The sequence below is a fragment of the Thermotoga petrophila RKU-1 genome (genome assembly GCF_000016785.1).
In the GTDB taxonomy this organism is placed as follows: Bacteria; Thermotogota; Thermotogae; order Thermotogales; family Thermotogaceae; genus Thermotoga; species Thermotoga petrophila.
The window spans coordinates 1,546,328-1,661,670 of record NC_009486.1 but is presented as its reverse complement, the minus strand read 5'-3'; the positions used below and the strand labels follow the sequence as shown (position 1 = coordinate 1,661,670).

General features: G+C 46.4%; 113 protein-coding genes, 1 tRNA gene, 1 other RNA gene and 2 pseudogenes (2 of these 117 running past the window's edge). 63 read left to right on the top strand and 54 right to left on the bottom strand.

From position 1 onward, the window contains the following. The 9 genes in view from panC to metG are tightly spaced (at most 13 nt apart) and all read right to left on the bottom strand, a layout consistent with a single transcriptional unit that may run on beyond the window. Window positions 1–171 carry the start of a pantoate--beta-alanine ligase gene (panC, locus tag TPET_RS08515; protein WP_011944080.1) on the bottom strand. It extends 672 nt beyond the left edge of the window, so 171 of the gene's 843 nt are visible here — the first part of the coding sequence; its start codon is at window positions 169–171; the stop codon falls past the left edge of the window. After that, a complete protein-coding gene (locus TPET_RS08510) occupies window positions 168–680 on the bottom strand; it encodes a DUF501 domain-containing protein (RefSeq protein ID WP_011944079.1) in 513 nt (170 codons plus the stop codon). The genes panC and TPET_RS08510 overlap by 4 nt, the downstream gene beginning before the upstream one ends. Beyond that, the gene (locus tag TPET_RS08505) at window positions 650–1,444 is read right to left on the bottom strand and encodes a 50S ribosomal protein L11 methyltransferase (protein WP_011944078.1); all 795 of its coding nucleotides are present in this window, start codon (window positions 1,442–1,444) and stop codon (window positions 650–652) included. Before TPET_RS08505 ends, TPET_RS08510 begins: the two co-directional genes overlap by 31 nt. After that, window positions 1,434–1,865 (bottom strand): ribose 5-phosphate isomerase B, encoded by a 432-nt coding sequence (rpiB, locus tag TPET_RS08500; RefSeq protein WP_004080405.1) that lies wholly within the window; start codon window positions 1,863–1,865, stop codon window positions 1,434–1,436. Before rpiB ends, TPET_RS08505 begins: the two co-directional genes overlap by 11 nt. Next, entirely contained in the window at window positions 1,862–2,203 is a 342-nt protein-coding gene (locus TPET_RS08495) for an anti-sigma factor antagonist (RefSeq protein WP_011944077.1), read from the bottom strand. The genes rpiB and TPET_RS08495 overlap by 4 nt, the downstream gene beginning before the upstream one ends. An 11-nt stretch (window positions 2,204–2,214) precedes the next feature. Beyond that, window positions 2,215–2,808: a transcriptional repressor LexA gene (gene lexA, locus TPET_RS08490; protein ID WP_011944076.1), complete on the bottom strand. Its 594-nt coding sequence runs from the start codon at window positions 2,806–2,808 to the stop codon at window positions 2,215–2,217. Further along, on the bottom strand, window positions 2,805–3,179 hold the full coding sequence (locus TPET_RS08485) for an archease (protein ID WP_011944075.1): 375 nt from the start codon (window positions 3,177–3,179) through the stop codon (window positions 2,805–2,807). Before TPET_RS08485 ends, lexA begins: the two co-directional genes overlap by 4 nt. Beyond that, the gene (gene gyrA, locus TPET_RS08480) at window positions 3,176–5,590 is read right to left on the bottom strand and encodes a DNA gyrase subunit A (protein ID WP_011944074.1); all 2,415 of its coding nucleotides are present in this window, start codon (window positions 5,588–5,590) and stop codon (window positions 3,176–3,178) included. Before gyrA ends, TPET_RS08485 begins: the two co-directional genes overlap by 4 nt. Before the next feature lie 13 nt (window positions 5,591–5,603). Then, window positions 5,604–7,493 (bottom strand): methionine--tRNA ligase, encoded by a 1,890-nt coding sequence (gene metG / locus TPET_RS08475; protein ID WP_011944073.1) that lies wholly within the window; start codon window positions 7,491–7,493, stop codon window positions 5,604–5,606. A 60-nt stretch (window positions 7,494–7,553) separates the two neighbouring features. Here metG and TPET_RS08470 point away from each other — a divergent pair, with 60 nt between their 5' ends. From TPET_RS08470 to TPET_RS08345, 26 genes and pseudogenes are all read left to right on the top strand, one after another. Continuing rightward, complete coding sequence (locus TPET_RS08470; RefSeq protein ID WP_011944072.1) at window positions 7,554–8,402, top strand: DUF4438 domain-containing protein; 849 nt, start codon at window positions 7,554–7,556, stop codon at window positions 8,400–8,402. 4 nt (window positions 8,403–8,406) lie between these two features. Then, window positions 8,407–9,075, top strand: a complete 669-nt coding sequence (locus TPET_RS08465; RefSeq protein WP_011944071.1) for a rhomboid family intramembrane serine protease — start codon at window positions 8,407–8,409, stop codon at window positions 9,073–9,075. Window positions 9,076–9,094: 19 nt separating this feature from the next. Next, complete coding sequence (locus TPET_RS08460; protein WP_011944070.1) at window positions 9,095–9,526, top strand: potassium channel family protein; 432 nt, start codon at window positions 9,095–9,097, stop codon at window positions 9,524–9,526. Further along, entirely contained in the window at window positions 9,523–10,179 is a 657-nt protein-coding gene (locus TPET_RS08455) for a potassium channel family protein (protein WP_011944069.1), read from the top strand. Before TPET_RS08460 ends, TPET_RS08455 begins: the two co-directional genes overlap by 4 nt. Window positions 10,180–10,197: 18 nt before the next feature. Continuing rightward, window positions 10,198–11,685, top strand: coding sequence for a TrkH family potassium uptake protein (locus TPET_RS08450; protein ID WP_048810920.1), 1,488 nt, complete (start codon window positions 10,198–10,200; stop codon window positions 11,683–11,685). After that, entirely contained in the window at window positions 11,682–12,944 is a 1,263-nt protein-coding gene (gene hisS, locus TPET_RS08445) for a histidine--tRNA ligase (protein ID WP_011944067.1), read from the top strand. Before TPET_RS08450 ends, hisS begins: the two co-directional genes overlap by 4 nt. Before the next feature lie 27 nt (window positions 12,945–12,971). Then, a complete protein-coding gene (locus tag TPET_RS08440) occupies window positions 12,972–13,493 on the top strand; it encodes a hypothetical protein (RefSeq protein ID WP_011944066.1) in 522 nt (173 codons plus the stop codon). Next, the gene (locus tag TPET_RS08435; RefSeq protein WP_011944065.1) at window positions 13,486–14,316 is read left to right on the top strand and encodes a hypothetical protein; all 831 of its coding nucleotides are present in this window, start codon (window positions 13,486–13,488) and stop codon (window positions 14,314–14,316) included. The genes TPET_RS08440 and TPET_RS08435 overlap by 8 nt, the downstream gene beginning before the upstream one ends. Before the next feature lie 43 nt (window positions 14,317–14,359). Further along, entirely contained in the window at window positions 14,360–16,000 is a 1,641-nt protein-coding gene (argS, locus tag TPET_RS08430) for an arginine--tRNA ligase (RefSeq protein ID WP_011944064.1), read from the top strand. 3 nt (window positions 16,001–16,003) lie between these two features. Further along, entirely contained in the window at window positions 16,004–17,323 is a 1,320-nt protein-coding gene (rlmD, locus tag TPET_RS08425; RefSeq protein WP_011944063.1) for a 23S rRNA (uracil(1939)-C(5))-methyltransferase RlmD, read from the top strand. Window positions 17,324–17,737: 414 nt separating this feature from the next. After that, window positions 17,738–19,033, top strand: a complete 1,296-nt coding sequence (gene purB, locus TPET_RS08420; protein ID WP_011944062.1) for an adenylosuccinate lyase — start codon at window positions 17,738–17,740, stop codon at window positions 19,031–19,033. A gap of 5 nt (window positions 19,034–19,038) precedes the next feature. Then, window positions 19,039–20,232, top strand: coding sequence for an adenylosuccinate synthase (locus TPET_RS08415; protein WP_011944061.1), 1,194 nt, complete (start codon window positions 19,039–19,041; stop codon window positions 20,230–20,232). Between the two features lie 3 nt (window positions 20,233–20,235). Continuing rightward, entirely contained in the window at window positions 20,236–21,177 is a 942-nt protein-coding gene (gene argF / locus TPET_RS08410) for an ornithine carbamoyltransferase (protein ID WP_011944060.1), read from the top strand. Window positions 21,178–21,234: 57 nt separating this feature from the next. Next, window positions 21,235–21,717: pseudogene (locus TPET_RS09685) on the top strand (CPBP family intramembrane glutamic endopeptidase); the annotation flags it as partial. A 43-nt stretch (window positions 21,718–21,760) separates the two neighbouring features. Continuing rightward, window positions 21,761–22,354, top strand: a complete 594-nt coding sequence (gene tmk, locus TPET_RS08400) for a dTMP kinase (protein ID WP_011944059.1) — start codon at window positions 21,761–21,763, stop codon at window positions 22,352–22,354. Continuing rightward, on the top strand, window positions 22,347–23,447 hold the full coding sequence (locus tag TPET_RS08395) for an ABC transporter permease (protein ID WP_011944058.1): 1,101 nt from the start codon (window positions 22,347–22,349) through the stop codon (window positions 23,445–23,447). The genes tmk and TPET_RS08395 overlap by 8 nt, the downstream gene beginning before the upstream one ends. A 2-nt stretch (window positions 23,448–23,449) precedes the next feature. Beyond that, a complete protein-coding gene (gene yfcE / locus TPET_RS08390; protein WP_011944057.1) occupies window positions 23,450–24,013 on the top strand; it encodes a phosphodiesterase in 564 nt (187 codons plus the stop codon). Then, window positions 24,000–24,722, top strand: a complete 723-nt coding sequence (gene rnc, locus TPET_RS08385; protein WP_011944056.1) for a ribonuclease III — start codon at window positions 24,000–24,002, stop codon at window positions 24,720–24,722. Before yfcE ends, rnc begins: the two co-directional genes overlap by 14 nt. Continuing rightward, entirely contained in the window at window positions 24,719–25,672 is a 954-nt protein-coding gene (locus TPET_RS08380; RefSeq protein WP_011944055.1) for an elongator complex protein 3, read from the top strand. The genes rnc and TPET_RS08380 overlap by 4 nt, the downstream gene beginning before the upstream one ends. Beyond that, entirely contained in the window at window positions 25,657–25,989 is a 333-nt protein-coding gene (locus tag TPET_RS08375; RefSeq protein WP_011944054.1) for a sodium:proton antiporter, read from the top strand. The genes TPET_RS08380 and TPET_RS08375 overlap by 16 nt, the downstream gene beginning before the upstream one ends. Continuing rightward, window positions 25,986–27,344, top strand: coding sequence for a cation:proton antiporter (locus TPET_RS08370; protein WP_011944053.1), 1,359 nt, complete (start codon window positions 25,986–25,988; stop codon window positions 27,342–27,344). The genes TPET_RS08375 and TPET_RS08370 overlap by 4 nt, the downstream gene beginning before the upstream one ends. After that, window positions 27,323–27,694, top strand: a complete 372-nt coding sequence (locus tag TPET_RS08365; protein ID WP_011944052.1) for a Na+/H+ antiporter subunit E — start codon at window positions 27,323–27,325, stop codon at window positions 27,692–27,694. Before TPET_RS08370 ends, TPET_RS08365 begins: the two co-directional genes overlap by 22 nt. Next, window positions 27,691–27,933 (top strand): hypothetical protein, encoded by a 243-nt coding sequence (locus TPET_RS08360; RefSeq protein ID WP_011944051.1) that lies wholly within the window; start codon window positions 27,691–27,693, stop codon window positions 27,931–27,933. Before TPET_RS08365 ends, TPET_RS08360 begins: the two co-directional genes overlap by 4 nt. Next, entirely contained in the window at window positions 27,930–28,166 is a 237-nt protein-coding gene (locus TPET_RS08355) for a monovalent cation/H(+) antiporter subunit G (RefSeq protein WP_011944050.1), read from the top strand. Before TPET_RS08360 ends, TPET_RS08355 begins: the two co-directional genes overlap by 4 nt. After that, a complete protein-coding gene (locus TPET_RS08350) occupies window positions 28,163–28,831 on the top strand; it encodes a Na(+)/H(+) antiporter subunit B (RefSeq protein WP_011944049.1) in 669 nt (222 codons plus the stop codon). The genes TPET_RS08355 and TPET_RS08350 overlap by 4 nt, the downstream gene beginning before the upstream one ends. Further along, on the top strand, window positions 28,828–29,430 hold the full coding sequence (locus TPET_RS08345; RefSeq protein WP_011944048.1) for a Na(+)/H(+) antiporter subunit B: 603 nt from the start codon (window positions 28,828–28,830) through the stop codon (window positions 29,428–29,430). The genes TPET_RS08350 and TPET_RS08345 overlap by 4 nt, the downstream gene beginning before the upstream one ends. Here the strand turns inward: TPET_RS08345 and TPET_RS08340 are convergent. The 3 genes from TPET_RS08340 to TPET_RS08335 all read right to left on the bottom strand — a co-directional run bounded on the left by TPET_RS08340 (window position 29,422) and on the right by TPET_RS08335 (window position 30,443). Beyond that, complete coding sequence (locus tag TPET_RS08340) at window positions 29,422–29,868, bottom strand: hypothetical protein (RefSeq protein ID WP_238374298.1); 447 nt, start codon at window positions 29,866–29,868, stop codon at window positions 29,422–29,424. The genes TPET_RS08345 and TPET_RS08340 overlap by 9 nt on opposite strands. After that, an RNA gene (gene ffs / locus TPET_RS09360) (signal recognition particle sRNA large type) lies at window positions 29,868–30,133 on the bottom strand. Before ffs ends, TPET_RS08340 begins: the two co-directional genes overlap by 1 nt. Window positions 30,134–30,173: 40 nt before the next feature. Then, complete coding sequence (locus TPET_RS08335; protein WP_048810890.1) at window positions 30,174–30,443, bottom strand: cupin domain-containing protein; 270 nt, start codon at window positions 30,441–30,443, stop codon at window positions 30,174–30,176. 129 nt (window positions 30,444–30,572) lie between these two features. On the opposite strand from TPET_RS08335, the gene TPET_RS08330 reads away from it, so the two are divergent. The 6 genes from TPET_RS08330 (at window position 30,573) to TPET_RS08305 (ending at window position 36,872) form a co-directional block, all read left to right on the top strand. After that, complete coding sequence (locus TPET_RS08330; protein ID WP_011944045.1) at window positions 30,573–31,514, top strand: hypothetical protein; 942 nt, start codon at window positions 30,573–30,575, stop codon at window positions 31,512–31,514. Between the two features lie 19 nt (window positions 31,515–31,533). Continuing rightward, the gene (locus TPET_RS08325) at window positions 31,534–32,211 is read left to right on the top strand and encodes a hypothetical protein (RefSeq protein ID WP_011944044.1); all 678 of its coding nucleotides are present in this window, start codon (window positions 31,534–31,536) and stop codon (window positions 32,209–32,211) included. Between the two features lie 55 nt (window positions 32,212–32,266). Further along, the gene (locus TPET_RS08320; protein WP_011944043.1) at window positions 32,267–32,914 is read left to right on the top strand and encodes a hypothetical protein; all 648 of its coding nucleotides are present in this window, start codon (window positions 32,267–32,269) and stop codon (window positions 32,912–32,914) included. A 63-nt stretch (window positions 32,915–32,977) separates the two neighbouring features. Further along, complete coding sequence (locus TPET_RS08315) at window positions 32,978–34,609, top strand: hypothetical protein (protein ID WP_011944042.1); 1,632 nt, start codon at window positions 32,978–32,980, stop codon at window positions 34,607–34,609. Then, window positions 34,606–35,769, top strand: a complete 1,164-nt coding sequence (locus TPET_RS08310; RefSeq protein WP_011944041.1) for a type II secretion system protein GspD — start codon at window positions 34,606–34,608, stop codon at window positions 35,767–35,769. Before TPET_RS08315 ends, TPET_RS08310 begins: the two co-directional genes overlap by 4 nt. Window positions 35,770–35,771: 2 nt before the next feature. Next, the gene (locus TPET_RS08305; protein ID WP_011944040.1) at window positions 35,772–36,872 is read left to right on the top strand and encodes a hypothetical protein; all 1,101 of its coding nucleotides are present in this window, start codon (window positions 35,772–35,774) and stop codon (window positions 36,870–36,872) included. Window positions 36,873–36,975: 103 nt separating this feature from the next. Here TPET_RS08305 and TPET_RS08300 read toward each other — a convergent pair whose 3' ends face one another. The 7 genes from TPET_RS08300 to TPET_RS08270 all read right to left on the bottom strand — a co-directional run bounded on the left by TPET_RS08300 (window position 36,976) and on the right by TPET_RS08270 (window position 43,201). After that, window positions 36,976–38,025: an AfsR/SARP family transcriptional regulator gene (locus tag TPET_RS08300; protein WP_011944039.1), complete on the bottom strand. Its 1,050-nt coding sequence runs from the start codon at window positions 38,023–38,025 to the stop codon at window positions 36,976–36,978. A gap of 164 nt (window positions 38,026–38,189) precedes the next feature. Further along, window positions 38,190–40,013, bottom strand: a complete 1,824-nt coding sequence (gene fliD / locus TPET_RS08295) for a flagellar filament capping protein FliD (protein WP_011944038.1) — start codon at window positions 40,011–40,013, stop codon at window positions 38,190–38,192. A gap of 4 nt (window positions 40,014–40,017) precedes the next feature. Next, window positions 40,018–40,371: a flagellar protein FlaG gene (locus TPET_RS08290; RefSeq protein WP_048810889.1), complete on the bottom strand. Its 354-nt coding sequence runs from the start codon at window positions 40,369–40,371 to the stop codon at window positions 40,018–40,020. Between the two features lie 58 nt (window positions 40,372–40,429). Then, entirely contained in the window at window positions 40,430–40,927 is a 498-nt protein-coding gene (locus tag TPET_RS08285; RefSeq protein WP_011944036.1) for a hypothetical protein, read from the bottom strand. Continuing rightward, window positions 40,927–42,234 (bottom strand): DUF7305 domain-containing protein, encoded by a 1,308-nt coding sequence (locus TPET_RS08280; protein WP_011944035.1) that lies wholly within the window; start codon window positions 42,232–42,234, stop codon window positions 40,927–40,929. The genes TPET_RS08285 and TPET_RS08280 overlap by 1 nt, the downstream gene beginning before the upstream one ends. A gap of 10 nt (window positions 42,235–42,244) precedes the next feature. Further along, a complete protein-coding gene (locus TPET_RS08275) occupies window positions 42,245–42,544 on the bottom strand; it encodes a hypothetical protein (RefSeq protein WP_011944034.1) in 300 nt (99 codons plus the stop codon). Between the two features lie 12 nt (window positions 42,545–42,556). Further along, entirely contained in the window at window positions 42,557–43,201 is a 645-nt protein-coding gene (locus tag TPET_RS08270; RefSeq protein ID WP_011944033.1) for a hypothetical protein, read from the bottom strand. A 98-nt stretch (window positions 43,202–43,299) separates the two neighbouring features. On the opposite strand from TPET_RS08270, the gene TPET_RS08265 reads away from it, so the two are divergent. Both TPET_RS08265 and mtnN read left to right on the top strand, forming a co-directional pair. Beyond that, on the top strand, window positions 43,300–43,791 hold the full coding sequence (locus TPET_RS08265) for a ferritin (protein ID WP_011944032.1): 492 nt from the start codon (window positions 43,300–43,302) through the stop codon (window positions 43,789–43,791). A gap of 40 nt (window positions 43,792–43,831) precedes the next feature. Then, the gene (gene mtnN / locus TPET_RS08260) at window positions 43,832–44,485 is read left to right on the top strand and encodes a 5'-methylthioadenosine/S-adenosylhomocysteine nucleosidase (RefSeq protein ID WP_011944031.1); all 654 of its coding nucleotides are present in this window, start codon (window positions 43,832–43,834) and stop codon (window positions 44,483–44,485) included. Here mtnN and TPET_RS08255 read toward each other — a convergent pair. Together TPET_RS08255 and TPET_RS08250 are read right to left on the bottom strand one after the other, a co-directional pair. Beyond that, window positions 44,482–45,366, bottom strand: a complete 885-nt coding sequence (locus tag TPET_RS08255; RefSeq protein WP_011944030.1) for a phosphate acetyltransferase — start codon at window positions 45,364–45,366, stop codon at window positions 44,482–44,484. The two genes, mtnN and TPET_RS08255, sit on opposite strands and share 4 nt — an antisense overlap. An 11-nt stretch (window positions 45,367–45,377) precedes the next feature. Further along, window positions 45,378–46,613 carry an aminotransferase-like domain-containing protein gene (locus tag TPET_RS08250; protein ID WP_011944029.1) on the bottom strand — a complete coding sequence of 412 codons (1,236 nt, stop codon included), beginning with the start codon at window positions 46,611–46,613 and terminating at the stop codon, window positions 45,378–45,380. 127 nt (window positions 46,614–46,740) lie between these two features. Between TPET_RS08250 and TPET_RS08245 the strand changes: the two genes are divergently transcribed. The 12 genes from TPET_RS08245 to TPET_RS08190 all read left to right on the top strand — a co-directional run bounded on the left by TPET_RS08245 (window position 46,741) and on the right by TPET_RS08190 (window position 58,384). After that, on the top strand, window positions 46,741–47,658 hold the full coding sequence (locus TPET_RS08245) for an AAA family ATPase (RefSeq protein ID WP_011944028.1): 918 nt from the start codon (window positions 46,741–46,743) through the stop codon (window positions 47,656–47,658). Further along, window positions 47,655–48,893, top strand: a complete 1,239-nt coding sequence (locus TPET_RS08240; RefSeq protein WP_011944027.1) for a DUF58 domain-containing protein — start codon at window positions 47,655–47,657, stop codon at window positions 48,891–48,893. The genes TPET_RS08245 and TPET_RS08240 overlap by 4 nt, the downstream gene beginning before the upstream one ends. Next, window positions 48,883–50,139, top strand: a complete 1,257-nt coding sequence (locus TPET_RS08235; RefSeq protein WP_011944026.1) for a hypothetical protein — start codon at window positions 48,883–48,885, stop codon at window positions 50,137–50,139. The genes TPET_RS08240 and TPET_RS08235 overlap by 11 nt, the downstream gene beginning before the upstream one ends. Before the next feature lie 83 nt (window positions 50,140–50,222). Next, window positions 50,223–51,335 carry an ABC transporter substrate-binding protein gene (locus tag TPET_RS08230; RefSeq protein WP_011944025.1) on the top strand — a complete coding sequence of 371 codons (1,113 nt, stop codon included), beginning with the start codon at window positions 50,223–50,225 and terminating at the stop codon, window positions 51,333–51,335. A gap of 76 nt (window positions 51,336–51,411) precedes the next feature. After that, on the top strand, window positions 51,412–52,311 hold the full coding sequence (locus TPET_RS08225) for a branched-chain amino acid ABC transporter permease (protein ID WP_011944024.1): 900 nt from the start codon (window positions 51,412–51,414) through the stop codon (window positions 52,309–52,311). Beyond that, window positions 52,311–53,387, top strand: a complete 1,077-nt coding sequence (locus TPET_RS08220; protein WP_012896568.1) for a branched-chain amino acid ABC transporter permease — start codon at window positions 52,311–52,313, stop codon at window positions 53,385–53,387. Before TPET_RS08225 ends, TPET_RS08220 begins: the two co-directional genes overlap by 1 nt. Further along, window positions 53,384–54,238 (top strand): ABC transporter ATP-binding protein, encoded by an 855-nt coding sequence (locus TPET_RS08215; protein ID WP_011944022.1) that lies wholly within the window; start codon window positions 53,384–53,386, stop codon window positions 54,236–54,238. The genes TPET_RS08220 and TPET_RS08215 overlap by 4 nt, the downstream gene beginning before the upstream one ends. Continuing rightward, the gene (locus TPET_RS08210) at window positions 54,231–54,950 is read left to right on the top strand and encodes an ABC transporter ATP-binding protein (RefSeq protein WP_011944021.1); all 720 of its coding nucleotides are present in this window, start codon (window positions 54,231–54,233) and stop codon (window positions 54,948–54,950) included. The genes TPET_RS08215 and TPET_RS08210 overlap by 8 nt, the downstream gene beginning before the upstream one ends. A gap of 12 nt (window positions 54,951–54,962) precedes the next feature. Further along, complete coding sequence (locus TPET_RS08205) at window positions 54,963–55,610, top strand: CBS and ACT domain-containing protein (RefSeq protein WP_011944020.1); 648 nt, start codon at window positions 54,963–54,965, stop codon at window positions 55,608–55,610. Between the two features lie 89 nt (window positions 55,611–55,699). Next, window positions 55,700–56,350 (top strand): cytochrome c biogenesis CcdA family protein, encoded by a 651-nt coding sequence (locus TPET_RS08200; protein WP_011944019.1) that lies wholly within the window; start codon window positions 55,700–55,702, stop codon window positions 56,348–56,350. A gap of 15 nt (window positions 56,351–56,365) precedes the next feature. Continuing rightward, window positions 56,366–57,025, top strand: a complete 660-nt coding sequence (locus TPET_RS08195) for a thioredoxin family protein (RefSeq protein ID WP_011944018.1) — start codon at window positions 56,366–56,368, stop codon at window positions 57,023–57,025. Window positions 57,026–57,184: 159 nt separating this feature from the next. Beyond that, on the top strand, window positions 57,185–58,384 hold the full coding sequence (locus TPET_RS08190; protein ID WP_011944017.1) for an NADP-dependent isocitrate dehydrogenase: 1,200 nt from the start codon (window positions 57,185–57,187) through the stop codon (window positions 58,382–58,384). 20 nt (window positions 58,385–58,404) lie between these two features. On the opposite strand, the gene TPET_RS08185 is transcribed toward TPET_RS08190, so the two are convergent. The 7 genes from TPET_RS08185 to zwf all read right to left on the bottom strand — a co-directional run bounded on the left by TPET_RS08185 (window position 58,405) and on the right by zwf (window position 65,976). Next, window positions 58,405–59,412, bottom strand: a complete 1,008-nt coding sequence (locus TPET_RS08185; RefSeq protein ID WP_011944016.1) for an ABC transporter permease — start codon at window positions 59,410–59,412, stop codon at window positions 58,405–58,407. 42 nt (window positions 59,413–59,454) lie between these two features. Then, the gene (locus tag TPET_RS08180) at window positions 59,455–60,960 is read right to left on the bottom strand and encodes an ABC transporter substrate-binding protein (protein WP_011944015.1); all 1,506 of its coding nucleotides are present in this window, start codon (window positions 60,958–60,960) and stop codon (window positions 59,455–59,457) included. A 15-nt stretch (window positions 60,961–60,975) separates the two neighbouring features. Further along, complete coding sequence (locus TPET_RS08175; protein ID WP_011944014.1) at window positions 60,976–61,953, bottom strand: ABC transporter ATP-binding protein; 978 nt, start codon at window positions 61,951–61,953, stop codon at window positions 60,976–60,978. Then, window positions 61,940–62,911, bottom strand: a complete 972-nt coding sequence (locus TPET_RS08170) for an ABC transporter ATP-binding protein (RefSeq protein ID WP_011944013.1) — start codon at window positions 62,909–62,911, stop codon at window positions 61,940–61,942. Before TPET_RS08170 ends, TPET_RS08175 begins: the two co-directional genes overlap by 14 nt. Beyond that, window positions 62,908–63,771, bottom strand: coding sequence for an ABC transporter permease (locus TPET_RS08165; RefSeq protein ID WP_011944012.1), 864 nt, complete (start codon window positions 63,769–63,771; stop codon window positions 62,908–62,910). The genes TPET_RS08170 and TPET_RS08165 overlap by 4 nt, the downstream gene beginning before the upstream one ends. A 67-nt stretch (window positions 63,772–63,838) precedes the next feature. Beyond that, window positions 63,839–64,501, bottom strand: a complete 663-nt coding sequence (gene pgl / locus TPET_RS08160; protein WP_011944011.1) for a 6-phosphogluconolactonase — start codon at window positions 64,499–64,501, stop codon at window positions 63,839–63,841. Next, window positions 64,486–65,976 (bottom strand): glucose-6-phosphate dehydrogenase, encoded by a 1,491-nt coding sequence (gene zwf, locus TPET_RS08155; protein ID WP_011944010.1) that lies wholly within the window; start codon window positions 65,974–65,976, stop codon window positions 64,486–64,488. Before zwf ends, pgl begins: the two co-directional genes overlap by 16 nt. 88 nt (window positions 65,977–66,064) lie before the next feature. Here zwf and TPET_RS08150 point away from each other — a divergent pair, with 88 nt between their 5' ends. From TPET_RS08150 to TPET_RS08135, 4 genes are read left to right on the top strand one after another with little or no spacing between them, the layout of a single operon-like run. Continuing rightward, window positions 66,065–66,448, top strand: coding sequence for a PspC domain-containing protein (locus TPET_RS08150; RefSeq protein WP_011944009.1), 384 nt, complete (start codon window positions 66,065–66,067; stop codon window positions 66,446–66,448). After that, window positions 66,445–67,242, top strand: coding sequence for a hypothetical protein (locus TPET_RS08145; protein WP_011944008.1), 798 nt, complete (start codon window positions 66,445–66,447; stop codon window positions 67,240–67,242). The genes TPET_RS08150 and TPET_RS08145 overlap by 4 nt, the downstream gene beginning before the upstream one ends. Window position 67,243: 1 nt before the next feature. Next, entirely contained in the window at window positions 67,244–67,927 is a 684-nt protein-coding gene (locus tag TPET_RS08140; RefSeq protein WP_004080220.1) for a type 1 glutamine amidotransferase, read from the top strand. A 12-nt stretch (window positions 67,928–67,939) separates the two neighbouring features. After that, on the top strand, window positions 67,940–68,662 hold the full coding sequence (locus TPET_RS08135; RefSeq protein ID WP_011944007.1) for an arginase family protein: 723 nt from the start codon (window positions 67,940–67,942) through the stop codon (window positions 68,660–68,662). On the opposite strand, the gene TPET_RS08130 is transcribed toward TPET_RS08135, so the two are convergent. The 3 genes from TPET_RS08130 to mgtE are packed head-to-tail and all read right to left on the bottom strand — an operon-like array spanning window position 68,576 to window position 71,804. Then, a complete protein-coding gene (locus TPET_RS08130) occupies window positions 68,576–69,526 on the bottom strand; it encodes an alpha/beta hydrolase (protein ID WP_011944006.1) in 951 nt (316 codons plus the stop codon). The two genes, TPET_RS08135 and TPET_RS08130, sit on opposite strands and share 87 nt — an antisense overlap. 4 nt (window positions 69,527–69,530) lie before the next feature. After that, a complete protein-coding gene (locus tag TPET_RS08125; RefSeq protein ID WP_011944005.1) occupies window positions 69,531–70,451 on the bottom strand; it encodes an alpha/beta hydrolase in 921 nt (306 codons plus the stop codon). Between the two features lie 12 nt (window positions 70,452–70,463). After that, the gene (gene mgtE / locus TPET_RS08120; RefSeq protein WP_011944004.1) at window positions 70,464–71,804 is read right to left on the bottom strand and encodes a magnesium transporter; all 1,341 of its coding nucleotides are present in this window, start codon (window positions 71,802–71,804) and stop codon (window positions 70,464–70,466) included. 207 nt (window positions 71,805–72,011) lie between these two features. Here mgtE and TPET_RS08115 point away from each other — a divergent pair, with 207 nt between their 5' ends. The 7 genes from TPET_RS08115 (at window position 72,012) to malP (ending at window position 81,021) form a co-directional block, all read left to right on the top strand. Continuing rightward, window positions 72,012–72,692, top strand: a complete 681-nt coding sequence (locus TPET_RS08115) for a metal-dependent hydrolase (RefSeq protein ID WP_011944003.1) — start codon at window positions 72,012–72,014, stop codon at window positions 72,690–72,692. Window positions 72,693–72,704: 12 nt separating this feature from the next. Next, window positions 72,705–74,180 carry a sensor domain-containing diguanylate cyclase gene (locus TPET_RS08110; RefSeq protein WP_011944002.1) on the top strand — a complete coding sequence of 492 codons (1,476 nt, stop codon included), beginning with the start codon at window positions 72,705–72,707 and terminating at the stop codon, window positions 74,178–74,180. After that, window positions 74,177–75,853 carry a 2-oxoacid:acceptor oxidoreductase subunit alpha gene (locus TPET_RS08105; RefSeq protein ID WP_004080205.1) on the top strand — a complete coding sequence of 559 codons (1,677 nt, stop codon included), beginning with the start codon at window positions 74,177–74,179 and terminating at the stop codon, window positions 75,851–75,853. The genes TPET_RS08110 and TPET_RS08105 overlap by 4 nt, the downstream gene beginning before the upstream one ends. Then, window positions 75,854–76,702 (top strand): thiamine pyrophosphate-dependent enzyme, encoded by an 849-nt coding sequence (locus tag TPET_RS08100; RefSeq protein WP_004080204.1) that lies wholly within the window; start codon window positions 75,854–75,856, stop codon window positions 76,700–76,702. Continuing rightward, window positions 76,699–77,823 carry a radical SAM family heme chaperone HemW gene (gene hemW, locus TPET_RS08095; protein WP_004080203.1) on the top strand — a complete coding sequence of 375 codons (1,125 nt, stop codon included), beginning with the start codon at window positions 76,699–76,701 and terminating at the stop codon, window positions 77,821–77,823. The genes TPET_RS08100 and hemW overlap by 4 nt, the downstream gene beginning before the upstream one ends. Then, the gene (locus TPET_RS08090) at window positions 77,820–78,392 is read left to right on the top strand and encodes a hypothetical protein (RefSeq protein ID WP_011944001.1); all 573 of its coding nucleotides are present in this window, start codon (window positions 77,820–77,822) and stop codon (window positions 78,390–78,392) included. Before hemW ends, TPET_RS08090 begins: the two co-directional genes overlap by 4 nt. Before the next feature lie 160 nt (window positions 78,393–78,552). Next, window positions 78,553–81,021, top strand: coding sequence for a maltodextrin phosphorylase (malP, locus tag TPET_RS08085; RefSeq protein ID WP_004080201.1), 2,469 nt, complete (start codon window positions 78,553–78,555; stop codon window positions 81,019–81,021). Between the two features lie 26 nt (window positions 81,022–81,047). On the opposite strand, the gene TPET_RS08080 is transcribed toward malP, so the two are convergent. From TPET_RS08080 to TPET_RS08070, 3 genes are read right to left on the bottom strand one after another with little or no spacing between them, the layout of a single operon-like run. After that, complete coding sequence (locus TPET_RS08080; protein ID WP_011943999.1) at window positions 81,048–81,761, bottom strand: SDR family oxidoreductase; 714 nt, start codon at window positions 81,759–81,761, stop codon at window positions 81,048–81,050. Next, on the bottom strand, window positions 81,739–83,595 hold the full coding sequence (locus tag TPET_RS08075) for an HD domain-containing phosphohydrolase (RefSeq protein WP_011943998.1): 1,857 nt from the start codon (window positions 83,593–83,595) through the stop codon (window positions 81,739–81,741). The genes TPET_RS08080 and TPET_RS08075 overlap by 23 nt, the downstream gene beginning before the upstream one ends. A gap of 17 nt (window positions 83,596–83,612) precedes the next feature. After that, window positions 83,613–84,218 (bottom strand): Crp/Fnr family transcriptional regulator, encoded by a 606-nt coding sequence (locus TPET_RS08070; RefSeq protein ID WP_011943997.1) that lies wholly within the window; start codon window positions 84,216–84,218, stop codon window positions 83,613–83,615. Window positions 84,219–84,307: 89 nt separating this feature from the next. Between TPET_RS08070 and hcp the strand changes: the two genes are divergently transcribed. Then, window positions 84,308–85,603, top strand: coding sequence for a hydroxylamine reductase (gene hcp / locus TPET_RS08065; RefSeq protein WP_011943996.1), 1,296 nt, complete (start codon window positions 84,308–84,310; stop codon window positions 85,601–85,603). Window positions 85,604–85,642: 39 nt separating this feature from the next. Here the strand turns inward: hcp and TPET_RS08060 are convergent, their stop codons facing one another. The 6 genes from TPET_RS08060 to smc are packed head-to-tail and all read right to left on the bottom strand — an operon-like array spanning window position 85,643 to window position 92,222. Beyond that, complete coding sequence (locus tag TPET_RS08060) at window positions 85,643–86,320, bottom strand: YjjG family noncanonical pyrimidine nucleotidase (protein ID WP_011943995.1); 678 nt, start codon at window positions 86,318–86,320, stop codon at window positions 85,643–85,645. Next, window positions 86,317–87,156 carry a GNAT family N-acetyltransferase gene (locus TPET_RS08055; RefSeq protein ID WP_011943994.1) on the bottom strand — a complete coding sequence of 280 codons (840 nt, stop codon included), beginning with the start codon at window positions 87,154–87,156 and terminating at the stop codon, window positions 86,317–86,319. Before TPET_RS08055 ends, TPET_RS08060 begins: the two co-directional genes overlap by 4 nt. Then, the gene (fliS, locus tag TPET_RS08050; RefSeq protein ID WP_011943993.1) at window positions 87,153–87,566 is read right to left on the bottom strand and encodes a flagellar export chaperone FliS; all 414 of its coding nucleotides are present in this window, start codon (window positions 87,564–87,566) and stop codon (window positions 87,153–87,155) included. The genes TPET_RS08055 and fliS overlap by 4 nt, the downstream gene beginning before the upstream one ends. Before the next feature lie 11 nt (window positions 87,567–87,577). Then, window positions 87,578–88,171: a hypothetical protein gene (locus TPET_RS08045; RefSeq protein ID WP_011943992.1), complete on the bottom strand. Its 594-nt coding sequence runs from the start codon at window positions 88,169–88,171 to the stop codon at window positions 87,578–87,580. Continuing rightward, window positions 88,168–88,707, bottom strand: coding sequence for an NUDIX domain-containing protein (locus tag TPET_RS08040; protein ID WP_011943991.1), 540 nt, complete (start codon window positions 88,705–88,707; stop codon window positions 88,168–88,170). The genes TPET_RS08045 and TPET_RS08040 overlap by 4 nt, the downstream gene beginning before the upstream one ends. A 2-nt stretch (window positions 88,708–88,709) precedes the next feature. Then, on the bottom strand, window positions 88,710–92,222 hold the full coding sequence (gene smc / locus TPET_RS08035) for a chromosome segregation protein SMC (RefSeq protein ID WP_011943990.1): 3,513 nt from the start codon (window positions 92,220–92,222) through the stop codon (window positions 88,710–88,712). 73 nt (window positions 92,223–92,295) lie between these two features. Here smc and TPET_RS08030 point away from each other — a divergent pair, with 73 nt between their 5' ends. Genes TPET_RS08030 through TPET_RS08020 form a run of 3 tightly spaced genes read left to right on the top strand, consistent with a single transcriptional unit; the run spans window position 92,296 to window position 95,856 of the window. Beyond that, window positions 92,296–93,435: an aldo/keto reductase gene (locus tag TPET_RS08030; protein ID WP_011943989.1), complete on the top strand. Its 1,140-nt coding sequence runs from the start codon at window positions 92,296–92,298 to the stop codon at window positions 93,433–93,435. Continuing rightward, entirely contained in the window at window positions 93,432–95,363 is a 1,932-nt protein-coding gene (locus tag TPET_RS08025) for a sensor domain-containing diguanylate cyclase (RefSeq protein WP_011943988.1), read from the top strand. The genes TPET_RS08030 and TPET_RS08025 overlap by 4 nt, the downstream gene beginning before the upstream one ends. Beyond that, window positions 95,356–95,856 carry a methylglyoxal synthase gene (locus TPET_RS08020; RefSeq protein WP_004080162.1) on the top strand — a complete coding sequence of 167 codons (501 nt, stop codon included), beginning with the start codon at window positions 95,356–95,358 and terminating at the stop codon, window positions 95,854–95,856. The genes TPET_RS08025 and TPET_RS08020 overlap by 8 nt, the downstream gene beginning before the upstream one ends. Here the strand turns inward: TPET_RS08020 and TPET_RS08015 are convergent. Next, window positions 95,853–96,059, bottom strand: coding sequence for an FmdB family zinc ribbon protein (locus tag TPET_RS08015; protein WP_011943987.1), 207 nt, complete (start codon window positions 96,057–96,059; stop codon window positions 95,853–95,855). The genes TPET_RS08020 and TPET_RS08015 overlap by 4 nt on opposite strands. 4 nt (window positions 96,060–96,063) lie before the next feature. Then, complete coding sequence (locus TPET_RS08010) at window positions 96,064–97,029, bottom strand: AI-2E family transporter (protein WP_011943986.1); 966 nt, start codon at window positions 97,027–97,029, stop codon at window positions 96,064–96,066. Between the two features lie 43 nt (window positions 97,030–97,072). On the opposite strand from TPET_RS08010, the gene TPET_RS08005 reads away from it, so the two are divergent. Beyond that, window positions 97,073–98,083 (top strand): acyltransferase family protein, encoded by a 1,011-nt coding sequence (locus TPET_RS08005; protein ID WP_011943985.1) that lies wholly within the window; start codon window positions 97,073–97,075, stop codon window positions 98,081–98,083. Window positions 98,084–98,172: 89 nt separating this feature from the next. Next, a tRNA-Asn gene (locus TPET_RS08000) sits at window positions 98,173–98,248 on the top strand. Between the two features lie 5 nt (window positions 98,249–98,253). On the opposite strand, the gene TPET_RS07995 is transcribed toward TPET_RS08000, so the two are convergent. The 12 genes and pseudogenes from TPET_RS07995 to TPET_RS07945 all read right to left on the bottom strand — a co-directional run. Further along, the gene (locus TPET_RS07995) at window positions 98,254–98,598 is read right to left on the bottom strand and encodes a GGDEF domain-containing protein (RefSeq protein ID WP_235231220.1); all 345 of its coding nucleotides are present in this window, start codon (window positions 98,596–98,598) and stop codon (window positions 98,254–98,256) included. Window positions 98,599–98,637: 39 nt separating this feature from the next. Further along, window positions 98,638–99,846 (bottom strand): RNA-guided endonuclease TnpB family protein, encoded by a 1,209-nt coding sequence (locus TPET_RS07990; RefSeq protein WP_011943984.1) that lies wholly within the window; start codon window positions 99,844–99,846, stop codon window positions 98,638–98,640. Further along, window positions 99,794–99,919 (bottom strand): annotated as a pseudogene (locus tag TPET_RS09730) (IS200/IS605 family transposase); the annotation flags it as partial. The pseudogene TPET_RS09730 and the gene TPET_RS07990, both read right to left, overlap by 53 nt. Window positions 99,920–100,097: 178 nt before the next feature. Further along, a complete protein-coding gene (locus TPET_RS07985; protein WP_011943983.1) occupies window positions 100,098–101,150 on the bottom strand; it encodes a galactokinase in 1,053 nt (350 codons plus the stop codon). Further along, window positions 101,147–102,103 (bottom strand): galactose-1-phosphate uridylyltransferase, encoded by a 957-nt coding sequence (galT, locus tag TPET_RS07980; protein WP_011943982.1) that lies wholly within the window; start codon window positions 102,101–102,103, stop codon window positions 101,147–101,149. Before galT ends, TPET_RS07985 begins: the two co-directional genes overlap by 4 nt. Next, a complete protein-coding gene (galA, locus tag TPET_RS07975) occupies window positions 102,100–103,758 on the bottom strand; it encodes an alpha-galactosidase (protein ID WP_011943981.1) in 1,659 nt (552 codons plus the stop codon). Before galA ends, galT begins: the two co-directional genes overlap by 4 nt. Window positions 103,759–103,763: 5 nt before the next feature. Further along, window positions 103,764–107,018, bottom strand: a complete 3,255-nt coding sequence (gene lacZ, locus TPET_RS07970; RefSeq protein WP_011943980.1) for a beta-galactosidase LacZ — start codon at window positions 107,016–107,018, stop codon at window positions 103,764–103,766. A gap of 5 nt (window positions 107,019–107,023) precedes the next feature. Further along, the gene (locus TPET_RS07965; protein ID WP_011943979.1) at window positions 107,024–108,004 is read right to left on the bottom strand and encodes an ABC transporter ATP-binding protein; all 981 of its coding nucleotides are present in this window, start codon (window positions 108,002–108,004) and stop codon (window positions 107,024–107,026) included. Between the two features lie 14 nt (window positions 108,005–108,018). Beyond that, window positions 108,019–109,968, bottom strand: a complete 1,950-nt coding sequence (locus TPET_RS07960) for a beta-galactosidase (RefSeq protein ID WP_011943978.1) — start codon at window positions 109,966–109,968, stop codon at window positions 108,019–108,021. 57 nt (window positions 109,969–110,025) lie between these two features. Next, a complete protein-coding gene (locus TPET_RS07955; protein ID WP_011943977.1) occupies window positions 110,026–111,027 on the bottom strand; it encodes a LacI family DNA-binding transcriptional regulator in 1,002 nt (333 codons plus the stop codon). 15 nt (window positions 111,028–111,042) lie between these two features. Then, the gene (locus tag TPET_RS07950; RefSeq protein WP_012311219.1) at window positions 111,043–112,863 is read right to left on the bottom strand and encodes a glycosyl hydrolase 53 family protein; all 1,821 of its coding nucleotides are present in this window, start codon (window positions 112,861–112,863) and stop codon (window positions 111,043–111,045) included. A 14-nt stretch (window positions 112,864–112,877) separates the two neighbouring features. Further along, window positions 112,878–115,343 carry the 3' portion of an ABC transporter permease subunit gene (locus TPET_RS07945; RefSeq protein ID WP_011943975.1) on the bottom strand. 6 nt of this gene lie beyond the right edge of the window, so the window shows 2,466 of its 2,472 coding nt (coding positions 7–2,472); its start codon lies beyond the right edge, outside the window; its stop codon occupies window positions 112,878–112,880.

Here is a 115,343-nt window from a genome sequence, read left to right as displayed (position 1 = left end):
CACGAAAATACTCACCACGACCACATCGTTTTCATCCCTTGCTCTTCTCACAAGAGACAGGTGCCCTTCGTGGAGGTATCCCATGGTGGGGACGAATCCTATCGTTTTTTTCTTCTCTCTCATTTCCTCGGAGAATTTCTTCATTTCCTCTATGGTTTCTATGATCTTCATTCTCTCGCCTCCCCGATTTTGCAGAAAACATCATCACAGAATTTCTTTTCGATGAGATTCCACACGGTTTCTCCAACGGGATTTCCAACACCTGCCAGGTAATCCGCCAAATGAAGGTGGAGGCACTTCACTTTCGAGAAATCTCGAATACCACCGGTTCCCACCTTTTCCAGAACTTCACGAAAAGAATGCTCTTCGGTGAGGAGCCTTTTTCTTCTCTCTATCACTTCTAAGTGTGCCTTCCTCATCTTTTCTCGAAACGCCACATCGGACGCTATTCGATCTTCGAGTTTCTTTATGAACCCTTCGCTCTCGAGTTTGGATACTTCTCTTCTCAAGTGGGGACAGGTGAGCCAGTAGAGCGTGGGAAACGGCTTTCCATTCTTGATGGGCAGACTTTCGATCACAACCGGATAGCCGTATGGACAGCGATAAGCCACCCGATTCATGTTCGTGATCTTTCTTCCAATCTGCCACTCTACGATCTTTTCATCACGAGAGTTACCCATTCTCTCTCCTGCTTTCTCTCCAAAACGTTCCATCCGTGTTCACTGGCCTTCCTTTTCACCATGTCTTCTTTCTTGTCAACGATCCCTGAGAGTATGAGCATGGAATCTCTGTGTGTGACACGATTCACATCTTCGAGTAGCTTCACGTGAATCTCAGCCAGAATATTGGACACCACAATATCGAAAGTACCCTCCACCTCTGAGAGAAGATCCGACCATTTCACCAGTACGTCGACGTCGTTCTTTCGAACGTTCTCTTCAGCCACCTCGACGGCCTGCTCATCCACATCGACCGCTACCACCTGAGACGCACCGAGTTTTTTGGCAGCGATGGCGAGTATTCCCGTTCCACATCCAACGTCGAGCACAGTGTTTCCTTCCTTCAGATACTTTTTCAGGAAGAAGACGCTCATTCTCGTGGTGGGATGGAGACCTGTGCCAAACGCCACACCGGGAGACAGTTTTATCACGATCGCATCTCTTCTGTTTATCTTTTCAGTTGGATCTACGAATACTCCCTCGACGATTTCAAAGGGTTCGAGCTCGACTATCCAGTCTTTGGGAGTGGTGATCTTCTCATCAACAATCTCCCAATCTTTCAAAAAATCAGGAAGGGGTTCACCCTCCCTAAGGTAGATCTTCAACACCCTCTTTCCCTTTTCATCTTCCTCTATCGCGAAATTGAAGAATCCCTCTTCGTAAAATTTTTCTACGATTTCTTCCTCTTCGACTCTCAAAGGAAAGATCAGCTCTTTAAACCTCATCGATCTTTCTGATTCTCCTTTCGTGTCTTCCTCCGTCGAAGGGTGTTGAAAGGAAGGTATCCACTATCCAGAAAGCGAGTTCTGCCCCGATGAGTCTTCCCGGAAGAACGAGGATGTTTGCGTTGTTGTGCGATCTCGCGAGTCTTGCCATGTCCGGGAAAAGGCAGAGAGCCGCTCTTATGCCCCTGTACCTGTTTGCGGCAATTGACATCCCGAGTCCTGTACCACACAAAAGGATTCCAAAATCCGCTTCGTTCGACAGAATGGATTGAACGACTTTTTTCGCATAGTCCGGATAATCAACGGATTCCTCGGAGTAGGTACCGTGATCTTCCACTTCTATTCCCTTGCCCAGAAGGTAGTTCTTCACCTTCTCTTTCAGTTCAAAAGCTGCGTGGTCCGATGCAATAGCGATCTTCACTTTCTTCGCACCTCCTCCATGGCCTCCGATATCGTATCGTATATCTTCACTATACGATCCAGATTCGTCAGAGAGAGGACTCGCTCTACTTTCTCATTTGGAGATATCAGTGCAAAGAAGCCGCCACTGCTGCTGATACTCTTCAAAATGTTTACAATGACACCCAGACTGAAGCTGTCTATGCTCTCCACATCCGAAAGGACCAGAAATATCTTGTTGTAACCCTTGTTCAAAAACTCGTCAAAAACCCATTTTTTGAACAGATGCGCGTTCTCTATGTTGAGCTCTTTGTTCGGCATCAATATCACCACATCATCCACAATCTTGTAGGGAAACATTTTATCCCCCCTTAGAGTTTTCTGAAAACTCCCACCACTTTACCCAGGATTTTCACCTTTTCCGCCTTGAAAAACATCGACGACATCTCTCTGTTAGCGGGCCTCAACTCTACCGTATCACCTCTCTGATAGAACTTTTTTAGCGTCACCTCTCCGTCAACCATCGCCACCACGATATCCCCGTTCTGCGCCCAATCCTGTCTTCTCACAAGAACGAGGTCCCCATCACAGATGTGTTCTTCTATCATGCTTTCTCCTTTTACTTTCAACAAAAAGTGATCGTAACCGCTCGAAAGAAAGCTCTCAGGAATTTCTATGTAATCTTCCAGGTATTCAACCGCTTCTCTTTTTTCACCTGCACGAATCTCTCCAATCAGAGGTATTTTGTTCCTTATGCTTTTCGAAACCCTCAGTGCCCGCGGTTTGCCGTTTTTCCTTTCGATGTAACCCTTCTTCTCCAGAGCAATTAGATGGAGAAGAGCGCCGCGCGGGGTGATTCTGAAGCGCCGCGCGATCTCCCTCACCGAGGGGGGATATCCATTTTTCTCTATGAACTCTTCTATGAACAGAAGCACCTTTCTCTGCCTTTCCGTGAGATCTTTCAAGTGTCGAACACCACCTTCGTTTTCAGAACATCTCCATCACGCTCGAACTTCAGAAGATGGTATGTGAGGGCTTTTATTTCGGTCCCCTCTTTTTTTCTGATCTTCCTGAAAGTTACTTTTAACCCGTTCCCTTCCCTTTTAATCCTCCAGGGAGCCCATCCTTTCGATATCTCGAGAATCCAGTCATTCACCGTGTCAAAGAAAGCATCCTCCGTCTCTTCAAGAAGGTACGTTTTCTCCTTCTTTTCGGTATCGAAAACGATTCCTTCTTCTTCGAGAAGGATGTTCCTCGCTTCTTCCAGAAGTTCTTCGTAAGAGTTCCCGGATATCTCGTAAGCGATATCGGCAGTGTGCTCTATGGGTTTCCTCAATCTTTCACCACCGCCACCTTCGATATGGTATCGTCTCCAAGTTCGATGAGTTTCACACCTTTCGTTACACGACCGATGACACCGATTTCAGACACGGGAAATCTGATCATCATGCCGTTTCTTGTGACCACCACTATCTCTTCGTCGCCCCTCACGTATCTCACAGCTACTACGTATCCCGTTTTGTTCACATCGGAGATGTTTCTGAGACCCGTTCCTCCCCTTCTTTGAATCCTGTACAGCTGAACGGGTGTTCTCTTGCCGAATCCCTTCTCTGTCACGGTGAGAATCTCTCCTTCCTCACCTGGAGGTATCACGTCCACACTCACCACTTCGTCTCCTGGCTGAAGCTTTATCGCCTGAACTCCGGCCGCATTTCTTCCCATTCTGCGAACATCACTCACCGGAAATCTGATGGCCATACCCATCTTCGTTGCCACTATGAGTGTTTCTTTTTCGCTGTTAACAACCCTGGCGCTGACGATCTCATCTCCAGGTTCTATCTTTATGGCTCTGACACCGCGATTGCTGGTGGCGTTTTCAAACTCTTTGAGAGCGGTTCTTTTGATCTTCCCAGATTTTGTAACGATCACAAGATCATTGCCATCACCGTTCAGAGAAGCGAGTGCCACGATCTTTTCTGTGTCTTCGAGATTCAGAAACGCGGTGATGTGTCTTCCTCTCGTGTTTCTACCGGTGGTTTCCAGCTGATAATTCTTGAGAACATACGCCCGTCCGAGGTTCGTTATAAACAGGGTCGATGCGGTGTTTTTCGCGACCACAACGAACTCGACCTCGTCATCTTCAGTGAGTTTCGAGACGGTGATTCCTTTACCCCCACGCTTCTGCGATCTGTAGCTGTTCAGCGGTGTGCTCTTTAAATAGCCGTTATGACTCAATGTTATCACCACGTCTTCTTCGACAATGAGTTCCTCTTCGTTGTACTGGATACTTTGATCTGTTATTTCTGTTCTTCTGGGATCCCCGTATTGTTGCTTCAAGTAGAGGAATTCTTCTTTCATTATCTCCTTTACTTTTTCGTCCTTCTCGAGTATTTCCTTCACTTCTGAGATCTTCCTGACCAGATCGGAGTATTCGTTTTGAAGGTTCTCTATTTCGAGGGAAGTCAGCCTCGAAAGTCTCATGTCGAGAATGGCTTTTGCCTGTTCTTCGGTGATTTCGAGTGTTTCCATGAGTGATTGCTTCGCACTTTCCACATCCTTGCTGTTCCTCACGATGTCCACAACAACACCTATCGCTCTTGCCGCCTTCAAGAGACCTTCAACAACGTGTGCCCTCCTTGTGTACTGTTCGTATTCGTACCTTGCCCTTCTTCTGATGACTTCAAAGCGGTGCTCGAGGAAGGCCTCCATCAATCCTTTCAAATTCATCAACCTGGGTCTTTTGTGTTTGTCTATGACCAGCATTTGAACGTTGAAGTAATCCTGAAGAGCAGTTCTCTTGTAGAGATTGTTTATTATGACCTCTTCGCTGGTGTCCTTCGGGATCTCTATAACTATCCTCATTCCGCGTTTATCGGATTCGTCTCTTATGTTCCTGATTGGGAGTGATTCGTCGTCTTTCGCTATTTTTGCTATTTGTTCTATGAGACCCGCTTTACTGACTCCGTACGGAATCTCCGTGATGACGACTCGCTTTACTCTCTTTCCATCCTCGACGTGCACCTTTCCTCTGACGATGATCCTGCCTCTTCCCTCTTCGTAAACCTTCTTCAATTCAGAAGCGTTCACTACCACGGCTCCTGTGGGAAAATCCGGTCCTTTTATGAACTGCATGAGTTCTTCAACCGTGGCTTCTGGATGATCGATCAAATAAATCAGGGCATCCACGGTCTCGGAGAGATTGTGTGGAGGTATGTTTGTGGCCATTCCCACCGCTATACCGGAGGCACCGTTTATTATGAGATTTGGCACCTTGGATGGGAGGACTTCCGGCTCCTTCAACGTGCCGTCGAAATTGTCGACCATGTTCACCGTGTTCTTTTCTATGTCTTCGAGCATTTCTTCGGCAAGCTTCGTGAGTCTCGCTTCCGTGTACCTCATCGCAGCTGGAGGGTCTCTGTCTATGGAACCGAAGTTTCCCTGACCCTCGATGAGTGGATATCTCATCGTGAACGGTTGAGCCATCCTCACGAGGGCATCGTACACGGGTGCGTCACCGTGAGGATGGTACTTACCCATCACTTCACCGACGATTCTCGCACTCTTCTTGGTGGGTGAGTTGTGTTTGAGACCGAGTTCGTACATTCCATAGAGAATTCTCCTCTGAACGGGTTTGAGGCCATCCCGAACGTCCGGAATGGCCCTTCCCACTATAACGCTCATCGAGTACAGAAGATAAGACTCAACAAGTTCATCCTCTACGGGTTTGTTTATCAGGATCTCTGGCATTCACATCCCTCCGTCAGGACACCTTCGCACCTGGTGTGATTTCTCCATCTACAGTCAAAAGTCTCAAGGTATCGCCGGACTTTGCGGCGAGGAGCATTCCCTGAGACTCTATGCCCATGAGTTTTGCGGGTTTTAAATTAGCGACAACGACGATCAGTTTTCCTACGAGTTCTTCGGGTTTGTAGTGTTCTGCAATTCCCGCCACTATCTGTCTCTTTTCCGTTCCAAGATCGATTATCAATCTGAGAAGTTTTCTGGAATTTGGAACCTTCTCCGCTTCGAGGACCTTTGCAATTCTGAGATCTACTTTGGAAAAATCATCTATTGTGATCACGTTCTGTTCGACCGACACCGTCTCCACCACCTTTTTGAAGTCTTTCGCGTCGATTTTTCTGAAGAGAGGTTCGCCGTGGATCACTGTGGAACCAGACTTCAGAACTCCCCAGTTTTCCAGATGTTCCTTCGAAGGCTTTTCTTCAAAGGACACTCTCCTGAACACTTCTTTGGAGGTGTCTGGCATCACCGGGAGTGTCATCAGAGCCACCTTGAACACGGCCTCCAGTGAGTTGTACAGCACCGTTCCGAGCCTTTCCATATTTCCCTCTTTTCCAAGTATCCAGGGCTTCGTGTCGTTGAAGTACTTGTTCACATCTGCTATGAACTCCCATATCTTGTCCAGGGCTTCTGTGAGCCGGTAGGAATCCATGAGTTCATGGTAAGCGTCTTTTGTTTCGAAGAATCTCTCCTTCAGCCAGCTATCGAGCCCTTCCTGAGCAGAAGGAGAAGGAAGTCTTCCGTTGAAATACTTCTTTATCATAGCCGTGATCCTGTGAAGGAGATTTCCGTAGTCGTTCGCGAGATCGGAATTCAATCTGTGGACGAGCCTTTCCTCCGAGAAATCGCCGTCTTTTCCGAACATGATATCCCGTATCAGGTAATACCTCACCACGTCGTTGCCGTATCTCTTCACGAAGAATCTGGGGTCTATAGCGTTGCCGAGGGACTTACTGATCTTCTGGCCGTTCACCGTGAGCCACCCGTGTGCGAACACCTTTTTTGGAAGTGGGAGTCCAACCGACATGAGCATCGCAGGCCATATGATGGAGTGGAATCTGTTTATTTCTTTTCCTATCAGATGCAAATCTGCAGGCCACCATTTATTGAACATCTCATCGTTCCAGCCGTATCCTATAGCGGATATGTAATTTATGAGCGCGTCCACCCACACGTAGATCACGTGTTCCGGATCGTCCTTCATGGGAACGCCCCATTTGAAGGTCGTCCTGGTGATGCTCAGGTCTTTGAGACCACCTTCGAGAATCTTCAGCATCTCGTTTCTTCTGAAGTCCGGTTCCACAAAATCGGGATGCTCCTCGTAGTACTTCAGGAGAGGATCTCTGTATTTCGAAAGTCTGAAGAAGTAATTCTCTTCCTCCACCCATTTGACGGGTCTTTTACACTCCGGACAGAAACGTTCTTCTCCTTCCTTTATAACCTCGTCCTCGTTCCAGAACGTCTCACAGGGGACACAGTACCATCCCTTGTAGATGCCCTTGTAGACGTCTCCGTTTTCTTTCATCTTCGCAACGAATTCCTGGACGGTTTTCATGTGCATTTCGTCTGTGGTTCGGATGAAATAATCGTTCGTGATCTTCAGTTCTTTCCAGAGCTGTTTGAACTTTTCAGCCAGTTCGTCACAGAATTCCTGCGGGTCCTTTCCAGCCTGCTGGGCTGCCTGCAGGACCTTCTGGCCGTGTTCGTCCGTTCCCGTGAGAAAGAACACATCGTAACCCATGAAACGTTTGTAGCGAGCGATGATATCGGCTACAATAGTGGTGTAGGCACTTCCTATGTGAGGCTCAGAATTCACGTAGTAGATTGGGGTGGTGATGTAAAATTTCAAAGTGTCACCTCCTTGTTTTCCCTATCTACTCAATGATACCACACACTGGAGGTGAGATTTGTGAGAACTAACAAAGACAGACTCGTTCGAATTTCGGTTGTTGGAGAGATCGCTCCAGCGAAAATGAGGTCTCCTTACAGTGTAACAACCGAAGGGACAGTGAGGGTAATTCCAGTGCTTGGGGGCATCACCTACAACGTGAAAGTGGGTGACAGTGCTTACGGATGGGCAGGAGACCACGTAGAACCGGGTGTTTCTGTCATGGCAAGGAATAAGGAAGAGGAAATACCGCTGATGACTCTCTCGTGTATAGGAAACGAAGTGATCGTGATGTCTGGAGACGCGAAGGGAAGTAGGGGATTCGTCACGGGAAAACACGGAGGGGTGAACCATGTTCTCGTTCACTTTGAGGATGATGTTCTTGAAAAGCTTACGGTAGGAGATAAGATATTGATAAAGGCCTGGGGGCAGGGATTGAAACTTCTGGACCATCCGGATGTGAAGGTGATGAACATCGATCCAGATCTTTTCGAAAAACTCGGAGTACAGGAAAAGAACGGGAAAATCCACGTACCTGTTGTTGCGAAGATTCCATCGTACATGATGGGATCTGGAATTGGTGCCTCGAGCAGTGCTTCCACCGACTACGATATAATGGCATCGAATCCCGAGGATCTTGGAGTAAAGGATTTGAGACTTGGGGACCTTGTTGCAATTCAAGACCACGACAATTCCTATGGAGTAGGAAAGTACAAGAAAGGTGCGGTATCGATAGGTGTTGTGGTACACTCAGCCTGCGTTTCGGCAGGGCACGGTCCAGGTGTGGTTGTGATTGTGACAGGAGACGGATCGAAGATAGTGCCAGAAGTGGTGGAAAGATCGAACATATCTGATTATCTGATGAGGTGATATTGTGCTTCCTCTTTACGACATTCTCCCAAGCAGAAAGAAACCTTACGTGACGATGGCTTTGATTTTGATAAACGTGGTTGTTTTCGTGTATGAACTCATGTTGAACGATAGAGAACTTCTCCTGTTCATGTACAGGTACGGTCTTGTGCCGGCTCGTTACACAGTTGAGAGGATAAAAGAAACACTTGGCTTTTCTCTTCTTCCTTTTATAACCCACATGTTCCTGCACGGAGGATTCTGGCACATCCTGGGTAACATGTGGTTCCTCTGGATATTCGGAGACAACACAGAAGACGAGATGGGACACTTTGGCTACACTCTGTTTTATCTATCTGCCGGCATTTTTGCCGCACTCGCACAGTTCGTTTTTACACTTCATTCAACAACTCCCATGGTTGGTGCATCCGGTGCGGTGTCCGGAGTTATGGGAGCTTATTTCGTGCTGTTTCCGTACTCGAGAATAGTGACTTTGTTTCCGTTCTTCTTCTTCCTCACACTCGTGGAAATACCCGCGTTCTACTATCTGATGATCTGGTTCTTTATCCAAGTTCTGAACGGCCTTGTTGGATCCTACGGAATAGCGTGGTGGGCACACATAGGTGGATTTGTCTACGGGATGATTTGGGGATATATTTTAAGGATGAGAAGGATTCACAGGTACAGATATTGAAGGTGAGGGAGCTAACAGTATGCCAAAAAAACAGAAAAGCAAGTACATCGTGATATTCGGCTGTGGAAGACTTGGATCGTTGATAGCCAATCTCGCGTCCTCTTCGGGGCACAGTGTCGTGGTTGTGGATAAAAACGAATACGCGTTTCACAGGCTCAATTCCGAGTTTTCTGGCTTCACCGTGGTGGGGGATGCCGCAGAGTTTGAAACTCTGAAAGAGTGTGGTATGGAAAAAGCGGACATGGTGTTTGCGTTCACGAATGACGACAGCACGAATTTCTTCATCTCGATGAACGCAAGGTACATGTTCAACGTAGAGAACGTGATCGCCAGGGTCTACGATCCGGAAAGAATAAAGATCTTTGAGGAGAATGGAATAAAGACCATCTGTCCCGCTGTTCTTATGATAGAGAAAGTGAAGGAGTTCATCACAGGGAGTGAAGAAGATTGAAAGTCATAATAATCGGTGGAGAAATGACAGCGTATTACCTTGCGCGCTCCATGCTGTTGCGAAAGTACGGCGTGGTGATCATAAACAAAGACAGAGAACTCTGCGAAGAGTTCGCCAAGAAATTGAAGGCGACGATCATACACGGAGATGGTAGTTATAAAGAGGTCCTCAGAGACGCTGAGATTTCAAAAAACGATGTGGTGGTGATTCTAACTCCGAGGGATGAGGTTAATCTCTTCATCGCACAACTCGTGATGAAAGACTTCGGGGTAAAACGAGTGGTGAGCCTTGTTAACGATCCGGGAAACATGGAAATATTCAAGAGAATGGGTATCACAACCGTTTTGAATCTCACCACCCTCATAACGAACACGGTGGAGGCTCTCATCTTTCCGGATGAATTTTCCAGTATCATACCGCTGGAACAAGGTATCGAGTTCATGAGTGTGAACGTGGAAGAAGACAGTCCGGTTGTGGGAAAGAAGTTGAAAGATCTTCCGCTTCCAAGGGATAGTATCGTTGCTGCTATCGTTCGCGGTGGAGTGTTCGTGGTTCCGAGAGGAGATACGGAAATCCTCTCTGGTGATAAATTGTACGTGATCGCGAGTGCAGAAGCCAAAGAAATAGTGGAAGAAACGCTGCTTGGAAGGTGAGAAGAATTGGAAGACCTGATGACCAGCATCAAATACAGACTCAAGGTGATTTTTTGGTACGTAGGTCAGCTTCTGGTCTGGTTTCCTGTGATCCTTCTTCTACCAACAATCTTTGTGATTTTCTATCCTGAAGAGTGGATGTACATAACGTCTTTTCTGGTTCCCTCGATCATTTCTTTTGTTTCCGGTGTGGTTCTTAAAAAAGTTTCAAAATTGAATGAGACTCGTGTAGTGGGATATCAAGAAGGTGCGGTGATAGTCGTCACAACGTGGTGCGCTGCGGTGGTCCTTTCGGCGCTTCCATTCACCATAGCAGGTCTTTTGAATCTCCATCAGGCGATATTCGAGGCCACAAGTGGCTGGACTACAACAGGGCTCACCATGTTCCCCAACGTGGAGAAGCTTCCACACGTGTTTCTGGTATGGAGAAGCGTCATGCAGTTCATTGGAGGAGCGGGCTTTGCCGTTATAATGCTTGCCACATTGATCGGGCCTCTTGGGGCTTCCCTCTACAGTTCTGAAGGCCGGGTGGACAACATACTTCCAAATGTGACCCATTCCACGAAGGTTATCATGGTTATATACGTCGCGTACGCCGTCGCTGGAGTGTTCCTTCTTCACATGGCCGGTATGCCCTGGTTCGACGCTTTCAACCATTCTCTCACCGCTCTCGCAACGGGTGGTTTTTCGGTGAAGAACTCGAGTATTGGGTACTATAACAGTGTATCGATAGAAGTGATAACCATCGTTCTCATGTTACTCGGTGGAACGGGATTTGGAATCCACTACACCCTCTGGAAGGGAAATTTCAAAGCCTTCGTCAAGAACGGAGAACCCTGGCTCATGGGGTTCACCATTGTCATCGCATCGCTGTTTCTTTTGCAACCGGCCAAGAAGGTTTTTCACGAAAAGGCACTCAGGTACGTGATTTTTCAGGTGGTCTCTGCGATAACGACTACCGGGTTCTCCAACGCCGATCTTGTTCCATGGGTTACTCTTCTTCCAATCGCTGTGTATCTTCTCACCGTTATCATGATGCTCGGTGGAATGATGGATTCAACTGCAGATGGTTTGAAACAGTTCAGAGTGTTCGTCACACTGAAACTGATATATCGATCCATCATCGATTTCATAGGGCCGAGACGAAAAGTTGAAAAGATCGTCGTCTGGAAAGGAGAAAAAAGAAGGACCATAGACAACGGAATCATAAAGGACATGTTCGTTTTCTTCGGTGTCTACGCCCTGACCTACCTGGTGGGAACTTTGATCCTCATGAGCTACGGATACGATCCACTGATCTCCATGTTCGAATTCTCATCCGCTATGAATGGAGTTGGTCTCTCGGTGGGTCTCACCAGCCCGGATCTTCCGGTGGGTGTAATATGGACTATGACGGTTGGCATGTTCCTTGGAAGACTGGAATTCCTCGTCGTTTTCTACGCGATCGTGAGAATCATAAGAGATGTGAAGATCCTTTTCGAAGGAAGAGGAGGTGTGAATAGTTGAATTACAAGAGGATAAAAGGAACAAATGATATCTTCGGTGAAGAGATATGGTACTGGAGATACGTTGAGGAAACCTTCAGAAACGTATGTGAAAGCGCAGGAATAGAGGAGATCAGAACTCCCATATTCGAACAGACGGAGCTTTTCGTTAGAAGTGTGGGGGAAGAATCAGACATCGTTCAAAAAGAGATGTACACCTTCCAGGACAAAGCGGGAAGGAGCATCACTCTGAGACCAGAGGGTACTGCACCTGTCGTCAGGGCTTTTCTGGAAAATTCTCTGATAGATAGGGGTTTTCAGCAGAGATATTACTACATAGGTCCCATGTTTCGATACGAAAAACCACAATCGGGGAGATTGAGGCAGTTCCACCAGGTAGGTTTTGAGATCATCGGATCCGAATCTCCAAAAGCGGATTTCGAGGTGATCATGCTGGTCGATACCTTCTTGAGAAAGCTCGGACTCACGAAATACAGGATTCACTTGAACTCCATAGGCTGTTCGGCGTGTAGAAAAAACTATCGCGAAGCTCTCAAGGAGTATTACGGTCAAATCCTGGCTAATCTCTGTGACGACTGCAAAAGACGTTACGAGACGAACATTTTGAGACTGCTCGATTGCAAGGTGGACCACGAATACGCTCTGAATGCACCGAAGAGCGTCGACTATCTCTGTGATTCCTGTAAGACACATTATGAGAAGTTGAAAGAATACCTCAACACTTTCGAGATCGAATACGTAGAAGATCACACTCTGGTTCGCGGGCTCGACTACTACACCAGAACGGTCTTTGAGGTGAGACACGAAGGTCTGGGAGCCCAGAACACCATCGCGGGTGGCGGAAGGTACGATGGCCTTTTCGTGGAGCTCGGAGGTTCTTCTGTACCCGCTCTTGGTTTTGCAGGTGGTATAGAGAGAATAATACTCGCTCTGAAAGCAGAGGAGATAGAAATCCCGATAAAAAACGTTCATCTTGTTTATGTCGTAACTCTTGGTGAAAAGGCCTTTGCGGATGGCGTTCAGCTCGCGGTTGAATTGAGAAAGAAAGGCTTGAGTGTGGATGTGGACATCATGGATAGAAAACTTTCCGGTCAGCTTAAACACGCCCACAGAATGGGATCGAGGTACGCGGTTATTATTGGTGATGAGGAACTGGAGAAAGGAATCGTAATTCTCCGCGACCTCGAAACAGGAGACCAGGTTGAAGTCGATCGAGATTTCGCCGTCGATTACATCGCTGAAAGAGTCTCAAAAGATTGATGCTATACTTGAAATGGGTGGGGCAAGTTGAAAATTCTGGTTGGGTCACCCGTATCTCTTGAAGAGTTTGAAACGATAGACCTTTTCGTATCCTGGCTGGATGTGATTCCGGACAACGCCAGATTTTCCATCGTGGGTACCAGCAAATTCTTCATCGTCGGAAAAAATGGGAAAGAATGGAGAAAAGGTTACGAATTCGGGATCGCGGATACCGGCATAAAGATTTTTGTGGTGGGTGGAGATCTTGCCCTCTACCCGGAAGTCTTCTACATCGCAAAAGAGAACGATGCAAAACTGGTGGTCGGTTTTTGTGAGATTCACAACTTCATAGATTTCAATTTTGTGAAGGCAAAGTTCTGGGCGCACACACAGGAAACGGCTCTGGCCTCCATAGTTTTATTGAATTTCCTGGGGAAGGTTCACAACAACATTTACTTCCCTCTCGAAAAAACGAAGAATCAAACGGGGGTAGTAGCGGAGGGAGTAGCTCCTGTTTTTCTGGAGCTGAAAAAGAGTTTCTTTTCATCGGAGGAAGTCAAAGATGTTTGAGAACATTATCTGGAAAATGGTGAAAAAGCGATTGGTTCCGAAAAGAAAAATTTCAAGAGAGCACCGAAGGAGAAAAGGTGTAAAAAGAGTAGTGTGCGTCACGTTTCCTCTGGACCAGATGTTCAAATCCGCAGACGATTTCATAGATGCTCTGATGGAAGTTTTACAGGAAGACCTTCTCTTCATGGATCTTCTGATCTTCCCGAGATTGACGGGAAATCTTCTCGCCGGAGTTTCCCCGATAAGAATGGAGCGTTTTGAAAGACTCGATCCATTTTACACAGATCTGCTTCGATTCATTTCGAAAGGATTGAATGTACCGATCGTCGCTCCGGGTGTGGAAACCTTCAGGACATCCCCAGATGTACTGGTGATAGAGAACGGTGAAGTGGTGCATCGATACACTCTCAGGGAAAGGTTCGTGGTTTCAGATTTTGGAGGATGGTACGTCGCAATTCTTAGAAAAGAAGACACACTCTCCTCAAAGGCTTTGAGACCATTAGTGGAAAAGGACGTTTTTACTTTCATTCACTTCGATCTGGAGACGGAAGAAAACGATTGGTGGAAAGAAAAGAAGGGCCTATGGGCACGTTCCCAGAGCCTTGAAGTTTTTGGAATAAAAGTTTCTCCAAAAGGAACGTTCCTTGGAAAAACTTACAGAGGGAAAAACTATGTGAGCGCTCCTATTCCACTCACGCCGAACCTGACAGGTTTTTTGCGACAAGATTGTGGTGTGAAAATGTCCGTGGATCTCGAATTGGATCTTCTAAAGGGAAAGAGACACAGAATAGATACGGTGAAACACATACTTTTCAGGGGATAACTCCGAAAAATCAGCAAAATCTGAAACCTGGAGGTGCAGTAGGGTGCTGGTGAACACGATCAGGCAAAAGGTGTCTGAAGTCATCTCTAAAGTGTACGATTCAGAAATCGAATTCGAAATCGAAATTCCACCCAAAAAGGAATTCGGAGATCTGTCCACCAATGCTGCCATGAAGCTCGCGAAAACTCTCAAGAAAAACCCGCGTGAGATAGCCCAAGAAATCGTAAAAAGTCTCGATGAAGATCCCTCGTTTGACAGGATAGAAATCATGGGACCCGGTTTCATAAATTTCTTCCTGTCGAACGAACTGCTCCGCGGAGTGGTTAAAACTGTGCTGGAAAGAAAAGACGAATACGGGAGAGAAAACACTGGAAACGGAGTGAAAATACAGTTCGAGTATGGAAGTGCAAATCCAACGGGACCGTTCACCGTTGGACACGGTAGACAGATCATCATAGGTGACGTTCTTTCCGAAGTCTTCAAAGAACTCGGTTACGATGTTACACGAGAAATGTATATAAACGACGCTGGAAAACAGATAAAGCTTCTCGCTCAGTCTCTCTGGGCGAGGTACAATCAGCTTCTTGGAGTTGAAAAAGAAATTCCCGAAGGGGGCTACCGTGGGGAATACCTCGTGGACATCGCGAGGGATTTGGTGAGTGAGATCGGAGATAAATACAAAGATCTGTGGAACGAAGAAGTGGAAGAGCTTTTCAAACAGACAGCGCTGAACAGGATTCTCTCTTCTATGAAAGATACTCTCGAAAAGATCGGTTCTTCGTTCGATGTGTACTTTTCAGAAAAGAGTTTGATAGAGGATGGAACTGTCGAAGAGGTGCTGAAACTTCTCAAAGACAGGGATGTTGTTTACGAAAAAGACGGTGCTGTGTGGTTGAAAGTCTCTGCCTTCATAGATGAAGAGGACAAGGTTCTCGTGAGAAGCGATGGCACATACACGTACTTCATGACAGACATTGCGTATCATTACAAGAAGTACAAGAGAGGTTTCAGGAAGGTTTACGACATCTGGGGTAGTGATCATCACGGCCACATACCAAGGATGAAAGCAGCGATGAAAGCCCTCGATATTCCTGACGATTTCTTCAACGTAATACTGCATCAGTTCGTTACTCTGAAACGTGATGATGAAATCGTTCGCATGTCCACGCGAGCAGGAGAATTCGTCACCTTAGACGAACTTCTCGACGAGGTGGGAAGAGACGCTGTTCGATACTTCTTCGCGATGGTAGATCCAAATACCCACATGGTGTTCGATATCGATCTGGCGAAGGCAAAATCCATGGATAACCCAGTTTATTACGTTCAGTACGCACACGCTAGGATCTACAATCTCTTCTCCAACGCGGAAAAGAAAGGTGTGAAGTTTGAAGAGGGAAAACACCTTGAACTGCTTGGAAACGAAGAAGAAAGGGTTTTGATGAGAAACCTTGGAATGTTCAACACCGTTCTGAAAGAGGTCGCGCAGATGTTTGCACCGAACAGGCTCACGAACTATCTCCAGTCGCTCGCTGAGTCCTTCCACGCGTTCTACACCAAACACGTGATAGTGGATCCTGAAAATCCCGAACTTTCAAACGCGCGACTCAACCTCGCCCTCGCAACGGGTATCGTTTTAAGAAAGGGCCTGAAACTCATAGGAGTTTCTGCACCAGAAAGGATGTGAAAGATGCTGGAGCAGGTGAAGATACAAAAAATGGTCAACGGAGGCTACGGCCTTGCCCATCTTTCGAACGGCAAGGTGGTTCTCGTCGAAGGAGCGTATCCCGGTGAGGAAGTTCTGATAAAGACTTACAGAGAGAAAAGGGATTTTTCTTTTGGAAGGGTAGTTTCCCTTCTGAAAGAATCTGAAGATCGAACGAAACCACCCTGCAGGTACTTCGGAAGATGCGGTGGCTGTCACTGGATGGATGTGAAATATGAAACCCAGCTCCGATACAAAAAGGAGGTATTGCTTGATCTTTTCGAACGCTCAAATCTAAAGGCAGAAGTGGAAGATGTGGAACCGAGTGACCTTGTTTTTCATTACAGGACGAAAATGGAGTTTCATTTCCAGGGAAGAAAATTAGGGTTGAAAAAGAGAGACTCCGATTTTGTGATCGATATAAAAGACTGTGAAGTGGCACCGGAAGGCACGGGTGAGATTCTGAACACCGTCAAAGAGGCCGTTCAAGTACTCAACGTTCCTGTTTACAACTGGGAAACGAAAAAGGGAGTACTCAAGCACCTCGTGATCAGGTACGCATTCAGCACGGACCAGTTCATGGTGATTTTCGTGACGAAGACAGAATCCTTTCCCTGGGAAAAGGATCTGGTTCGAGCTGTGTTGAAGAGATTTCCAAAGATCCACTCCATCATCCATGTGATGAATTCGAAAGACTCTGTGGTTCTGAGGGGACCGTACAGAACCCTCTATGGTGAGGGTGTAATTGTAGAAGAGTTCGACTGGGAGAGGTTTCAAATTCCACCGACCGCCTTCTTTCAGAGTAACTACTCCGTCACATCCAAACTGATAGATCATGTGTACAGGGAACTGGCACTTCAGGGTAACGAAGTATTGCTCGATCTGTACGCGGGTATTGGAACGTTTTCTGTGAGGGCTTCCTTCTCAGCAGCGAGGGTGATCTCTGTTGAATCCAGCAGGGTCGCTGTGAAGGCTGGAAAGGCTAACGCGAACATAAACAGCAGAAGGAACATAGAATACGTGGAACAGGATGTACTGGATTTCCTGAAAAACTACAGCGGAAGGGCAGACAGAATAATCCTGGACCCACCGAGATCAGGTGCGGGTCCAGAAGTGGTGAAAGAAATAGTGAGACTTTCACCCGAAAGGATCGTTTACGTTTCCTGTGAGCCTTCCACTCTGGCGAGGGATCTCAAGGTGTTGGTGGAGAACGGCTACTCTATTCTCAGGGTGAAGCCCTTCGACATGTTTCCCCAGACTTACCATGTGGAAACTGCTGTGACTCTCGTGAAAGGGGATCGATGATGTTAGGATCGGGACTTTCTCTGATCTTCGCTGTTCTCTCATGGAAAGACAGTGCTTTTGTATCGATACTCGCTCTTGTCGCCTCTGTTTTTTTCTTCTTCACCAGAAGTGAGAGAGAAAAGACTCTGTTCCATGTGAGTTTGATCTTTATCCTCGTCCTCGAGGGGTTCGAATATTTGAAGGGAACAAATTACGATCGAGCAGAGTTGTTTCTGGTGCTGTCCTTCTTTCCTCTGGTCGTCACCGGTTTTGCAAAGAAAAAAGCCGTGAACGTACCTTTCAAATTGCTTTTCTGGTTTCTCGTAGCAATGGCGTTGTGGAAGGTAGCGAGCGTTAGATATCCAACGGCTTCTTATCTTGTTTTTCCTGTTGTTGCGCTCGTGTTCGTAAGAGATCTGTTTGGGAGGGAAAAAGATGGTAGAAAGGTATTCGCTGTCACCGATGAAGGATCTCTGGACGGAGGAAGCGAAGTACAGAAGATGGCTGGAAGTGGAACTGGCAGTGACGAAGGCGTACGAAGAGCTGGGAATGATTCCGAAGGGAGTGACAGAGAGGATAAGGAACAAAGCTAAGATAGATGTGGAACTGTTCAAAAAGATAGAAGAGAGAACGAACCACGATGTGGTGGCGTTCGTCGAAGGAATCGGCTCGATGATAGGAGAAGACTCGAGATTCTTCCACTACGGTCTCACCTCTTCAGATGTTCTCGACACCGCAAATTCCCTCGCTCTCGTGGAAGCAGGGAAGATCCTGTTAGAATCCCTCAGGGAATTCTGTGACGTGCTCTGGGAAGTTGCAAATCGATACAAACACACTCCCACCATCGGAAGAACACATGGTGTCCACGCGGAACCCACTTCCTTTGGCTTGAAAGTCCTCGGGTGGTACTCCGAGATGAAAAGAAACATCCAGCGCCTCGAGAGGGCAATAGAGGAAGTTTCTTACGGTAAGATCAGCGGTGCCGTTGGGAACTACGCAAACGTACCACCGGAGGTGGAGGAGAAAGCGCTTTCGTACCTGGGTTTGAAACCTGAACCCGTCTCCACTCAGGTTGTTCCGAGAGACCGCCACGCCTTCTATCTGTCCACACTCGCGATCGTGGCGGCGGGGATAGAAAGAATCGCTGTAGAGATCAGACACCTCCAAAGAACGGAAGTGCTCGAGGTGGAAGAACCGTTCAGGGAAGGCCAGAGGGGTTCGAGTGCCATGCCCCACAAGAAGAATCCTATCACCTGCGAGCGACTCACGGGACTTTCCAGAATGATGAGGGCGTACGTCGATCCTTCCCTTGAAAACATCGCACTCTGGCACGAGAGGGACATTTCACACTCCTCCGTTGAAAGATACGTTTTTCCCGACGCTACGCAGACTCTTTACTACATGATCGTCACGGCCACAAACGTGGTGAAGAACATGAAGGTGAACGAAGAAAGAATGAAGAAGAACATAGATCGCACAAAAGGACTCGTGTTTTCCCAGAGAGTCCTGTTGAAACTCATAGAGAAAGGACTCACGAGGAAAGAGGCGTACGATATCGTCCAGAGAAACGCTCTGAAAACCTGGAACTCCGAAAAACACTTCCTCGAGTACCTCCTCGAGGATGAAGACGTTAAGAAACTGGTTACTAAGGAAGAACTCGAGGAACTCTTCGATGCCTCTTATTATCTGAAACACGTGGATCACATCTTCGAACGTTTTGAAAAGGAGTGAAGCGAATGAACCGTGTTGTGGTTGGACTTCAATGGGGAGACGAAGGAAAAGGCAAGGTGGTAACTTATCTTTCCAGATACCACGATATCGTGGCGAGATTCTCAGGTGGAGCGAATGCCGGGCACACCGTGAATTACGGAGATTTCAAGGTGATACACCACCTCCTTCCCTCGGCCGACTTCACGAAAAACAAAGGAATCGCTATAGGAAGCGGAGTGCTTTTGGATCCTCAGGTGCTGACAGAAGAACTGAGGGAATTGAAAGAGAAATTTCCCGATTATTCGGGTGAAATCTTCATCTCCGAAAGTGCTCACGTAGTTCTTCCAGTGCACAAAGAAATGGACAGGATAATAGACGAAGTGTTGAAGATAGGCACCACAAAGAGAGGGATAGGTCCCGCCTGTGCCGACAGGGTTATGAGGGTGAACGTGAGAGTCGCGGAGCTCGGCAACGAAGAAAAACTCAGATATTTCCTCGAAAAGAACCTCTCTTTGAAGAAGATCTACGGGGTGGATTTCGACACAGAAAAAATGATGGAGGATCTTTCCGCCTTCTATGAGACGATAAAAGACTTCGTCGTATCACCGATCCAGTTGAAAAAGATCCTCGAAAAGAAGAGCGTTCTCTTCGAAGGAACACAGGGGGTCCTTCTGGACCTGGACGTGGGAACGTACCCGTATGTCACGAGTATGAACTGTTCCTCCTCGGGTGTGAGTGCGGGAATGGGCTTTCCTATGGAAGTAGATGAGGTTTTAGGCGTCTTCAAGGCGTACACAACACGAGTTGGAGAAGGTCCTTTCCCGACAGAACTCACAGGAGAAGAAGGAGAGAAGTTGAGAAAAGCGGGGCACGAATACGGTTCCACGACCGGTCGGCCAAGAAGATGCGGCTGGCTCGATCTGCCACTTCTCAGGTACGCCATTGAGATCGCCGGGGTCGATTCTCTGATCATGACCAAAGCAGATGTACTGAACGGTTTTGAAAAGATCAAGGTCTGTGTGCGCTACTCCGATGGGAGAGATCTCGCTTCACTCAGAGATCTGGAAAAGAAAGAACCCATCTACGAAATCTTCGATGGCTGGAAATCTCTGGAAGACAAGAACTTCGAGCGCTTTGTTGATTTCATAGAAAGAGAGACAGGAAGACCGGTAAAGTACATATCCACGGGTGAAAAACTCGAAGATATAGTGGAGGTGTGAAGTGTGTCTGTGAACATGAAAGGGAGATCTCTTCTCACTCTTCTTGATTTTTCTTCTGAAGAGATCAGATACCTGCTCGATATCTCAAAGCAGGTGAAGATGGAGAGCAGGTCCAGACTGAGAACCGAAAGGTTCAAAGGGATGACACTCGCCATGATCTTCGAGAAGAGATCGACAAGAACGAGACTCGCCTTTGAAACCGCTTTTGCGGAAGAAGGGGGACATGCGATCTTTCTCTCACCGAACGACATACACCTTGGAACGAAAGAATCACTCGAGGATACCGCGCGCGTTCTTGGAAGAATGGTGGACGCCATCATGTTCAGGGGCTACAAACAGGAAACTGTGGAAAAGCTGGCTGAGTACTCCGGTGTTCCCGTGTACAACGGACTCACCGACGACTTTCACCCGACACAGGCGCTCGCCGACCTGATGACCATAGAGGAGAATTTCGGCAGATTGAAGGGTGTAAAGGTTGTTTTCATGGGGGACACCAGAAACAACGTTGCGACCTCCCTCATGATCGCCTGTGCGAAGATGGGCATGAATTTTGTAGCGTGTGGTCCCGAAGAACTCAAGCCCAGACCTGACATATTCGAAAGGTGTCAGGAGATAGCGAGGGAAACCAGTGCAAGCGTTTCTTTCACATCAAATTTGGAAGAGGCACTCGCAGGTGCCGATGTCGTTTACACGGACGTGTGGGCATCCATGGGGGAAGAAGACAAAGAAAAGGAGAGAATATCCCTTTTGAAGCCTTATCAGGTGAATAAAAGAGTGATGGAGATGACAGGTAAACCAGAAACGATCTTCATGCATTGTCTTCCGGCGGTGAAAGGTCAGGAAGTCACCTACGAAGTGATCGAAGGAAAACAGAGCAGGGTCTGGGACGAGGCGGAGAACAGAAAGCACACCATAAAGGCAGTTATGATAGCAACGCTGTTGTGAGGTGAAGCCGTGAGCGTTCTCTACTCGATAATAGCCCTTGCTTTGTATCTCGCGTTCATGTTTTCGATAAATCTCTTCAGGATTCGCCGATTCGAGAAGGCGATCTTTTATCAGTCCCTGCTGGGACTCGCCGGTGCTGTGACGGTGTGTGTGGCTTTCCGATACGTTCCATCGTTCAGAATAAGTTTCGCCGATCTACACTGGTTCCTGATTCTCCTCTTCTTGAACGTGTTTTTCTTAGGAAGTAGCGAAGCTCGATTTCCACCTTTCATGAACCGGTTCATCGTGATGGTTTCGGTGGTGTTTCTGTCTCCCTTCTCGGAGGAGTTGTTCTTCAGGGGAGTTTTTTTGAAACTGAACGGAAACGACATATGGACCAACGCTCTCGTTTTTTCTCTCCTTCACCTCTTCAACGTGATTGTGGGCTTTGAAAGATTTTCCTTTGCGAACCTCATTTACAGATTTGTCGTTGCGCTCATATTCGCCCACAGTGCGTCTGTCAGTGGATCTCTGTTTCCCGCTGTTCTGTATCACATCTCCAACAATCTCATTGCCTTCATCCTTATGACCAGGAGGGGAAGGAATGTTCATAACGTTCGAAGGAATAGACGGATCTGGGAAGAGCACACAGATCAAGCTTCTGGCTCGATACCTGGAGAAGAGAGGAAAGAGAGTGATCCTGAAGAGGGAGCCGGGCGGAACGGAAACGGGGGAGAAGATCAGGAAGCTTCTTCTGAAGGAAGAAATGACTCCCAAAGCTGAGCTCTTCCTGTTTCTCGCTTCAAGAAACCTTCTTGTGATGGAAATAAAACGGTACCTTTCCGAAGGATACGTCGTTCTTCTCGACAGATACACAGACTCCAGTGTTGCATACCAGGGTTTTGGAAGAAATCTGGGAAAAGAAATCGTGGAGAAGCTGAACGACTTTGCCACGGATAGTCTGGTTCCTGACCTGACCTTCTACATAGACGTGGACGTCGAAACGGCCCTCAATAGAAAAGGAGAACTCAATCGCTTTGAAAAAAGAGAGTTCCTCGAACGTGTGAGGGAAGGCTACCTTGTGCTTGCCAAAGAGCATCCCGAAAGAATCGTGGTGCTGGATGGAAAACGCTCCATAGAGGAAATCCACAGAGACGTGGTGAGGGAAGTTGAAAGAAGGTGGAAACTCGATGTTTAGGATAACCGTCGTGGAACTGAAGAGGATTTTGAAGAAAAGATCTTCACTGATGATGATCATCGCCTCACCCGTTCTGGTTGTGTTGATCTCTCTTCTCTTCATGCAGGGATACAACCTTCAAACGATGAAGCTCGGAATATACAACGAAGACAACAGTATTTGGTCTTCCCTTGTCATGAGATTCGTTGGAACCATCCTGAGGCAGGAAAACATAGTGAAAGTCGATCAAAACTACGAGGAACTTCTGAAGGAAGGAAAGCTGAACGCGGTCATAGTGATTCCAAAGGGCTTCGCGGCAAAACTGTATTCCAAACAGCCAACCCAGATGATCTTCATCCCGAGTCCAATCGATCTTCACCTCTCCGCTGCGATATACAACGTTCTCGATTCCGTTCTGGCAGATTTCCAGGGGAGTGCTTTCTTTGATCCCAAGGTGCTCCGGTACATATTCACGGAGTCCGATTATCCTGTGCCCAGATTGACATTGAAAAATTCAGAACTCAGGTTTTCCGATCTCATCTCTCCGTTCGTTGTCTTTTTCACGGCGATTTTGATAACCGTATCACTGGCGAGTGTTTCCACCTTCCTCGACAGAGAGAAGAACCTGCACGAGATGTTCCTCGTGTACAACCTTCCGGCATGGAAATACGCCTGTGGAAAGATTCTTGCCTACACCTTTATCGGAGCCTCCGTTTCTTTCATAGCCTACACCCTGACGGCGATATTGATTGGAGACAGTCTGGGTTTCTTCGTTACATCTGTACTCATTCTTCTCAATGCTCTTCTTCACACGTCTGTGGGTTTTCTGGTTTCTTCCATTTCTCCCGACAAGAGTCTTGCAAACATACTGGGTGTTTCTGTGATAGGAATATCCCTGTTCTCAAGCGGGTTCGCCATTCCAATAAGCAATTTGCCAGATATCCTTCGAAGAATCGCTATGTCAACTCCAGTGTTCAGAACCATGTACGCCCTCAGGGTGTATCAACTGGAACACACCGTCGATAATCGCTCGATTTTTGTTGTTTTGCTCTGGACAACCGTTTTGTTTTCTATTTCCGTTCTATCGGGAAAGTTCGTTATCAGGAGGGGTTGACTTTGAGGATTCTTGTGATCTCGGATACACACGGTTCACTGTCGCACACAGAGAAGGCTTTGGAGAGTGCGGGAAGTTTCGATGAAATCTGGCATCTTGGTGATGTTCTCTACCACGGTCCCAGGAATCCTCTTCCCGAGGGGTACAGTCCAAAGGAACTCGCATCACTCTTGAAAAGACACCGCGTGAAATACATACGCGGAAACTGTGATGCGGATGTGGACGTGAGGGTTCTGGAAGTTCCGGAGATGCCCAGAATCGGAATGGAATTCCTGGGAGATGTGAAGATGCTCCTTGTTCATGGTGATCAGTTCGAATACGGAGGAGGAGATCCTGTGAGCCTGGCACAGGTACATAGATGCAACGTGGTTCTTTTCGGTCACACTCATATCCCAATGGCAGAAAGATGTGGAGGGGTGTTACTTTTGAATCCGGGATCGGTTTCTCTTCCAAAATCTGAGACTGGTCCGACCTTTGGTATCATCGATACGGATGAGGAAAAATTCTACCTCTGTTCGCTGGAGGGTAAGGTTTTGAAAGAGGTGATACTCATTGAACGAGAGTGAGAGAAAGATCGTGGAGGAGTTTCAGAAAAAAACAGGAATCAACTTCAAGAACGAAGAACTTCTCTTTCGGGCTCTATGCCACAGTTCTTACGCGAACGAGCAGAATCAAGCGGGGAGGAAAGACGTGGAATCGAACGAAAAGCTGGAGTTTCTGGGGGACGCCGTTCTGGAGCTCTTCGTGTGTGAAATACTCTACAAGAAATATCCGGAAGCGGAAGTGGGAGACCTGGCCCGAGCGAAATCCGCCGCGGCGAGTGAGGAAGTGCTCGCTATGGTTTCCAGGGAGCTGAACCTTGGTAAATTTCTGTTTCTCGGAAAAGGAGAGGAAAAAACCGGAGGACGTGATAGAGATTCCATACTTGCCGACGCGTTTGAAGCGCTTCTGGCCGCCATATACCTCGATCAAGGCTATCATAAGATAAAGGAGCTCTTTGAAGAGGAATTTGAGCTCTACATAGAAAAGATCATGAGGGGTGAAATGCTCTTCGACTACAAAACGGCTCTCCAGGAAATAGTCCAGAGCGAACACAAAGTGCCTCCGGAATACGTACTGGTGAGAACGGAAAAAAACGACGGTGACAGGATTTTCGTTGTGGAAGTGAGAGTAGATGGAAAGTCTATCGCCATGGGCAGAGGCAGAACCAAGAAGGAAGCCGAAAAGGAGGCCGCAAGAATCGCCTACGAAAAGCTTTTGAAGGAGAGATCATGAAGATAATACCTGTTTTTCTGCCGTACGCGGGTTGTAAGAGAAGGTGCGTCTTCTGCGATCAGATAAAAGCCACGGGACAGACGAAAGTCCCATCTCTTGATGATATCGCACGAATTATAGAAGAGTACTCCAGAACGTCGAATGAATACGAACTGGGATTCTACGGAGGAACGTTCACTGGTCTCTCAGAAGAACAGATGGAAGAGTATCTGAGATTTGTGAAGGGATTTCCCGTGGTGAAGTCGATCAGAGTCTCAACGCGTCCGGACGAGATAAACGAAAGAAAACTGAAGATTCTGAAAAAATACGGTGTGAACGTGATCGAAGTAGGAGTTCAGTCTTTCTTGGATGAAGTGCTTGAGAAATCGAAGAGAGGGTACACCTCCAAAGAAGCTGAGAGAGCTTGCAAACTCATCAAAAAGAACGGATTTGTCCTCAGTGTTCATCTGATGGTAGGGCTTCCAGGAAGTGATCGAAGGGGAGAAATTCTGTCCGCGCTGAGAACCGTGGAATGTGGAGCAGATATGGTGCGAATACACCCAACACTCGTTTTTGAAGGAACAGAACTCCACAGAATGATGAAAGAGAAGGGATACACACCTTTGGACGTCGAAGAAGCAGTAGATATCTGCTCTGATCTCGTCTGCATCCTTGAGGGCTGGGGAACAAAAGTGATCAGAATAGGATATCATGTTCCTGTTGAGTTGAGAAAGTACGTGGTCGCAGGTCCTTTCGATCCATCTCTCGGTGACAGAGTGAGAAAGAAAACGATGAAGAAGGTGATTGAAAAGTTGAAACCATCGAGAATCGTCGTCCCGGAGAATTACATCGCCTGGTTCAAAGGTACAGAAGTAGAGGTGGAAGATGAATTCAGGTTCGGTGATCTTTCTTACACGGAGGCTCTCTTTTTCATCGGAAAAGAGGTGGTCGAAAAGTGGCTGAACGGTTGACTCTTGTTCTTGTCCTTATAGGACTCTTAGGAGTTCTGATCAACAGGGATCTGATAAAGAAAATCATCTCGCTCGATATCATGGGAACGGGTGTTGTCAGCTTCTTTGTCCTCATCTCCAGAAGGCAGGGAGAAGCCGTTCCGATACCGTTTCAGCAGAACTCAGCCGACCCTGTCCCACAGGCTCTGATCATCACCTCGATAGTGATAGGATTCGCCACTGTGGCGCTTCTTGTCACCATTGCCAGTGTGATCGCTTCCAAGTACTCTTCGGTCTCTTCCGACAGACTCGACAGAGAAGGGGGAAAGAAAGAGTGATCTTTCTCGTTTACAATTTCCTCATCATATCGCTCGGGATCATCTTTCTTTTCTTAAAGATGAAAACTCCCGGGTGGATAGTGTTGGTGAATTTTCTTTTCATAGTCACGATGGTGATTTTTGGATATCGTTTCGATCTTGTTTTGACAGGAAACTTCGGTGTCCACCTTCTGTTAGATCAGACATCATATTTCTTTCTCATCCTCACGGCCGTTGTTTTTCTAGCAGTCTTCACAAAGAACATGAGCTACAGCCTCTCGAATCTCATGCTGATACTCCTTGGAACGCTGAACTTAGCGTTCGTGAGTTACGATCTTTTCAACATATACGTCACGGTTGAGGTGGTATCCCTCATCACTTTCCTTCTCGTCGTGGAGGGAAAAAAGAAGATTCAGTACTGGTCCGCCTTCAAGTATCTGATATTGGGTACCGTGGGTATGAATTTGTACCTGATAGGAATCGGTGTTTTATACGCGGAAAACGGTACACTCTCGATCTCAGACATTTCAAAGGTGAACTCATTTGCCTCCACTCTCGTCGCGACCGGTCTTCTCCTGAGAGCTGGTGTGTTTCTTTTCAGTATGTGGCTCCCTCAGGTTCATTCAGAGGCAGAAACACCCGTTTCAGCGGTTCTATCCGGTGTTGTTGTGAAGAGTGCTGTATACGCACTTGTTCGGTTGGAACACGTGGTGAACTGGGATGTGGTGAAGATCTTTGCCATCTTTTCGGCGCTCTCGGGTGTTCTGTTCGCCTTTCTTTCGAAGGATTACAAGAGAATTCTTGCCTACAGTACTCTTTCACAGATAGGGATAGTCCTCGTGTCACCGGCCACAGCTCCAGTTTACGCTCTCTCACATGGAATTTCCAAAGCCTGGCTTTTTCTTCTGAAAGATGATCTCCCGGAAAGAGATGTAACTAAGTGGAAAAAACTCGATTTCTGGACGTGGCTGTCTCTTTCGATGGCAAGTCTTTCGATCATGGGACTTCCAGGCCTTGCGGGTTTTTCGAAGAATCTGGTTCTCGAACAGCTTCATGGATGGGAGAAGATGCTGATGAAACTCGCCTTTGTTGGAACCGCCGCTTCCTTCTGGAAGTTCCTCTTGAAGCCTTTCGAATTCAAAAAGAAACTACCAGGGATGTATAATCCTGTTCTATTCGCCACTTCTCTGACGATAGGACTTTATTTTGCTAGCTGGGGAAAAGCTCTTGAAAGCTTCTTCTTAACAGGTGCGGGACTCCTGGTTTACTTTCTCTTCAAGAACGTGAGGATAGAAAAGTATCCGCTTGAAGACTTCGAGTCCATGCTCGGGGTCTATCTTTTGGGGGTGGTGGCTTGTCTTCTCTTGTCGCTGTGATAACAGGAACCGTTTTCTTCATAGTTTTGTCTCAGAAAGCGACTCTGACAACAATCGTACTTGGAGTCTTGATGAGTGTTGTCACGTACATCTTCACAAGGCCTGTACACTTTGAGAAGTTTCCCGTTCTTGTGTTGAAACTCTTCTACAACGTTCCAAAAGCGGTTTTTGAATCGATTCTGGTTTTGATTTTCCACAACGGGGCTAAAAGGGCTTACGAGGTTGCGGTGAAAGACGAGTGGGAAGAGCTCGAAAAAACACTCACCATCACACTCACTCCAAAAACACTGGTGATCGTCTCAGAAGAAGGTTACATGGTAGTCCATCAGGTGGGGGAGAGAAAAAAATGAGATGGTTTCTTGTTTCTCCGTTAATCTTGAGCGTTCTTCAGGTGCTCTTGGGGAAAAACCAATGGGAAAAACTCCTGGGGATTTCCTCGCTTTCGACGAAGGTTGGTGTTTTGATCTACGCTCTTTCGTATCTCGTTCCGGGACTGTCTCAGGCAAGGGACGTCGCGGTGTTCTATCTGCTCGCCGGCGGAAGCGGAATTATTCTGTTCTCTTACTTTCTGAGGAGGGACAGAGGATGATCTACATCGGTGTAGTTTTGATGTTCCTCGGCACTCTCCTTTCGCTTTTGAAAAAAGACTTCTTTCTGAAGATCCACCTCATAGGAATCTCAGACACGGTGGGTTCCCTTTTCATCGTACTCAACTTCTGGGAAGACGTTTCGAGAACGATTCTCATGGTGATACTCCTTCTCGTATGGGGACCTTTCGTTTCACACGTTATAGCACGTATGTACACGGAGGGATCATCTTGATAGAAAATCTGGTACTGATTCTGATGGTCTCTGTCTCTCTGTACACGATCTTCACTCCGATAAGACTGAACGCAGTCATTGGAAGAACGGCCTTGAGCGTTCTGGCGGTTCTTCTGTACACACTCTTTTCTTCTCCCGACGTGGCCATCGCGGAGGCCCTCCTTGGAGCGCTTCTCACCACCCTCGTTTATCTGATCGCTCTAAAGTCAAGGGATCGAGTGAAGATCGGATTCACAACTGTCAGGCTCCTGTTTGAGAAATTGGGAGAGGCGTTCATGGGTTTCGAATACGAACTTCTGAAGAGGTTCTGTGAGAAGTATGACTACAGATCAGAGTTCGTCGAGTTTTCCTCTCTGGAAGACCTTCTTGAGGCTTTGAACGATGGAAAGGTGGATGTTGCCTGTGGCGGGGTGTTCAGTGAGGACAAAAAAGGCTATCTGGAAACAAAGATCTTCTACCTTGAGGATGAAAGACTCGATCTGCTGAGGTACACGGAGAGGGTGTACAGAGGCGAGCAATTGAATCACGTTTTCCAAAAAGATGGGAGTTACCACATTCTTTTCGCGGACGAGGAGTTGAGAATGAGATTCAGAGAATTTCTCAGAACCGAAAAGGAGTTTGTAGAAGAATTGAAAAAGAAATACTTCGGGGAGGAGATCGGATGAGATGGGTGTGGATCACCATCTTCGTTGTTTTTTGTTTTGTTGTCCTGTTGAACGGAAGTTTTGAGAAAGTTCAGGTGAACTTTGAAAACCCAGTGGTTAAAAATCCCATCACCCAGATCTACCTTCTGAACAGGGTGTACGATACGGTCTTCGAGGTTCTTGTCTTCTCGCTCGCGGTGTTCGGAGTCTCCCTCCACATGGCCTACCTTCCCACTCCGGAGGAGATAAAAGGCATATCGGACGTCACGATCAGGATCTTTGCCAGATTCATAGCGTTCTTTCTCCTCGTGGGATCGCTGTACCTCGCGCTCGAAGGTCATGTGAGCCCGGGTGGTGGGTTCTCTGCTGGAGTCGCGGGCGGAACGGCGCTCGCTCTGATAGCCATGGTGGAAGATTTTGAAAACTTCGAGAGGAAGTTCGAGAGAACACGAGCCTACTTCCTGGAGAAGTTCATCATGATCGTTTTTCTTTTCCTCGTTGTTCTGATACTCCCGGGAAGAAACCTCATAGTTCCAGCGAACATGGTGGTGTACTTGAAAGTGATGCTGGGTAGCTGGATCATCGTGTACTACTTCATAAAACACAGGGGTCTACTCTGAGATCCCAAGGTCGTAGATAGTGTCCCCTATCGTCACGGAGAATACCTTCCCTTCCCGTGAAAAGTGAATTTTCTTTTTTGTTTCTATCAGATAGTTGTTCCCCTCTCCACTCAGACCGAAACGAACAATCTTGTACAGACCGTCCTTGAATATTACAAGGTAAGAGATCGTACCAGTTTTCTTATCGTAATCCGCGTTAAAACTCAACCTGTTCGATGTGACAGAAACAGAGGGAGACGCCGCGGCTTTCACCTCGTATTCGTGTCTCATAAAATCCACTGCGTAGAATTCGTCAGTCAGAAGATCGATGTCGTAAACGAGGCGGGCACGTGTCTTCATAGCGAGAGAAAGTGAAAAAAGACCTATCATCACAACCATGCAAATGCAGAACATGAGGGCCAACGTTTCAACGAGGGAGTAACCAGAAGAAAAATGCACCACGCACCCACCGTCGACTTCTCCGGACCGGGGCGTGCATGATCGGAAGGCTCCAACCGGGCTCCCCCACGGCACACGGAAACACCTGCTTATGGCTGCTCCCTCCCGGGCCTGACCAGGTTCACAGGGTTCCGTTGCGTGGGACCCGGTCTTCATCGCCCCCGAGTCACGCCGTTTCCCGACCCGAAGAGCCTCGGGTGGGAATTCGGCCCCGCGTACGGCGGATTTCGGGTACAGGGGACCGCCAGCCCCCCGCCTAGCGTGGTGCATCAGTATTCTACAACACTTTCCAGAAGGTTTCAAGTTCAGAAGAGGTTGTAGTGCTTTCTGACCGGCTCTAAAACCTTCCACCTGCACCTCAAACCTTTCGGAAAGGTGACGAGATCACCTTTCTCTATGACGTACTTTTTTCCATCCTCTGTTGTGACTTCCACCTTGCCTTCCAGTATGTAGCAGGTCTCGTTCGTATCGTAGTACCAATCGAACTCGCTGACCTCTTTTTCCCAGATGGGCCATTTCTCAACGCTGAGTTCCTTGAGTTTCTCGGGTGTGGGCTTTTCTATCTTCATTTCCACGCCTCTCACCTCCCGTTAGAAGTCTACCAGTTTTTATTGTTTTTTCATTGAACACTCATTGAAAATTTCTTTCAATTTCAACCCTGTTTCATTCGTTCGAATAGAGTTTGAAGCGTAGGAGGCGGTACCGTGAGAAGATGGGGATTGGGGGTTTTCATTGTTTTTCTTTTCGTTCTTTCTTTTTCCACGACGATCTATAAATACAACAAAGAACTCGGGAGGTGGGAAAAAGAAATCAAGGAAGATGTGTTTGTCCTCCCACCTGCTCAGAGACAAACCACAGGGAGCGTTGTTGAAATGAACTCCTATCGTGGGAAGGGTCAATGGTACTACTACATGGAATACGAGCTGGGAGATGGGGAGAAACTTTTCAGCTTCTGGGCAGGTCAGGACACGGTGGTGGGAACCGTCACCGTCTGGAACGATTCAGAATATCTCTACGTCAGAGTGGATATCAGCGATGAGTGGAATCTGGAAGAAACACACCTCAACGTTCTCTCCGAAGAGCCCGAGGGGAATCAGGCGCCGGGTCAGTTTCCGTTCAAGGAAGAGTTTGACTCACCCGTGAACATCTACATCTTTAAGGTTCCTCTCTCCTTTCTTTTCCAAAACAGTTTCACCGGGTTGAAAAGGCTGAACAACAAATACTACATTCTTCTTCATGGAGTTGTGAGTAGCAGCAGTGGAAGAGAAGAAACCGCATGGGGAGGAAGGCTTTCGCGGTGCGTGAAGATCCACCTGAGCGGTACAAAGGTCACCTGGTTTGTGAAGAAACCGGGTGTGTACGTTGTGAAGGTGCTCGAAGTTGAAGCGAACACGCATCTTTCGATCTACGTGAATCTTCCCGATCCCTCAAATGAGTCAACCGATGTGGATTTGAAAGTGGCCTATGGTGACGAGATTCCCACAGAGTGGTTCGACGACCTCAGTTTTCTGGAAGACAGCTTTTCTCTGTGGCAAAAAATCAACGTTCCAAAGAGTCTGTCAGCGGACACCTACACCAGCACGGGCGTTATAACCTTCACCATCAGCAATTCTAAACTGTACATCGATACCTCACCAGAAAGGTGAGTAGAAGGAGGGGATTTTTATGAGAAAGTTACTCTGGTTAGTTTTGATGGGAGTTTTGTTCACATTTGCACTGGCACAGTCAATACTTGAAGTCTGGCAGTACGTGGATGGTGAGTACATCAGTCTACCAGCAACAAACGACCTGGCAAGGGCGTTCAGCGCGTTCCCAACCGATGGGTCCTGTAACAAACCTGAATGGCAGATTCAATTTACAACAGAAGTTCAAGTCGCCCAGTGGCTCGAATGGAGTTTGAGCGCGACGAAGTGGACATGGTTTGTGAGAAAACCCGGGGATTACTACGCGAACTCTGTTACAGGAACAGTAGCAAGCAACGGTGATGTTCTTGTGAGCTTCAGTGGCTTCGACGATCCAACCTACACAGGAACAAGCAGTGTCAATCCAGAAATCGAAGCGTATTACGCAGTGATGACAACAGGAGGTATGCCAGATCAGGATAGCTGGGTGAGGGCACCAAATGTCAACGATCTTTCCTACACACTGGTCGATAGCGAGGACCTCCACAATGGATTGACTTTCTACCTCTGGAACAGAATCAATGTGGTTGAATGCAACAGCGCGTCCACCTACAGAGACACCGGGTACATCTACCTGACACTCCAGAATCAAAAGCCGTGGATCGACGAGGAAGGAAACTATGTGGAAGATCTTGAAAATTACGTGACCAATGAAAGATAGGAAAGACAATGATAAGTAATGAACTCTATCGAGGATAATTGAGGAGGGGATTGGTATGAGAAGACTTTTGTTGATTATGCTGGCTTTGGTAGTGAGTTCCATGTTCTTCGCTGAATTCGTAGACGTTTACGCTTATAATGGAGATCCAGATAACGCAAGGGTATTCATAGACATGCCAGAGAGCGGTAACTGTAACAAGCGTCAGTGGGAAATTCCTGTGACCCTCGAGGTTCAGGTTGCCCAGTGGGTGAAGTGGAGTCTTACAGGAACAAAATGGACCTGGTTCGTGAGAAAACCTGGAACGTACGTTGCCAACTGTATCTCAGCCACACTTCAAAGCAACAGCGATCTTGAGATCACCTTCAGCGGGTTTGATCACCTGAAGTACGCAACGGGAACGAGCATCGATGATACGATCGAAGTAGACTACGCGTTTGGGCCACAACTTCCAATACCAGAAAATATCTGGACACCAGCACCTGAACTGAATGATGTCAGTCTTCTGGTACCTGACAGCCAAATCCTTCACAATGGTGTGACTTACAAACTCTGGAACAGGATACACGTTGAAAGATGCAACAGTGCATCCACCTACAGAGATTCTGGAATAATAATACTCACCCTCAAGAACCAGAAACCTTGGATAGACGACGAAGGAGACTACGTGGAAGATCTCGAAGAATACGTGAACAGCCAGAGATAAATCTTTTGAAAAAGGAAGGCGAGGGGCTTCTTCCCTCGCCTTTTATTTTTTTATGGGAGAGTGATGGGGATGAGAAGGATAAGTTTAATGGTTCTGATTCTGATGAGTGCTGTTTTTCTTGCGCAGGGTATTTCCATTCGAATGGATCCCATTGTGGTGAGTAAAACTGTGAACCCGGGAACGAGTTTCAGCTACGAGATCTTCTTGGAGAACGACAGCGAATTCGAATCCATCACTTTGAAGGCACTGGTTATGGATGTAGTCGAAACAGTGGAAGGAGCGTACGATCTGAAACAGCCGGGAAGCACAAAATATTCGATCGCAAGGTGGGTGAGGGTGGAACCCGATACGATCACCGTTCCCCCCAAGGAAACCAAAACGGTCATCGTCACGGTGAACGTTCCAAGGGGTGTTTCTGGAGGACTCTACGGCGCCGTTACCTTTGAAATCCAGACACCTCAATCACAAGAGACACAAAGGCCCACCGAAGAGGGAGCCTACGGTGAGATCGAATTCAAATACAGGATGGCGAGTTTTTTAGAAATCGTTGTCTCCGGAACGAGAAAGAGGATAGAGGCATTCCCCGCCTATTTCAAAGTGGAAAGGTCCGATGATATACCTTCCATAAGGATACAGATAGGAGACGGAGCACTGGTATTCACTCTTGGAGTTTTGAACAAGAGCAATGTTCACATAATCACGAAAGGTACACTCACGATAAAAACAAAAGAAGGTCGAACAATAGCGAAGATGCCACTTGGTGCGGGAAGAGGAGTTGTTCTCCCCGACAGCACGGTCAACATGAGAACGATCACAAGAAGATTCTTTCCTCCCGGAGAATACATCGCGAGGGCCGTTGTCGATTACGGTGGAAGGAGACCGATCGTGGCAGAGACCACGTTCACAGTGAGTTCAGAAAAAGTGGAAACCGAAGAAGAGAAGAAGGAAGCAAATCCTGTGATGATCACAATTGATCCAGTAGACATCGAAATTAAGGCACTTCCAGGATCATACCGATCATCGATAGTGAAAGTATCGAACCTGGGAGAAGAGACCCTTCAGGTGGAAGGAAAGATTCTACCCCTGGTTTACGACATCTACGGGGAGATCCTTCCGGAAGAAGAAAGGGGTACTCCTCCCGACTGGATCAACCTCACTCCGTCTTCTTTCAGTTTGAGACCTGGACAGTCCAGAAACGTGCGTGTCGCCGTGAGAGTTCCAGAAAATTTCACGGGGGGTTATTATGCGGATGTGATCTTTAAAACAGAAGGGGGTTTAAAGACGGAAGTAGGAGCGAATCTTCTTGTGTTTGTCGGAAAGGATGAAGACATCACAATAGAAGCGAGCGCCGATCTGGTTTACACCGTGAAAGAAGATGGTGTTTATGCGGACATCATTTTTGAGAACACAGGAAACTATCATCTTCTGCCAAAGATCACTTTCGGTTTGAACAGGATCACGCCTCAGCAGGTAACGGACGAAGGTCTCATAATACCAGAGAAAGTGGAAAGTCTCATTCAGGAAGAGATTTCGTCAACGAATCCTGTTCTTCCAGGAACGAAGAGGATCTTCAGCATTTTCATACCCATTGTGCTGGAAGAGAGTCAGTACGAACTGCTTGCAAGGTGCGACTACGGTAAGACACCGATCGTTTTGAGAAAGTCTTTCCAGATGGAAGGGAGGAATGGGGAATGAGAAAACTCAGTTTCGTTTTATTCGTATTGATAGCGGTGGTGGTGATAACGCAGGAGGAACCTCTTGTGAGCAACATATTCCAGGATACATACATTCTGGATGCCCTCTCAGACATCTCCGCACAGACAGGAATTCCAATCATAGCGGACACTACTGTGACTGGCTTCATCACTATGGAGCTCAACGAAGTACCCTTAGAGCAGGCACTGAAGATGATCCTCATGCCTGGAGGGTATGTTTTCAAAAAGATGGACGGGTTTTACTTCGTGGGATCACCAGATCCAGCGAATCCCGCCTTCAGATACCTTGCAGTTACAGGGACCTACAAGTTGAAATACATAACCACAGCCGATGCCCAGGAACTCTTGCCAGCAGTTTACAGGAATTACGTCAGGTTCAACGAGAAGAACAACATGATAACCATCACAGCACCTGAAGAGATCATACGGGAATTCGAGGAAGATCTCAAAAAGATAGACATCCCGATACCACAGGTGAAGATCAGTGTGATCGTCACAGAAATTTCCAGAGATTATTCGAATGAACTGGGATTGAACAGTTTAGATTATTCCTTCGGTTCCGGGCAGGAATTCAACGAGAACTGGACGGCTACTCTCGGTTTGGTAACAGGAATCCTCAATGTTCAGACAGACGTTTTTGGCCAAATTCTGGCAAAATTAAAACTCCTCGAGGAAGATCAGAAAGCGAAGATCACAGCCGATCCCTGGATCATCGTGAAGAGTGGAGAAAAGGCCTCTCTTTTCTTAGGGGAAAGACAGGTTGTTCTCCTCGAGGCCGAAGGAGCGGTGAGCAGAATCGAGTCCATAGACGTTGGAGTGAGCATCGAGATTCAACCGCGTGTGATGGACAAAGAAGAACTCGAGCTTACACTCTCACCAAAAGTCAGTCACTTCGCAGGAGAGAAACTCGGAACATTCGCTGTAAAACAGAACGAACTCTCTACAACACTTTTCCTGAAAAATGGTCAGACCGTTGTGATCTCCGGTGCCACCATCGAAGACAGCGCCCAGACCGGCTCCGGTGTGCCCATATTGAACAAGATCCCACTCATACGATACCTCTTCGGTGGTACAACGAAAAAAGATTCCCAAAAAGAACTCTACATATTCATCAAGGCGGAAATCCAGGGAAGTGAGTGATCATGAAATGGTCGCTGATGATCTTTCTGATTCTCGCTTTTGCAACAGTGTTCTCGGAGCCCATGATCATGTATCAGTTTGTAATGGCAGAAGTGAAAGAGAGCACCGGAATTAGAGTTTCTCTGGAGGAGCTCTATCTCAGTACCGATGAGTCCAACGAGGGTTCGATACACTATTCGAATGATACGATAGAACTGAAGCTTTTTCCATTCTCCATAAAAGTGAAATTTCCCGTGATACGCGATTCTTATAGAATTCTTTCAAAACCCTGGATCCTGACCGTTCTCGGAAAATCGGCCGTCCTACGTGTAGGAAGGGAGGAGATCCTCACAGTAACACAGGGAATGACAACGGTGCAAGAGATGTACCTTTCGATAACACCACAACAGCTGGATAAACAAAGTGTTCTATCTGATATCGAAATGAGACTGGACAGCGCACATCTTCGAACAAAGATATGGATCTCTCAAGAGGACTTTCAACCGATTGCTTATTCCAAATTCGAAACGGATGAGAAAGAACACAGAATGGTCGTTTTCTGCAGGGCTCTTGTTGTAGAAAAACCACCTGAAGAAAAAGTTTTCGTTGCGGGAAACATTTCTGGGCTTGAGGAGTTCATGGGTAAAGAAGAAAAGTCTGAAGAGAGTTTCATACTGATTTCCTCTTACCCAGAAGCTAAAATAAGTCTCTGGTTGAACAAAAGTATCCACTTTTCCGCTTCTTTTCCCGATGGACTTCTCGTAGAAACGAAACTGTTTGGAGAAGAATTGAAACTCGGGGCTATCTACTGGCGGTTCAGATATTTGGGAGCTGGATTTTCAGATCGTACCAGTGTGGGAAACCTTTCTCTCTCAGCTGGTGTGTACGTGCTCTTCGATCTCACAAAATTCTCCGGAATACTCTGGTGGGGTAGGGGGGATCTGAAGTTCGACAGATTTTCCGCAAGCCTTTCTTTCAAAAGTCACTGGACACTCGAAAAAATGTCGTGGGAGACGTCACTAAGTGCAGGGTATGATCTCAGCAAGAGTATAACTGTTCTTCTGGGAGTAGTGTATGACTCTACGAATTACAGAATTTTCATCGGAGTGAGATACTCGTTCTGATCCTTCTCTATCCCCATTTCTCCCGATACATTCGTTAAGTACATTTCTTTGAGCGTCGCTGTTTCACATGCGAGGTGGCGGCGCTATTTTTTAATCTGCATTTTCAGGAAATTTCGTACTGGCCTTTCTTCAGCCCTATTTTCTCAAGTGTGTTTACCACGCGTTTTTCCATTGTTGGACGACGCTGTTCAGGACAGTGGAAGAGAATTCGGATAGTTTCACCTGAGAAGGTAATCACGTCACCTTTTCGAAGGTGAAACGCTACTTTTTGGGAGACATCTTCAGTGTTAATACTCTTATCTGTCAGTTTCACTTCAACTAGGACAAAGGATTTTTCTCTCCTTCGACTCTCCAGAAAGAGAAACTTCTCAAAGAGCTTTTCATCGACCACAATTGCTTTGTTGCCATTCAGCATGAATTCTGAGCTCCTTTTGGAGAGAAAATCATCGAATTTCAATCGAGGTTTTATCCCTATCTCCATAAGATGACTTGAGAGTCTGTCGTATACGCGTTTTGCCCTTGTGATCTCGCCCTTTTTCAGAAGAACCTCTATTGTTCTGTAGTACATGTCCTCATCGTAAGGTTCCCTCTGAAAATAAACGTTCACCATCTCGAGAGCAGCGTTGTAATCTTTTTTCGACAAGTACAACTCGAAGAGTTCTTTCAGAACATCCGAGTACCACGATTCGTAGATTTCTCTGATTTCCTGAATCCATTCTGCGAAAATGTCTTCGATCAGAAAGGGACCTGTGTAGATCTCGAACATCTTCTTAAGGAGTTTTTCACGTTCAGTATCTGACGTGGTTTTCATCAGACTTTTGTGGCATTCTTCGAAAACATCCACGTCTATGGTGATTTCGTTTCCCGGGAAGAAACAGCAGAGGTCTCCCTTCACAAAGAGCTGTTCGCTCGTTATTCCGGTGGTTTTCCTTATGATATGGAGTGTGGTGTTCAGGTTGGATTTCGCGAATGTGTCGTCCATGCCTTCCCAAAAGAGGTTGTAGATCTCTTCAACGGACACTTCCTCATTTCCTCTGAAAACGAGATACCTGAACAGCGCAAATGCTTTCTGCGATGGCCAGTCTCTTGCGTTTACAAAATCACCATCCTTGATAACTCTTGTTCCACCAAAGGTTTTCACAAAAATACTCATAATCCCCTCTCCCCATTTATTTAAAATAATTCGAAACTTTTTAGTGTTATTTTACTGTCATTATATCACAGATCTTCATAGTTTAAAAAAGCAAAAAGGGCAACCCCCAAAAAGTTGCCCTTCATTCAAAACAGATGATTTTTAAACTGAAAGCTGTACTATGATCACTTGTTATTACCCTGCAGAGCCTGAGATATCCAGCTTCCCTGAGCTTGAAGCCGGGAGATCACTTCCTCCATGGCTGAAAACTTCCTCCAGAGTTCCTGTTCTCTCTTGGAGAGCCTTTCGATCCAACTCGCTATCTGTGTGGCAAGGAACCTCTGTTCTCTCTCTATTCGACCACTGATTCCAGCAAACTGATCAATTCTTCCGTTGAACTTCACCTGTTCCCATAAATAATCGTCGAGCTGTGTAGCGAAACCGTTCGCTCCACCGAAGAACTCCCATACCTTGTTCAGATCTTCTTCCACTATCTGTTTCAGTTTCTCCTCATCCACTTCGAGATGGCCCTTCATCATGTTCTCGTATCCGGTTCCTATGTCCCCTGTGCTGATCCCGAGTTCCCAGAGGTAGTTTATGTCTCCTTCGGCTTTATACGTGATGAACCCCCTGAGACGGGAGAAGATCTCTTCTAACAGATCGTCTCCTTTCAGAACTCCTTTCATTTTTTCCTCTTCTGTCATCTCTTCTTCGGATTTGTCAGTTACCGGTTCTTCTGTAAGCTTTTCGTTCAGATAATCCATCGTTTCGTTCCATTTATCTACGAATCCTTTTATCTTCTCAACTATCGCATCTGTGTCGATTTTCACATCAACGGTGATCGTTTCGGATGTCACTCCAGAGATATGGAAAGTGACACCGTTGTACTCCACGTCGTTCGTGTCTGAATACACGTCCACCCAGTTTGTACCATCCATACTGATCTGAAGATGAGCTTTTTGACCCACGAAGAGACTGTGATTTTCTATTCCAAGAAGCGAGAACAAACCGGTTCCGTCCGTGTCTTCCAGAGTGATGGCTTCAGGGCCGGAAGTTTTCGAAGTGATCACAACTCTGTTCGCGTGGTAATCATAGCTGGCGGTAACCCCGGCTTCGCTGTCGTTTATCTTTTTTATAAGGGAAGACAACGTTTCGTTCTGATCAAATTCTATCTCCACACCGTTTATCTTCACCTTTCCACTTATTATGGTCTTTGAAGTGTATGTGGCAATCTGCAGGAGCGTTTTCACCGTAGAAAGGCCGCTAACGGAAGCCGTGCTGGTGAGAGAGTAATTTCCACTGCTGTAGTTCAGACTGGCTTCATCCAGATGAAACACCTTCGTGAAGTTTCCTGTGATATCGACGAGCGAGAAGTTCTTGTCGGAAGTGATGCTGAGCTTTCCGGTGCTAGTGTCGTAGCTGGCGCTTCCTGTTATTCCAGCAGAAGAAAGAGCGCTGTTCAGCTTGTTGACGATGTCGTCTATGGTATCTGTGGAGAGAACCTGAACGTCCACGTAGTTTCCTGTATCGTTGTTGTACAGTCTCACGGTTCCTTCCTGAGGTGTGTACATGTAATTGAGTTCTCCAAACGTCTTCGTTGAATCGGGAGACGGAACAACTTCATTCGCTCCAGTCAGTGTAGTGTAAGTCGCGGTTCGAACGATCTTTACGTGGTATACACCTGTGACGGCCACGGAAGAAGCCTCAGCCGAAAGAAGAGAGCTGGAAGAAACGGCTGTTTTCTGGACAACAGTACTCTGGAGTTTGAAGCTGTAGACCAGATCTCTGAATTCTCTGAGCTTTGTCTTCACCTCTTCGTAGGCTTTTTGCATGAGCTCGTACTTTTCGTACTTTTCTGTGAGATTCTGAAGCGGCTGGCTCTCCGCCTCGAGAATGGCGTTTATGATGGACTGGGTGTCGAGTCCACTGACAGCTCCTCCCACCTGAAAACCACCCAGCTGTGAGTAATATCTCATGTTTATGGTGCTGGCTATTTTGCTCAGGTCCATGTGATCACACCCTTTCGTCTACGAGTATCCCGAGCAGCTCGTTTATGCTCTTTGCGATCTTCACCATCACCTCAGGAGGGATCTGCCTTATGATCTCTCCCGTTTCGGTGTCTTTTATCTTCACGATCACCAAGTTCAGTTCACTGTCGTATCTGAACTCAGCCTCTCCCCTGAAGATTTTCCTCAGTTTTTCCATTTTCCTCGAAAATTCTTCTATGGCTCTTTGAACATCTTCTTCCTGTTGCTTTTTCATCTCAGCGATGGGTGTTGATCCGTTCGCTTCCACGTGGAGTTCACTTCTTGTTATTTCTCTACGAAACACCTCGTTTCCTTTCCCATCCGTGGGATCGATCCTCATCGTGGATCCCTCCATCTGACATTCTCCATAATTTTATATCGACTCGAAATTGAGAATTTTAGTACTCTACTAGGAGATACTTCCCTTCAGAAGTTGCCCCTGAAGATCTGTGGGAGTTCATGAGTGGCACGGAAAAAGTGGCTGCGGTTTGGCCTTCAAACGGTGTTAGAACACCGATATGAAAGACAACGATTTTTCTCGGTTTGTCTCTGATAGAAAAGGTTTTCACGATGAATGTTGCATCGGAAATGTTATCAGAGAGGTATATTTTTTCTCCATCGGAACACTCGAAGATCAGTGATTTTCCTTCTTTGTACAGCACACACTGATTGTCCAGTGACGGGTAAGTATCCACCGCTGTGGCATCCGACGCGAACAGAAGCAGGTTTGTGATCTTGCTTTTCATCGTACTCAAAAGGTAGGAGTATTCTCCAAAATCTTTCACGATATTCAGAGTTCTTATAGAGTACATCGAAACGATGAAAAATGTCCCCAGAATAACTATCAAAACGATGAAAGAAACAAGAGTTTCAACCAGGGTATAACCACTTCTCATCAGTCTTTCCCCCATTCGACGATTTCAAAATCGGCACTGGATTCTCCAGAAACTTCCACAGGAACAGATTGAGGTTCTACAAATTCCGCATTGTTCGACAAACTCACATCTCCGGCCACAACAGAGCCTTTGAAACTTGCATTGTTACTGAACGTTACCTTTGCACCCGGTGCGTAAATGTACAGGTTTTCTATACTTGAATTGTTAGAGAATGAGATGTCAACATTTTTATCAGATACGATGAAAACCTTTCCACCATCTGGTGTCTTAAACTCCGCGTTGTTTGAAAAGGTAACTTTTTGATCCACATAGATAATAAGGTTGTTCGATCCTTTAACCTCGATTATTCCATCAATATCGACATTTAACTCTCCAACTCTCAAAATAACATCGCTGTTCGATGTATCGACAATTAATTTACTCTTTTCTTGAACTTTTACAGCACTGTAACTGTAAGTGCCCGATGTGAGAGTTTGTTCTCTATGCCAGAGAACCAGTTCTCCACTTGGTGAAGGAAGATCGTTTGGAATCTCAGGTGGAGGAAAATTGGGAGGATTGGAAAAAGCGATGTCATCACGGTTTTCAAAAGTTTGACCAGATATCGTTCCGGAACTCTCTACATTTCCGCCCGCATAAACGTCTCCGTACAACTCTGAGTTGTTACGCAAAACTACATTCTCTTTTACCTTCACAATGGAAGGTTTATCAGGACTTCCAATACGGGATTTGTTAGACATGGTGAGATTTGAGTTCTGAACTTCTACGTTTCCAGTTATTACTGCATTGTTAGAAAGTTCAAGTTCGGCCTTCTCAACGATCAAATTACCGTTGAGAACGAAGTTGTTTGGAACAGAAAGCTTGCTTTCCCCTCTATACAGAACATTCCCGTAAATTTCTGCGACATTAGAAAGATTCAGCTTTCCAAGAGCAACCACTGCGTAAGAAAAAAGATTGCTTTTTTTTCTGAAAACGATCGTTTGAGTGTCGGTGAACTCATCCAGTACAGAGGTGCAGGTTAGCTTGTAATTGTCTTCTCCAATTTCAGAGAGCACAAGCTTTACCGTTCCAGGAAACTCTTTCAATTCCGCTTGAAATTCACCGAGATACGCCCGTAATTTATCGGGTTTGGATTTGAGGTATTCGTAAACTGTCTCCAGAGTACTTCGTGTAACGTTGAAAACCATGATTTTTTTCAGTTCGGTGATGTAGTCTCTTTCCACTTTTTTATACACACTCAGTGTAACAAGAAAAACCGCTGACATTAAAATCATAACCAGAAGGGCAAAAACCAGTGCGCTTCCTTTCACACTGACCACCTCATTTCGCATACGTGAAAACAAAGACCGGATTTTTCTCACTCGATCTGTAAAGAGTTATACTCAGGGTTTCCGAATCACCGTTCTTTCTCAAAACGAGAGCAGAATTGACTTCTTCAAAGCCGTCGTACAGTTCCTCTGCTACAAATATCTCATCCAGATTTTTTTGGATCTGGAAAATTTTCGTTATGTCCACATAATACCTCATGGATTTCTCAATAACCTGGTTGAGAAAAAGAACAAAAAACGCAAAAACAACTCCTACCAGAATAAGGGCCACCACGTTTTCTATCAAGCTCAAACTAATCCCTCCTCACTCATAGGGCCATCCGAAACTGAACGAAGCACCATGCGGAAGCTTTTTGCCGTTTTTTACGATCTCGAAGAACGCGTTCACAATTTCTTCTTCGTATACGTAAAGAGTAGAGGTTGAAACGAGGGTATAGTGATCGAATCTCTCAGAAAGGAAATTGCTTGAAAGATCAAATTCGAAGCTTATCTGGGTGAAAGTGGATGGTTCGGTGTGTACCTCATCCCACTGCGCCGCGTTGTCAGTCAGGAATTTTCTCCACAGGTTGGCACCAGAAATGTAGATTATTTTAGAATAAACGTTATCGATATTTTCTATAACTCTATTCTCGATGAAAACTGCTTCTTTCAAAACATAGGAAAGCATCAGAGATATGATGGTGGAGAAAAGCATGAGTACGATAGTGTGTGCTATATCTTTAAAAGGACCTGCACCGGATTCTGTTGATATTTCCTTTGTCTTATACACGTTCACCGCCACAACTTTATCGGAAACAAGCCTTGTTACGATGTTTTTAGAGTAAACAGCTCCCCACGCCGATTCTGGATAGTGTGAGTTCCAAGTCTGCAAGGGAAACTCTTTGTGAAAACTTCCTGAGAACAGTAAAGACGAAATCACCAGAAGATAGATCATGACAGAAAATCTCATAACAACCGCCCCCTTCAACAGATCTCTGCCTAAACTTTAACAGAAAAATGTGGCAAAAGTGTGGCAAGTGGTAGAATTGTACAGTAGGAGGTGAGACGATGGTTATCTCAGAAAAAGTGAGGAAAGCACTCAACGATCAATTGAACAAAGAAATCTACTCTTCCTATCTCTATCTTTCGATGGCAACTTATTTTGATGCTGAAGGATTCAAGGGTTTTGCCCACTGGATGAAGAAGCAAGCGCAGGAAGAACTCACCCACGCGATGAAGTTCTACGAATACATCTACGACAGAGGAGGGAGAGTTGAACTCGAAGCTATAGAAAAGCCACCCTCGAATTGGAACGGAATAAAAGACGCCTTTGAAGCTGCGTTGAAACACGAAGAATTCGTCACTCAGTCGATTTACAACATTCTGGAACTAGCTTCGGAAGAGAAGGATCATGCTACTGTGAGCTTCCTCAAGTGGTTCGTTGACGAACAGGTGGAAGAAGAGGACCAGGTGAGAGAAATCCTCGACCTTTTGGAAAAGGCAAATGGTCAGATGTCTGTGATCTTCCAGCTCGACAGGTACCTTGGACAGAGAGAGTGAGGGGCACCGCGCCCCTTTTTTCTCATCTGGAGGTGGGAATGTGATCCTGGTTCTCGGTGTGTTCAAGATAGAAGTGGAACCCATGATCATGGAGATGGAAGTTCTGGAGAAAGGACGGCTTTTGAAAAGATACTATCAGCGGGGAGTTGTAGGAAGAAACGAGGTGGTCGTGAGCTACGGTTTTATTGGGAAGGTGGAAGCCGCACTCGTTACTCAGGCCTTTCTGGATAGATTCAACATTGATACCGTTTTTTTGACGGGAAACGCCGGCGGTCTGGAAGGTGTTGAAGTTGGAGATGTCGTGATAGGAGATTCCTACGTTGAGTACGATTTCGAAACGGCTCTCGGTGATGAAGGAATCATCGTTTCGGGAAGTGAAGATCTTGAAAACAAGGTGATTGCCTATTCGAATAGAGAGATCAAAACGGGGCTGATAGCGAGTGGGGACGCCTTTGTGACAACAAAGGAGAAAGCCGAAGAGATAAAAAGAAGAACGGGAGCTCTCTGCGTCGATATGGACTCCGCTGCCGTGGCAAAGGTGTGTCATGAGAACGAGAAGAAATTTCTCGCCATAAAGACAATTGTTGACGTATGCGGCAGGGAAACAGAAGAAGAGTTCAGAAAAAACTACGAAAGATACGGTTTTCTCTCGAATCTGATCCTCCTCGATGTTCTGAAAAGGTGCGTTTTCTAAGCAAATATCGCCGAGAGGACTATCGAGTAAAACTTCGTTTCCTTCGAGTCTGCACGTGATGTGAGAACTACAGGGACTTTCCCACCAAGAATGGTAGAAGCTGATTTCGCTTTAGCAAGAAAAACCAGGGCTTTGTACAGAATGTTCGCTGCTTCTATGTCTGGTAATATCAGGATGTCAGCCTTTCCCGCCACGGGGCTTTCTATCCCTTTCTTTCTCGCTGCTTCTTCTGAGACGACGTTGTCCAGTGCGAACGGTCCATCGACGATACAACCCTTTATTTGTCCTCTCTGGTTCATCTTTGAAAGAATGGCCGCTTCTATCGTGATGGGCATCTTTGGATTCACAACCTCTATGGCTCCCACTACTCCGACTTTTGGTCTCTCTACTCCCAAAGCATTTGCCACTCGAACACAGTGTTCTATCATGTCAACTTTCTGTTCCAGAGAGGGACTTATCAGCATACCAGGGTCGGAAATGATGAGTGGTCTCGGGAAATCGGGTATTTCCATCACACTCACCATCGCCATCGTCTTTCCCGTTCGAAGACCGTATTTTTCATCCAGATAGATTTTCATCAAATCTCCTGTCTTTATCTTTCCTTTCATGAGAAAATCACATTCTCCCTTTGAGACGGCCTCCACAGCGAGTCTTCCTGCCTCTTCTGGTGGGCAATCTATGATTTGGGGGCTCTCCCATTCAGGAACGAGTTCCTCGATGATTCTGGTGATCTCTTCCTCTGGGCCGAACAAAACAGGCTCGCACACCCTTTCCTTCCAGGCCCTGTAAACGGCTTCTATCACGTGATCATCGTTTGCAGCCACAACTGCGAGCTTTTTTCCCCTTCCACGAACCATCTCAACCAGTTTTTCCAGAAACATTCTCTCACTCCTCACAGAAGACTTTTTTCTCTGCCGTACTCGAGAACAACCTCCCTGAGTCTCTTGATTCCTTCAACGATCTTTTCATCCGGTGGCAGACAGAAGGAAAGCCTCATAGAAGGACTCGGTTCATCGTACACTTTGAAAACCCTTCCAGGAACGTAGAACACCTTCTTTCTCTTCGCGTACTCGAACATCTCCCAGGTGTCGAAACCCTCAGGAAGGGTAAGCCAGATGAAAAGACCACCTTCCGATTTCACCCATTTCGTACCCGGTATATCGGAGAAGTACTCTTCGAGGGCGTTGAGCATCACCGTTCTCTTTCTCCTGTAAAGTTCGATGGTGGGTTTCAACTGCTCGAGAAGATCGTACCTTTCCAAGTAACGTGCAGCAAGACGATGAGTGATAGCGGGACTGCACAGATCCGCAGACTGCTTTGCCTGAACGATCTTTCTGATGAACTCTTTGCTTCCCGCCACCATCCCTATTCTGAGACCCGGCGCGAGAACTTTGCTGAACGTGTTGAGAAGAACCACCCTTTCAGGCCCACCTATCTTGAATATGGGATCCACCGTTTTCCCTTCGTATCTCAAAGCACCGTAAGGATCGTCTTCCACTATGAAGAGGTCGTATTTCTCTGCAATCTCGACAAGCGCTTTTCTCTTCTCCAAGGAAGTGGTGACTCCAGCCGGGTTGTGGAAATTGGAAACAACGTAGATGAACTTCACCTGTTTTATCTTTCCGTTTCTGTCGAATTCAGAGAGCTTCCTCTCCAGAATGTTCAGATCCATTCCGTCGTCCTCGAGCGGAACCACTACGAAGTTCGCAAGGTACTGTCTGAACGCGTTTATGGCTCCAAGGTACGCGGGATCATCGAGAACGCAGTAACTCTCATCGTCGAGGAAGAGCTTTCCGATGAGATCCAGTGCCTGCTGCGATCCAACGGTGAATACCAGATTGTCTTCATCGAGTCCTGTGATACTGTACACCCTCTCCAGAAGCTTCAAGATTTGCTGTTTGAGAGCGGGATCTCCTTCCGTTGTGGAGTACTGAAGGGTATAATGGTACTCTTTCTCTATGATCTCCTTTGCAATCTCTGCGAGTTCTTTCCTCGGAAACGTTTCGGGATCAGGCACACCCCCTCCGAAAGAAATGGCATCTTTGTCCGCGGCAAATTTGAGAATTTCTCTGATGATGGAGGATTTCATGTTTCGACCTATTTTTGAGATCTTGCCTTCTAAATTCACAACAACACCTCCTGAAGTATCTTTTCTTTTGAAGAATTATACACCAGTACCGACAATTTTTTGGCATTAAAATTCAATTGGTATACTTTGAAATATGCAAACACCATACATCTGGAGGGATCCTGAATTGATAGAACGGGTGATAAACAACATCGAAAATGTGATAAAGGGAAAGAGAGAAATCATTGAAGCTGTTGTCGCAGCGCTTCTCGCAAAAGGGCATGTTCTCATGGAGGATGTGCCGGGGGTTGGAAAAACGATGCTTGCAAGAGCCCTTGCTATTTCTCTTGGAGTGGATTTCAGACGAGTTCAGTTCACACCAGACCTCCTTCCGACGGATCTCACCGGCCTGTACATATACGATAGAAAGAAGGAAGACTTTGTCTTTAAAAAAGGTCCCGTGTTCACCGACGTTCTCCTCGCGGACGAAATAAACAGGGCAACACCGAGAACACAATCTGCTCTCCTTGAGGCAATGGCAGAAGGTCAAGTGACCGTGGATGGAATCACACACAAACTTTCTGAAAGATTCTTCGTGATCGCCACGCAAAATCCGATTGAATACGAAGGTACTTTTCCTCTCCCGGAAGCTCAGCTCGACCGTTTCATGATCTGTGTGAAGATGGGGTATCCCGATGAAGAATCAGAGATTCAGATGCTCACATCCCAGGAAAAAGAACATCCCATAAGCCAGCTGAAGCCGATCATGAATCCCGATGAGCTTTCAGATCTTCAGAGAAAGGTGAGAGACGTTTTTGTGAGTGACGAAGTGAAGAGATACATCGTCGATATAGCCAGTGCCACAAGAAATCATCCGTCGCTTCTTCTGGGCATGAGCCCACGTGGAAGCATAGCCCTCATGCATTTTTCCATGGCCCTTGCTTTCATGGATGGGAGGGATTTCGTCCTGCCGGATGATGTGAAAAGGGCAGCTAAATATGTAATACCCCACAGAGTGATACAATCCGCGGAGTCTAGACTCAAAAGGGAGAAAAAGGAGGATATAGTGAGAGAAATTCTCGACCGTGTGAAGGTGGTCAAATGAGGGTAAGAAAGAAACCACTTGTGATTCTCACAATCTTTTCCGTTGCAGTATGGATCTTCACACAGAACAACATTTTTCTTCTGATGGTTTTCTTTGTCGTGACAAGGTGGCTGGATCTCTTTCTGACTCTGAAAACCATTCCAAAGATAAAGATAGAAAGGCAAATCACGAAAACCAGACTTTTCGTGGACGAAAAGGCAGAGATGATCTACGAGATCAGTTATTCCGGTCCCTTGAGGCTTTCGATGAAGCTCAACCCGAGTCTTTCCCCCGTCAGGTTTTTCAAGAAAGACACCGAAGAAATTTCTCTGACACCGTCTTCTTCAAAAAAACTGGTGTTCGTTTTCTCGTTTGGAACACGTGGAAAGAAGATTCTAAAAGGGTTTTCCATAACGATCGAGGACACATTCGCAACTTTTTCTGTGGAGAAGGAGTTCAACGTAGAGGACGAGGTGATCGTTTTCCCTGAGTATGTGCCGATCGAATTCTACAAAGAGGCCCTGAAAGAGCTCCTGCCGGGTAGAAAAAGCCCTCAGAGGCTTCTCGAGGACAACACGATGCTGAAAGGCCTCAGAGATTACAACGGAGAGCCGATGAACAAAATACACTGGAAAGCCTCCGCAAGATATGGAAAATTGCTCGTGAAAGAGCACGACCACACCGCACTGGGAAGGGTGAAAATCCTCCTCGATCTGAACCTTCCAAAAGATGTCCAGTTGGGAGAAGTCTGGAAAGAGCTGAGGAGGTACTACGAGGAGGAAGTGGTGCGGTTCGTGGCGAGCATGGTGAAAGACCTGAAAGAACGTCACACACCGGTGGAATTGACGGTCATAGGTGAAGAAATCTGGAAAAATCGCGATCGAGACTGGGTGGTGGATTTTGAACTGCTCGCTACCGTGAGAGGAACAGACAATCCTCGTTCCGATACGAAGAGTGTCCTGGAGACCGTTGCATTCGATCCTTCGGATACTGTACTCCTTTTCTGTGTACACCTGACGGAGCAGGAACTTCCTCTGCTTCTCAGAATAAGGTCTCAGGTTTCAAAATTGATAGTATTTGTCATACCTTACGGTTTACGCGATCCAAACACGAAGCCTTTCAGGAGCTATCTACTCATGAGGAAAGATCTCCTCGATCTTCTGGAAAAGGTGAAGCTACTCGAAGAGAACCACGTGATCGTGAGGGGAGTGCAGGAGAACATGACCGTTCAGGAGGTTATAGAAAGTGTTCCTTGACGTGTTGTTCGGTAGTGCTTTGCTTCTGGTTTTGATGAAAGATATCAACCTCTACTCTCTGTTGCTCCTTTCAAGTTCAGCGGTAGCGGTGGTTTTGAAGAAATTCTCCAGAGCCTACCTGATCGTTCTTCCGATCTCAGGTCTCCTTCTCTGGATACTTTCGAAAGAAAAAGACCTGATTCTCTTATCTCTGGTGGTCACATTTTTCCTTGTACTTTCAGACTTCGAAAATGAAAGGTCAAAAGTGTATTCGCTGGTCTTCTTTTTCGCGCTTTCGTTGATCTTCGAAAGGAATCCATTTTCACTCCTTTTTGTCTCAGGAGCTATGGCCCTCTTTTTCCTTTATGAGAAGAAGTTCCTCTACGCTTCTGTGGTTCCACTTCTGATTTTTGTTCCAAAACTCAAGCTTCCGTCTCTTTTTTCAGAAACGCACCAGCCTGAGGGTGTTGAATCAGTTCAACAGATGGTGAGAAACGTTGTGATCGTGATAGAAAAGTTCACACAGAACAGTAGCCCTGCTATGAAGCTTCTCTGGGAGGTCATTTTCTGGATCGCTGTGGCAGGTGTGGTACTACTCGTTGTTGTTTTCTTCAAAGAGTTTCGAATGAATTTGAAGGTTTCACATTACGTCTTTGCTGCTCTCGGTATTTTTGTGGTCAGTTTTTATCTGTTCGTGTTGTTTGTGAACATGGTGGTCCAGAACGTGAATCTCGATATAGGGATTCCAGAACTCACACCAGCGGGTCAGATGCTTTCGTCCACTCCTTCTGCTTCTGTGACCATCGTTGAAATCGAAAGAAATCCTTCGTGGAATTCGGTAAGATGGATCCTAACCGTTGTTTCTCTTTTCGTGGCTTTGTTGTTCTTCCACACCACTTTGAAGCTCTTCCTTAGAACGTTGAAAACGTCGAGCGAAGAAATTGAAACGGAAGAATCGAGAGAGGAAGAAAAAGAAGATGTTGAAAAAAAGGAACATCGCACTGAACGGAAAGAAATACACACGTTAGAAGACGCGTACCTCTTCCTGAGGTGGAAATATTTTCCAGGGAAGGAACATCTCACTCCGTACGAGTTGATATCCGGGAAAAAGTTTCGACACTTTAGAGGTTTGACCGAGCTGTACGTCGAAAGTAAATATGCAGGAAAAGGAATAAAACTGCCTGAGAAAGAAATAGCAAAGATTTTCTCGGAATCAGAGAAAGAACTGAAAAAGGCAAACATTAACCCCCAGAAAAATCTGCATTAAGATTCAAAAGGATTTCTTGACCGTTTTATGGTGAGCCTGTAAAATACTTATAAAAATCATTCTTGTGAGGGGAGGGAAGAGATATGAGGAAGGTGCTGGTAACTGTTCTTCTTGTTTTGACAGTTTTGAATCTTTTTTCTGCCGTTAAAATCGGTGTGATCCTTCCAATGACGGGTGGTATTTCCGCTTTTGGAAGGATGGTGTGGGAAGGGATTCAGATCGCGTACGAAGAGAAACCCACAGTTCTGGGAGAAAAAGTGGAGCTCCTTCTTCTCGACACCAGAAGTGAAAAAACCGAAGCAGCGAACGCAGCGTCAAGAGCCATCGACAAAGAGAAGGTCCTCGCAATAATTGGTGAAGTGGCAAGTGCGCATTCTCTCGCCGTAGCACCCATTGCAGAAGAAAACAAAGTTCCCATGATAACTCCCGCTTCCACGAATCCACTCGTGACGCAGGGAAGAAAGTTCGTCTCCAGAGTTTGTTTCATCGACCCATTCCAGGGAGTAGCCATGGCAGTTTTTGCGTATAAAAATCTGGGCGCAAAAAGGGTTGTTGTGTTCACGGACGTTGAACAGGACTACAGCGTCGGACTCTCTAATTTCTTCAAAGACAAGTTCACCGAACTCGGCGGACAGGTGAAAAGGGTGTTCTTCAGGAGCGGAGATCAGGACTTTTCCGCACAGCTTTCCGTTGCGATGTCGTTCAACCCGGATGCAATCTACATAACAGGGTACTACCCGGAGATCGCCCTCATCTCCAGACAGGCAAGGCAGCTTGGATTCACCGGTTACATCCTCGCTGGTGACGGCGCAGACGCACCGGAGCTCATAGAGATCGGTGGAGAAGCAGTGGAAGGTCTTCTCTTCACCACACACTACCATCCGAAGGCAGCCAGCAACCCTGTTGCAAAGAAGTTCGTAGAAGTCTACAAGGAAAAATACGGAAAAGAACCTGCTGCACTTAGTGCCCTCGGATACGACGCTTACATGGTGCTTCTCGACGCGATCGAAAGGGCAGGAGGCTTCGACACGGAAAAGATCGCCGAGGAGATCAGAAAAACGGAAGATTTCAACGGTGCCAGCGGTATCATAAACATCGACGAGAACGGAGACGCTATCAAGTCTGTCGTTGTAAACGTCGTGAAGAACGGTTCCGTTGACTTTGAAGCCGTCATCAATCCTGGCGACCTCAAATAAAAAGCCCAGTTGGAACGAACGAAGGCGAGGCCCCTTTGGGGCTTCGCTTTCTTTGATAAGAAAGGAAGGTGAAAGAGTGGTATTCTTCCTCCAGAATCTCTTCAACGGAATCATGCTTGGAGGTCTGTACGCACTGATAGCGATCGGCTACACCATGGTTTACGGAATTCTGAGGCTCATCAATTTTGCCCATGGCGATGTTATGATGATGGGTGTTTACTTTGCCTTCTACGCTGCTACTCTTCTTTCTTTGAATCCGCTTTTTTCTGCCATCGTAGCAATCCTTGGGGCAGCGGTACTTGGTTTTCTCATAGACAGGGTCGCTTACAAACCTCTGAGAAATGCTCCCAGAATTTCCGCTCTTATCACCGCTATCGGGGTTTCTTTCTTTCTTGAGAGTCTCGCGGTGGTCGTGTTCGGTGCCATTCCCAAGTCTTTCTTGAATGTTTTCAAAGACAGAACCATACTGAACAAGGTTCTGACATTAGCAGGGGCCAGAATACCACTTCTCACGTTCCTCGTGATCTTCATCACCATCGTCATCCTGATAGTGTTGTTTTTCATCGTTTACAGGACAAAGATCGGAATGGCTATGAGGGCGATTTCCATGGACATACCAACAACTGCTCTCATGGGGGTCAACGTGGATGCCGTCATCGGTTTTACGTTTGCCCTCGGTTCGGCACTCGCAGCGGCAAGTGGTATCATGTGGGCAATGAGATTTCCAAACGTGCACCCTTACATGGGTTTCATGCCGGGTCTCAAGGCTTTCATTGCGGCTGTGTTTGGAGGAATAGGTTCAATTCCCGGAGCTGTTCTCGGTGGTGTTCTTCTCGGTCTCATTGAGATATTCCTTGCGGCTTATTTTCCAGCCGTTATGGGTTACAGAGACGCCTTTGCTTTCATCATCCTGATCATCATACTGCTCGTCAAACCTTCGGGACTTCTCGGTAAAAAAATCGTGGAAAAGGTGTGATGAAGATGGAGAAGAAACTATCTGCACGAACGAACTTCATTCTCACGGTTGTTTTTCTGATCTTCATGGCCCTTCTTCTCTATCTGGCCGATAGATACATGGACAGCTACAAGCTGAGGGTAGTGAGGCTCATCGCCATCTACGGTATCATGGCGGTGAGTTTGAACCTGATAAACGGTATCACGGGTATCTTTTCTCTTGGACACGCCGGTTTCATATTGATAGGTGCTTACACGGCGTCTCTTCTTACGCTTTCACCCGAACAAAAAGCGATGTCTTTCATAATAGAGCCGATTGTTCCCTGGCTTGCGAACGTACACACCGACTTTTTCACCGCCACAGTGGCAGGTGGTGTACTGGCAGCCGTCTTCGCTTTTCTCATAGGATGGCCGGTTTTGAGGCTTTCTGGTGATTACCTCGCGATAGCATCCCTTGGTTTCGCAGAAGTGATAAGGATCATCGCTCTCAACGCCATCAGAATCACAAACGGGCCTCTTGGTCTCAAGGGAATTCCGGAATACTCGAACATCTGGTGGTGCTACGGCTGGCTGTTTGTAACGGTTCTGTTCATAGCAAGCCTTGTGAACAGTAGTTACGGAAGGGCACTGAAGGCTATCAGAGAAGACCGCATAGCAGCGGAAGCCATGGGAATAAATGTTTTCAAACATCAGCTTCTCTCCTTTGTCATAGGAGCGTTCTTCGCGGGTGTTTCTGGTTCACTTTACGCACACTGGCTCACCACGATAGATCCCAGAACGACCACACTCGGTCCCATGCTCACCTTCTACGTTCTCATTATGATAGTTCTGGGTGGGCTCGGCAGCATTTCGGGTTCGCTCATAGGAGCTGCTCTCTTCGCCATACTCTTCGAGTGGCTCAGGGATCTGGAAGAGCCCTTCACGTTCTTTGGTATACACGTTCCCGGTATAAAGGGAATGAGGATCCTCGTGATATCCGCTATCTTCATCCTTGTGATGATCTTCTGGCAGAGGGGTATCATGGGAAGGGAAGAACTCACCTGGAACAACATTTACAGATGGCTCTTTGCTCGTCGCAAGGGTGGTGAAAAGAAATGACAGTCACGGATCTTTCCAAGAAACCTCTCCTCCTTCTGGATCATGTGACAATGCAGTTTGGTGGACTCTTAGCGGTGGACGATTTCACGAACGAGATCAGAGAGGGAGAACTCGTCGGGCTCATAGGACCAAATGGCGCGGGAAAAACAACCGTGTTCAACGTGATAACGGGTATATACACTCCCACAAAGGGAAGAATCGTGTTTAACGGTATAGATATCACGGGTTTGAGACCGTACCAGATCACACACCTTGGAATCGCAAGGACCTTTCAAAACATCAGGCTCTTTTCTGACATGACCGTCCTCGAGAACGTTCTTGTGGCTCAGCATCATGTTCTTTCCAATCCTGACGCGGACAGGATTCTTGTGAAACACGGAAAGCCGAAAAAGGGCCACGGACGTTTCTGGTTCTGGAGGGCTGTCACGAAAATCGGGTATTTGAAGAAAGAAAAAGAAATGGTAGAAAAAGCCAAGGACCTCATCAAGAGGGTGGGACTCGAAAAGGTGATGTACGAGAAGGCTTCCTCGCTCCCGTATGGAGAGCAGAGAAAGCTGGAGATAGCCAGAGCTCTTGCAACGGAACCGAAACTGATCTTGCTGGATGAACCCGCCGCTGGTATGAATCCAAAGGAAACAGAGGACCTCATGGAGTTCATAAAACAGATCAGAAAAGACTTCAACCTGACGGTGCTTCTCATAGAGCACGATATGAAAGTGGTCATGGGAATTTGTGAGAGAATCATAGTGATGGACTACGGCAGGATCATAGCAGAAGGAACACCGAAGGAGATTCAGAACGATCCACGTGTGATAGAGGCCTACCTCGGAAGGGAGTGGGAGAGTGTCTGACATCGTCCTTGAAGTCCAGTCTCTCCACGTTTATTACGGTGCGATCCACGCCATCAAGGGAATAGACCTGAAAGTCCCGAGAGGTCAGATCGTAACGCTGATCGGAGCAAACGGTGCGGGAAAGACCACAACACTCTCCGCGATAGCAGGACTCGTGAGGGCACAAAAAGGAGAGATCATCTTCAACGACCAGGACATAACGAACAAACCTGCTCACATGATAAACAAAATGGGAATAGCCCTGGTTCCCGAAGGAAGAAGGATCTTTCCAGAACTCACCGTCTACGAGAATCTCATGATGGGAGCGTACAACCGGAAAGACAAAGAGGGAATAAAACGTGACCTGGAATGGATCTTCTCGCTCTTCCCGAGGTTGAAAGAGAGATTGAAACAGCTTGGGGGCACTCTTTCCGGTGGAGAACAGCAGATGCTCGCAATTGGAAGGGCTTTGATGAGCAGGCCAAAGCTTCTGATGATGGACGAACCTTCTCTGGGTCTTGCCCCCATTTTGGTCTCCGAAGTTTTCGAGGTCATCCAGAAGATCAACCAGGAGGGGACCACCATTCTCCTGGTGGAACAGAACGCCCTCGGCGCTTTGAAGGTTGCCCACTACGGTTATGTTCTCGAAACTGGACAGATCGTTCTCGAAGGAAAAGCCAGCGACCTTCTGAATAACGAAATGGTCAGAAAGGCCTATCTTGGTGTTGCATAAAGGGGGGAAAACATGCTTGTCAAGGATTTCATGACGAGAAATCCCATCACCATCGCTCCAGAGACCTCTTTTTCTGAGGCCCTCAAACTCATGAAACAGAACAAAATCAAACGCCTCATAGTGATGAAGGATGAAAAGATCGTCGGTATCGTGACAGAAAAGGACCTTCTCTACGCATCTCCCTCTAAAGCCACGACACTCAACATCTGGGAACTCCACTACCTTCTTTCCAAACTCAAAATCGAGGAGATCATGACAAAAAATGTCGTCACAGTGAACGAAAACGCACCGATAGAAGATGCGGCAAGGATAATGGAAGAGAAGGACATAAGTGGACTCCCTGTGGTTGACGATGCGGGACGTCTCGTTGGAATCATCACACAGACGGATATTTTCAAAGTCTTTGTGGAAATATTCGGAACCAAGAGGGAAGGAACCATAAGGTACACGATGGAAATGCCTGACAAACCGGGTGAACTTCTCGAAGTGGCAAAGAGGATCTATGAAGCGGGTGGAAACATCATCTCTATCGCAACACTTTTCGAAGAAGGGAAGGATTCTTACCTTGCCACACTCAGGGTGGAAAACATCGACCACGAGAAGTTCGTGAAATCTCTCGATGAAATCGACGTGAAGCTTCTGTACTATCATTCGAACTGAATCATCAGCCCCCCTCGCTGTGAGGGGGTGTTTCTGTGTTATAATTATTTTGGACTTTTTCAGTAGAAAAAATGAAGAGGAGAGAGAACATGAGTTTCGCCGTCGCAGAAGTGAGTTACTGGATGGCTCTCGGATATGGCTTTCTCGCATTTTTCAGTCCGTGTGTCCTGCCCCTGATCCCCGCTTTTCTTGGCGTACTCTTTGCCTCGAAAGGAGATTTCCTGAAGATCATAGGTTTTTTCGTGGGAATATCTTCTCTCTTTTCAGTCATAGGAGTCCTTTTTGGACTGTTTGGAAATTTCATTCCTACTTACATACTCACGTGGATTTCCGGGCTTGCTCTCGTAGTCTTTGGATTGTTTTACCTGTTCGATGTTGAACTTGTGAAGATGAAAAAGAATCCCAACGTGTGGCGCTACAAAGGGGAAGGATTCCTGAATGGTTTCTTACTCGGTGGTAGTGTGGGACTCGTGTGGATTCCCTGCTCGAGTCCTATACTGGGGAGTATCCTCGCGATAGTGGCGAGTGGAAGAGAACCGGTGAAGGGAGGAGTACTTCTTTTCCTTTACTCTCTGGGTATTTCGATTCCGTTCATACTGATGGGAGGATTCGTCAACAGACTTTTGAACCGCGTCAGTTTCAAAAAACCTGTGTGGATGAATGTTCTCAAAGTAGTGGGTTCTCTCTCACTCGTTCTCGTTGGAGTGCTCATTCTCACGGGAAGGTTCATCACATACTGATGGGAGGATGGTACTGTGAAAAGGTTCTTAATCATCGCGATTTTGGCTTTGAGTGTGATCTCACTGGCCCTCACTTTAGATGATGCCTACAGACTCGCAAACATCACCCAGAGAAAGCTGATCATGATGTTCTCGAGTCCAACCTGTTACTACTGTAATCTGTTCAAGAAAGAAGTATTCCCGAAAGAAGATTTCCAGGAAATTCTGATTCCAAACTTCGTCTTCGTTGAGCTGTACGCCACAGATGAAAAAACCACACTCTTTGCGAAGGAAGTTCTGGGAGAGGAATCGGTTAGCTACAGGGATCTCTTCGCTGGATTTGGTGTGAGAGGAACGCCTACGTTTTTCTTTTTCAAGGGAAAAGAAGGTCTGGGATACCTTCCTGGCTACGTGGACAAAGACAACTTCATAAAGATTCTGAAATACGTCGCTCAGGAGTTGAAAGAAGACTTCCAGACCTACCTGAAGAAAGACGATCCGTTCGTGGGTGAGCCGTTGATCATCGAAATTTCCAAAGAAGACGCAGATTTCGTTCTGAAAAAAGATAAAAACGCTGTGAAAGTGGATACCGTACCGAACGAAGTGAGAAGAGACAGGATATACGTGACGGATTCACCTGATGTTGCAAAGACCCTTCAGGAAAAAGGCGCTCTCCGTGTTCTGCTCGTTAAATGAAAGAGGGTGCTTCCGCACCCTTTTACTTTTTGCAACGATTTCCTCTTGAGTCAAATTTCACGAAAGCGTTAAATGAAACGATGAAACTCCACATCTGAAGTCCAAAAAAGGATGGTATCATTAATAATAGCAACGATCACAGAAAAGGAGGTACGAAGAGTGGAGAAGATCAAGGTTAAAAACCCCATTGTCGAACTCGACGGTGACGAGATGGCACGTGTGATGTGGAAGATGATCAAGGAAAAACTCATCCTTCCCTACCTCGACGTCCAGCTGGTTTACTTCGACCTCGGAATAAAGAAGAGAGACGAAACAGACGATCAGATCACGATCGAAGCAGCAAAAGCTATCAAAAAGTACGGTGTCGGCGTCAAGTGCGCCACGATCACCCCGGATGCGGAGAGGGTAAAGGAGTACAATCTGAAGAAAGCCTGGAAGAGTCCGAACGCAACGATCAGAGCGTACCTTGATGGAACGGTTTTCAGAAAACCCATCATGGTGAAAAACGTGCCACCACTAGTGAAGCGCTGGAAGAAACCGATCATCATAGGAAGGCACGCTTACGGTGACATATACAACGCTGTGGAAGTGAAAGTGGAAGGCCCGGCGGAAGTGGAACTCGTGGTCAGAAACAAAGAGAACAAAACACTCCTCGTACACAAATTCGAAGGAAACGGTGTGGTCATGGCGATGCACAACTTGGAGAAATCGATCAGAAGCTTCGCTCAGTCGTGTATAAACTACGCCATCTCTGAAAAGGTCGACATCTGGTTTGCGACGAAAGACACGATCTCCAAGGTGTACCACGCGTACTTCAAAGACATCTTCCAGGAAGAGGTCGACAAAAGAAAAGAAGAACTCGAAAAAGCCGGCGTGAACTACAGATACATGCTCATAGATGATGCGGCTGCACAGATTTTGAGAAGTGAAGGGGGTATGCTCTGGGCCTGTATGAACTACGAAGGGGACATCATGTCCGATATGATCGCTTCAGGATTCGGTAGTCTCGGTCTCATGACGTCGGTTCTCGTCTCCCCCGATGGCGTCTACGAGTTCGAAGCAGCCCACGGCACGGTGAGGAGACACTACTACAGATATCTGAAGGGAGAAAAGACCTCGACGAATCCAACCGCATCGATCTTCGCGTGGACGGGTGCCATAAGAAAGAGAGGAGAACTCGACGGAACACCGGAGGTGTGTGAATTCGCAGACAAACTGGAAAAGGCCGTGATAAACACCATAGAATCTGGTGTGATCACAAAAGACCTTCAGCCCTTCACAGAACCATCAATCGACAAGTATGTCACTCTCGAAGAGTTCATAGACGAAGTGAAGAAGAATCTCGAAAAATTACTGTGAGCGGGCGTGTCCCGCTCTTTTCAGTATCTCACCCTAGGATCTATCAAGGCGTTGATCACGTCGACGAGAATGCTTATCACCACCACGATCAAAGCGAAGAAAACAACCGTGCCCTGTATGGCAGGGAAGTCCCTGTATCTGATCTTCATCACAAGGTAGCTTCCAAGACCGGGCCAGGAGAAGGTGGTTTCTGTGAGGACCGCCCCTCCCAGAAGGAGAGCGAACTGAAGACCCATCATGGTGAAGATGGGTACCAGTGCGTTTTTCAGGGCGTACCTGAACAGAATTACCCTCTCCTTCAAACCGCGGGCACGAGCCGCCTTCACGAAATCCTGGGCCAGTGTTAGAACGGTGTTGTTCCTCACCATACGGACAAAGACGCTGGAGATCACGAGTCCGAGTGTGAGTCCCGGAAGTAAGAGATGTTCGAAGACGTCTTTCAGTGCTTCCCAATTTCCTGTGAAAAGCGCATCTATCGAATAGATACCCGTTATCACTTTCAAATTCATAGTGGGTGACAATCGCCCACCAACGGGAAGCCATCTCAAGATAACTCCGAAGATGTACTGCATCATCAAACCGAACCAGAAAACCGGAACCGCGTACATCACCATTGAAAACATCCTGGCACCTATATCAACACCGCTGTCTCTTTTGTACGCAGCGAAGCTCCCCCAAAAGATACCTATGAGGACGGCTACGATGAAAGCGAAGAGTGTCAGTTCCAAAGTCGCGGGAAATCTCTCCTTTATTTCTTCCCAAACGGGTCTTCCCGTCAGTGTAGATTTTCCCAGATCACCTTTGAGAAGATCTCCAATGTAATCGAAAAACTGGACGATGATGGGTTTATCGAGACCGAGCTCGTGTCTCTTCTGTTCGATGACTTCCTTCGGTGCTTTTCCTCCGAGAATAGCGAGCACCGGATCCCCGGGTATGATCCTGAGCACCAGGAATATGAGTGCCAGAAGAATGAATATCATGGGAACAGCAAGGAGGATTCTTGTTATCACGTAGTTTTTAAGGGACATCACGGCACCTCCGAAAGCCGCCCTGGGAAGGGGCGGCGGAGTTCAATCTTCCCAGTAGAGTATGTAGTATCTGAATATCTGTGTGGGTTCAAGCAGAATTCCTTTCACCTGTTTTTTCGCTGCACAGGTTGCAACTCCCTGCCAGAGCGGTATGTAAGGAACATCCCTTGCAAGGATCTCTTGGACTTTGTAGTAGATTTCTGTTCTCTTTTCCAGATCAGTGAATTTCCTTGCTTCTATCATCAGGTTTTCTACCTCAGGATTCGAGTAGAAGCTACCGAGGGATTTTGCACCGCTTTCACTGAGGAACGGCCACACGTAATCGTCCGGATCAAGGTAATCGGGGTACCATCCGAGGAGGAAGAAACCCATCGTTCCGTTCAGGAAGTACTCCACGTAAGTGGACCACTCTGCGTACTTGAGATTCACTTTTATGACACCCGTTTCTTCGAACGATTCCTTCAACACCTGGGCAACATCCGCTTCTGTCGTTCCGTAGTGTGAAGGTGTGTACCACAGGTCTATCACAAAAGGATTTTTCTCGTCATAGCCTGCTTCTTTGAGAAGAGCTTTCGCTTTTTCGAGCTCCCTCTTCGGGAATACGTCCTTGTGTCCCCACATGCCTTCCGGGATCATCGAGTACAACGGTTTTGCAAGCCCCACGAACACGTCTTCAACTATGACGTCTCTGTTCACCGCATAAGCTAGTGCCTGCCTCACCTTCACGTTGTCGAACGGGGGCTGTGTGACGTTGATCACCAGATATCTGATCTGTGGACTGTTACCTTTGTAAACGACGATGTCTTCTCTTCCCTCGAGATCGATAACATCTCTGGGGTCGAGATGTCTGTAAGCAACATCGATTTCTCCCGTCTCGAGTGCCAATCTGAGTGTGGAAGCGTTCTCGTAGAAATTGATCACGATGGTCTTTGTCTTTGGCTTTTCACCAAAGTAGTTCGGATTCGCTTCGAGAACGATTCTCACATCTCTGATCCATTCTTTGACCCTGTAGGGGCCGGATGCAGACGGGATACCTTCGTAGAAGGAATCGACTGGATAGACCTTCGGGTTCACCGGATACGCAACGGTGTAACCGAGGACAGAGACGAACGCGGAGAATGGGTACTTCAGAGTTACACGGAAGGTGTAGTCATCCACTACTTCTGTTTTTTCGACGACATCAGAGAGTAAGAATGCCGGATCTCCATTCAGTTTCATCACTCTGTCGAAAGAGTACTTAAAGACGTGAGCATCGATGGGTGTTCCATCCTCGAACTTTGCATCCTTTCTCAGATAGAACGTGTAAACCGTTCCTGTTTCATCGACTTCCCATCTCTCCGCCAGAACGGGTTTGAGAACGCTTGTTCCTATTTCGTAATCAACCAATCCAACCATGACGTTTTGAAGGATGTTGGAAGAAAAGTAATCGTAACAGTTGGCAGGATCGAGAGTTCTGATTTTGTCCGTTGTACCCACCACGATGATGTCTTTTGCCGCGAAGGAGAGCGTTACTGTCAGGATCAAAAACAACCAGACTAACTTTTTCATACCCACTACCTCCCTTCAGTTGTAAAGATGACATGCCACCTTGTGATTTTCCTCCACAACCTTGAGTTGAGGTTCTTCTTTCATACAGATATCCATTCTGTAAGGGCAGCGCGGGTGGAACCTGCATCCAGATGGCACGTCTATCGGGTTTGGTGTTTCTCCCTCAGGGATGAACTTCTTTTTCTTCTTGAGAGAAGGTTCCGGTACGGCGGATATAAGAGCCTGTGTGTAAGGATGCTTTGGATTGAGGTATATGTCCTCAAAATCACCGACCTCCACGATCTTTCCGAGGTACATCACCGCGATTTCATCGCAGACGTATTTTGTCGTGGCGAGATCGTGTGTGATGAAGAGCATGGTGAGGTTGAATTCCTTTCTGAGGTCCTGAAGGAGTCTCAGCAGTTGTGATCTCACGGAAACATCGAGCATAGCCACCGCTTCATCGGCCACCACGAGGCGGGGTTTCAAAATCAAAGCACGGGCGATGACTACCCTCTGCCTCTGACCACCAGAAAGCTCCCTCGGATACCTTCTGTAGATATCCTCCGCGGGTTCCAGATTCACTCTCCTCAACATCTCAAACACCATCTCTTTTCTCGACGATCTGTCTCCGATTCCGTGAATTTCAAGGGCGTGTTCTATGGCTTTTCCCACCCTCATGTATGGGTTCAGAGAGGCCATTGGATCTTGAAAGATGATCTGCATCTCTTTTCTCAGCTTCCTCATTTCTTCTTTTGAGAGTTTTGTGATGTCTCTACCATCAAAAATGATTTTGCCATCGGTGGGTTCTTCAAGTCTCAGAATGACTCTTCCCGTTGTGGTTTTTCCGGATCCCGACTCCCCCACCAGCCCCAGACTCTTTCCTTCATCAATCTGAAAATTCACACCATCCACCGCTTTCACAAACTTCCTGGGTTTTCTCAAAAGCACATCTATTGGTCCCTGTTTCACAGGGAAATACTTTTTAAGGTTCTGCACTTCAATCAGTGCCATTCTGATCTCCTCCGTAAAGCCAGCATTTCACGCGCGTTCCATCTATTTCAAACTCCGGTGGTTCTTTCTCCCAGCAAATTTTCATTGCCTTCTCACATCTTGGAGCGAACCTGCAACCTTCAGGGGGATTCGAAAGATCAGGGGGAGAGCCGGGAATGTATCTCAGTTCTCTATCGTTCACATCCGTGTTCGGAATAGACCTCAGAAGACCAACGGTGTATGGATGAAGAGGATTGGTGAATATCCTCTCTTTCGATGCGAGTTCCACGAGGTGCCCTGCGTACATCACACCTATTCTGTCTGCGGCTTCCGCGACCAGCCCCATATCGTGGGTGATCAGAATCATGGCGGTTTTGTGCTCTTTCGTCAGCTTCTCGAGCAGTTCCATTATCTGAGCCTGAACTATCACATCCAAAGATGTGGTGGGTTCATCGGCGATCAAAACAGCGGGATTGAGAACTATGGAGAGGGCGATCATCACCCTCTGTCTCATTCCTCCACTGAACTGAAACGGGTAATCCTTCAGTCTGTTTCTGTTTATTCCAACATCTTCCAGGGCCTTCGCTGCGAGTTCTCTGGCGTCTTCTTTGCTCAGTTCAGGTCTGTGGGTGAGGATCATCTCCACAAAATGATCCTCTATTCTGAGAATCGGATTGAGCGACGTCATCGGATCCTGGAAAATCATCGCAACTTTTGAACCTCTTATCTGTCTCATTTCCTCGTCCGAAAGAGATGAAATATCTGTCCCTTCGATTTTTATGCTTCCATCAATCTTCGTTCCCTTTGGAAGAAGTCGCATTATGGAAAAACCGAGGGTAGACTTTCCACAACCGGATTCACCGACGAGACCCAGGGTTTCTCCTTTCTCCAGGTGGAAGGAGATGTTTTCGACGGCGTTCACAGTTTTTTCTTCAGTTTTGTATCTCACGCTCACGTTTTCCAGCTCGAGCACCTTCATTTGCTTCTCTCCCCGATATTCGGATTGAGAATTTCGCTCAACCCTTCACTGAACATGGAAAAACCAAGAACGGAAGTGATGATTGCAAGTCCAGGAAACAACACACCCCACCAGGCTCTGCTCAAGATGAACCTCTGACCGTTGCTGAGATCGAATCCCCAGTCCGGAGTGGGAGGGGCTATTCCAAGCCCAAGGAAACTGAGACCCGCTTCTGTCATGATCGCATCAGCGAGGTTCATGGAGAGAACCACCACAATCGATGGAAAAACGTTGGGAAGCACGTATTTAACCAGAATTTCCCAATCTTTCGCACCGAGTGCTCTTGCCGCTTCCACGTAAAGCTCGTTTTTCACGCTCGCAACCTGGTTTCTCACCACTCTGAAATACGTGGGGGCATAAACAACGGCAATCGAAACGGCTATGTTCATCATTCCAGGTCCCAAAACTGCCGCAACTGCTATGGCAAGAATCAGACCCGGAAAAGAATAAACAGCATCCATAACAAGGGTTAAAACACGGTCGAAAACCCCTCCAACGTATCCAGAAATCAAACCGAGGGGAATACCTATCGTGGACGCTATGGCAACGGCAAGGAACGCCACCATCAGAGCGACTCTCGAGCCATAGATCACCCTGCTGAAGACATCCCTTCCGAGATTGTCAGTACCGAATATGTGTTTCTCTGAAGGAGGTTGCAAAGACCTTCCCACTCGCACAGTGGGATCGTAGGGGGCAAGAACAGGAGCAAAAATGGCCAGAAAGATGTAAAACAAAAGAATGATCATTCCAACAAAAGCCAAAACACCCGTTCTTCGTCTGAACAGTTTGAAGACTGGCTTGAAGACTTTCTCAGAGATCACAACCTTCGACCTCGCTTCTCTTTTTTCATAATAATACCACATACTGGAATAAGTTTCAATTTCCGAATTATTTTCCCACAAGCCAGACGGTCTTCTCTTTGCCCCTCACAAAGTAGGCAGGAAGAGGTTCTTCCTTTAGAATTTCCGCTAGTCTGTTTATCTTTTCTTTTCCCCTGATGAGAAAGAGTACGTACCGCGATGTGTTCAGTGCACGAAACGTCAGGGTGACTCTGGGAACCTCAGGGTCACCAGAAGGGTCAGTGAAGGTCACAAAGACATCCTTGTTTCCCGTTTCAAGATCGAATATGGACGCAACATGGCCATCGGGACCCATCCCCAGAATAGCGAGGTCGAACTGGTCGGTGATCGATCTTATTTCCCTTTCATATTTCTCGCAGGCTTTTTTAATGGAAAGGGAAGTGTCAATGTAGTGAACATTACTGGAAGGGATCTTTGCTCTGCTGAAAAGGACCTCATTTATGTTCCTGAAATTGCTTTGATCTGAGTCGATGGGCACATACCTCTCATCGCTCAAAAAGAAGTGGATACAATTCCATGGGAGTTTCTGTTCTGCCAGTTTCTCATAAACGGGAAGGGGGGTCCTTCCACCAGCGAGGACGGCGAAGATCTTCTCCTTTTCTTCGAGAAGCTTTTTCATTTTCTTATGAATTTTCTCGACGACAAAATCAACGTACCCGTCTTCAAGCAGGTATATCACAGTTTTCTCCATTTTCTACCGTCCCTCTCTATGAGGAGATCGGCTTCTTTCGGTCCCCACGTTCCCGCTGGGTATATATTGAGAGAGAAACGAACGGGGTCATCCTCCCAGGCTTTCAGAACGGGATCGAGAAGTTCCCAGGAAACTTCGAGGTCGTCTCTTCTCATGAAGAGCGTGGCATCTCCAAGTATAACGTCCAGAAGAAGCCTCTCATAAGCGTCTGGTAGTTTCACACCGAAGTAATTCTCGTATTTGAAATCCATACTGAGAAGCTGTGGAAACATGCCGGGACAGGGCCTTTTTACCTGAAATTCCAGAGAAATACCCTCGTTCGGCTGTATAGTGAAAACTATCGTGTTCGGTTCCAGTTCGTCTGAAGGTACACCGGCAAAGATAGAGTGAGGAATCTTCTTGAAAACAACGGCGACCTCTGTTATTTTTCTACAGAGTCTTTTTCCTGCCCTCAGATAGAAGGGTACACCGCTCCATCTCCAGTTGTCTACAAAGAGTTTCATGGCAACGAAGGTTTCCACATTGGAGTCTTCAGCCACTCCAGGTTCCTCTTTGTAAGCCGGAACTTCTTTCCCGTTTACAACCCCTCTTCCATACTGACCTCTGACAATCCAGTTTTCCAGCTCCTTTACAGGGAGTGGTCTGATCGATCTGAGAAGCTTCACCCGCTCGTTTCTGAAATTTTCTCCATTGAAAGAGGAAGGGGGTTCCATGGCGATCAGTGCGAAGACCTGAAGCATGTGGTTCTGGAAGATATCTCTGAGGAGTCCTACGTTTTCAAAATATCCTGCCCTGTGTTCGACTCCTATGTCTTCGGCCATCGTGATCTGAACGTGATCCACGAACTTGTTGTTCCAGATCTCCTCGAATATGAAGTTGGCAAATCTGAACACCAATATATTCTGAACGGTTTCTTTTCCAAGGTAATGATCAATTCTGAAAATCTGATCTTCTTGGAAGTGTTTCTGAAGAGTGTCTTCCAGTTTTCTGGCTGACTCCAAATCTTTCCCGAACGGTTTTTCAATCACGACGCGCGCGGGTTTCCTGTTCAATCCAGCTTTCGAGAGATTTTCCAAAATAGGGATGTAAAGATCCGGTGGAACAGCGAGATAGAAAACCAAATTGTTGGAATTGATTCTTTTCATGAAACCCTCGATGGTGTTTTTCAACGATTTGAAGCTCTCGGGATTATGATAATCCACGCTGATGTAACTGCAATGTCTCAAAAAGTCAGGATGAGCTTCGAATCTGGATCTGAATTCTTCATCATCCATATTCGTTCGTGCCGCACCGAGAACAAAAAAACGATCAGGTAGAATGCCTGCTTCGAACAACCTGTTTAAAGCAGGAATGAGCTTTCTCTTTGTGAGGTCACCAGAAGCACCGAAAATCACCACTCCGAAGGATTGCTCAATCTTGGGGAAACACCGGAGGATATCATCTGGACACCTCTCTAACCCCAGTTTGCATTTCATATTCTCACCTTCTTTATGAATTTTTTACCATAAAATAAGGGATGTCTAATTTCTTTTATGTTAAAATCTTCTGAAAGGGGGGATGTTTATGAAACAGCTCAAAAGGTCCAGAAAGAACAGGATCATAGCGGGTGTTTGTGGAGGTTTTGCGGAGTACTTCAACGTCGATCCGACTCTCGTAAGATTGATCTGGGTTCTCATCACACTCGCGTGGGGAGCGGGTCTTCTGCTCTACATAATCGCCTGGTTGATCATACCTGAGGAAGAGGGGAAAACAGAAAGCGAAGAAAAACCACTTCAAAACGCAGAAGGGTTGAAAGTGTTAGTCGGTGGCCTTCTCATCTTCTTGGGAATTGTCTTTCTCGCGTCCGCTTTTTTCCCAATCTTCTTCGGTGTGGCATGGAAGGTGGTTCTTGGCGTTCTGTTAGTGATCTTTGGTGTTCTCCTTCTTCTGAGGAGAGATGAAAAATGAAGATAATATTTGGTATATTTCTCATTTTCCTGGGAGTTCTGCTCCTTACAACGATCTTTCTGGATCTTTTCTCTCTTTCATTCTTCACAAGAATATTTCACAATCTTGGTCTCTTCTGGCCGATGATGCTGATAACTTTCGGTATTTATTTCATCTACCTCAGCGTGAAGAAAAAGTGGTTGTACTTCCTGAGCGTGGGTGTCTTTTCCGCTTTTCTGATACTGCTTCTTGTGTGGCCATACGAATCTGTTTCAGCACCTGGAAAATATCAGGTTTTCACCGGTGTGAATAGAATCTTGTTCAAAAGCGGGGGATTCACTGTCAGATTCATTGAAGGCGAAAAGTTCAGGGTGTCCACGTCAAGCGGAATAGAAGTATCAAAAGCTGGCTCAAATCTGATCGTGAAGGGTTCTCTTTGGAAAAGATTCGGGCCAAAGATGGTGGAGGTCGAGCTACCGAGGGATACATTTGAACTTTCTTTTGAAGAAGGTGCTTTCACGGTGAAGGGCGAATTCGAAGAAAACAGGTTCACACGGGTTGAAACAAAAGACAGTGTTTTGAATATAAGATTCAATTTCCAAAAGATGAACGTTCCGCTTTATTTCGAGGCAGAAGATTGCGTTCTGGAGGTCCTGTTCAGACTACCCACTGGGGTCTCTTACTTCATCGATAAAAAAGACGGACTTCTTTTGAAGACCATCGAAGGGAATATAGTTGAATCGGATTTCAATCCTCATCTCTTCTTCAAACTGAAAGACGGTGTCTTTCGAGTTCATCTTGAAGGAGGAATATAGTGTGAGAGTGCTCGCTATTAGACACGTCGAGATAGAGGACCTTGGAATGATGGAAGATATCTTCAGGGAGAAGAACTGGAGTTTCGATTATCTGGACACTCCAAAAGGGGAAAAACTCGAAAGGCCTCTCGAAGAGTATTCTCTCGTGGTGCTTCTTGGAGGGTATATGGGAGCCTACGAGGAAGAGAAATACCCTTTCTTGAAGTACGAATTTCAGTTGATAGAAGAGATCCTGAAAAAAGAAATCCCGTTCCTTGGAATATGTCTGGGTTCTCAGATGCTCGCTAAAGTCCTTGGGGCGAGTGTCTACAGAGGAAAAAACGGAGAAGAAATAGGCTGGTATTTTGTTGAAAAGGTCTCCGACAATAAGTTTTTCAGAGAATTTCCAGACAGACTGCGGGTGTTTCAGTGGCATGGAGATACTTTCGATCTTCCACGCAGAGCAACCAGGGTCTTTACTTCTGAAAAGTATGAAAACCAGGGATTCGTCTATGGAAAGGCTGTGGGGCTCCAGTTCCATATAGAAGTGGGAGCCAGAACCATGAAACGCTGGATAGAGGCATACAAAGATGAACTTGAAAAAAAGAAGATAGATCCCAGGCTTCTCCTTGAAACGGCGGAGAGGGAGGAAAAAGTCCTGAAAGGCCTCTTGAGGTCTCTTTTGGAAAGGATGGTGGAAAGCTGAGGAGGTGTTATTGTGATACCTCCTCACATCCACATCCTCGATTTCAATGGAGTTTACGAAGAACAGCGGACTCTAAAATCTCTCGCTGAGTTTGTGTTTTCCAAAAAAATCGAAGGCATCAGGTACATGATCCTTCCCGAAAAGATTCCTGAAATTGAAAACATCCTTCCTTCACATCCGGGAGTGACGTTTCTGGGCGATGGAGAGTTCCACCACCTCACCTACTTCATCATCAAGAAAATAAAGAGACCTTTCGTACTGGTTGTTTTCGACAATCACCTCGATGCCAGAGAGGAAGAGTTCCTCACCTGCGACAGCTGGATCAGAAAAGCTCTGAAACTGAAACATTTGGTAAAAGTTGTGGTTGTTGGCACTCAGGAACAGGAAAAGATCCACAGAGTGTTTTACTCTGAAACGGATCCGCAGAAGATCCTGAAACTCCTCGGAAGACATCCGGTGTATCTGAGTATTGACAAAGATGTTCTGGATATCGGGATAACGGGATGGGAGAGCGGGAGAGTTTCGCTGGAAGATCTTCTCAACGTGCTCCGTCACATCCCCTTGAGAAAGATCCTGGGAGCGGACATCTGCGGTGAACCGGATCCGCTGGAATTCTGGAAGATAAAAGAAAGCGAGAAGATCAATCTCTCAATCCTCAGCGCCCTGTTCTTTGAGAAGCTTCATTATGTACCTGGCAGCGAGCACCTGGAAGGGAAGCCAGCTCACGTGACTTGATGGAACCTTTATCCTTTTGGGCTTTCCAAGATGCTCCCATAGAATGTCTCTTGTGCTCTTTGGGAGCGCTTTATCGAACATCGCTTCCAGCATCACGATCCGTGAGGTATCCACGAACTTCGCGTAAGCGAGCGGATCGAGTTTCAAAAGGGGATGTATGTTTGAACTCAACATCTCCTGCACCGAGGAAAATTCCTTCAGCCTCTCCAGATCGCTCCTGTAGACATCGTAGAAATTCTCCTCGTTCGTCATTCCGTGTTCTTCTCCCTTTCCACTTCTCAGCTCACGTCTCACAAAAGACAGAGTGGGTGACCTCCAAAACAGAGTGGCAAAGTCACCACCCGCCATCATAATGATCGTCTTTTTGAAATCACTGCTCAGTGCGTTGAGTAAAACAGCGATCATGCCTCCAAGGCAATATCCAAAGAGGCAGTTTCTCTCGTGCCACATCTTCTTAACTTTCAAAAGTTCCAAAAGACTGAGAAGATCTGTGAGAGCGTGTTCCCAGAACCTGGTCATCTTCCCCAGATCGGAGGAAAAATAATCCTTTCCGCTCACAGAACCGTGTGCTACACGGGTGAAGTTTCCCGGCAAAACGGGAACTACCGCCTCTATCTTCCTTTTGGAAAGGTAGTAGGCCATCCGAAGAAGATACAGAACGTTTCGGCTTCCAAGTCCTTGAAGTATCATCACCGATCCTACTTTTCTCCTCTTCGGAGAGAAGATGTACACCTCCACAGGGTCCGTTCCTTTTTCTGCGTCTGGATAGGTCGATTTGAACTTCAGAATGGAAATTCGGACGTTCTTTGTCCTGTGAACGTATCCGAGAGAATAATCGGAAGGCACCTTTACGTGTTCGAACACACTTTCACCTCTTCAAAAACGAGACCGTTTCGTAGAGGATCTTCACCGTCAAAGGATCTTTCAGAACGAACTCGAAGCCGTGTTTCCCTTCCGGATGAAGTCTCAGTTTTGCTTCCACTCCGTTTTCTCTGAGCTTTTTGTACATTTTAACAGATGAGATGTAGGGTACAACGTCGTCTTTCATGCCGTGAACCAGCATGGTGGGAGGTGCCTTCGGGTTCACCCAGGCTACAGGAGAGTAGAACACATAATCTTCTTTCTTTCGTACAGGAAACCCTTTCAATGTTGTGGCAACGGAGAACCTCGCAAAGAGAGAGGATGTCTCCATGCTCCACAGGTCGAGAAGATCGCAGGGGGCGTACCAGGCTACCACGTGACCATCGAAATCTTTTTTTCCTTCCTTCGAAGATCTCATCGCGTGGTACAGAACGAGATGCCCTCCCGCTGAAAGTCCCATGAGATTCAGGTTTTTAATCAAAAGATGCTCCCTGTTTTCATTCAGGAAAGAGACAGCACTTTTCAGATCTTCCAGAATATCTTCGATGTAATGAAAGTAACCGTATCTGTAGTCAAATGTCGCCACAGCGAAACCGTTTGCATTGAGAAATCTGTACCACGAAACGTTGTTGGGCTGCCTTCTGTATCCGGAGATCCATCCACCACCGTGTGCAAAAAGCACGAACGGATAACTCTTTCTTTTCACAGATGGATAATATATGTCCATTTTCAGGCCATTTTTGTATTCGTAAGTGTAAACATTGCCCGTTACCGATTTTTTCAATTTTATCGGAAGTCTTCCCAAAACAGCGTTTCTCACCACAGGAAGGGAAAGCAGGAAAAAGAAAAGAAGCCCCAGAAGGGCATTTGAAAACAACACAACGAAAGAGATTATTATCAAGCCAAACTTGATTATCAGCTTAACCATGGTCTCTCCTCTTCAACTCAAGAAACTGTGCACCACGTAGAAATATATCATGATGCCTGTCACGTCGACGATCGTGGTGAGAAGCGGTCCTGCCATGAAGGCCGGGTCAATTTTGAAGATACGGGCGATGAAGGGAAGAAGCGCGCCCAAGATATTTGCATACAGAATTACTACGAGTAAGGCTGTTGCAACGGCGAAATTCAATGTGGGATCAGAAGAGATCAGAAAAGCCCTCAGGTACAGAACACCCGCAAGAATAAAACCTAAGATAGAACCTATCAGAGATTCTCTCAGCAGAACCTTCCACCAGTCTTTTGCGGTTATCTCGTTTAAACTCATTCCTCTTATTATGAGAGCAGATATCTGAGAACCAATGTTCCCTCCAGCATCCATCATCGTTGGAATAAAGGCTGCTATCAGTGGTATTGATGCGAGGAATTTTTCATAGCCTGATATGATATTGCTGTTTATACTTTCAAGAAGAAGAAGCGCCACAAGCCATGGGGATCTTTTCAAAATAAACTTCCATACAGGAGTGTGGAAATAGGGTGTGTAAGTAACACTCATTGAGGCCATCTTCTGTATGTCTTCCGTTGCCTCTTCTTCGATGACGTCAACGAGATCGTCAAAGGTGATCACACCAATCAATCTCTCTTCGCTGTCAACTACCGGTAGTATGATCAGGTCGTATTTCTTCATGAGTTCCGCCGCGAGTTCCTGGTCATCAGTGGCGTGAACAAAAACAGGATCCTTGTTCATGATTTCCGATACCTTCTGATCGGGATCGGCAACGATCATGTCTCTGAGCTCAACGGTTCCCTTGAGTTTTCTTGTTCTATCTATCACCATGAGAGAGTAGATGTTCTCTTTCTTCTTTCCTTCTCTTCTCACCTTTTCCAGTGCTTCCCTGACGGTCATATCCTCGAAAAGCTCTACGTATTCTGTGGTGGCAAGCCTTGCCGCAGAATCTTCGGGATAATTCAGGATGTGAAGCAATTCCTCCCTCTCCTGTGGAGGAAGGTATGAAAGGAGCTTCTTCACCACGTTCGCGGGCATCTCTTCGAGCAGTTCTACCTTGTCGTCTGGATCCATCGATTCGAAAATCTCCTTCAGCCGTTCCTCTCTGAAAAGTTTTATGAGTTCCAACTGATCATCGGGTTCGAGTTCGCTGAACACTTCAGCGGCCTTATCCTTGGGAAGGAGTCTAAAAACGACCACTTTCAGGTCAGGCGGAAGCTTTTCAATCATCTCCTTCACGTCGGCGGGATCCTGTTGTTCGAGAACTCTTTTGAGTGTCTTGAAGTCTCCTTTTTCGATCAATTCCTGAAGATCGATCTCTACCTTGATCTTCATTTTCACACCTCCTCGGACTGCTTTTTTACGGAGGAAGACTGGTGCTTTCCACTTAGAAATCACCTCCCGAAAAAGCATCTGCGTAGAACTATTCTAACATCACACCGGAAGAAACACCAGTACAGAAAGAAAAATTTTTCAACGAACACATTCCTTCTTCAACGTTAATTTCCGAAAAGAGTATAATCTAAAGTAGGAGGTGGTAACATGAAAGTCACATTCCTGGGACACGCCGTGGTGCTGATAGAGGGAAAGAAAAACATCATCATCGATCCTTTCATTTCAGGAAATCCGGTTTGTCCTGTAAAATTAGAGGATCTTCCAAAGATCGATTACATACTCGTGACACACGGACACGGAGATCACCTCGGGGATGCTGTAGAAATAGCAAAGAAAAACGATGCCACGGTGATATCCAACTACGAAATCTGCCATTACCTCGGAAAAAAAGGTGTGAAGACCCATGCCATGCACATAGGTGGAAGCTACCTCTTCGATTTTGGCAGGGTGAAGATGACACCTGCCGTTCATGGCTCTGGAATTCTCGATGGAGACAGTATGATCTACGGAGGAAATCCTGCTGGCTTTCTCATCACGCTCGAGCGAAAAAAGATATACCACGCAGGAGACACCGGTTTGACCAGGGAGATGGAACTTCTCGGAGAAGAGAACGTGGATGTAGCGTTTCTTCCAATCGGTGGAAATTTCGTCATGGACGTGGAAGACGCCGTGAGAGCAACGGCGATGATAAAACCGAAGAAGGTTGTTCCCATGCATTATGGAACATGGGAACTCATCTTCGCGGATGTGGAACTATTCAAGAAGAAAGTGACGGAAATGAGTGTTGAATGTGTGATTCTTGAGCCGGGAGAATCGCTGGAATTGTGAGGGGGAAATAGTTTGCAAGTTTTTTTCTACGTTGTCTCGTTCGGATTTCTTGTGTTTGCGCTTTATCTTTTCTGTCATGTGAGAAGGAAGATCGAGTACTACAGACAGCTGGAAAAGAGCCTCGATACCATAGTTGATGGACTTTCAAAACTCGATCCGAACTCGCCTGAAGAAGAGTTCTTTCAGAAAATCCTGGATATCGCGATGGAAGTTGTTCCGGAAGCAGTAAAAGGGAGCGTCTCCAGAATCACCCCATCAGGAGACTGGGTCTTTGTTGCCTCGAGGGGACACATTGTAGATCTGTTTGGAAAAAGATTTCCATCCAGATATCTGTTCAGAGCTGGAAAAGATCCATTAGAGGTTGATTTCCTTGACTATGACAGGGGACTTTTTCCAGACGACATGTGGAAATTCTTTGAAAAGACTCTCCGAGGTACGAGAAAGAGCCTCGTTGTGGGTATATTTTCTGGAGACGAATTCGTGGGAAACATCGCCCTCGACAGTCCTTACTTTGGCTTTTCAGAACTTTCAAAAAAGGTCTTGAAATCACTGGGAAACCTTACGAGCACTTATCTTCTCATGAGAAAAACTCTGACAAACGAACAGCAACTTCAAAAGATCATGAGCACCATATTCACCCTCTTGCTCCTTTTCAGAAAACCCATCTCAGCCGAAGAATTTCTCAAAGAGGCCCTGCAGAAGATCGTAGAAGCGAGTAATGTTTTCACAGGGGGAATCGTATTCGAAGGGGACATCCCCGTATTTCATATGGGTATGGAGAAGATACCGGAATTCGATTTTGGAAAATCCCGAGAAGAGACAGAAAAAATAGAAAAACTGGAGAAAGAAGGTGCTCATTACATCATCGTGAATCTGAAGGATGAAAACATACCTTCTTACCACATGGTTTTTCTGTCGAATGAAAACATAGCACCTTCATTCTTTGGCGTTCTCAATACGTTTGCGGAAGTGGTGTCTCTCTATCTGAGAGAGTACCATCTTCATCAAAAGTACCGTGAACTCGCACTGAAAGATCCTTTAACCGAAGCTTATTCAAGGCACTACTTCAACGAGTGGATATTCTCTCACATGGCGTGGCTCAGGCGAAACCAGAAGAAGTCCATTCTGGTGATCATGGATGTGGACGGTTTGAAAATGATAAACGACACTTACGGCCACCTCATGGGGGACAAAGCACTCGTCGAATTCGTCAAAACCCTGAAGAGAACCGTTCGAGAGTCGGATCTTGTTTTCAGATACGGTGGTGACGAGTTCCTTCTGGTACTCGTCGATAGCACCAAAGATAACGCTGCCAGTGTTTTGAAGAGAGTTGAAGAAAACCTTAAAGATGTAGACCTGCCCTTCAAAATAGAATTCTCCTTTGGTTATGAAGAGATAGACGGTTTCATGCCGATAGAAAGAGCGCTCGCGAGAGCGGACGATCTTCTCTACAAAAACAAGTTCAAAAAGAGAGGTGGTTCAGAATGAAAGACGTGAGCATCGTCCTGAGCGGAGAAGCGGGACAGGGAATACAAACGGTCGAGAACGTTCTGACACGGGTTTTAAAAGACTCCGGATTCCATGTGTTTGCCACCAAAGAGTACATGTCGAGAGTGAGAGGAGGAAACAACACCACGGAGATCCGGGTTTCATCGAGAAGGGTTCGTTCCTTCGTTGACAGAATAGACGTGCTCATACCCCTGGGAAAGGGGGCCACAGAAAGGCTGAAGAATCGTATCACGGAAAAAACACTGGTCATCGGAGAGGAAGAGTTCATCAAAGAATCACCCGGAGAAAAGATCGTGATTCCATTCCTGAACATAGCAAAACAGATTGGAAAGAGCATATACGCGAATTCAGTTGCCATAGGTTTTCTCTCTGGACTGCTCGGCGCCGATGAATCCGCTCTGAAAGACCAGATCACCAGACAGTTCAGCAGTAAAGGTGAAGACATCGTGAACGACAACATCCGCGCTGCGCTGGAAGGATACAAGAAAGGTCAAGAACTCTCTCAGAAAATCGAATTCGACGTTGAAAAGGATCCATCGATAAAGAATGAAGTTCTTCTGAATGGGGCGGAGGCTGTGGGACTTGGAGCGATCGCTGGAGGCTGTAATTTTGTCTCCTCCTATCCCATGTCTCCTTCCACCTCCGTGCTTGTTTTCCTTGCCCAGCACAAGAACGACTTCGGAATAGTGGTGGAGCAGGCAGAAGACGAAATCGCCGCCATGAACATGATCATCGGAGCGTGGTACGCCGGTGCGAGAGGTCTTGTCACCACATCGGGTGGAGGCTTTGCCCTCATGGAAGAGGCACTCAGTCTTGCAGGAATGATAGAATCGCCCGCTGTGATCCATCTGGCACAGAGACCTGGACCCGCTACCGGCCTTCCCACAAGAACGGAGCAGGGAGATCTGAACCTGGCTCTGTACGCCGGACACGGAGATTTTCCAAGGGTCATTTATGCTCCCGGAAACGTGGAAGAGGCTTTTTATCTGACGCAGAAAGCTTTCAACGTCGCCGACAAATATCAGGTGCCTGTCTTCGTCCTGACGGATCAGTACCTCGTTGACTCGTATTACAATCTTCCCGGTTTTGATCTGAACGAATTGAAAGTAGAAAAACACTTCATAAAAACAACCAGGGATTACATCAGATACGCCATCACCGAAGACGGTATCTCTCCAAGAGGAATTCCCGGATACGGTGAGGGTCTTGTGAGGGTCGACAGCGACGAGCACGACGAGTTCGGTCACATAACTGAAGACTTCAATACCCGTGTGAGGATGGTCAACAAGAGACTCAGAAAAGGGGAAACTCTGAAAAAAGAAATTGTGAAACCAAAACTGATCGGTGATGAAAACTACCGCGTTCTCCTGGTGGCATGGGGCTCCACTCTGGAGCCGATAAAGGAAGCGATAGAAGGCCTTGACGGTGTGGCGCTCCTTCATTTCTCTCAGGTCTGGCCGATCGATGAGTCCGTCGCGACATACTTCGAAAAGGCCGAGAAAGTTGTGGCAGTGGAAGGAAACGCGACAGGGCAGTTCGCGAATCTGATCCGCCAGGTGACGGGTTTCCATATAAAGGACAGAATCCTAAAGTACAACGGTCTTCAGTTCTCCGTCGAAGAGCTGAAAGAGAAAATAGCGGAGGTGTTGTGAATGAGGCTGGATGAATACATAAGCAGGGACATCGCCTGGTGTCCGGGGTGCGGAAACTTCGGAATAAGGACCGCTCTCATGAAGGCGCTGGAGGAACTGAACGTCGATCCACGACAGGTGGTCATAGTATCGGGTATAGGCCAGGCGGCGAAGATGCCCCAGTACGTTGGAGTTAACATGTTCAACGGACTTCACGGAAGGGCACTTCCCGTGGCAACGGCGATAAAGACGACGAATCCGAACCTTCTCGTGATCGCAGAGAGTGGAGATGGATGTATGTACGGTGAAGGTGGAAACCACTTCATACACACGATCAGAAGAAACCCGGATATCGTGAACATAGTCCACGACAACCAGGTTTACGGTCTCACGAAGGGTCAGGCTTCTCCCACGAGTCTGAAAGGTTTCAAAACACCAGTGCAGGTGGACGGTGTGATTCTGGAACCGTTCAATCCTCTGGCTGTTGCCATAGCGCTCGATGCTTCCTTCGTTGCAAGAACTTTCATAGGAGACATAGAGTTCACAAAAGACATACTGAAGGAAGCGATGAAACACAAGGGATACGCTTTGGTGGACATTCTTCAGCCCTGTGTCACCTTCAACAAGTTGAACACCTACGAATGGTACAGGGAAAACACGTACTATCTGAAAGACCACGACCCCACAGACAGAGAACTCGCCTTCAAAAGAGCCATTGAAACTGAAAAACTCCCGCTTGGAATATTCTACGTGAACAAGAACAAAGAGACCTTCGAGGAACTTGCAAGAAAAGGTGACAGGACACCTCTCTACGAGTACGAAGTGAATTTTGAAAAACTGAAGGAGCTGATCGAAAGCAAAAAGTCATGAAACTCGCTGTTTACGTCCATGTTCCCTTTTGCAAGAGCAAGTGTGTGTACTGCGATTTTTACTCTGTTGTCTCTGAAAAATTTGACGAGTATTTCTCTCATCTCCTGAGAGAAATCGATCTCTACGAAGAAGTACTCAGCGAAAGCGAGATAAAAACCGTCTACTTCGGTGGAGGGACTCCTTCCGTTGTCCCTCCTTCTTTTTTGAAAATGGTTTTGGAAAAACTGGAGAGAGTCTCCAGAGGTTTCACACCAGATGAAATAACCATCGAGGTCAACCCGGAGTCTGTTGAAACAGAGAAACTGAAAATCTACAAACAAATCGGAATCAACAGAATCAGTCTCGGTGTTCAGGCCTGCGATGACACTGTGCTGAAGAACGCTGGAAGGCTCTACAAAGAAGAAACCCTCAAGAAAAAAGCGAAGATAGTTCTGGAACAGTTCGAAAACGTGAATTTCGATTTTATTCTTGGACTTCCTGGTGAGACCGACATCACACTGAAGAAAGACTTCCGTTTCCTTGAAGAATTTCCCCCTCAGCACGTTTCGCTATATCTCCTCGAGGTAGACGAAAGAACAAGACTTTTCGATCTCATTCAGAAAGGTCTTGTAGAACTCCCCGAAGAAGACGATGTGGAAAGGAGGCACGACCTTTTCGTTGAATTTCTGAAAGAACGAGGATTTCTCAGATACGAGATCTCGAACTTTGCCAAACCAGGGAAGAAATCTCTTCACAACCTCTTCTACTGGAGAAATGAAAACTATCTGGGACTCGGTGTTTCCGCAGGTGGGCACATCGGAAGGTTTCGATACGTGAACGCCTCTGATCTTAAAGAGTACGAGGAAAAAATCACCAAAGGAGAATTACCTTACGAATACGTGCACGAAAACACAGAAGAAGAGGAAGCGCTGGAGACAGTCTTCATGGGTTTGAGGATAAAGGAAGGAGTAGAGTTAAACCGGGTGAAAATTCTCCTTCCCCTGCTAGAAAAGTTACAGAAAAAGTACCCTTGTTATCTGAAGGTGAAAAATGGTAAAATTTTTTTAAGCGAGGATGGTATGAATTTCTCAAAGAAGATACTCTCTGATCTCATCGAATGGTACAGGGAGGGCGGGAGATGACACACATAGTTCACAAAGGACTCGATTTCTTTGTAAAACCACAGAAGGTTTCACTCAACCTGAACATGAAAATTGGAAGCTTGAAAGTTCATCCCGAAGATTTGAAACTCCTGATGAAAAAGGTGCCGGTTTTTATGATGAGTTACTACGACAACAAGGCTTTCATGGAAAGGGAACTCGAGATCTCATCGGCGGATTTTCCAAACGGCGTGGTCTTTTTTTCTTATTATGAACCGGTACCCGCAGAGCTCAACTGGGACGTGGACAAAAAACTCATCTCTCAGCTCACAAAGTACTTCCATCTCTACGATTTGGTTCACTCTATAAATTCTCTCATAGACGAAACAGAAGGTTCTTCACTGCACATCGGTGTTTATGAGGAGTGGCTTGACAGAATAATGGTGAAAGTTCCAAGCGAAAACACGGAAGAGCTCAGAAACATGCTTTCCAGATTCTCTCTTCTCTACACGACAAAGATCCTGTGGAAAATCTTCCGTGGAAACTTCGAGGAACTGAAGAAGAAAACACACGAGATAGCCTACAAACTCTACGAAGTGGCTGGGTTCTGAATTTTCTTCATCACCCTCCCCTGAGGAGTCTGTCCTTTTCAGATTTCCTTTCATTAATCATGTCTATATTCTGGTTTACAGAAATATTTTTTAATTGACACCATCTTATAATCAACGTAGAATACTTCTGAAAGAAACCTCTCTGAGAGGAGGAGAAATTGTGCTGGAGAAACTTCCCGAGAACCTGAAAGAGCTCGAGAGCCTTGCCTACAACCTCTGGTGGAGCTGGTCCAGACCTGCTCAGAGACTCTGGAGAATGATCGATTCAGAAAAGTGGGAGGAACACAGAAATCCCGTCAAAATACTGAGAGAAGTCTCAAAGGAAAGACTGGAAGAACTATCGAAAGACGAGGACTTCATCGCTCTCTACGAACTGACGCTCGAGAGATTCACAGACTACATGGAAAGGGAAGACACCTGGTTCAACGTGAACTATCCCGAATGGGACGAAAAGATAGTTTACATGTGTATGGAATACGGACTGACGAAAGCACTTCCGATCTACTCTGGAGGACTCGGTATCCTTGCCGGAGACCACCTCAAATCAGCCAGTGATCTTGGCCTTCCTCTCATAGCCGTAGGTCTTCTTTACAAACACGGGTATTTCACTCAACAGATAGACAGTGACGGAAGACAGATCGAGATCTTTCCAGAATACGACATCGAAGAACTCCCGATGAAACCTCTCAGGGATGAAGACGGAAACCAGGTGATCGTAGAAGTACCCATAGACAACGATACTGTAAAAGCGCGTGTGTTCGAGGTACAGGTCGGAAGGGTGAAACTGTATCTTCTCGACACTGACTTCGAGGAAAACGAGGATAGATTCAGAAAGATCTGCGACTATCTCTACAATCCCGAGCCTGATGTGAGAGTTTCCCAGGAAATTCTGCTCGGCATTGGTGGAATGAAACTCCTGAAGACTCTCAAGATAAAACCTGGAGTCATCCACCTGAACGAAGGTCATCCCGCTTTTTCATCCCTCGAAAGGATAAAGAGCTACATGGAAGAAGGATATTCCTTCACCGAGGCCCTTGAGATCGTCAGACAGACCACAGTTTTCACGACACACACCCCCGTCCCCGCAGGTCACGACAGGTTCCCGTTCGATTTCGTGGAAAAGAAGCTGACAAAGTTCTTCGAAGGATTCGAATCCAAAGAACTGCTTATGAACCTTGGAAAAGACGAAGACGGAAATTTCAACATGACGTATCTTGCTTTGAGAACCTCCTCCTTTATAAACGGAGTGAGCAAACTTCACGCTGACGTATCGAGAAGGATGTTCAAAAATGTCTGGAAGGGAGTTCCGGTGGAGGAGATCCCCATTGAAGGCATCACGAATGGTGTCCACATGGGAACCTGGATCAACCGCGAGATGAGAAAACTGTTCGACAGGTACCTCGGTAGAGTCTGGAGGGAACACACTGACCTCGAAGGAATATGGTACGGAGTTGACAGAATACCCGATGAAGAACTCTGGGAAGCGCATCTGAACGCAAAGAAACGATTCATAGATTACATAAGAGAATCCATCAAAAGGAGAAACGAAAGGCTTGGAATCAACGAACCACTGCCGGAGATCAGTGAAAACGTGCTCATCATAGGTTTTGCCAGAAGGTTCGCAACTTACAAGAGAGCCGTCCTGCTCTTCAGCGATCTGGAAAGACTCAAGAGAATTGTCAATAATTCCGAGAGGCCGGTTTACATTGTGTACGCTGGAAAGGCCCACCCGAGAGACGAAGGTGGAAAGGAGTTTCTCAGAAGGATCTACGAAGTTTCACAGATGCCCGATTTCAAGAACAAAATCATCGTACTCGAAAACTATGACATCGGAATGGCTCGACTCATGGTGTCGGGTGTTGACGTGTGGTTGAACAATCCAAGGAGGCCCATGGAGGCAAGCGGGACAAGTGGTATGAAAGCTGCAGCGAACGGTGTTCTGAACGCGAGTGTATACGATGGCTGGTGGGTTGAGGGATACAACGGCAGAAACGGATGGGTGATAGGTGATGAAAGCGTGCTTCCAGAAACAGAAGCGGATGATCCAAAGGATGCCGAGGCTCTGTATGAGCTTCTCGAAAACGAAATAATCCCCACCTACTACGAAAACAGAGAAAAGTGGATCTTCATGATGAAAGAAAGCATAAAGAGCGTGGCTCCAAAATTCAGCACCACCCGCATGCTCAAAGAGTACACGGAGAAATTCTACATAAAGGGACTTGTGAACAGGGAATGGCTGGAGAGAAGAGAAAACGTCGAAAAAATCGGAGCCTGGAAAGAAAGAATCCTCAAGAACTGGGAGAATGTTTCCATAGAGCGCATCGTTCTTGAAGATTCGAAGAGCGTAGAAGTAACTGTAAAACTGGGCGATCTCACACCGAACGACGTGATAGTCGAACTTGTGGCTGGAAGAGGAGAGGGAATGGAAGATCTCGAAGTGTGGAAAGTGATACACATCAGAAGGTACAGGAAAGAGAACGATCTATTCGTTTACACTTACACCAATGGTGTTCTTGGTCATCTTGGATCTCCCGGATGGTTCTACGCGGTGAGAGTCATACCGTACCATCCCAGGCTTCCCATCAAGTTCCTGCCCGAAGTACCGGTTGTCTGGAAGAAGGTTCTCTGACGGGGGGCTCTGCCCCTCTTTTTTCTTTAGAGCGGAAATTTGGAAAGCCCACCATCCACAACAATGGTTTGTCCAGTTAGATAAGAGGCCTTTTCGGAACAGAGAAATGCCACAACACTGGCTATCTCTTCGGGTTTTGCCATCCTTCTCATGGGGATCTGAGATTCCACCTGTTTTTTCTTTTCTTCACTGAGAAGCTCTTTCACCCTCTCTGTCTCCGTCCAGCCCGGTGCCACACAGTTCACTGTGATACCGTACGGTGCCACCTCAAAAGAGAGTGTCTTTAGAAATCCGGTGAGGGCCATCCTCGCAGAATTGGATGTGTAGAGATTTTCTATCGGTGAGATCACGGAGAAAGAAGTGATGGCTACGATCCTTCCCCAGCCCTTTTCTTTCATCGCTGGAAGATAGTTTCTCACAATTTTGATCATGTTCAAAAAGAGGCTGTCGATCGCTTCTTTGAAATCTTCATTCGTAAGTTCATCGAAGAATCCCGCTTTTGGTCCTCCTGCGTTCAGAACGAGGATGTCCACCTCTTTCACCTTTTCGAACAGTAGATCCAGATCCTTCCTGAGATCGCAGACGACGTATCTGTGGCCGCTTCTCTTCAAAAGTTCTTCATTTCTCGCACAGATGGTAACTTCCGCTCCTTCCTGGCTCAAAACATCCGCTACAGCTCTTCCAATACCCCTGCTCGCCGCAAGAACGAGTGCTCCCTTATCCCTGATGCCCAGTTCCAAGGTCTCCTCCCCCTTCCAAAAACTCTATGAACTTCTCCACGATGACGGGGTCGAACTGCCGTCCCGCATTTCTTCTCAGCTCTTGAATCGATTCTTCGACGCTCTTTCCTCTCTTGTAGGGCCTGTCGCTTCTCATCGCCTGATAGGAATCCGCCACACACAGAACACGGGCTTCGAAGGGTATTTCTTCACCTTTGAGACCGTCCGGGTAACCTTTTCCGTCCCATCTTTCGTGGTGATGCCTTATCCAGATAGCAACATCTTCAAAACCCTCGATCTCCTTGACCAGCTCGTATCCCCTAACGGGATGTATCTTTATCAGCTCAAATTCTCGTTCGTCGAGTTTACTTGTTTTGTTCAAAACAACCTGGGGTACGTAGATCTTCCCGATATCGTGCAGAAGGCCTGCCCAGTAGAGTTTTTCCAGCTTTTCATCGCCCAAGTCAAACATCCTTCCGATCTCAACAGCGTAATAAGCTACCTCTTCCGAATGCCCTTTCGTGTAATAGTCGTAATACTCGAGAGCTTTCACCCAGGTTTTCACGATGTCTCTGTAGAGTTTTCTTTCTCTGCTTATCAACTTTCTGTACGTGTATATGGCAGAGACAATGGTTAGAAGCGACTCGAGAACTCCTTTTTCATCTTCGCTGAGATCGCCTTCCAGCACAATGTAACCGTGTTTTTCATTTGAATGGGATATTTCAAATACCGTTCCTTCGACTTTTTCAGGTGCACGATCATCGAGGATCACTTTCAAGTTTTTCACGTTCAGAAGGTATTTCACAATTTGTCCCACTTCGAAAAAGAATCTGGACTTATCTTCAATGAAAACCAGTTTGGCTATTTTCCACACCGATTCTCTGAACCTCTCGTTGAGCTCTCTGATCTCACCGTAGAGCTTCTCGAGTTCTTCCTGGTTCGCGGAGACCTCCTGATAGAGGGCTTCTATCTCTTCGTTCTGGGCTTTCAATTCTTCGTTTGCTTCTTTCAGCTGAAGGGTTCTTCCCTCAACTTTTCTTCTCAACAAATAGATGAACGTCAGGGCAATGCCAAAAGATATCACGAAAGCTGCAGTTCCATAAAAGACCACCCTCAAGAACCACAGGGGTGTCACGAGGACAAGCGGTATGTAGTTTCTGATGATATCATTCTTTTCTCCCTCAGAAATACGGTTCAGTCCAGAATTTATGAGCGATAGAACACTTTCATTACCCTTCAAAACGGCAACGTGGAGATAATTCGTCTCAAGATGAAGAGTTCTGAACTCTGGAAGGAGGTCCTCCTTCGAGAGGTAGTACCTTGCCACTATATCATCACCAAGGAAAACCGATATTTTCTTCTCTTTCAACGCCTTCGCGATGGAGGAATAATCGTTGAAGAACTCGAATTCCACATCCGGATTTTTCTCACGAAGAGTTTCCACAGCACCTTCTCCTCTGAGAGCGCCGACAACGTAAGAAGACAGGTCCGAAAAATCTCTTATGGGAAGGTCTTTCCTGAAGAACACACAGGATCTCATTTCGAATATGGGTCTGGAAAAGGAGAGGGCTTCTTCTCTCTCGGGTGTTTTAAAGATCTGATCGATCGCGTCTATCTTTCCTTCAGTCAGCAATTCCTGCGCTCTGTACCACTTCACAGGCACGAGCTCAACTTCCACACCCGTCTTTTCTGGAAAGAGCTTCCAGAAATCGACGGAGATCCCGATAAGATTTCCGTTTTCATCGTAAAAAGAAAATGGTGCGTAGTCCTCATCGAGGGCTATCCGAGGGGGCTGAGAAAAGATCGAAAGTGAGAAGATCAGAAAGAAAAGAACAATCCCCCTGATCCCTATCACCCTCTTCCCTGTTCTGTTTAGATTCTATCATGTTCGAGAGGATCTTTGAGAACCTTTATCCTTCTTCCATGTTTCTCTATGTATCCTTCCCTCTCCAGTTCCTGAAAGACCCTCGAAAGCGCCGGTCTGGCACAACCAAAAAGTCTGGAGAGCTCTTCTAAGGTGACAGGGAGTGTCAACTCTCTCTCTTCGTTCATGTGATGCACCAGGAAGTTCAACACTTTTTCTCTGAGCGTCTTCATGGTGAGGAAAAAGAGCTTCTCAGAAACCACCCTGAAATGTTCCGACACATCTCTCAAAAAGAAAAGAAGAAACTCTCTGTCTTTCATCAAAAGATCAATAAAAACCTCTTTCGGTATCGAGAGAATCTTTGAGTTCTCTCCTGCCACCACGTTCACCGGGAATCTAGGTTCGCTGGAGAAGATGAAACCAGATGCGATGATCTGAACGGGTTTTATTTCATCGATCTCAAGGGTTCTTCCGTTTTCGGAGACATGTTCCGTTTTCAGGGTTCCTTCCAGGAGAACGAGCACGTCTTCTATCGGTTCATCCTGGTATTTCACGATTTCACCTTTTTTGAACACGATTATTCTCCCACATGGGAGCAGTTTTTTCAGATCCATTCTCTCACCTCGTAACAATTGTTACAGACAGGATTATCCCAACCTAATTATACTTCATGGTGGAAAACCCAGAAAAAGGAGGGAAAAGCATGCAGATGTTCTGTTATCAGTGTTCACAGGCCGCGAATGGTACTGGTTGTACAGAGTACGGTGTTTGTGGAAAGAGTCCGACGGTTGCAAGGCTCCAAGACAACCTCGTCTTTGCCATAAAAGGGATCTCCGCCTACTACTACCACGCGAGAGAACTCGGTTACGACGATCCCGAGATCGCAGGTTTCCTCGATGAAGCACTCTACAGTACTCTCACAAATGTGAACTTCGACGCACAGTCCTTTGTGGAGTACGCACTCGAGGCGGGCCGAATGAATCTGAGAGCGATGCAGCTTCTGAAGAAGGCACACATCGAAACCTACGGAGAACCCACCCCTGTTGAGGTGGAAACCGGAACGAAAAAAGGAAAGGGAATCATCGTGACAGGGCACAACCTGAAGGCTCTCGAAGAACTCCTGAAACAGGTCGAAGGAACGAATGTCTACGTTTACACACACTCCGAGATGCTTCCAGCACACGGATACCCCGGTCTGAGAAAGTACAAGAATCTCGTGGGGAACTTAGGAAAAGCCTGGTACGATCAAAGAAAGCTCTTCACAGAGTACCCCGTTGCCATCCTGGGAACTTCAAACTGTGTCTTGATTCCCTCTGAATCGTACAGAGACAGGATGTTCACAACAAGCATCGCAAGACTCCCCGGTGTGAAACACATAGATGGATACGACTACACCGAGGTGATAGAGAAGGCAAAGAGCTTGCCAGATCTTGAAGAAAAGCCGGGAAGTTACAAACTCAGGACAGGATTTTCCACGTCTGTTGTGGTTTCTCTCGCGGACAAAATAAAAGAACTCGTGGAGGCCGGGAAGATAAAACACTTCCTCGTCGTAGGAGGATGCGATGTACCGTTCAAGAGGAACGAGTACTACAGAGAGTTCGTTCAGAAACTCCCTAAGGAAACCGTTGTGATCACACTCGCATGTGGGAAGTTCAGGATAAACGACCTCGATCTTGGAGACATAGAAGGCATTCCGAGACTCATCGATGTGGGACAGTGTAACGACACGATCGTGGCGATAGAAATCGCCCAAGCACTCGCGAAAGTTTTCGGTGTGGAAGTCACAGATCTTCCTCTCACGCTCGTTCTCACCTGGATGGAACAGAAGGCAGTTGCGATCCTGTGGACACTTCTCGCGCTCGGTCTGAAGAACATATACGTTGGTCCTGTTCTTCCCGCGTGGGTGAACGAGGACATTCTGAAAGTGCTCACCGCAGAATTCGGATTGAAGACGATCTCGGAACCGGAAAAGGACATAAAAGAAATACTGAAAGTGTGACTTTCCCCGCCGCCCGGCGGGTTTTTTACTTCACGAATCTCACAGAAGCTCTTCTACTATCTTCTCCAGTTCTTCGAAATTCCTTGCAACCGGGAAATCTCCAGAGGAGTCACCGTCAGGTGAGAAGAGCACGAAATCTATCCCGGTGTTTCTGGCACCCTTGAGATCACTGCTGAGATCGTCCCCCACATAGAGGACTTCTTCCTTTTTCAATTTCATTCTTTCGAGTGCCATCCAGAAGATGTGTGGATCTGGTTTTTCGACTCCCGCTTCTTCGGAGGTGAGGACGAACTCGAAGAATCTGTCGAGTTTCAGCTTCCTGCTTCTTTTTTCCTGAACGAACCTGACTCCGTTCGTCACAGCAGCCATTCGAAGATCTTTCTTCTTCAGCCTTTCGAGGAATTCTTCTGCACCTGGAAGGAAATGAGCTTCTTCAGAGAGAAACTCCAGATAATCTTTTGCAACCTCTTTTGGATCCAGTGGGATGTTCAGCGTTTTCAGAAATTCTTCGAATCTGGCAACAACAACGACATCTTTCGACACCTTGCCTTCTGCAAGCAGCTTCCACCATTTCCTGTTTATTTCTCTGTACAAAAACACCTGATCCTCGGTGAGAGGAATTCCGTACTTCAGGAAGGTTCTTTTCAGAGCCTGATCTTCGCTCTTTTCAAAATCCAGAATCGTTCCGTCTAAATCGAACAGAACTCCCTTTTTCAACTCAATTTCAACTCCATTTCGTACTGTACGAGAACTCTCTGAAAGCCGTTCACTTCGAGTGAACGAGAAAGGGGATCGTCTTCAGGCACCGCGGTGCACGTCACAGCCGTTTTTCCGCTCTCTTTCTGGATGTGATCCACACACTCTCTTATGAACTCGTCCATGCTTCCACGCAGGGCAAAAGCGTCCACTATGAAGCCACTCTGGGGAGTCTCACCCCAGACCAGATAACCTTCTCCGTCTCTCCAGCTTGCCCTTTCCATTCGATACCGTCCATCTGCGAGAAGAAGAGTGGTACACTCCCTCTGCCAGTTCGGGTTTCTTTTAAAATCCGTTCTCGCCTTGAGGGCATACATGTGGATCCTCTTTTCGTCCGTTTCGAAGAACTTCACCGAACCCGTTCCATCTATTCTTCTGTCGAAGAAATAACTGTAGAGCTCTCTTCTCTTTTTGAAACCGTTCTTCTCGTAAAATCGAACCGCCCTTTGATCATCCGCCACAACCTCAAGAACAACGCTTTTTACACCTTTCCACATGAGATGTTCCAGTGCATGCTTCAAAATCATATCCGCAAGTCCCGTTCCTCTCTTCGGTTTGATCACACCCATGGAGTCTATTCTGCCCCTGTCTTTCCTTATGCACAGTAGGATGAATCCCACCGGAACATCATTTTCAAAAAACACGAAAGAATCGTCAAGAGAGATCGAATTTTCTCTCACGTCGAGGTTGAAGTTGTAAACATCCCAGTTCACAGGCACCGCATAATCCTTGAAAATCTCATTCACGAGGTTCACAAGATCTATCACAGAAACTTCGCTCGCTTTCTTTATGGTCACCCCATGAGATTCAACCCCCCTTGCTTCTTTTCGGGAGGAGTCACGTTCCCTGCTTTCTTCATAGCTTCTTTCCAGACTTCGAGCAGTTCTTCGAGCATCCCGCGAACTTCCTTGATTTTCTCCACATCCTTTTTCACGTTCCCCTCAACAAGCCTCTGGAACATGTAGTTGTAAAGGGCTCTCAGGTTCTGTGCGATCGTCCCACCCTTTTCCATGTCGAGGGAAAGGTTGAGCTCGGTGATGATGTCCTGTGCCCTCGTCACTTTCTCGTTGAACTCAACGAATTTTTTATCGGCCAACAAATTCTCGGCCTCTTTCAAAACTTCTATCGCCTTCTCGTAGAGCATCTGAACGAGCTTAGCGGGACTTGCGGTCATCACCATCTTTTCAAGATAGGTGTTTTCCTTCATCTTTTCACCTCTCAGGACGGTTCTTTCTGAAGCAACTCTTCAACTCTTCTGAAGAACTCTTCATAGTATCCAAAGACGTCCTTGAGCTCCCCATCTATAAGATCCGCTATTTTCACCAGATCTTTACTTTGAAGAGCGTTCACAAAGTCTGTGAGGATACGAACCAGGTTCTCCTCTTCGACTTTCAGTCCGAGTTCTTTCGAATTGATCCCGGTGATTCTTACGGTGTTCATGCGAACGTTCTCCATCGCGTTCAGTCCTTCGGCGAGATCGTTTATACTCCTGTATCCCTCTGTGGTTCCAGCAACAACTGCGTCTGCCACCTTACTAAGGAGAGGTTTCACCCGTTCTATATACCTGAGCACCTCTTCAATTGTTTCGAGGAGAAAATCCCTCAATGGAGAGAGTTCCAGTTCGATTTCCATTTCCTCGTTTATTTCCATCTGCTTCAAGTCTTCCAGTCTGGAGAGAGGCTGTTCTTCTTGGTCTATAACTATTCTTTTCACAACGAGATTCTCTTTGTTTTCTCTCACTCGATTGAGAAGCTCTCCCAAAGTCTGGACCCCTTCAACGACTATCTCCTCACCGTTCACGATCACCTTCATCGAATCACTCCTTTCGCAAAGAAAAACCGTGTTAGCGCACAGATGGTTTTGGAATCTTCTATCTCCGCGTTCCTGAGCAGAGAAAGTACCTCTTCGATGTGTAATTCCTTAACTTCAATGAACTCATCCGGATCTGTGTTCTGAGTGGTCTTTTCCAGGTCTTCGGCAGCGAATATGTGTATCACTTCCGTGGTGAAACCCGGCGTGGTGAAGATCTTTCCGAGATAAGAAAGCTTCTTCGCCCTGTAGCCAGTTTCCTCCTCGAGCTCTCTTTCTGCACACTCTTCAGGAGACTCTGCGGGATCCATCTTTCCCGCGGGAAGCTCCAGAAGGACCTGCTCGATTGGATACCTGTACTGTTCAACGAAAAGAATCTTCTCACCGAGCACAGGAACGATCACCACAGCACCGGGATGATCCACCACTTCACGGGTGGACACTTTGCCATCTGGAAGCCTCACATAGTCCACCCTCACACTTATCATCTTTCCTTCGAAGACTCTTTTGCTCTCGATTCTCTCTTCGTAGAACTTCACCGTTACACCTCCAGTATTTTCTCCACTTCTACCGGAACGATGGCCGACACACCGTTTACCATGGTCACCCCATGTAGAAGATCGGCAGCTTCCATCACGATTTTATTGTGCGTGATCACGATGAACTGGGTGTGCTTCGAGTTCTCTTTGAGGAGCCTCTTGAATCTTTCAGAGTTGTAGTCATCGAGAGGAGAATCAACCTCGTCGAGCACGTAGAAGGGGCTCGGTTTTATCTCCATGAGGGCGAAAAGCAGAGCCAATCCCACGAGCGCCTTCTCACCACCCGAAAGAAGGCTCAGTTTCTGATCTCTTCTTCCCGGTTTTCTTATGGATATTTCAAAACCCGCGTCGAGAATGCTTTTGGCTTCAGAAACGATGTTGAGCCTTCCCTCACCACCGAAGAAGAGAAGAGAAATGAACCTGTTGAAGCTTTCGTTCACTCTCTGGTAAACGTCGAAGAGTAAACTCTCTGCTTCTCGATCCGTTTTTTCTATGATCTCTTCGAGTTTTCGTTTCGCTTCCTCGAGATCTTCTTTCTGTTTCAGTATTTCTTCGTACTCTTCGCGGAGTTTTTCGTACTCGTCTATCGCCGTGAGATCGACGGGGCCGAGGTACTTTATTTTGTTTTCCAAATCTTTTATCTGTCTATAGATCTCCTCAAGCTTTTCCTCACCGAGTTCCTCTACATCTTCTTCGTTTCCGGAAAACTCCTCCAGAAGATTCGCTATCTTTAACCTGGTCTCCTGGAGAGCCAGATCTATCTGATGGAGGTGGTTTCTCAGTCCTTCCTTTTCTTCCTTCAGTTCGTTCATTCTGTTTTCCACTTCTTGAAGTTCTCGCATCTTCTCTTCTTTACCTGATCTGTGGAGTTTCATGGCTTCGAACACATTGTCCATTTCTTTCTTCAAGTGCTCGATTTCTCTTTCGTGTTCTCTTATGAACTTTCTGTAGTTTTCCATTTCCTCTTCAAGGCTCGTCATCTGCAACTTTATGTCTTCCGTTTCCCGAGCAATTCGTTCTATCGTTTTTCTTGTGTCTCGCATTTCCTTTTCGTATCGATCTTTTGTTTCCAGGAGATTTCCAACCTCTGCTCTGAGTGTGAAAATCTTTTCGTTGAGTTCATCGAGGATCCTCTTTTCTTTCTCGAGTTCTTCGGAGTATTCGGCCAACGATCTTTGAAGGTCTTCTCTGTTCTGTTTCAGTTCGTCGATTTCCTCGAAGATCTTTTCTCTTCTCGCGTTCAGTCCTTCTTCTTTTGCTCTGTACTCAACCAGGAGCTTCTCCAGATTTTCCACTTCTTCTTGAAGCTGATTGATGGTTCTCAGGATCTCGGACAGAACAGTCTTGGTCGAAGACGATTTCCTGGAGAGTTCGAACAGCTCCCTCTGGACGATCGTTTCCTGGTTTCGCAGGTTTTCCTGTTCTGTCTTCAGACTGGCCAGTTCATCCCTATTTTCTGCGATTTGTCTCTCTGTTTCTTCCATTTCCTGCTCCAGATGCTTCAGTTTTATGTGTTTTTCAAACACGTTGATCGATCTTTCTTCCTTTCCTCCTGTTATAGCCCCTCTTCCGCTTATGAGTTCACCATCGAGGGTAGCGATTCTGGTGTTCAGCTGGTATTCTTTCTTCATCCTGATCGCATCGTCGAGTGTTTCCACCACTACGGAATTCCCAAAGAGAAATCCTCCAAGAACCTCGAGATCTGAAGGAAGTTTCACCAAGTCAACGGCGTACCCCACAAACCCTTTCTCTTTTTCCAGTCCGGATATCCTGTTGAAAGAACCGTCTATCAGATCGAGTGGAAGTATCGTCACTCTTCCTGCTTCGTTCCGCTTCAGAAACTCCACGATCGCCTTCGCTGTATCTACGTTTCTCACCACGATGTTCTGAGCCATCCCACCGAGAAGTACACTCACAGCGAGGGAGTACTTTTCATCCACCTCTATCAGGTTCGAGACTACATCAACGAGTCCGGGAAAGCGCTCCTTTTCCTCGAAAACTGCTCTCACGGCCCGTGAGAATCCCTTGTACTCTCTCATGTCACGCTCGATCATTTCTTTTTCGAACAGGATCTCTCTCAGTCTTCTCTCCTTCACGTCTATTTCCGAGGTGATTTTTCTGATTTCTTTCTCGACCTCTTCCAATCTCTCACGAACAGTGTTCAATTCTTCTGTCAATTTTCTTTCTTTCTCATCGAATTCTTCCACACGCTTTGATATTTCTTTGAATTCGCTCTTCTTATCTTCGAGTTCTCTTCTCCTTGTCAGTATCTGGTTTTCCGTTATTTTTCTTCTCTTTTCGAGGTCCTCGAGTGTTTCTCCTATCCTCAAAAGCTCGCTCTCCAGTTTGAGTATCTGCTTTTCTAACCTGGAGATCTCGTCCCTGACTTTCAGAAATTCTTTCTCTTTCTCACTGAATCTTGAGAGAAGATTTTCTTTTTCTTTTTCGAACGCTTCGAGTTCTTTTGCCTTTTTCTCGTATTCTCCTGTCACTCCCTTGAATATGTACTCCATTTCTTCAAGACGTCTTTTGTGCTCTTCTCTTCGCTTTTCCAGCTCGTCGAGCCTGGTGGATAACTCCACGTACTTGTTTTCACTGTCTGCGAGCTTTGAAGAGTAGAATCCTTTCATCTCCACAAGATCATTCTGTCTTTTTTTATAATCCTCGAGGAGCTTCGTGTAACGTTCTATCTCCTGGTCCATCTCTCCGAACTCACTTCTCAGAGTACTCCACTTCGTCTCCAGTTCCACCAGTTCTTTCTGGATATTCTTTATTTTCTCGTTTGTCTTCTTCTCTTCTTCCTGGTAGAATTCCAGTTTTTTCCTTTCTCTCTTCAAAGCGTTTCCGTAGTAGATTCTTTGAAGTTCTTCAATCTGAGCAGTGTATTCCCTGAACCTTTCAGCACGCTTGGCCTTGAGGTAGAGAGATTTCATCTGCCTTTCACGCTCGAACAGAACGTCTTTCACTCTGTCGAGGTTCACCTTCGTTCTTTCAAGGTTCATCTCTGTTTCCTTTTTCTTCTCCCTGTATATGGAAACCCCTGCAGCCTCTTCCAGCAGCAACCTCAATTCTTCTGGAGAGGCATTAACAATTCTATCTATCTGTCCCTGTCCCACAATGGAGTAGAAGTCCACTCCAAGACCGGTACCTGCAAAGCGATCTCTGATGTCTTTCAATCTAACCGAGCTTCCGTTGAGGTAGTAAGTGTTCTCTCCCGTTCTCTTTAACTCACGGGCCACGGTTATTTCCTCTCCGTTTTCTTCAAAGACAAGCTCCACATAGGCAGAACCAGCCGGTGGAAGGTTCTCCGATCCAGCGAAGATCATATCGAACTTTTCACTCGCACGGAGCTCTTTCTTCGATTGTTCACCGAACACCCATTTTATGGCATCTATGATGTTGGATTTCCCGCTACCGTTGGGGCCAACGATAGCGGTCACGCGATCGGAGAAACCTATCAGGGAAGGTCTTCCAAAGGATTTAAAACCTTTTAAGTAGAGTTTTTTCAATCTCAAACCGATCCCCTCCCACACGTTAGATTTTATCATTGTGGAGTGATAAAATTGATAACTGTAAGGAGGTGAAAATATGCAGTACAGAGATTTCGGAAAAACCGGAGTGAAGACGTCGCTCCTCGGTTTTGGAGCCATGCGACTCCCCGTCATTGGAGAGGATCACTCGAATATCGACGAAGAGAAAGCCATCGAAATGATCCGTTACGCCATCGATCACGGTGTGAACTACGTTGACACTGCCTATCCTTACCACGGGGGAAACAGTGAAAGAATCGTGGGGAAAGCTCTGAAAGACGGATACCGTGAAAAAGTTTTCCTCGCAACCAAATCTCCCGTCTGGCAGGTGGAAAAACACGAAGATTTTGAGAGAATTCTCGACGAACAGCTGGAGAAACTCCAGACGGATCACGTTGATATGTACCTCATGCACGCACTGAACAAAGAAAGATGGGAAAAAATCAGGAATCTGAGATTCTTTGATTTCTTCGAGAAAGCGAAAGCAAATGGAAAGATAAGATTTGCGGGCTTTTCGTTCCACGACAGCTATCCAGTTTTTAAAGAGATCGTCGATGGGTACGACTGGGACTTCTGCCAGATACAGCTCAACTACATGGACGTGAACTACCAGGCAGGACTGAGAGGGTTGAAATACGCTGGATCAAAGGGACTTGCCGTTGTGATCATGGAACCACTCAAAGGTGGAAAGCTCGCAAGACTTCCAGAGAAGGTCATGGAAATTCTTAGGAAATACAACAAGGACTGGTCTCCGGTAGAACTGAGCTTCAGATGGATTGGACATCACCCGGAGGTTTCCACCATATTGAGTGGAATGAGCACCCTCGAACAGGTGGAACAGAACGTAAAGATCATGAGCAATATCACTCCCGGCAATCTCACAGACGAAGACATGAAGATGATAGAAGAGATAAGAAGAACCCTCGAATCTTTCGCTGTGATAAACTGTACTCAGTGTGGATACTGTATGCCGTGTCCGAACGGTGTGGATATCCCCGGAAACTTCCGTCTGTACAACGAAACCATCATGTTCGAAGATTGGGAAGGTGGAAGAAGAACGTACAAATGGTTTGAAAGTCAAAAATCCGCCGCTTCCTTCTGTGTTGAATGCGGCGAATGTCTCAGTAAGTGTCCGCAAAAGCTCGACATACCGAACCTTCTGAAGAAAGTTCACAGGGAGTTAGCGGAGGTCAAATGAAAAAACTCATCTGGCCGGTGCTCCTCGTGGGCACCGTACTTTTAATCATTTATTCTTTCCTGATCGGCACCCCTCTTGAAATTCACTTAGCGACTCGCTGGGAAATTGCCCTTCCCAGAGTTCTTTTTCTTCTCGGATCTTTTTTGCTGAACACTTTGTTTTCCCTGACAGGATCGTACGTGGTTCTTTTTGGAAGCGTTTCTTTGTTTCTCGGCGCGCTGATGAATCTTCTGGAATTTTTCTTCGCTTTTCCTTCTTTTTTCTATACAGTCAAATTGATCTTTTACGTGGCCGGTTCTCTTCTGCTTCTAATTGGAATCTTCAGAGTATTTTTAAAACTGAAAAGATTCACCCTGATGTTCAGAGGACTCTTCGAGGAAAACAACGACATGGTGATATACTACGACCCATCTGGAAAGATCGTTGATGTGAATCCAGCCGCTGAGAAATTCCTGGGATACACTCGCATCGAGCTTCTCGGAAAAACCATAGAGGAGATTTCTAAGCCAGGTGAAGAAAGGGTATTGTTTCAAATCTTGAATTTTTCACAGAATGGTATAAAGACTCTGGAAAGGGAACTTCTCTCAAAGGATGGAAGAACCGTTCTGTGCGAGTGTAAATTGGCTCCGGTATATGAAGGAAAGAAGATCGCTATGATTCAGGAAATCGCACGCCCCATCGATGATATAAGGAAAATAGAGGATCAGATCAGAAGAGGAAGAAAAAGATTCCTCACTTATTTCAACAACATTCCCGTTTTGAGTGTGATTCTGAGAGAAGATGGAACGGTTGAAGACGTGAACGAAGCAGGTTGCAAACTTCTTGGAGTGAACAGAGAACAGCTTCTGAACAAAAACTGGTTCGACATGTTCCACGAAAGTTTTCCACACGAAACTTTTGAAAGATCCTTCAAAGAAAAAATGGTGCACGAAGGTACCATAGATGGAAGAATCATAAGATGGGTGTTCATACCCCTTGAGGAGAACAGAGTGATGGTAACAGGCCTTGACATCACTGAGTTAAAGGAAAATCTCACCTCTCTGGAAGAAGACAAAAAATTCTATCAGCTTCTTCTGGATCTTTCAAAAAGCCTTCTATCGCTCGGATGGAACGATTTCGTGTTCAAACAGTATCTTTTATCACTCGGTGAAGTGTTCGGTTCAAAGAGTGTGGCTCTGTACGAAAAAAAGAACGGGGATTTCGTTCTGACAGCCTCTCTCAACGGTTCTTTCGAAGAGATTTTGTCCAGGATACCGGAAGACATAGATTGTGAGAATAGAATGTTGAGAATTCCTCTTGAGTACGAAACAGATACTTTTGCAGTACTCCTCATCGGCTGTGGAAAAACCGATGAGAGACTTTTTGAGATGGCCAGACTTTTGAAAAATCACCTAGAACTCATCTACTGGAAATTGAAGGGGGAGGAGAGGATCCTCTGGCTCGCTGAACGCGATTCCCTAACTGGTGTGTACAACCGAGAAGCGTTCGAAAGTAGACTCGCTTACCTCATCAACCTTTCAAAGAGGTACAGCAGAAAACTCTCCTTCGTCTTCATCGATCTTGATGATTTCAAGCGTATAAACGATTCAAAGGGCCACCTGGTTGGAGATCGAGTTCTGAAAGAGTTTGTAAACAGACTCACCTCACTTCTGAGAAAATCGGATGTAGTTGGTAGACTCGGGGGTGACGAATTCGGTATCATACTCCCTGAAACGGATCGAACAGGAGCGGAAATTCTCATGAAGAGAATAGAAGAGCACTTCAGAGAATCTGTTCCAGTGGATGGAGAATTGTTTTCAGTGAATTTCAGTTATGGTATCAGCGTGTTCCCCGAAGACGGAGAAAGTGTGGAAGAACTCCTGAAGGTCGCAGACGAAAGGATGTACATGAATAAATTCAGCAAGAAGAGGGGGAGAGAGAATGTCTGACAGACCAAGAAGGTACAAGATCTTTATGGATAAAAAGAAGAGGATCGCTCTCATTGCACACGATAGGAGAAAGAGAGATCTTCTTGAGTGGGTGAGCTTCAATCTTGGAACGCTCTCCAAACACGAGCTTTACGCTACAGGTACGACCGGTGCTCTCCTTCAGGAAAAACTCGGTCTCAAAGTACACCGACTGAAAAGCGGACCCCTCGGTGGAGATCAGCAGATCGGTGCGATGATCGCTGAAGGAAAGATAGACGTGCTCATATTCTTCTGGGATCCTCTGGAACCCCAAGCTCACGATGTGGATGTGAAAGCACTCATCAGGATAGCCACAGTGTACAACATTCCCGTCGCCATCACAAGATCCACAGCGGACTTCTTAATCTCCTCACCGCTCATGAACGATGTGTACGAGAAGATTCAGATAGACTACGAAGAAGAACTGGAAAGAAGGATCAGAAAAGTAGTGGAGGGTGAGGAAGAAGAGACTTAGCTACATCCTGAACATCCTCCACAGCTTCCACCGCACGAGGAGGAAGAAGAACCACCCTGCACGGAGAAGGAAATCTTCCTGTACACTCTTTCCTTCTCTTTTGAGTCACACTTAGGACATCTCACCTCGTCTATTTTGCTGTAAGAGGTGAATACCGTGTATTCTTCCCCACACTTTTTACACCTGAACGTGTAAGTGGGCATCGTTTCAGCCTCCCATTACGTACTGCTTCCAGAAGTTTTTCAGGAATATCAGAAACGGAAGCGCAATTAGAACGCCACCGAAACTGAAAAGATCGCCGAGGATGAGTATAGTGATCAGAATGATGAACCAGTGAACGTTCAAGGTGTTGCTCTGTATCTTTGGAGCGAGCACCCACATTTCCAGTTGATTCGCCGCGACGAGGATGATCGTTCCTATGAGAAGACCGCTCAGACCATGAACAGAGAAGGCAAGCATCAGAAGAGGAATAGCAGATATCACCACCCCAAGATACGGAACGAAATCCGTTACGAAAGCAAGCATTCCTAAAAAGAACGCACTCGGTATTTTGAAAATGAAAGCACCAAAGCCAACAAACAGACCGACGAATATCGCAACGAGCACCTGACCACCCACAAACCTTTCGAACTCGGTGTAAGTAGTTTTCAGGAACTCTTTACCGTCACTGGGATTTGTGGGAAACAGGTAGTGTACATTTTCTTTTATGAGTCTCTTCAACGAGGACACGATAAAGGCCGTGATCACTATGAGTATGGCAGCCGTTATGAAAGAAGGAACGTAGCCTATGATTTTGTTCACAAGCGAGAGTGCCCCTTCTGAGAAGGATGCGCTGATGCTGTTCAATATAGAAGACAACCATCCGGGTATGTCGATGTTCTCCAAACCCGATCTTATTCTGTCTATCTCAGTGAAGACCTTCTGCGCTTCTCTTACGATCACCGGAAAGAAATTAACAGCCGAATAGGCTGTCGTGAGGAAGACAAGAACGTTTGATATCACGCGGGGAAGAACGCGCGGTTTTTTTACGAGTATTCCCAAAAATCGCGCAACGTAATCGATAATTATCGAAAGATACAGCCCCATTATCAGAGCGGTTATAATGAAAGGGGAAAGTTTTGCGAGTACTAAAAACAGAACAAGATACAGCAGGGCAAAGTGTTTGTTCTTCAAGTTCTTCACTCCTTTCGATATTATTTTAGCAGAGGTGGGACCGTTGGAATCGTTGAGGGGACTTTTGATTCTGTTCGTTTTAATGGGTCACGCTATCGTGGGGGTGTACAGAGACCTCACTTTTCTCGTTCCACTGCTCAGATTCGTGAGTCCTTCCGTTTTCGTCTTCGTGTATCTGTTCGGATATTCACAGGGAAGAGTGAAAAAGAACCCTTTGAAGATTCTCCAGAAGGCTTCTTCTTTCTTTCATTTCTATCTCTTCTGGGCTTCCCTTTCTTTCATTGCTTATGTGTTGTTGGATGGAGAATATACGAACGTCTGGGTGACGAAGAGGGTTTTCAGCGTTGATGATTCAATACTCAAAAAATATCTGATCACCATCTTTTCTTTCACAGGATCGTGGCAGTACTATTTCGTACTGGTTGTAATGATTCTGCTGTTGATATCGATTTTCATAAAAGATCCCCGGAAGATTCTGCCGTTTTCCTTCGCCGGAGCTGTTGTTAACTCCTCTTTTGTGAGTTTTTGGTTCCTCACGAAGGACAGACTCCTTCCTCCCATAGAAGGTGCGTTGATCACTTATCTCAATCCTGTTCACTGGCTTTTTCCATTTCTGATGGGATACAAAGATGCTGTCGAGAGAAAGAAGAGAGAACCACGAAAGCTATCTTTGTTCCTATACGTCTTTCTCTTTGCGATCGGATCTCTGGAGTACTGGAACGCGTACGGAAAATTCCACACACTTTTGGGAGTCGATCAGTTTTCTCTCACAGGAGTACTTCTGGGAATCTACAGTATAGAGGTGTTCACCTGGCTGGCTGAAAAAGTTAATCTGTCCTTTTTGAAAAGGATGGGAAGGTATTCTTTCCTTCTCTTCATGATTCACATGCCGTTTCAGTGGATGTTCTACGTGTTTCTCGACACTTTTGTTGATCTTCCCGAATGGTGCTGGGTGATCATCATGGTGGTGTTTTCCTTGATGATCATGGAAATTCTACTGAAACTGGCACGGATCCTTCCAAAACCGGTAAGAAAAATAGTCATCGGTGCTTGATATCAACCTTTTTTCAATTTTTTCATTCATTTTACCATCAAGTCCACTTGAAATTCAGGAAGGTATGTAGTACAATTATCCGTGGAGGTTCCGGCGTAGCTCAACCGGTAGAGCGCCTGGCTGTTAACCAGGTGGTTGCAGGTTCGAGTCCTGCCGCCGGAGCCATTTTTTTATTTTAACGTCCCCTTCTTAACATCCTTCATTCTGTACATCGATTCATCGACTTCCCTAAGTGTCCTTTCGAGGCTTTCTTTGAAGGGAACCACACCGTAGGAAAACTCTGGCTGGAGAGGATGGCTGTTTTTGAATTCAAGCAGTATCTTCTGGAAGATTTCCTCCGCTTTCTCTGGTTTGCATCCTCTCAATATCACAAGAAATTCATCTCCTCCCATTCTCACCACGATATCGGACTGTCTCACATTCTTTTTTATTGTTTGAACGAGGGCCTTCAAAATCTCATCACCGCTTTCGTGTCCGTAGGTATCGTTGATCTTTTTGAAATTGTCCAGATCCACGTGAACTACCCCACCTTACAGAAGATGTGGCTTCCCGCTTCAACCCGTGATAGCTCGTAGACCCCTTTCGGGTTCCGCCGCCAGAGCACTGTCCACAGGCATGAACTCGGACGGTTCCCGCCCTATTGAAAGCATCAAGCCGTACCTGACCAAATTCTTCGCAGCGTTCACGTCTCTATCGTGATGCGCTCCACATACAGGACACGTCCATTCTCTAACGCTCAGGTCTTTGACTTCTTTGTTTATGTATCCGCATTCACTGCACATCTGACTTGAGGGATAGTATCTGTTCGCTTTTATCACTTCGATTCCACAGCGCTTTGCCTTGTACTCGAGAAGTTCTAAGAATCTCCTCCACGACTGCATGTGGATGTGCCTGGCAAGTCTGTGGTTTTGAACCATACCTTTGATGTTGAGATCTTCCACCACGATCTTTCCAGCTTGGCTTTCGCTGACAAGATCGTGTGTGATCTTGTGAAGCCAGTCGTTTTTTATGTTGACTATTTTCTCGTACAGCTTTGCAAGACACAAACGTGCTTTTTCCCAGTTCTTTGAACCTCTCTGTTTCCTGGATAATCGTCTGTGAAGTCTTTTGATCTGTCTCTCGTATTTTGAAAGGTCTGGCATTTTATATTTCTTGCCATCGCTCAATGTGATTGTGTCTTTGATTCCAAGGTCTATACCTAGAATGTCGGTGGAAGTATTTTGTACTTCAGCATCTTGGACTTCAAAGACTATCGCAGCGTAGTATTTGTTCGTTGGTGTTTTGATGAACGTTGCTTGTTTTATCTTTCCGTCTTTCGGAAGCTTTCTGTGAAGCCGCACTTTTATCCCTTCTTTGAACTTGGGAACGAATATACAGCCGTATTTTGGATTGTCTTCTTTGATATACAGCTGAATGTGCTGTGGAATACGAAAGGTTTGGCGGGAGAATTTCTTTTTCTTGAACTTTGGATAGCCAGCTTGCTTTTTGAAGAAATTTTTGAATGCGCGTTCTAAATCTTTCAGCGACTGCTGGAGCGCTTGAGAGTTCACTTCGTTGAGCCATGAATATTTGTTTGTCTTTTTGAGTTTTACCAAAACAGATGCCCATTCGTTGTAGTATGTAGGACGTTCCATTACTCTGTAGATGATGTTGGCGTAGTTCAGAAAGAAGTTGTACACGAATCTGGTGTGACCGAAATGTTTGGCCAGTTTTTCTTCTTGTTCTCTCGTAGGGTAGATTCTGAACTTGTAGGTTCGAAGCATTTTTGTCACGTCCTTGAGATTTGATGTATTCTTTTAACACTTCCAAAGGTGATCCGCCTACTGTCAAAAGACAATCTTCTTCATTTCTCTATGATATATTAACATTTTGGCACAAATTAAATTGCAAATTCATCCCCACCTTATAGAAAATGGTGTCTTCTTTGCACTTTGTTCGATAAACAAAGATCGCAGATCCCCCCGAATCTGGAAATACCAACTTCATTTTAACAAAAAAGGGAGCTCACGCTCCCTTAGATTTTTTGAACACCGTCTGAACTCTCTATCTCGTGGAAGGTGAGATCTATCCCGAAATGCTTCTTATAAGACTCCACCAGCTCTTCTTTTATCTTCCCAAAAGCCCCCTTCTTTGAAAGAACGATCACTCCTCCTCCGAATCCGCCACCGACCATCCTCGCACCGAGGATACCTTCCTTTCCTCTCAAATAATCCACGATGAAATCCGTTTCCTCGCAGGAAACTTCGTACAGGTCTCTGAGACTCTCGTGAGAAGAAAAGAGCAGTTTTCCAAGGGTTTCAAAATCTCCTTCTTTCAAAGCCTGAACACTTTTCAGGACTCTTTCGTTTTCTTCGAGCACGTGCTGGGCACGTTTTCTCAGAGTGCCTGAGAGTCTTTCGAGATCTTCTTTTGTCACTTCTCGAAAGCTCTTTTTCCCAAGCGTTTTCAGTACCTCTTCGCACTCCTGTCTTCTTTTGTTGTACTCCGAAGAGGAGAGCTCGTGTTTAACATTCGAATCGACGAGGTTGATCTCGTAACCTTCCAGTCTCAGAGGAACGTACTCGTACTCGAGGGTCATCGTGTCCAGAAAGATTGCGTGGTCTTTCTTTCCAAAAGCGGAAGTGAACTGGTCCATGATACCACACCTGACTCCCACGAACTCCACCTCGGCTTCACGAGCGATCTTTACGAGTTCGAGTTTCGGAACGTTGAAACTGAAATATTCTGAAATCGCGTAAGCGGTCGCCACCTCGAGAGCGGCGGAACTGGAAAGACCCGCTCCCATGGGAAGATTGGAAGAAACGGAGATTTTAACAGGAGACACCCTGTAGCCCCTTTTTTCAAAAGAGGCGATGACTCCCGAGATGTAATCCGTCCATTTGTTGAGTTTCTCTATCTTTTCCATCTCCACCGTTTCGTTTACGTTTTCTGAGTGGAAGATGAATCTATCTGAGCCTTCTATCGAGAGAAACACGTATCTGTTCACCGCAAACGGCAGAACGTAACCGTCGTTGTAGTCGGTGTGCTCCCCGATGATGTTTATTCTTCCTGGTGCCTTCACTTTCATATTTCCACCTCCGTCTCTCTGAGCTGCCTCGCTGCTTCTTCGGGAACGACGGGGTTTATGAACGCCCATGTACCCGTCTCGACACTCGCCATCCACTTCAGTTTATCTTTGTCTCGCTTCGGTGGGTTGAACTCCACATGGAAGTGGAAGAAGTGAGACACATCCTCTTCGTTGAACGGTGCCTGGAAGAACATCATCATGTAGGGAAACTCCTGATCGAAGAGTTTGTCGTACTTTGCAGTTACCACCTTGAGAACTTTCGCAAACTCTTTCTTTTCTTCTTTCGAAAATTCCAGAAGAGTGCTCACGTGCCTCTTCGGGTAGATGTGCACCTCGTACGGGAAGCGTGCATAGAAAGGAACGAGTGCGAGGAAATGTTCCGTCTCGTAAACTTTTCTTTCCTCTCCTTCGCTCTCCAGGACCTCGCAGATGGGACACTTCCTTTCCTCTTCGTACCAATTCCTCATCGCGTCTATCTTCACTTCTATTCTCTTTGGAAGGAAAGGAAACGCGTATATCTGACCGTGCGGGTGTGGAAGGGAAGCACCGACTTCCTTTCCACGGTTCTCGAAAATGAAGATATATTTCACAAAGTCGTGCTGAGAAAGGTCCCTTGTTCTGTCCACCCACATCTCAACGAGCTTTTCTATCTGCTTCAAAGGCATTCCAGGAAGTGCTGTGTTGTGATCCGAGGTGTAGACGACCACCTCGCAGATACCGCGGGACTCTTCTTTCCTGAAAGGCCCCTTATCTTTCCAGTCCACAGGAGGTGGATCTTTTTTCAGAGAAGGATACCTGTTCTCGAAGGTGACAAGATCGTACTCCTCGGGAAGCTCGAGGCCTCCAACACAGATGGGACACTCCGTCTTCGATGGCTGTACCGGTCTTTTCTGTGTGGCCGCCGAAACGATCACCCATTCATCTGTGAGCGGATTGTACCTGAGTTCCATCATTCTCTCTCACCCTCTTCGTAGAAGTAGAAGTTTCTTCCGTCTTCTCTTTTGACGACTCTTTTTTTCAGGGAGGACTTTCCTTCTTTTTCCAGGTGGTACTCTCTGCTGTTCAGATCGACCACGATCTTGACGTTTCCTGAGAGAGTGCCAGACGAGACGATCTCGTATCTCAGATCCTCCGACATGATGTTCTGAACCCGTGGTCTTCCACCGAGGAGTTCGAGCGTTTCTTTCAGAACCTTTTTTCCATGATCTCTGACGAGCGAGAGATCATCGCTTTCTATGATCATGTTGTCGAGCACTCCACACGTGTACGAGTAGAGCTCCTTTTCCTTCTGTGTGAGATCCGTTTTCTCCTCTCTCAATATCAAACAGTCAGGGTCGTTCAGCCAGAGTCTGTCGTGCATGAAGTACCTCGTTATGGCGTTTCTCAGCGCCCATCTTGCAGCGGGAGCTCCGTTGTCTTCTATATGTTCTCCCCAGAACGGTGTGGTGTCGGGTCCTATCCTCATGCCGTCGACGTATCCCACTGCGGGAAGAAGGGGAGAACCGCATCCGAGGATGAAAGAATCTTCTCCCACAGCCTTTCTGATCGTCTCCATTCCTTTTCTGAATGCTTGAATCGGTGTTATGTTCTTTTTTCCCTCTCCTGGAACGGCACCCGCGAAGAGAAAGTCGATCTTGAAGTACCTGTAGCCCATCTTTTTCAGAAATGAGAAGAGATCGAAGAGCCAGCTCAGAACCTCATCGTTTGAAAGATCGAGGGCGTATATCTTTTTGTTCCAGTTTCTGTAAGCCATCTTCGGCTCTCCGTTTTCCTTCACCACCCAGTCCGGATGTTCGTTGAATACATCGGAGGTTTCAGAGACGCTGAACGGAGCGGTCCATATACCCGGGATGAAACCGTTTTCCGCTATAACTTTTGCCATCTCTTCCACCGATGGAAAGTCTCCTCTTGTCACGAGCCAGTCACCTATGTCCTTTTCGTAGGCGTCGTCTATCTGGAAGACCTCGAACGGGAAATTCTTCGCGAGCTTCAGGTTCTTGAGGGTCTCTTCCCAGGTGAGATCGAGGAAGTAATGGTACCAGCTGCACCATCCAGTGGGTGTGTGTTTTGGAACTCTCGCGTTGTTTTCCATTCCAACGAGTTCCGCGTATTTCTCCAGAAGAAGAGATGTGTTGGGATCCTCGAGTACAACGAGAGGTTCAAGAGGAACAAAGTCTTCGAACTCGACATCGAAATATTCGAGGTATGCCACAAGTTCCCCATCTTCCACAGCGAAGAAAGGATGAGCGATTTTCGAACTCAGAAAGCCGTACACTTTTCCTTCTTCAGCCACGAAATAGTCGCTCTGGAGGTTCCTTTCAAGTACGTCGGGCACCACCGAAGCGGTGTATCTCCAGTTCGGGTCTATTTTGGGTGGTTTGAAAGAAAAGGCATCGACCACCCTGCACGGTCCCCAGGATTGCCAGTTGTTCACAAGTACCTTTTCCGGTGCTTTCGTTCGAAGAACCTCAAGCCTTCCCGGACTTCCCTTCACCCTGCCGGAGATCTTCCAGCCAAGGTGTATCTTCTCCACCGCGAACTCAACTGTGAAGTTTTTCTCTTTGAGAACGAATCTTCCCTCTCTGAAGGTCTTTCCGAATATTTCCACACATATCACCTCACGTAGATAGTTTTTCTCGTGTTCAGATTAGTATGTATCAGATGTTCTCCCTTCTTCAATCCTTCTACTTTGAACACCAGCTCTTCCTTCTTGAAGGGTGGAATCACCACTCGCCTCACCGAGTATTCGTTTCCATCAACAAAGAGAACCACCTGTTCTTCCTTGCTCAGTGGAGTGTCGTTCAGAAGGGAAAATTTCACTCTCAGGGTGTCTCCTTCGCGTATCACGTCTTCTGAGGACATCTCAACATGGAGCGTTTCAGGGATCGCCGCAAGAACCCTCCAGGATGGAATCTCTTTGCTAATCCTCATTCTGAAAGAAAAACGATACGGCTTTGGTAGAAGCCTGTACTCCAGATGAGGCATCGCACCCCAGCTGTCGTCTCCTCCAAGGCCCATCTGTCTGAAGTCCACGTTCACGGTGACGAAGTCCCTCTCCGGGAGTTCACTTATGTGCTGAGCCCTCTCGAGATCCTCCATGGAAAAGGGCCAGACGCTGAAGTCTATCTGCGGCATGCCTGACACAAAGAGTTTTGTTTCACCGTCGGAAAGCGCAAACCATCTCACGTCCGATCTGTTCCCCGTTTCCTGGGGCCTGACGTACCTGTGTATCATCTCATCGACAGCTTTTCTGTGCCTTGCGAAAAGGCCACTTTCTTTTCTGTCCCAGTAAGTCTCGTGCGGTCCCCTTCCGTACCACTCCACGGTGCCGAACTCTTCAGGGACCGTGAACTGAAGACCGATCCTTGGAATCTCCGGTACACCTTCTGCGGGAATCAGGGAAAGATCCACGAGGATGTCACCGTTTCCAAAGATGGTGTAGGTGAGGTACACCCAGCTGTTTCCGGGTACCTGATAGACACTCTGAACGGAAACGCTGTTTTCCCTTCTCTTCCAGAACATCTTGAAGAGCTTTCTTTCGCTCGATGCCTTTTTCCATATGGAGAGTCTTTCCGGCATTCTGTTTCCGATATCGTTGTCCGTTGGAACTCTCCAGAAATTTGGAACGATCGATCCTGTCAGGATATTTCTTCCCCTGTACACGATGTGCTCCAGAAGGCCGGTGAGTTTCGAGAAGATAAACTCCGCGTCTTTTGTCCTCACCAGAAGGTATCTTCCATCTTCTGAGAAATCTACTTTTTCCTGAACAATGCTTTTTTGAAAGATGGGAGGTTTCAGGAGGAACTGTTCCCACGCTACAACGTGTCCCTTCTTCGCCCAGAGGGTATCTTCAGAGAGAGCAAAACAGATCTCAAGGAAGTATTCCGAGTCTTCCATCACTGGAAGTGGTATCTTAAAAATTTTCCTTTCTCCTGGCTCGGCTGAGAGTTTGAACCTTCCTTCTTCTATCACTTCACCGTCCTTTCTGATCCTCCAAGTTCCATCGAACATCTCAAGGTCTGTGAAAAGATACCCGTTCTCCACTTCGTAGGTGTCTATTGAGATCTGACGCACTTTGATGTTCTGATAGATTTTCTTCACCTCGTAAAGCTCTGGCTCGGGTGTTCTGTCGGGAAGGACCACTCCGTTGCAGCAGAAATTCTTGTTGTTTGGTTCATCGCCGAAATCTCCACCGTACGCCCAGAATTCCTTTCCGTTTTCATCCTTCTTCCTGATTCCCTGGTCCACCCAGTCCCAGATGCACCCTCCGTGAAGATACGGATACCTTTCTATCACATCCCAGTAGTCCTTCAGATTTCCCACACTGTTTCCCATCGCGTGGGCATACTCACACATGATGAAAGGCTTTTCCCTCTTTCTGGAGGCGTACTCAAGAAGAACGTCTATCTTCGGGTACATGAGAGAGAAAACATCCACGTAGTACGATTCTCCCCTCCTTGTTGTTCCCTCGTAATGGATAAGCCGCGTGTTGTCTCTTTCCTTTATCCAGAGAGCGGCTTTTTCGAAATTCACTCCGTCTCCCGCTTCGTTTCCAAGAGACCAGAAGATAACACACGGATGATTCTTGTCACGCTCGACCATCCTCTGGATTCTGTCGAGATGTGCCTTCTCCCATTCCGGTCTGTTCGCAAGTGTCACTTCAGGATCCCAGCCTATACCGTGGGATTCGATGTTTGCCTCGTCTATCACGTAGAGTCCAAAATAGTCACACAGATCGTACCACTTCGTCTGGTTCGGATAGTGCGATGTGCGAACTGTGTTTATGTTGTGCTGCTTCATGAGTTTTATGTCCTGAATCATCCTCTCCACCGTCACCGCATGACCCCTGTCAGGATCGAACTCGTGTCTGTTCACTCCCTTTATGTAGAGAGGTTTCCCGTTGAAAAGAAGCATTCCGTCTTTTATCTCTATCTTCCTGAATCCGAAGTTGACTTTCTTTTCGTCTTCTCCCAGTTTCAGTTTCAAAACGTACAGATGTGGTGTCTCCGCGGACCACTTCCTCGGATCTTTCACGTCAAAGGCAAAGGAAAGGACTCTGTCCTCCGGCTTTACTGTCTCTTTCACGAGTGTTTTTTCGTCTCCATCCGGTGTGATGAGTGTTACTTCAAGGTCTTTTTCTTCTTCCTCACCGAGATTTCTCATCTCTACGTCCAGAAAGATCTTTCCGTCTCTGTAATTTTCATCCAGATCCGTTCTCACGAACACGTCCCTGATGTGAAATTTCGGCAGCGAGTACAGATAAACGTCCCTGTATATCCCCGCAAACCACCACATGTCCTGATCTTCGAGATAGCTTCCATCGCTCCACTTCAGAACCTCAACGGTGATCAGATTCTTCCCTGGCCTTAGAACATCGGTGAGTCTGAATTCAGCGGGTGTGCAGCTGTCTTTGCTGAAACCGATCTTCTTCCCGTTCACCCACAGATAGAAGAAGGATCGAACACCTTCAAAATGCAGAAAGATCTCCCTTTTGAACCAATCCTCAGGTATCTCGATCCACCTTCTGTACACCCCGGTCGGATTGTCGTCTTTTGGAACAAAAGGAGGGTTCGGTTCAAATGGATAAACCACGTTCGTGTAGATGGGCTTCCCATATCCTTTCATCTCCCAGTTGCTTGGAACTTCTATCTCATCCCAGTTCGAGTCGTCGAAGTTCTCTGAAAAGAAATCCTCCGGCACCTCGAAGGGATTTTTCGCGAAGAGAAACCCCCAGTTCCCGTTCAAAGAGATGAATTCCTCAGGGTACTCCCATTCCCCGCTGAACGGGTCCAGATAGGGTATGAAAGAAGCGTGTGGCTTCTCCGTTCCTTCACCCACAAGCTGTGGGTTTTCCCATTCGTAGGACATGTTCTTCACCTCTCCATTAAAAAACAAGCTACTTTATAACCCGGTTTTATCTCTTTTAAAAGTGGTTCTTCTTCCCTGCATCTCTGGGTAACATGTGGACATCTCGGGTGGAATCTGCACCCCGGCGGGGGTGTCACCAGCGAGGGTGGCGAACCGGGAATTCCTGATCTCAATTTCTTATCACCGATTGATGGAAGAGACTGTATCAGATAACGCGTATAAGGATGGAGAGGATTTTTGAAAATTTCCAGCGTGGGGCCCTCCTCCACGATCTTTCCCGCGTACATGATCGCCATCCTCGTTGCGATTTGAGCGTGCACACCCATATCATGAGTTACCAGAACAACGGTGTTTTTTAGATCATTTTGAATCTTTCTTATTAGTTGCATAACAGCTCGTTGAGCCACCACATCGAGTGCCGTTGTTGGTTCATCTGCGAATATGACGCGGGGTTTCAAGACTGTGGCGAGTGCTATGGTAACCCTCTGTCTCATACCTCCCGACAGCTGATGTGGGAACATGTTCAGAACCCTCTCGGGAAGTCCAAGATCCTTCAGATGCTGAACTGCGAGGTCGAGAAACTCCTTAGTCTGCTTTTTAACGTGACTGCTCAGAATTTCTATGAAGGTATCCCTCACTCGCTTTACGGGATTGAGCACGTGCATTGATCCTTGTGGAATGTAAGAAATAAAACTCCATCTCAATCTCCTTGTTGCTTCACTTTTCAACAATGTTACATTCGTAAGATTTCCTTCTATGTTGTACAACAACTCACCATCCATCAGACGTAGCGGTGGATCGAGAAGAGCAAGCAAGACTTTCAAAAGCGTGGACTTTCCACAACCCGATTCACCAGCTATGCCGTAAATTTCGTTAGGTAGTATTTCAAGACTAACATTATCAACAGCTTTTACTATTTTTTTACTACCCCAAAAGTCAAGCACGTAATAAGCTTTCAAATTCTTTCCCGATATCAACGCTTCCATCTGTTGGATCCCCCTCAGTGTTCGTTTTCCCTCCATATCAACAGTCCGTAGGGAGGAATCTTTTGATCTCCTAGAACTATCTGAACCTTTGCTGGTATTTCTAAATCTACCTCCTCAGAGGTGAAATTGAAAGAAAAAACATATTCACCTCTCCTTTGAATGCGTATTCCTTCTGGTAATCTTTTCGTTTCAATTCCTGATTCTTTTGAAAGTGCTTCAAAGAAATCTACAAGAAATTCTCTGTCAGGCCAGAAAGAAAGGTAAAAAACGTTGTCTTTCCGGAATATGGCTCCAAAACCATCTTTGAATCTTGCGATCACTTCCGTGATAGTAGGATCCACGTCCTCCCTCCAGATCAAGACGGGATACTCTTTCCCGTTCCAAATAAGAGTTTCAGCGTTGTACCCAAGGCTTTCAACTTGTCTTACTTCAACGGGTATGAGCTCTTTGAGAAGACCTGGGGGCATCTCGGGAGGAATCTGGAACGTCTCTGTTTTGCTTCCGCTTCTTGGGCCAAGTACGAGAAGACCGTCGTATTTTTTAAACGTGTTCAGAACCTCTTCCTTCACAATGGCAAGACTTGGAACAACGACCATTTTGTATCCGTCCAGTGAAGATCCAGGGGGTACTATATCCACGTTCAGACCAAGACTTCTGAGCGCGCTGTAGCATCTGAAGACAAGATCGAGGTAGTTCGCCCCCTCGCCGTGCGGTTGTATGGAGAAGATCCATGCTGTTTCATAATCGAAGACAAGTGCCACTTCGCTTTTCACGGGTTCATTGATATCGATGTTTTTGAGCTCCTCGAAAACCTGCTTTACCTCATGGTATCCAGGGGAAGGTGCTGAATCCGGTGCCAGAAGTCCGGAGTGCATCTGCTCCTGCGCGAAAGGAACCTGCCTCCATCTGAAGTAAGAGACCACCTCCGCACCGTGTGCGAATGCCTGCCACGTCCAGAGTTTCACTGCTCCTTTGGCAGGCCAGAGATTGTAAGGAGCCCAGTTCACAGGTCCTGCTTGCTGTTCCATCACCCAGAATCTTCCCCTGCCCACTCCTCGGTACAGGTCGTGTGAGAAGGAGATGATGTCCGGGTGTCCTACTCTATCGAACGGATTTTTCGTCTCACCCTTCATTCTCAGAAAAACGAGTGTGTGTCCGAGTGGGTAGTTGTCCCAGGATGCAAAATCCAAGTCTCTTGAAAGTTTGTAATGGTCAAAATCTACAAATCCTCCCATGAAATTGTGTGTGATGAATCTTCCAGGAGAATACTCCCTTATGATCTCCACTTGAAGCTTGTTGAATTCCACCACCTGGTCGGAAGCGAACCTGTAATAGTCGAGAAGATGAGACGGGTTTGGATCGGCAGGAGTGAGATTCGGAAGCTCTATTTCGTCGAAGGATCGATACTCCTGGCTCCAGAACACTGTTCCCCACGCTTCATTCAATTTCTTTATGTCTCCCTCGTACTTTCTTTCCAACCATTTTTGGAAGGCTTTTTTGCACCTCGGACAGTAGCACTTAACCGTATCGTGACAGCCGTATTCGTTGTCCGTCTGCCAGCCTGCGACTGCCGGGTGTTTTCCGTACCTTTTCGCTATGATGGTGACTATTCTTTTCACTTCTTCTCTATAGACAGAGCTGGAGAAGCAGTAATGTCTTCTGGAACCAAAATTTTTCACCCTGCCATCTTTATCAACGGGAAGGATCTCCGGGTGTTCATCGATGAGCCACTTCGGAGGTGTAGCTGTGGGAGTTCCCAGTACGATCTTGAGCCCCATCTTCTCTGCCAGCTCAAGTGTTTTGTCGAGCCAGTCCCAGTTGAACTTTCCACGCTCAGGCTCTATCCTGCTCCAGGCGAACTCTCCAATCCTCACGTACTCTATCCCGAGTTCTTTCATCCTTCTGAAGTCTTCTTCCACTCTCTCTATTCCCCAGTGTTCAGGATAGTAACAGACTCCGAGCATACATATCACCCCTCGTGAACGTTCACGGAAAGATAAAGAAAAAAAATCGATCAAGCATCATCCACTTTCCCTCACAACGAGCTCCACATCCAAGATTACTCGTTTTCTTTTCTTTCTTCGCCCCTTCAATCTTTGAAGAAGCATCCTGAACGCCTCATATCCCATTTCGAACTTCTTTATCCTCACCGTTGTCAGAGAGGGGCAAACAAAAGAGGAATAAACGATGTCGTCGTAGCCAACAACAGCCACATCTTCTGGTATACGATATCCACACTCTTTCAAGGCTTTTATCACACCAAAAGCGAGTAGATCGTTGTAACAGAAGACCGCATCGAATTCAAGTCCCTTTTCAATCGCTTCCCGCATCGCTCGATATCCACTCTCTATGTCAATGTCTGTTTCAATGATCATTTTTTCACTGAATGGAATTCCGTACTCTTTCAAAGCCTTTCTGTATCCTTCAAGTCGCATGTAGGCAGCCGATTTGAACAGATATCCGCTGATCATAATGATGTTTTTTCTTCCTCTTTCTATGAGATGTCTGGTTGCAAGATACCCTCCCTTTACCTCATCACTGTGGATCTCATCCACTTCTAACTCTTCGAAGTGTCTGCCGACTATGACGAAGGGAACTTTTCTTTCGATCAAAGCTCTTATATCGTCTGATTTATCCTGAACAGGTGTTATGAGAAGACCATCGACTCTCCTCTGGAGAAGCACTTCTATAGCCTTCTCTTCATTTTCGTAGATTCTCTCAGTGTTCATGAGCATGATCTGATAGCCGTACTTTCTCGAAGCGGCTTCTATTCCCTTCAAGACCTCCGCGTAGAACGGGTTGGCACTGTCGGCTATGATGACCCCCACGATGTTCGTTTGCTTGCTCCTCAAAGAGGAAGCGGTGGCATTTTTCACGTATCCCAGTTCTTGTGCAATTTTCAGTATCTTTCTTCTGGTTTCTTCGCTAATGTCGGGCTTGTTGTTGAGTGCCCTTGAGACTGTGTTTATGGAAACACCCGCTTTCTCTGCTATGTCTCTGATCGTAACGTACTTTTTCTTCATGTTCTAACCCTCCGGTTACTCTTCTCTGAAAAGATAGAAATCATCAATGAACCCCCAGTCACCTGCCCTTCCCTCGACAGAAACGGTAATCTTTATTCTTCCTGTTTCAACTTTTATGTTCCTTATCTCCGGGTTCTTCCATTCGAGCCAGCCCGTTGTTTCAACTTCTACAGATCGTTCATCTCCTCCGTAATCACTTACCTTCAGAGCAATCTTCACACCTTTTTCTCCATGGGTCCAGAACCCTACTCTGTACACACCTGCTGGAAGTTCCACTTCTTGTGACAGTTCGAAACTGAAGGATTCATCGAGCCAGAAATTCACTGCGTACTCTCCCTGGTGCGCATTGCTTGAAGGATTGACTTTTACAACTTTCACCGCTTTTTTGTCTCCCGAGACCTGCCAAGGCGAAAATTCTCCTGTTTCGAAGCCCGGATTTTTCAGATAGTTTCTGCTACCCTTCACGGTGAGTGTCGCGAAAATTTTCCGGTCAATGTCTTTAATGTAGCCTTCCACTTTGTAAACACCGGATTCTTCAACAAGGGCAGAATCAAAGTTCCATTCGACAGGTAAAGATCTGATGGAATCGTCGCTGAACAGAACTTTCACAGCATCTGGAAATTTTGGAACCTCTCCCAGGTTGGTTGTAACCTCCACAGGAAGGATCTCTTTTATCGCAATCTCCACTGGCGATGATGTTTTCACCAGTTTGAAAACATTCAGTGATGGGAGAGCGTTCCCACTGAAATCGAACATAGCTTGGTTGTCCCAGGGGTTTCCTTCTCCGGTTTTCCATCCAGCCCCCCTCACAGGGATCCAATCTCCTTCCCAGTAGAAAATCCCGAGTCCATGGCCGTTGGGAACGCTGTTTACCACTTCCATGAGATCTCTCAGAAATGTTGCCTGTCCCTGAACGGTTGCCTTGTAGCCACCTGTTAGTTCCATTTCTTCACCATTGAAGATGTTGGGATAACCATCTCCATCCTCGAGTGTCCAGGCGTAAGCTGTTTCAACAACGAGCACATCCTTGTTATATCTTGTGGCTATGTCGTAGAGGTTGTTTTTCAGATCCTCGAGGGTTCCGTGCCAGTACGGGTAGTAAGATACACCTATTACATCGAAGTCCACGTTTCTTCTTGTGATCTCGTCGAAGAACCATCTGAAGAGAGAGTTGTTTCCACCTTCCGCCAGATGAATAACGATCTTTATATCCGGATCAACCTCTCTAACGGCCTTGATGGCAGCTTTCAAAAGTCTTGTGAATCCGTCGAAACCACCTGCACCTTCTCCAGAAATCTTGCCGTCAGGCCAGAGAAAACCGTTGTTCACCTCATTCCCCACCTGGACCATATCTGGTAGTGCCCCGTTTCTTCGCATGTGGTTCAGTACAAGTTTCGTGTAGGAGTAAACCGCCCTCTCCAGAAGTTCTCCATGAAGATATTCCCACTCTTTTGGTTTGTTCTGCTTTCCAGGATCCGCCCACCAGTCGCTGTAATGGAAGTCAAGAAGCACTTTCATTCCGAGTTTCTTTGCCCTTTTAGCGATTTCTGTCATCTTCAGGTAATCGCAGTTTCCTCCTCCGAGAGGATTTCCATTCTCGTCTCTCGGATCATTCCACACCCTCAACCTGATCCAGTTTATTCCATGATTCTTCAGTATTTCAAGACAATCTTTTTCCACACCATTCTCGAAATATTTCCCACCCAGTTGCTCGATCTCGTAGAGCATAGAAACATCCATTCCAAAGATGAAATCCTCGCACAGGTTTTTCACCGGGTTGACTATCAAACCAAAGGCCATGGAAGAAATCATCAGCACGAAAAGCACCCCTCTCATCAAACCAACCTCCTTCATTCTTTAACTGCACCCCTTGTAAGACCACTCACGAGATACCTCTGGAGTGAGAGGAACAGAATCACCATCGGTGTCATTCCAAGAAGGGCTGCCGCTGTGAAAAGTCCCCATTCCGTTTCATATGGACCCGTGGCGAACGCTTGAAGACCAAGAGCGTACGTGTAGTGCCTCACATTTTGAAGGATTATCCTCGCAACAACGTATTCGTTGAACGTTCCAATGAAGACCAGCAGGAACACCACCGTGAGAATTGGTCTTGCAAGTGGAATTATGATCCTGTAGAAACTCTGGAAACGCGTTGCTCCATCGACGATGGCTGCCTCCTCAAGCGAGGTGGGAATTGTGTCGTAGAAACCTTTTATCAAGTACATGTTGTAAGCGATGTTGGTGAGATATGCGAAGATCAAACCACCTAGAGTGTCAATTCCTATGAATGGAATGTACTTTCCCATGAAGTTCAGAAGGTCGTATATGGCAATCATGAAGATCACACCCGGGAACATCTGTATCAGAAGGAGTGCCATGATTCCGTAACGCCTTCCAAAGAACCTCATTCTACTGAATGGATAAGCCGCTATAGCACACACGGTCGTTGTTATGAATGCCACTATCAGGGATACGATCACGGAGTTGAGAACCCACAGCCAGAAATAGTGTTTCGTTTTCTGTTTCCAGATCTGGTCTATTCTGAAAAGCTCTCTGTCTATATTTCTCAGGTCTTTCTTAACTTCGGAGAATGGTACAAGGTCAATCAGGTTACCGGCCCGCCTCGATGCAACTGACATGTTCGCCCTGACTTTGTTGACGAAATCCATCTTCACAATGTCATACATTCTGCTCAGAACACTTGAAGACACGTACACTCCCTGAGATGAAAGAGATACGAGATCACCGTAAGATCTTTCGAGGTCGCTCAGTGAGTTGTGCATTTCTTTCAGTACTGTCTTCAAATTCTCCGGGAAGACGTCGAATTTGCTCGCAAAATCTCTGTACTCTTCTATCCATCGCATCTCCTTTACCACTCTGGATATCCTGCTGTAGAGTTCGTCTTTTTCCCAGTAAGAATTCATGAAATCTCGAAGAGTCTTCAGAGCAGAAGAGTATCTGAGGAGATCAGTTTTTTTGAAAGTTTTAACTCTTTCAAGTGAAGAGATCGTTGTTTCAAGATTGTATCTGAAAACGATAAGGTTCAGCGTTCTCTGAGGCTCCAACAGTTTCTGCTGAACCTCAGAAATTTTCTGCTGATACTCAGAAATTTTCGCAGTTAGATCCTTTTCCAGGATTTCAAGATCCTTTAGACGTTCATTGAGAACGCTCAGAACTGTTATTCTGTCTTTTATACTGGCAATAGTTTCGACTGCTTCCTTCAGAATTCTGATGAGCCTTGGATGCAACTCTTCGTAGATTTTCACAAGATCGGAGAAAAGAAGACGGTCTCTCAAATCTTCGTTTCCTTCGGAGAGTTTTGTAAGCTCTTTTTTCAATTCCACAAGTAAATCTTTCAACGAATCGTATTCAGCGAAGGTGCTCATCTCATCGAGGATTTCATTCAGCATCTGAACGGTTTCTGAGATGTTTCGGGAGAATTCTTCATCATCCACAGGAAATGGACTTCTCAACGTAGTTTGTCTTATTTGTTCCCTGAGATTGTTGAGTTCTGAAAGTGAGATCTTTATTCTTTCCAGCTCCGGTATTATGTCTTTTTCGATCACGAGATTGGCCTCCATTACATCATCCTGGAGATCACTGTACTGTTGTCTGAGAGAAGACATCTCCTCTTTCACAGCATTCAGTTCTCTTTGAGTTTCTTCAATGAGTCCATCGTATCCATCAGCCAATTTTTCGTAGCTTTCTTTCAGACTCTCTATCGCTTTTTCGTATCCGTCTCTTGTACCGGTGTCAACACCCGTGAACCTTTCCAGTAACTCTTTCAACGCCTTGTGAGCTGTTGAATTGTATCTTTCCTTTGAAAGAACGAGATAAAGAGCCGCTCTGTTTTCCTCCGAATCACTCAGATCCGGTATCTGGATGGATGAAAGAAGTTCCCTCATTTCCTCGATCGTTCTGTTTTTTATCTCTTCGGAGTGATCGTTCAAAAAAGCATCAACTCTTTCAAAGGAATTCACAGCGTCGTTCAACCTAGCCTCCGTCTCTGACAGATAGGATTTCACTTTTTCGATAGAACTCCCTACAGCGTCCTTGAGTTCTTCCTCAGACCAGGTATCGTAAGGTTTTACCTTTGAAATCATTGCCTGGAGATCCTGCACGAGAAAAGGAAGATTCTTTTCGGGTGCCACAAGATCCCTGTAGTGTTGCAGAGTCAGTCGTGACGTGAACAGTTTCGAGGAAAAGGCCGCTTCATCTCTTCTGAGAGACGTTGTTACTACCCAGACAACGGGAAACAGAATCACCGCAATTATGAAAATGAGAAAGATGTGTGTAAAGATATTCCCTCTTCTCTG

Excerpts from the sequence above, each read along its gene's own strand:
- TPET_RS08495 (WP_011944077.1), bottom strand. The coding sequence starts at position 2,203 with ATGTTTCCCTACAAGATTGTGGATGATGTGGTGATATTGATGCCGAAC.
- TPET_RS08145 (WP_011944008.1), top strand. The coding sequence starts at position 66,445 with ATGAAGATAATATTTGGTATATTTCTCATTTTCCTGGGAGTTCTGCTC.
- TPET_RS08300 (WP_011944039.1), bottom strand. The coding sequence starts at position 38,025 with ATGAGTATTTTTGTGAAAACCTTTGGTGGAACAAGAGTTATCAAGGAT.
- zwf (WP_011944010.1), bottom strand. The coding sequence starts at position 65,976 with ATGAAATGCAAACTGGGGTTAGAGAGGTGTCCAGATGATATCCTCCGG.
- TPET_RS08015 (WP_011943987.1), bottom strand. The coding sequence starts at position 96,059 with ATGCCCACTTACACGTTCAGGTGTAAAAAGTGTGGGGAAGAATACACG.
- TPET_RS08125 (WP_011944005.1), bottom strand. The coding sequence starts at position 70,451 with ATGGTTAAGCTGATAATCAAGTTTGGCTTGATAATAATCTCTTTCGTT.
- TPET_RS08305 (WP_011944040.1), top strand. The coding sequence starts at position 35,772 with ATGAAATGGTCGCTGATGATCTTTCTGATTCTCGCTTTTGCAACAGTG.
- TPET_RS08150 (WP_011944009.1), top strand. The coding sequence starts at position 66,065 with ATGAAACAGCTCAAAAGGTCCAGAAAGAACAGGATCATAGCGGGTGTT.
- TPET_RS08170 (WP_011944013.1), bottom strand. The coding sequence starts at position 62,911 with ATGAAGGTGCTCGAGCTGGAAAACGTGAGCGTGAGATACAAAACTGAA.
- TPET_RS08355 (WP_011944050.1), top strand. The coding sequence starts at position 27,930 with ATGATCTACATCGGTGTAGTTTTGATGTTCCTCGGCACTCTCCTTTCG.
- fliS (WP_011943993.1), bottom strand. The coding sequence starts at position 87,566 with ATGAAGGAAAACACCTATCTTGAAAAGATGGTGATGACCGCAAGTCCC.
- TPET_RS08220 (WP_012896568.1), top strand. The coding sequence starts at position 52,311 with ATGAAGATGGAGAAGAAACTATCTGCACGAACGAACTTCATTCTCACG.
- TPET_RS07990 (WP_011943984.1), bottom strand. The coding sequence starts at position 99,846 with ATGCTTCGAACCTACAAGTTCAGAATCTACCCTACGAGAGAACAAGAA.
- TPET_RS08460 (WP_011944070.1), top strand. The coding sequence starts at position 9,095 with ATGCCAAAAAAACAGAAAAGCAAGTACATCGTGATATTCGGCTGTGGA.
- TPET_RS08505 (WP_011944078.1), bottom strand. The coding sequence starts at position 1,444 with ATGAGGTTTAAAGAGCTGATCTTTCCTTTGAGAGTCGAAGAGGAAGAA.
- TPET_RS08315 (WP_011944042.1), top strand. The coding sequence starts at position 32,978 with ATGGGGATGAGAAGGATAAGTTTAATGGTTCTGATTCTGATGAGTGCT.
- TPET_RS08510 (WP_011944079.1), bottom strand. The coding sequence starts at position 680 with ATGGGTAACTCTCGTGATGAAAAGATCGTAGAGTGGCAGATTGGAAGA.
- TPET_RS07955 (WP_011943977.1), bottom strand. The coding sequence starts at position 111,027 with ATGAAGAAAAAGTACGTTACGATCAGAGACATAGCAGAGAAAGCGGGT.
- TPET_RS07960 (WP_011943978.1), bottom strand. The coding sequence starts at position 109,968 with ATGCTCGGAGTCTGTTACTATCCTGAACACTGGGGAATAGAGAGAGTG.
- TPET_RS07965 (WP_011943979.1), bottom strand. The coding sequence starts at position 108,004 with ATGGAAGCGTTGATATCGGGAAAGAATTTGAAAGCTTATTACGTGCTT.
- TPET_RS08360 (WP_011944051.1), top strand. The coding sequence starts at position 27,691 with ATGAGATGGTTTCTTGTTTCTCCGTTAATCTTGAGCGTTCTTCAGGTG.
- TPET_RS08045 (WP_011943992.1), bottom strand. The coding sequence starts at position 88,171 with ATGAAGGTGATCGTGAACGGTGAGGAGATAGTCGTTGAAGGGGTCCAG.
- TPET_RS08200 (WP_011944019.1), top strand. The coding sequence starts at position 55,700 with ATGAGTTTCGCCGTCGCAGAAGTGAGTTACTGGATGGCTCTCGGATAT.
- TPET_RS08310 (WP_011944041.1), top strand. The coding sequence starts at position 34,606 with ATGAGAAAACTCAGTTTCGTTTTATTCGTATTGATAGCGGTGGTGGTG.
- rlmD (WP_011944063.1), top strand. The coding sequence starts at position 16,004 with ATGCTGGAGCAGGTGAAGATACAAAAAATGGTCAACGGAGGCTACGGC.
- TPET_RS08380 (WP_011944055.1), top strand. The coding sequence starts at position 24,719 with ATGAAGATAATACCTGTTTTTCTGCCGTACGCGGGTTGTAAGAGAAGG.
- TPET_RS08270 (WP_011944033.1), bottom strand. The coding sequence starts at position 43,201 with ATGAGATTTTCTGTCATGATCTATCTTCTGGTGATTTCGTCTTTACTG.
- TPET_RS08230 (WP_011944025.1), top strand. The coding sequence starts at position 50,223 with ATGAGGAAGGTGCTGGTAACTGTTCTTCTTGTTTTGACAGTTTTGAAT.
- TPET_RS08180 (WP_011944015.1), bottom strand. The coding sequence starts at position 60,960 with ATGAAAAAGTTAGTCTGGTTGTTTTTGATCCTGACAGTAACGCTCTCC.
- TPET_RS08025 (WP_011943988.1), top strand. The coding sequence starts at position 93,432 with ATGAAAAAACTCATCTGGCCGGTGCTCCTCGTGGGCACCGTACTTTTA.
- TPET_RS08070 (WP_011943997.1), bottom strand. The coding sequence starts at position 84,218 with ATGGATCTGAAAAAACTGCTCCCATGTGGGAGAATAATCGTGTTCAAA.
- TPET_RS08215 (WP_011944022.1), top strand. The coding sequence starts at position 53,384 with ATGACAGTCACGGATCTTTCCAAGAAACCTCTCCTCCTTCTGGATCAT.
- TPET_RS08205 (WP_011944020.1), top strand. The coding sequence starts at position 54,963 with ATGCTTGTCAAGGATTTCATGACGAGAAATCCCATCACCATCGCTCCA.
- TPET_RS08240 (WP_011944027.1), top strand. The coding sequence starts at position 47,655 with ATGAGGGTAAGAAAGAAACCACTTGTGATTCTCACAATCTTTTCCGTT.
- lacZ (WP_011943980.1), bottom strand. The coding sequence starts at position 107,018 with ATGTCCTACGAATGGGAAAACCCACAGCTTGTGGGTGAAGGAACGGAG.
- TPET_RS08345 (WP_011944048.1), top strand. The coding sequence starts at position 28,828 with ATGAGATGGGTGTGGATCACCATCTTCGTTGTTTTTTGTTTTGTTGTC.
- TPET_RS08090 (WP_011944001.1), top strand. The coding sequence starts at position 77,820 with ATGACACACATAGTTCACAAAGGACTCGATTTCTTTGTAAAACCACAG.
- TPET_RS07950 (WP_012311219.1), bottom strand. The coding sequence starts at position 112,863 with ATGAGAGGGGTGCTTTTCGTGCTGATGATTTCTTCCATGGCCTTTGGT.
- TPET_RS08290 (WP_048810889.1), bottom strand. The coding sequence starts at position 40,371 with ATGAGGATCGATCCCACGGATGGGAAAGGAAACGAGGTGTTTCGTAGA.
- tmk (WP_011944059.1), top strand. The coding sequence starts at position 21,761 with ATGTTCATAACGTTCGAAGGAATAGACGGATCTGGGAAGAGCACACAG.
- TPET_RS08265 (WP_011944032.1), top strand. The coding sequence starts at position 43,300 with ATGGTTATCTCAGAAAAAGTGAGGAAAGCACTCAACGATCAATTGAAC.
- mgtE (WP_011944004.1), bottom strand. The coding sequence starts at position 71,804 with ATGAAGATCAAGGTAGAGATCGATCTTCAGGAATTGATCGAAAAAGGA.
- TPET_RS08450 (WP_048810920.1), top strand. The coding sequence starts at position 10,198 with ATGACCAGCATCAAATACAGACTCAAGGTGATTTTTTGGTACGTAGGT.
- TPET_RS08325 (WP_011944044.1), top strand. The coding sequence starts at position 31,534 with ATGAGAAAGTTACTCTGGTTAGTTTTGATGGGAGTTTTGTTCACATTT.
- TPET_RS08105 (WP_004080205.1), top strand. The coding sequence starts at position 74,177 with ATGAAAGACGTGAGCATCGTCCTGAGCGGAGAAGCGGGACAGGGAATA.
- pgl (WP_011944011.1), bottom strand. The coding sequence starts at position 64,501 with ATGGAGAAAACTGTGATATACCTGCTTGAAGACGGGTACGTTGATTTT.
- TPET_RS07985 (WP_011943983.1), bottom strand. The coding sequence starts at position 101,150 with ATGAAAGTGAAGGCACCAGGAAGAATAAACATCATCGGGGAGCACACC.
- TPET_RS08185 (WP_011944016.1), bottom strand. The coding sequence starts at position 59,412 with ATGTCCCTTAAAAACTACGTGATAACAAGAATCCTCCTTGCTGTTCCC.
- TPET_RS08175 (WP_011944014.1), bottom strand. The coding sequence starts at position 61,953 with ATGGCACTGATTGAAGTGCAGAACCTTAAAAAGTATTTCCCTGTGAAA.
- TPET_RS08320 (WP_011944043.1), top strand. The coding sequence starts at position 32,267 with ATGAGAAGACTTTTGTTGATTATGCTGGCTTTGGTAGTGAGTTCCATG.
- TPET_RS08435 (WP_011944065.1), top strand. The coding sequence starts at position 13,486 with ATGTTTGAGAACATTATCTGGAAAATGGTGAAAAAGCGATTGGTTCCG.
- TPET_RS08100 (WP_004080204.1), top strand. The coding sequence starts at position 75,854 with ATGAGGCTGGATGAATACATAAGCAGGGACATCGCCTGGTGTCCGGGG.
- galT (WP_011943982.1), bottom strand. The coding sequence starts at position 102,103 with ATGATGGAACTCAGGTACAATCCGCTCACAGATGAATGGGTGATCGTT.
- TPET_RS08020 (WP_004080162.1), top strand. The coding sequence starts at position 95,356 with ATGTCTGACAGACCAAGAAGGTACAAGATCTTTATGGATAAAAAGAAG.
- hemW (WP_004080203.1), top strand. The coding sequence starts at position 76,699 with ATGAAACTCGCTGTTTACGTCCATGTTCCCTTTTGCAAGAGCAAGTGT.
- TPET_RS08115 (WP_011944003.1), top strand. The coding sequence starts at position 72,012 with ATGAAAGTCACATTCCTGGGACACGCCGTGGTGCTGATAGAGGGAAAG.
- gyrA (WP_011944074.1), bottom strand. The coding sequence starts at position 5,590 with ATGCCAGAGATCCTGATAAACAAACCCGTAGAGGATGAACTTGTTGAG.
- TPET_RS08285 (WP_011944036.1), bottom strand. The coding sequence starts at position 40,927 with ATGAGAAGTGGTTATACCCTGGTTGAAACTCTTGTTTCTTTCATCGTT.
- TPET_RS08395 (WP_011944058.1), top strand. The coding sequence starts at position 22,347 with ATGTTTAGGATAACCGTCGTGGAACTGAAGAGGATTTTGAAGAAAAGA.
- hcp (WP_011943996.1), top strand. The coding sequence starts at position 84,308 with ATGCAGATGTTCTGTTATCAGTGTTCACAGGCCGCGAATGGTACTGGT.
- TPET_RS08030 (WP_011943989.1), top strand. The coding sequence starts at position 92,296 with ATGCAGTACAGAGATTTCGGAAAAACCGGAGTGAAGACGTCGCTCCTC.
- fliD (WP_011944038.1), bottom strand. The coding sequence starts at position 40,013 with ATGGACCTGAGCAAAATAGCCAGCACCATAAACATGAGATATTACTCA.
- TPET_RS08255 (WP_011944030.1), bottom strand. The coding sequence starts at position 45,366 with ATGTTTCTGGAAAAACTGGTTGAGATGGTTCGTGGAAGGGGAAAAAAG.
- purB (WP_011944062.1), top strand. The coding sequence starts at position 17,738 with ATGGTAGAAAGGTATTCGCTGTCACCGATGAAGGATCTCTGGACGGAG.
- TPET_RS08415 (WP_011944061.1), top strand. The coding sequence starts at position 19,039 with ATGAACCGTGTTGTGGTTGGACTTCAATGGGGAGACGAAGGAAAAGGC.